Source organism: Pseudomonas sp. B21-036, from assembly GCF_024748925.1.
Lineage (GTDB): Bacteria > Pseudomonadota > Gammaproteobacteria > Pseudomonadales > Pseudomonadaceae > Aquipseudomonas > Aquipseudomonas palmensis.
Genome location: NZ_CP087178.1, coordinates 4088437 through 4201336 on the forward strand (window position 1 = coordinate 4088437; position 112900 = coordinate 4201336).

Annotated in this window: 107 protein-coding genes and 2 tRNA genes (2 of these 109 running past the window's edge); 51 read left to right on the forward strand and 58 right to left on the reverse strand. The window is 62.9% G+C overall.

Going from position 1 to position 112900, the window contains the following annotated elements:
* Positions 1-333: the 5' portion of an ankyrin repeat domain-containing protein gene (locus tag LOY33_RS18420; RefSeq protein ID WP_054915837.1), read on the reverse strand. 192 nt of this gene lie to the left of the window's left edge; the window shows 333 of its 525 coding nt (coding positions 1-333); it begins with the start codon at positions 331-333; its stop codon lies off the left edge, out of view.
* Positions 334-606: 273 nt separating this feature from the next.
* On the opposite strand from LOY33_RS18420, the gene LOY33_RS18425 reads away from it, so the two are divergent.
* A complete protein-coding gene (locus LOY33_RS18425; RefSeq protein WP_043862711.1) occupies positions 607-879 on the forward strand; it encodes a DUF3509 domain-containing protein in 273 nt (90 codons plus the stop codon).
* Positions 880-971: 92 nt separating this feature from the next.
* Here the strand turns inward: LOY33_RS18425 and LOY33_RS18430 are convergent, their stop codons facing one another.
* Genes LOY33_RS18430 through aroC form a run of 3 tightly spaced genes read right to left on the reverse strand, consistent with a single transcriptional unit; the run spans position 972 to position 3777 of the window.
* Complete coding sequence (locus LOY33_RS18430; protein ID WP_258659527.1) at positions 972-1499, reverse strand: acireductone dioxygenase; 528 nt, start codon at positions 1497-1499, stop codon at positions 972-974.
* A complete protein-coding gene (locus LOY33_RS18435) occupies positions 1496-2647 on the reverse strand; it encodes an MFS transporter (protein WP_236176757.1) in 1152 nt (383 codons plus the stop codon). The genes LOY33_RS18430 and LOY33_RS18435 overlap by 4 nt, the downstream gene beginning before the upstream one ends.
* Before the next feature lie 38 nt (positions 2648-2685).
* Positions 2686-3777 (reverse strand): chorismate synthase, encoded by a 1092-nt coding sequence (aroC, locus tag LOY33_RS18440; RefSeq protein WP_258659530.1) that lies wholly within the window; start codon positions 3775-3777, stop codon positions 2686-2688.
* Between the two features lie 145 nt (positions 3778-3922).
* On the opposite strand from aroC, the gene LOY33_RS18445 reads away from it, so the two are divergent.
* On the forward strand, positions 3923-4885 hold the full coding sequence (locus LOY33_RS18445; RefSeq protein ID WP_043862707.1) for an alpha/beta hydrolase: 963 nt from the start codon (positions 3923-3925) through the stop codon (positions 4883-4885).
* Positions 4886-4991: 106 nt separating this feature from the next.
* Complete coding sequence (locus LOY33_RS18450) at positions 4992-5789, forward strand: hypothetical protein (RefSeq protein ID WP_054915840.1); 798 nt, start codon at positions 4992-4994, stop codon at positions 5787-5789.
* Positions 5790-5877: 88 nt separating this feature from the next.
* Here LOY33_RS18450 and prmB read toward each other — a convergent pair whose 3' ends face one another.
* A complete protein-coding gene (prmB, locus tag LOY33_RS18455) occupies positions 5878-6786 on the reverse strand; it encodes a 50S ribosomal protein L3 N(5)-glutamine methyltransferase (protein WP_054915841.1) in 909 nt (302 codons plus the stop codon).
* 190 nt (positions 6787-6976) lie between these two features.
* On the opposite strand from prmB, the gene LOY33_RS18460 reads away from it, so the two are divergent.
* The 5 genes from LOY33_RS18460 to LOY33_RS18480 all read left to right on the forward strand — a co-directional run bounded on the left by LOY33_RS18460 (position 6977) and on the right by LOY33_RS18480 (position 9616).
* A complete protein-coding gene (locus LOY33_RS18460; RefSeq protein WP_054915842.1) occupies positions 6977-7567 on the forward strand; it encodes a cysteine hydrolase family protein in 591 nt (196 codons plus the stop codon).
* A 73-nt stretch (positions 7568-7640) separates the two neighbouring features.
* A complete protein-coding gene (locus LOY33_RS18465) occupies positions 7641-7958 on the forward strand; it encodes a hypothetical protein (RefSeq protein ID WP_043862703.1) in 318 nt (105 codons plus the stop codon).
* A 52-nt stretch (positions 7959-8010) separates the two neighbouring features.
* Positions 8011-8568, forward strand: coding sequence for a Smr/MutS family protein (locus LOY33_RS18470; RefSeq protein ID WP_043862702.1), 558 nt, complete (start codon positions 8011-8013; stop codon positions 8566-8568).
* 69 nt (positions 8569-8637) lie between these two features.
* Positions 8638-9183 carry a GTP cyclohydrolase I FolE gene (gene folE, locus LOY33_RS18475; RefSeq protein ID WP_054915843.1) on the forward strand — a complete coding sequence of 182 codons (546 nt, stop codon included), beginning with the start codon at positions 8638-8640 and terminating at the stop codon, positions 9181-9183.
* Positions 9184-9244: 61 nt separating this feature from the next.
* Positions 9245-9616 carry a glutathione S-transferase N-terminal domain-containing protein gene (locus LOY33_RS18480; protein WP_043862700.1) on the forward strand — a complete coding sequence of 124 codons (372 nt, stop codon included), beginning with the start codon at positions 9245-9247 and terminating at the stop codon, positions 9614-9616.
* A 43-nt stretch (positions 9617-9659) separates the two neighbouring features.
* Here the strand turns inward: LOY33_RS18480 and LOY33_RS18485 are convergent, their stop codons facing one another.
* Positions 9660-10262 carry a glutathione S-transferase family protein gene (locus tag LOY33_RS18485; protein WP_100634492.1) on the reverse strand — a complete coding sequence of 201 codons (603 nt, stop codon included), beginning with the start codon at positions 10260-10262 and terminating at the stop codon, positions 9660-9662.
* A 145-nt stretch (positions 10263-10407) separates the two neighbouring features.
* On the opposite strand from LOY33_RS18485, the gene LOY33_RS18490 reads away from it, so the two are divergent.
* Positions 10408-11601: a benzoate/H(+) symporter BenE family transporter gene (locus LOY33_RS18490; protein WP_078479755.1), complete on the forward strand. Its 1194-nt coding sequence runs from the start codon at positions 10408-10410 to the stop codon at positions 11599-11601.
* 38 nt (positions 11602-11639) lie between these two features.
* Here LOY33_RS18490 and LOY33_RS18495 read toward each other — a convergent pair whose 3' ends face one another.
* Positions 11640-12401 carry an SDR family oxidoreductase gene (locus LOY33_RS18495; RefSeq protein ID WP_229590031.1) on the reverse strand — a complete coding sequence of 254 codons (762 nt, stop codon included), beginning with the start codon at positions 12399-12401 and terminating at the stop codon, positions 11640-11642.
* A 228-nt stretch (positions 12402-12629) separates the two neighbouring features.
* Here LOY33_RS18495 and LOY33_RS18500 point away from each other — a divergent pair, with 228 nt between their 5' ends.
* A complete protein-coding gene (locus tag LOY33_RS18500; RefSeq protein ID WP_054915846.1) occupies positions 12630-13634 on the forward strand; it encodes an NADP-dependent oxidoreductase in 1005 nt (334 codons plus the stop codon).
* Between the two features lie 72 nt (positions 13635-13706).
* Here the strand turns inward: LOY33_RS18500 and pyrF are convergent, their stop codons facing one another.
* The gene (gene pyrF, locus LOY33_RS18505) at positions 13707-14408 is read right to left on the reverse strand and encodes an orotidine-5'-phosphate decarboxylase (RefSeq protein ID WP_054915847.1); all 702 of its coding nucleotides are present in this window, start codon (positions 14406-14408) and stop codon (positions 13707-13709) included.
* 181 nt (positions 14409-14589) lie between these two features.
* On the opposite strand from pyrF, the gene LOY33_RS18510 reads away from it, so the two are divergent.
* Complete coding sequence (locus LOY33_RS18510) at positions 14590-14757, forward strand: DUF2897 family protein (protein ID WP_078479756.1); 168 nt, start codon at positions 14590-14592, stop codon at positions 14755-14757.
* A 107-nt stretch (positions 14758-14864) separates the two neighbouring features.
* Here LOY33_RS18510 and LOY33_RS18515 read toward each other — a convergent pair whose 3' ends face one another.
* Entirely contained in the window at positions 14865-15191 is a 327-nt protein-coding gene (locus LOY33_RS18515; RefSeq protein ID WP_043862694.1) for a helix-hairpin-helix domain-containing protein, read from the reverse strand.
* A 197-nt stretch (positions 15192-15388) separates the two neighbouring features.
* On the opposite strand from LOY33_RS18515, the gene LOY33_RS18520 reads away from it, so the two are divergent.
* Together LOY33_RS18520 and LOY33_RS18525 are read left to right on the forward strand one after the other, a co-directional pair.
* Complete coding sequence (locus tag LOY33_RS18520; RefSeq protein ID WP_258659541.1) at positions 15389-16237, forward strand: lipopolysaccharide kinase InaA family protein; 849 nt, start codon at positions 15389-15391, stop codon at positions 16235-16237.
* A gap of 53 nt (positions 16238-16290) precedes the next feature.
* Positions 16291-17004 (forward strand): metallophosphoesterase, encoded by a 714-nt coding sequence (locus tag LOY33_RS18525; RefSeq protein ID WP_235384284.1) that lies wholly within the window; start codon positions 16291-16293, stop codon positions 17002-17004.
* Between the two features lie 51 nt (positions 17005-17055).
* Here the strand turns inward: LOY33_RS18525 and LOY33_RS18530 are convergent, their stop codons facing one another.
* From LOY33_RS18530 to mtnA, 22 genes are all read right to left on the reverse strand, one after another.
* On the reverse strand, positions 17056-19050 hold the full coding sequence (locus LOY33_RS18530; protein ID WP_258659544.1) for a nucleoside-diphosphate sugar epimerase/dehydratase: 1995 nt from the start codon (positions 19048-19050) through the stop codon (positions 17056-17058).
* A 165-nt stretch (positions 19051-19215) separates the two neighbouring features.
* Positions 19216-19935: a cytidylyltransferase domain-containing protein gene (locus LOY33_RS18535; protein WP_054915850.1), complete on the reverse strand. Its 720-nt coding sequence runs from the start codon at positions 19933-19935 to the stop codon at positions 19216-19218.
* Positions 19932-20582, reverse strand: a complete 651-nt coding sequence (hisH, locus tag LOY33_RS18540; RefSeq protein WP_258659546.1) for an imidazole glycerol phosphate synthase subunit HisH — start codon at positions 20580-20582, stop codon at positions 19932-19934. Before hisH ends, LOY33_RS18535 begins: the two co-directional genes overlap by 4 nt.
* Positions 20575-21336 carry an imidazole glycerol phosphate synthase subunit HisF gene (gene hisF, locus LOY33_RS18545; protein ID WP_258659548.1) on the reverse strand — a complete coding sequence of 254 codons (762 nt, stop codon included), beginning with the start codon at positions 21334-21336 and terminating at the stop codon, positions 20575-20577. The genes hisH and hisF overlap by 8 nt, the downstream gene beginning before the upstream one ends.
* Positions 21333-22646: an N-acetyl sugar amidotransferase gene (locus LOY33_RS18550; protein WP_258659549.1), complete on the reverse strand. Its 1314-nt coding sequence runs from the start codon at positions 22644-22646 to the stop codon at positions 21333-21335. The genes hisF and LOY33_RS18550 overlap by 4 nt, the downstream gene beginning before the upstream one ends.
* 26 nt (positions 22647-22672) lie before the next feature.
* Positions 22673-23728, reverse strand: a complete 1056-nt coding sequence (locus LOY33_RS18555) for a nucleotidyltransferase family protein (RefSeq protein WP_258659552.1) — start codon at positions 23726-23728, stop codon at positions 22673-22675.
* Positions 23729-24062: 334 nt separating this feature from the next.
* The gene (gene neuB / locus LOY33_RS18560; RefSeq protein WP_258659556.1) at positions 24063-25148 is read right to left on the reverse strand and encodes an N-acetylneuraminate synthase; all 1086 of its coding nucleotides are present in this window, start codon (positions 25146-25148) and stop codon (positions 24063-24065) included.
* 3 nt (positions 25149-25151) lie between these two features.
* Positions 25152-26306, reverse strand: a complete 1155-nt coding sequence (neuC, locus tag LOY33_RS18565) for a UDP-N-acetylglucosamine 2-epimerase (RefSeq protein WP_258659558.1) — start codon at positions 26304-26306, stop codon at positions 25152-25154.
* Entirely contained in the window at positions 26303-27454 is a 1152-nt protein-coding gene (locus LOY33_RS18570) for a LegC family aminotransferase (RefSeq protein WP_258659560.1), read from the reverse strand. The genes neuC and LOY33_RS18570 overlap by 4 nt, the downstream gene beginning before the upstream one ends.
* 8 nt (positions 27455-27462) lie before the next feature.
* Positions 27463-28443 carry an NAD-dependent 4,6-dehydratase LegB gene (locus LOY33_RS18575; protein ID WP_043862684.1) on the reverse strand — a complete coding sequence of 327 codons (981 nt, stop codon included), beginning with the start codon at positions 28441-28443 and terminating at the stop codon, positions 27463-27465.
* A 694-nt stretch (positions 28444-29137) separates the two neighbouring features.
* A complete protein-coding gene (locus tag LOY33_RS18580) occupies positions 29138-30481 on the reverse strand; it encodes a Wzz/FepE/Etk N-terminal domain-containing protein (RefSeq protein WP_258659562.1) in 1344 nt (447 codons plus the stop codon).
* A 172-nt stretch (positions 30482-30653) separates the two neighbouring features.
* On the reverse strand, positions 30654-31706 hold the full coding sequence (locus LOY33_RS18585; protein WP_258659563.1) for a Wzz/FepE/Etk N-terminal domain-containing protein: 1053 nt from the start codon (positions 31704-31706) through the stop codon (positions 30654-30656).
* A gap of 267 nt (positions 31707-31973) precedes the next feature.
* A complete protein-coding gene (locus LOY33_RS18590) occupies positions 31974-32264 on the reverse strand; it encodes a hypothetical protein (RefSeq protein ID WP_258659566.1) in 291 nt (96 codons plus the stop codon).
* A gap of 98 nt (positions 32265-32362) precedes the next feature.
* Positions 32363-32605, reverse strand: a complete 243-nt coding sequence (locus tag LOY33_RS18595; protein ID WP_043862682.1) for a lipopolysaccharide assembly protein LapA domain-containing protein — start codon at positions 32603-32605, stop codon at positions 32363-32365.
* 24 nt (positions 32606-32629) lie between these two features.
* Positions 32630-32923 carry an integration host factor subunit beta gene (gene ihfB, locus LOY33_RS18600; RefSeq protein WP_043862681.1) on the reverse strand — a complete coding sequence of 98 codons (294 nt, stop codon included), beginning with the start codon at positions 32921-32923 and terminating at the stop codon, positions 32630-32632.
* Positions 32924-33239: 316 nt separating this feature from the next.
* On the reverse strand, positions 33240-34916 hold the full coding sequence (gene rpsA, locus LOY33_RS18605) for a 30S ribosomal protein S1 (protein WP_043862680.1): 1677 nt from the start codon (positions 34914-34916) through the stop codon (positions 33240-33242).
* A gap of 124 nt (positions 34917-35040) precedes the next feature.
* Complete coding sequence (gene cmk, locus LOY33_RS18610; protein ID WP_258659575.1) at positions 35041-35727, reverse strand: (d)CMP kinase; 687 nt, start codon at positions 35725-35727, stop codon at positions 35041-35043.
* Entirely contained in the window at positions 35724-37961 is a 2238-nt protein-coding gene (locus LOY33_RS18615; protein WP_043862678.1) for a bifunctional prephenate dehydrogenase/3-phosphoshikimate 1-carboxyvinyltransferase, read from the reverse strand. Before LOY33_RS18615 ends, cmk begins: the two co-directional genes overlap by 4 nt.
* A gap of 40 nt (positions 37962-38001) precedes the next feature.
* On the reverse strand, positions 38002-39096 hold the full coding sequence (gene pheA / locus LOY33_RS18620) for a prephenate dehydratase (RefSeq protein ID WP_043862677.1): 1095 nt from the start codon (positions 39094-39096) through the stop codon (positions 38002-38004).
* The gene (gene serC / locus LOY33_RS18625) at positions 39096-40181 is read right to left on the reverse strand and encodes a 3-phosphoserine/phosphohydroxythreonine transaminase (RefSeq protein ID WP_043862751.1); all 1086 of its coding nucleotides are present in this window, start codon (positions 40179-40181) and stop codon (positions 39096-39098) included. Before serC ends, pheA begins: the two co-directional genes overlap by 1 nt.
* A gap of 99 nt (positions 40182-40280) precedes the next feature.
* A complete protein-coding gene (gene gyrA, locus LOY33_RS18630) occupies positions 40281-42920 on the reverse strand; it encodes a DNA gyrase subunit A (protein ID WP_043862676.1) in 2640 nt (879 codons plus the stop codon).
* A gap of 257 nt (positions 42921-43177) precedes the next feature.
* Entirely contained in the window at positions 43178-44254 is a 1077-nt protein-coding gene (gene mtnA / locus LOY33_RS18635) for an S-methyl-5-thioribose-1-phosphate isomerase (protein ID WP_043862675.1), read from the reverse strand.
* A gap of 109 nt (positions 44255-44363) precedes the next feature.
* Here mtnA and LOY33_RS18640 point away from each other — a divergent pair, with 109 nt between their 5' ends.
* From LOY33_RS18640 to LOY33_RS18655, 4 genes are all read left to right on the forward strand, one after another.
* Positions 44364-45695, forward strand: coding sequence for a TRZ/ATZ family hydrolase (locus LOY33_RS18640; RefSeq protein ID WP_043862674.1), 1332 nt, complete (start codon positions 44364-44366; stop codon positions 45693-45695).
* A 61-nt stretch (positions 45696-45756) separates the two neighbouring features.
* Complete coding sequence (gene ubiG, locus LOY33_RS18645; protein ID WP_043862673.1) at positions 45757-46455, forward strand: bifunctional 2-polyprenyl-6-hydroxyphenol methylase/3-demethylubiquinol 3-O-methyltransferase UbiG; 699 nt, start codon at positions 45757-45759, stop codon at positions 46453-46455.
* A 2-nt stretch (positions 46456-46457) separates the two neighbouring features.
* Positions 46458-47129, forward strand: a complete 672-nt coding sequence (mupP, locus tag LOY33_RS18650; RefSeq protein WP_043862672.1) for an N-acetylmuramic acid 6-phosphate phosphatase MupP — start codon at positions 46458-46460, stop codon at positions 47127-47129.
* 113 nt (positions 47130-47242) lie between these two features.
* Complete coding sequence (locus LOY33_RS18655; RefSeq protein WP_054915860.1) at positions 47243-47983, forward strand: YciK family oxidoreductase; 741 nt, start codon at positions 47243-47245, stop codon at positions 47981-47983.
* 3 nt (positions 47984-47986) lie between these two features.
* On the opposite strand, the gene LOY33_RS18660 is transcribed toward LOY33_RS18655, so the two are convergent.
* The 7 genes from LOY33_RS18660 to LOY33_RS18690 all read right to left on the reverse strand — a co-directional run bounded on the left by LOY33_RS18660 (position 47987) and on the right by LOY33_RS18690 (position 55756).
* Positions 47987-48790, reverse strand: a complete 804-nt coding sequence (locus LOY33_RS18660) for a TenA family transcriptional regulator (protein WP_258659588.1) — start codon at positions 48788-48790, stop codon at positions 47987-47989.
* A 38-nt stretch (positions 48791-48828) separates the two neighbouring features.
* Positions 48829-51288, reverse strand: a complete 2460-nt coding sequence (locus tag LOY33_RS18665; RefSeq protein ID WP_043862670.1) for an EAL domain-containing protein — start codon at positions 51286-51288, stop codon at positions 48829-48831.
* A gap of 122 nt (positions 51289-51410) precedes the next feature.
* Complete coding sequence (locus tag LOY33_RS18670) at positions 51411-53243, reverse strand: ABC transporter ATP-binding protein (RefSeq protein ID WP_258659590.1); 1833 nt, start codon at positions 53241-53243, stop codon at positions 51411-51413.
* On the reverse strand, positions 53236-53868 hold the full coding sequence (locus LOY33_RS18675; RefSeq protein WP_043862668.1) for a DsbA family protein: 633 nt from the start codon (positions 53866-53868) through the stop codon (positions 53236-53238). Before LOY33_RS18675 ends, LOY33_RS18670 begins: the two co-directional genes overlap by 8 nt.
* A 3-nt stretch (positions 53869-53871) precedes the next feature.
* A complete protein-coding gene (locus tag LOY33_RS18680) occupies positions 53872-54807 on the reverse strand; it encodes a rhodanese-related sulfurtransferase (protein ID WP_043862667.1) in 936 nt (311 codons plus the stop codon).
* A gap of 109 nt (positions 54808-54916) precedes the next feature.
* Positions 54917-55216 (reverse strand): BolA family transcriptional regulator, encoded by a 300-nt coding sequence (locus LOY33_RS18685; protein WP_043862666.1) that lies wholly within the window; start codon positions 55214-55216, stop codon positions 54917-54919.
* 12 nt (positions 55217-55228) lie between these two features.
* Positions 55229-55756, reverse strand: a complete 528-nt coding sequence (locus tag LOY33_RS18690; protein ID WP_043862665.1) for a DUF2059 domain-containing protein — start codon at positions 55754-55756, stop codon at positions 55229-55231.
* A gap of 154 nt (positions 55757-55910) precedes the next feature.
* Here LOY33_RS18690 and LOY33_RS18695 point away from each other — a divergent pair, with 154 nt between their 5' ends.
* Positions 55911-57305, forward strand: coding sequence for a class II fumarate hydratase (locus LOY33_RS18695; RefSeq protein ID WP_043862664.1), 1395 nt, complete (start codon positions 55911-55913; stop codon positions 57303-57305).
* A gap of 98 nt (positions 57306-57403) precedes the next feature.
* Here the strand turns inward: LOY33_RS18695 and pap are convergent, their stop codons facing one another.
* Positions 57404-58894, reverse strand: a complete 1491-nt coding sequence (gene pap, locus LOY33_RS18700) for a polyphosphate:AMP phosphotransferase (protein WP_054915862.1) — start codon at positions 58892-58894, stop codon at positions 57404-57406.
* 100 nt (positions 58895-58994) lie between these two features.
* Between pap and mnmC the strand changes: the two genes are divergently transcribed.
* The 5 genes from mnmC to LOY33_RS18725 all read left to right on the forward strand — a co-directional run bounded on the left by mnmC (position 58995) and on the right by LOY33_RS18725 (position 66153).
* A complete protein-coding gene (gene mnmC, locus LOY33_RS18705) occupies positions 58995-60998 on the forward strand; it encodes a bifunctional tRNA (5-methylaminomethyl-2-thiouridine)(34)-methyltransferase MnmD/FAD-dependent 5-carboxymethylaminomethyl-2-thiouridine(34) oxidoreductase MnmC (RefSeq protein ID WP_258659592.1) in 2004 nt (667 codons plus the stop codon).
* Between the two features lie 104 nt (positions 60999-61102).
* Positions 61103-62890 carry an N-acetylglutaminylglutamine amidotransferase gene (locus LOY33_RS18710; RefSeq protein WP_043862661.1) on the forward strand — a complete coding sequence of 596 codons (1788 nt, stop codon included), beginning with the start codon at positions 61103-61105 and terminating at the stop codon, positions 62888-62890.
* A gap of 3 nt (positions 62891-62893) precedes the next feature.
* A complete protein-coding gene (gene ngg, locus LOY33_RS18715; protein ID WP_058541030.1) occupies positions 62894-64639 on the forward strand; it encodes an N-acetylglutaminylglutamine synthetase in 1746 nt (581 codons plus the stop codon).
* Between the two features lie 22 nt (positions 64640-64661).
* Positions 64662-65846 carry an osmoprotectant NAGGN system M42 family peptidase gene (locus LOY33_RS18720; protein WP_043862659.1) on the forward strand — a complete coding sequence of 395 codons (1185 nt, stop codon included), beginning with the start codon at positions 64662-64664 and terminating at the stop codon, positions 65844-65846.
* A 73-nt stretch (positions 65847-65919) separates the two neighbouring features.
* A complete protein-coding gene (locus LOY33_RS18725) occupies positions 65920-66153 on the forward strand; it encodes a YheU family protein (protein ID WP_043862658.1) in 234 nt (77 codons plus the stop codon).
* Here LOY33_RS18725 and csrA read toward each other — a convergent pair whose 3' ends face one another.
* The 3 genes from csrA to LOY33_RS18740 form a co-directional block, all read right to left on the reverse strand.
* Entirely contained in the window at positions 66154-66342 is a 189-nt protein-coding gene (csrA, locus tag LOY33_RS18730) for a carbon storage regulator CsrA (protein WP_043862657.1), read from the reverse strand.
* A 125-nt stretch (positions 66343-66467) separates the two neighbouring features.
* A complete protein-coding gene (locus LOY33_RS18735; RefSeq protein ID WP_054915866.1) occupies positions 66468-66800 on the reverse strand; it encodes a YnfA family protein in 333 nt (110 codons plus the stop codon).
* A gap of 48 nt (positions 66801-66848) precedes the next feature.
* Entirely contained in the window at positions 66849-67664 is an 816-nt protein-coding gene (locus LOY33_RS18740) for an SDR family oxidoreductase (RefSeq protein ID WP_258659610.1), read from the reverse strand.
* 221 nt (positions 67665-67885) lie between these two features.
* Here LOY33_RS18740 and LOY33_RS18745 point away from each other — a divergent pair, with 221 nt between their 5' ends.
* On the forward strand, positions 67886-68038 hold the full coding sequence (locus LOY33_RS18745; protein WP_010224169.1) for a DUF3309 family protein: 153 nt from the start codon (positions 67886-67888) through the stop codon (positions 68036-68038).
* 68 nt (positions 68039-68106) lie between these two features.
* Here the strand turns inward: LOY33_RS18745 and LOY33_RS18750 are convergent, their stop codons facing one another.
* From LOY33_RS18750 to LOY33_RS18760, 3 genes are all read right to left on the reverse strand, one after another.
* A complete protein-coding gene (locus LOY33_RS18750) occupies positions 68107-69765 on the reverse strand; it encodes a cation acetate symporter (protein ID WP_043862654.1) in 1659 nt (552 codons plus the stop codon).
* Positions 69762-70073 carry a DUF485 domain-containing protein gene (locus LOY33_RS18755; protein ID WP_043862653.1) on the reverse strand — a complete coding sequence of 104 codons (312 nt, stop codon included), beginning with the start codon at positions 70071-70073 and terminating at the stop codon, positions 69762-69764. The genes LOY33_RS18750 and LOY33_RS18755 overlap by 4 nt, the downstream gene beginning before the upstream one ends.
* A gap of 191 nt (positions 70074-70264) precedes the next feature.
* Positions 70265-71113 (reverse strand): glycine betaine ABC transporter substrate-binding protein, encoded by an 849-nt coding sequence (locus tag LOY33_RS18760; RefSeq protein ID WP_054915868.1) that lies wholly within the window; start codon positions 71111-71113, stop codon positions 70265-70267.
* Between the two features lie 176 nt (positions 71114-71289).
* Between LOY33_RS18760 and LOY33_RS18765 the strand changes: the two genes are divergently transcribed.
* Positions 71290-72843 (forward strand): beta (1-6) glucans synthase, encoded by a 1554-nt coding sequence (locus tag LOY33_RS18765; RefSeq protein ID WP_258659615.1) that lies wholly within the window; start codon positions 71290-71292, stop codon positions 72841-72843.
* 91 nt (positions 72844-72934) lie between these two features.
* Here the strand turns inward: LOY33_RS18765 and LOY33_RS18770 are convergent, their stop codons facing one another.
* Positions 72935-73297 carry a hypothetical protein gene (locus tag LOY33_RS18770; RefSeq protein WP_043862650.1) on the reverse strand — a complete coding sequence of 121 codons (363 nt, stop codon included), beginning with the start codon at positions 73295-73297 and terminating at the stop codon, positions 72935-72937.
* A 240-nt stretch (positions 73298-73537) separates the two neighbouring features.
* Here LOY33_RS18770 and LOY33_RS18775 point away from each other — a divergent pair, with 240 nt between their 5' ends.
* The gene (locus LOY33_RS18775; protein ID WP_043862649.1) at positions 73538-74836 is read left to right on the forward strand and encodes a serine/threonine protein kinase; all 1299 of its coding nucleotides are present in this window, start codon (positions 73538-73540) and stop codon (positions 74834-74836) included.
* Positions 74829-75614 (forward strand): VacJ family lipoprotein, encoded by a 786-nt coding sequence (locus LOY33_RS18780; RefSeq protein WP_054915870.1) that lies wholly within the window; start codon positions 74829-74831, stop codon positions 75612-75614. The genes LOY33_RS18775 and LOY33_RS18780 overlap by 8 nt, the downstream gene beginning before the upstream one ends.
* Before the next feature lie 3 nt (positions 75615-75617).
* Here LOY33_RS18780 and LOY33_RS18785 read toward each other — a convergent pair whose 3' ends face one another.
* Positions 75618-76784 carry a patatin-like phospholipase family protein gene (locus LOY33_RS18785; protein ID WP_043862647.1) on the reverse strand — a complete coding sequence of 389 codons (1167 nt, stop codon included), beginning with the start codon at positions 76782-76784 and terminating at the stop codon, positions 75618-75620.
* A gap of 114 nt (positions 76785-76898) precedes the next feature.
* Positions 76899-77819, reverse strand: coding sequence for a lipid A biosynthesis lauroyl acyltransferase (locus tag LOY33_RS18790; RefSeq protein WP_043862646.1), 921 nt, complete (start codon positions 77817-77819; stop codon positions 76899-76901).
* 111 nt (positions 77820-77930) lie between these two features.
* Here LOY33_RS18790 and minC point away from each other — a divergent pair, with 111 nt between their 5' ends.
* From minC to LOY33_RS18825, 7 genes are all read left to right on the forward strand, one after another.
* The gene (gene minC, locus LOY33_RS18795; RefSeq protein WP_258659618.1) at positions 77931-78704 is read left to right on the forward strand and encodes a septum site-determining protein MinC; all 774 of its coding nucleotides are present in this window, start codon (positions 77931-77933) and stop codon (positions 78702-78704) included.
* A gap of 98 nt (positions 78705-78802) precedes the next feature.
* Positions 78803-79615 carry a septum site-determining protein MinD gene (minD, locus tag LOY33_RS18800; RefSeq protein ID WP_043862644.1) on the forward strand — a complete coding sequence of 271 codons (813 nt, stop codon included), beginning with the start codon at positions 78803-78805 and terminating at the stop codon, positions 79613-79615.
* Positions 79616-79618: 3 nt separating this feature from the next.
* The gene (gene minE / locus LOY33_RS18805; RefSeq protein WP_019693048.1) at positions 79619-79873 is read left to right on the forward strand and encodes a cell division topological specificity factor MinE; all 255 of its coding nucleotides are present in this window, start codon (positions 79619-79621) and stop codon (positions 79871-79873) included.
* A 96-nt stretch (positions 79874-79969) separates the two neighbouring features.
* Positions 79970-80605, forward strand: coding sequence for an RluA family pseudouridine synthase (locus LOY33_RS18810; RefSeq protein WP_054914663.1), 636 nt, complete (start codon positions 79970-79972; stop codon positions 80603-80605).
* Positions 80606-80750: 145 nt separating this feature from the next.
* The gene (locus tag LOY33_RS18815) at positions 80751-82040 is read left to right on the forward strand and encodes a M18 family aminopeptidase (protein WP_054914664.1); all 1290 of its coding nucleotides are present in this window, start codon (positions 80751-80753) and stop codon (positions 82038-82040) included.
* 170 nt (positions 82041-82210) lie between these two features.
* Positions 82211-82375 (forward strand): hypothetical protein, encoded by a 165-nt coding sequence (locus LOY33_RS18820; protein WP_167400231.1) that lies wholly within the window; start codon positions 82211-82213, stop codon positions 82373-82375.
* Positions 82376-82422: 47 nt separating this feature from the next.
* Positions 82423-84591, forward strand: coding sequence for a mechanosensitive ion channel family protein (locus LOY33_RS18825; RefSeq protein WP_123752764.1), 2169 nt, complete (start codon positions 82423-82425; stop codon positions 84589-84591).
* Here the strand turns inward: LOY33_RS18825 and LOY33_RS18830 are convergent.
* Positions 84588-85301: a UTRA domain-containing protein gene (locus LOY33_RS18830; RefSeq protein WP_043859984.1), complete on the reverse strand. Its 714-nt coding sequence runs from the start codon at positions 85299-85301 to the stop codon at positions 84588-84590. The two genes, LOY33_RS18825 and LOY33_RS18830, sit on opposite strands and share 4 nt — an antisense overlap.
* A gap of 346 nt (positions 85302-85647) precedes the next feature.
* Here LOY33_RS18830 and LOY33_RS18835 point away from each other — a divergent pair, with 346 nt between their 5' ends.
* From LOY33_RS18835 to LOY33_RS18860, 6 genes are all read left to right on the forward strand, one after another.
* Positions 85648-86712: an ABC transporter substrate-binding protein gene (locus tag LOY33_RS18835; protein WP_043859983.1), complete on the forward strand. Its 1065-nt coding sequence runs from the start codon at positions 85648-85650 to the stop codon at positions 86710-86712.
* A 79-nt stretch (positions 86713-86791) separates the two neighbouring features.
* A complete protein-coding gene (locus tag LOY33_RS18840) occupies positions 86792-87598 on the forward strand; it encodes an alkaline phosphatase family protein (RefSeq protein WP_258659623.1) in 807 nt (268 codons plus the stop codon).
* The gene (locus LOY33_RS18845) at positions 87577-88437 is read left to right on the forward strand and encodes an ABC transporter permease subunit (protein WP_167400230.1); all 861 of its coding nucleotides are present in this window, start codon (positions 87577-87579) and stop codon (positions 88435-88437) included. Before LOY33_RS18840 ends, LOY33_RS18845 begins: the two co-directional genes overlap by 22 nt.
* Complete coding sequence (locus LOY33_RS18850; RefSeq protein ID WP_054914667.1) at positions 88424-89221, forward strand: ABC transporter permease; 798 nt, start codon at positions 88424-88426, stop codon at positions 89219-89221. Before LOY33_RS18845 ends, LOY33_RS18850 begins: the two co-directional genes overlap by 14 nt.
* 1 nt (position 89222) lies before the next feature.
* A complete protein-coding gene (locus LOY33_RS18855; protein WP_043859980.1) occupies positions 89223-90212 on the forward strand; it encodes an ABC transporter ATP-binding protein in 990 nt (329 codons plus the stop codon).
* 24 nt (positions 90213-90236) lie between these two features.
* On the forward strand, positions 90237-90890 hold the full coding sequence (locus LOY33_RS18860; protein WP_043859979.1) for an HAD family phosphatase: 654 nt from the start codon (positions 90237-90239) through the stop codon (positions 90888-90890).
* A 59-nt stretch (positions 90891-90949) separates the two neighbouring features.
* Here LOY33_RS18860 and LOY33_RS18865 read toward each other — a convergent pair whose 3' ends face one another.
* Positions 90950-91912, reverse strand: a complete 963-nt coding sequence (locus tag LOY33_RS18865; RefSeq protein ID WP_043859978.1) for an NAD(P)H-quinone oxidoreductase — start codon at positions 91910-91912, stop codon at positions 90950-90952.
* A 139-nt stretch (positions 91913-92051) separates the two neighbouring features.
* Here LOY33_RS18865 and LOY33_RS18870 point away from each other — a divergent pair, with 139 nt between their 5' ends.
* Positions 92052-94133: a carboxy terminal-processing peptidase gene (locus LOY33_RS18870; RefSeq protein WP_167400229.1), complete on the forward strand. Its 2082-nt coding sequence runs from the start codon at positions 92052-92054 to the stop codon at positions 94131-94133.
* A 123-nt stretch (positions 94134-94256) separates the two neighbouring features.
* A complete protein-coding gene (locus LOY33_RS18875; RefSeq protein WP_054914669.1) occupies positions 94257-96032 on the forward strand; it encodes a GGDEF domain-containing protein in 1776 nt (591 codons plus the stop codon).
* Here the strand turns inward: LOY33_RS18875 and LOY33_RS18880 are convergent.
* From LOY33_RS18880 to pcaQ, 5 genes are all read right to left on the reverse strand, one after another.
* The gene (locus LOY33_RS18880; protein ID WP_043859975.1) at positions 96014-96382 is read right to left on the reverse strand and encodes a hypothetical protein; all 369 of its coding nucleotides are present in this window, start codon (positions 96380-96382) and stop codon (positions 96014-96016) included. The two genes, LOY33_RS18875 and LOY33_RS18880, sit on opposite strands and share 19 nt — an antisense overlap.
* Positions 96379-96726: a helix-turn-helix transcriptional regulator gene (locus tag LOY33_RS18885; RefSeq protein WP_043859974.1), complete on the reverse strand. Its 348-nt coding sequence runs from the start codon at positions 96724-96726 to the stop codon at positions 96379-96381. Before LOY33_RS18885 ends, LOY33_RS18880 begins: the two co-directional genes overlap by 4 nt.
* A gap of 99 nt (positions 96727-96825) precedes the next feature.
* On the reverse strand, positions 96826-97266 hold the full coding sequence (locus LOY33_RS18890; RefSeq protein WP_043859973.1) for a YkvA family protein: 441 nt from the start codon (positions 97264-97266) through the stop codon (positions 96826-96828).
* Between the two features lie 276 nt (positions 97267-97542).
* On the reverse strand, positions 97543-98265 hold the full coding sequence (locus LOY33_RS18895) for an FKBP-type peptidyl-prolyl cis-trans isomerase (protein WP_054914671.1): 723 nt from the start codon (positions 98263-98265) through the stop codon (positions 97543-97545).
* A 188-nt stretch (positions 98266-98453) separates the two neighbouring features.
* A complete protein-coding gene (pcaQ, locus tag LOY33_RS18900; protein WP_043859971.1) occupies positions 98454-99386 on the reverse strand; it encodes a pca operon transcription factor PcaQ in 933 nt (310 codons plus the stop codon).
* 102 nt (positions 99387-99488) lie between these two features.
* Between pcaQ and LOY33_RS18905 the strand changes: the two genes are divergently transcribed.
* The 4 genes from LOY33_RS18905 (at position 99489) to LOY33_RS18920 (ending at position 104463) form a co-directional block, all read left to right on the forward strand.
* Positions 99489-99692, forward strand: a complete 204-nt coding sequence (locus tag LOY33_RS18905) for a ParD-like family protein (protein WP_043859970.1) — start codon at positions 99489-99491, stop codon at positions 99690-99692.
* Entirely contained in the window at positions 99689-100471 is a 783-nt protein-coding gene (gene map, locus LOY33_RS18910; RefSeq protein ID WP_196932747.1) for a type I methionyl aminopeptidase, read from the forward strand. The genes LOY33_RS18905 and map overlap by 4 nt, the downstream gene beginning before the upstream one ends.
* A gap of 591 nt (positions 100472-101062) precedes the next feature.
* Entirely contained in the window at positions 101063-101755 is a 693-nt protein-coding gene (locus tag LOY33_RS18915; protein WP_043860023.1) for a DUF1266 domain-containing protein, read from the forward strand.
* Positions 101752-104463: a molecular chaperone DnaJ gene (locus tag LOY33_RS18920; RefSeq protein ID WP_258659635.1), complete on the forward strand. Its 2712-nt coding sequence runs from the start codon at positions 101752-101754 to the stop codon at positions 104461-104463. Before LOY33_RS18915 ends, LOY33_RS18920 begins: the two co-directional genes overlap by 4 nt.
* Here LOY33_RS18920 and LOY33_RS18925 read toward each other — a convergent pair.
* Positions 104460-106151, reverse strand: a complete 1692-nt coding sequence (locus LOY33_RS18925; protein ID WP_054914674.1) for a molecular chaperone HscC — start codon at positions 106149-106151, stop codon at positions 104460-104462. The genes LOY33_RS18920 and LOY33_RS18925 overlap by 4 nt on opposite strands.
* Before the next feature lie 206 nt (positions 106152-106357).
* Here LOY33_RS18925 and LOY33_RS18930 point away from each other — a divergent pair, with 206 nt between their 5' ends.
* The 3 genes from LOY33_RS18930 (at position 106358) to LOY33_RS18940 (ending at position 110463) form a co-directional block, all read left to right on the forward strand.
* Entirely contained in the window at positions 106358-106882 is a 525-nt protein-coding gene (locus LOY33_RS18930; protein ID WP_043860021.1) for a sigma-70 family RNA polymerase sigma factor, read from the forward strand.
* Positions 106883-106926: 44 nt separating this feature from the next.
* Positions 106927-107889 (forward strand): FecR domain-containing protein, encoded by a 963-nt coding sequence (locus tag LOY33_RS18935; RefSeq protein WP_258659637.1) that lies wholly within the window; start codon positions 106927-106929, stop codon positions 107887-107889.
* Between the two features lie 108 nt (positions 107890-107997).
* On the forward strand, positions 107998-110463 hold the full coding sequence (locus LOY33_RS18940; RefSeq protein ID WP_258659645.1) for a TonB-dependent siderophore receptor: 2466 nt from the start codon (positions 107998-108000) through the stop codon (positions 110461-110463).
* A 163-nt stretch (positions 110464-110626) separates the two neighbouring features.
* Here the strand turns inward: LOY33_RS18940 and LOY33_RS18945 are convergent.
* Positions 110627-110703 (reverse strand) — tRNA-Asp (locus LOY33_RS18945).
* Positions 110704-110719: 16 nt separating this feature from the next.
* Positions 110720-110795, reverse strand: a tRNA-Val gene (locus LOY33_RS18950).
* Positions 110796-110954: 159 nt separating this feature from the next.
* Between LOY33_RS18950 and rdgC the strand changes: the two genes are divergently transcribed.
* A complete protein-coding gene (gene rdgC / locus LOY33_RS18955) occupies positions 110955-111875 on the forward strand; it encodes a recombination-associated protein RdgC (protein ID WP_088514017.1) in 921 nt (306 codons plus the stop codon).
* A gap of 141 nt (positions 111876-112016) precedes the next feature.
* On the forward strand, positions 112017-112900 hold the 5' portion of the coding sequence (locus tag LOY33_RS18960) for a bile acid:sodium symporter family protein (protein ID WP_258659647.1). The gene runs 79 nt beyond the window's last position; the window shows 884 of its 963 coding nt (coding positions 1-884); the start codon lies at positions 112017-112019; its stop codon lies beyond the right edge, outside the window.

Consider the following 112900-nt stretch of genomic DNA (forward strand, 5'->3'; position numbering starts at 1 on the left):
ATCGATCAGCGCGCCCTTCTCCACCAGCAGCTCGATCATCGCCTGGTTGCCCTTGAAAGCGGCACCGGCAATCGGCAACTGGCCCTTGTCATTGGCAATCTGCGGGTCTGCGCCGTGCTCAAGCAGCACCCTCACCGCTTCAAGGTGGCCGTGGTAGCTGGCAAGCATCAGCAGCGTGTCGCCGTTGCCATTGCGAAGGTTGACCGGCAGGCCCTTCTCCAGCAGACGGCCAAGCATGTCGGCGTCCCCCTTGCGCGCCCGATCGAACACTTCTTCGGCAAAGGCTGCGGCTTCATCGTCGTTCATCGGGGTGGGGGTTGGGTGGTCGGTCATCGGGAACCTCCTGGCTGCGGTAGAGCCCAAGTCTTTGTCAGGGAAGGCTTTGGGTCAACCTCGCAAATCCCATGAGGACGACAGAGCGAATCTATTGGCCGCAAGGCACTGCAAAATGCACTGTGCAAATTGCACGACCATGCAGAATGCACGGCATCCATTGCGCACGACAACTTTAAGTCATTGTTTTATAAGCTTTTTTTAATCAAGGAAAACTGGCACGGTCGCTGCACCTATCACTTCATGTCTGCCACACAACAGTCAGGAGCTGATATGGACCTCATCCAGCAAAAATTCGCCTCGGTATTTTCCGCCTACGACGTCACCACCCAGGCTCGCCCTGATGGCGGTGTACTGCTGACGTTGCGCGCCGCCGACGGCAAACAGGTCAAGCGCTCGATTTCGTATGGCCAGCTGCACAGTGCCGAGCAACTGTCGTGGGCGATCAGCGCGATCCGCCGCGACCTGGCCGAGCAGGCCAGCGAGCTGCCGGTGATCTCGATGCTGCAAAGCCAACAGCGGTTCGCACTACCGACCTATCGCTGAATCGCGTAGCGGCCTTTGCTGGCAAGCCAGTGCCCACAGGATCATCTTGGTTCCTGTGAGCGCTGGCTTGCAAGCCAGTGGCCTCGGCGTGATCAATCGTCCAATCGCGCGTAACGCTCGGCCAGCTTCTCCCCCGTGAACTGCGCCACCACCCCTTCAGGCTGATTGAACAGTCGCACCGCCACGAAGTGCGGGTTGTCCCCGCCATCGATCCATACCCGCAACCCCGACGGCACCACGATCAGATCCCCCTTCTCGCACACCACCGCATGCACGTACTCCCCTGCCCGCACGCTGACCAGGCTGCGCCCGGCTGCGAAGAAACGCACCAGGTCATCCGAATACACATGTTCGTCCAGCAGTTCGCTCATCGGATCGCCACTGGCGCTGATCACGTCGACGGCGCGGTAACCGCCTTCGTGTTGCAGCCGGTCGATCTGCACCTGGTAGGCGGCCAGCACACCGGCCTGGCCAGCATCGGCCTGCACAGGCGACTGCGCCGTCCAGCGCTCGAACCTTATTCCCTGCTCGGCCAGTGTCGCGGCGATGTCTTCAAGGTGGGTCAGCACCTTGTTGGGAATGTCCGGGGTGGACTGGTGAAACACGCTCAGGCTGCTCATGGGGCCTTTTCCTCTTTCATTCGAAACGCAATGATAACGGCTGCGACCAGCGCCGCGACGCTGGCAATACTAAAGGTGATGGTGGCGCCCAGGGCGTTCCAGCTGTAGCCCGAATACAGGGCACCCAGCGCACCGCCGGTACCCGCCAGGGCCGCATACAGCGCCTGCCCCTGGCCCTGCTGGCGAGCGCCGAAGCTGCGCTGCACGAAGGCGATGGCGGCCGCGTGAAAACTGCCGAACGTGGCGGCGTGCAGCAACTGGGCGAACAGCAGCACGCCCGGATACTCGGCAAAGGTCCCCAGCAGCCACCAGCGCAAGGCCGCCAGTAAGAGGCTCGCCAACAGCACCCGACGCAACGAGAACCGCGCCAGGATCCAGCTCATGGCCAGGAACATCAGCACCTCGGCCACCACCCCCAGCGCCCACAACATGCCGATGGTGCCGCGGGCATAGCCCAGGCGCTCCAGGTGCAGGGTGAGAAAGGTGTAATACGGGCCGTGACTCAACTGCATCAATGCCACGCACACGTAGAACGCGGCCACGCCAGGGCTGGCCAGTTGCCTGAGAAAGCCGCCACCATCGCTGCGCTCGTGCTGGCCTGGCGGCTGGGCATTGGGCACCCACAGGCTGGCCAGCACGATGCCGGCCATGATCGCCACCAGCGCCACCGGGTAGATGTCCAGGCTCAACCATTCGAACAATCGCCCCAGGGCCACCACGGTGAGGATGAAACCGATCGACCCCCACAGCCGCACCTGGCTGTAGCGGGCAGTCTGACCTTGCAGGTGGGCCAGGGTGATGACCTCGAACTGCGGCAGTACCGCATGCCAGAAGAATGCATGCAGGGCCATTACCAGCGCCAGCCAGGCGTAGCTCTTGGCCACGAAGATCAACGAGAAGCTGGCCAGGGTGCACAAGGCCCCCAGGCGCACGATCAGCAGGCGCTGGCCGCTGCGATCGCCCAACCAGCCCCACAGGTTCGGTGCCACGCAGCGCATCAGCATGGGGATGGCCACCAACTCGCCGATGCGCGCGCTGGAAAACCCCAGGTGATCGAAATAGAGCGCCAGAAACGGCGCTGTCGAACCCAGCAAGGCGAAATAGAACAGGTAGAAGCTGGACAGCCGCCAGTAGGGAATCGGCGCCACGGCTCAGCGTGCCGTGGCGTCGACGTCGGGCAGGTGCACTACAGCTGGCCCAGCACCGGGGTGGCTACCCGCACATCGGCGTTCTGGCCGCGGTGGCGCAGCAGGTGATCCATCAGCACGATGGCCATCATCGCCTCGGCGATAGGGGTGGCACGGATGCCGACGCAGGGGTCGTGACGGCCCTTGGTGATGGCCTCCACCGGGTTGCCATCCACATCGATGGAACGGCCCGGGGTGGTGATGCTGGAGGTCGGCTTGAGTGCCAGGTGCGCAATGATCGGCTGCCCCGAGGAGATGCCCCCCAGGATGCCGCCGGCATTGTTGCTGAGGAACCCTTCGGGGGTGAGTTCGTCACGGTGTTCGGTGCCGCGCTGGGCCACGCTGTCGAAGCCGGCACCGATCTCCACGCCCTTGACCGCGTTGATGCTCATCAGCGCATGGGCCAGCTCGGCGTCGAGGCGGTCGAAGATCGGCTCGCCCAGGCCGGGCATCACGCCTTCGGCGACCACGGTGATCTTGGCACCCACCGAGTCCTGGTCACGGCGCAGCTGGTCCATGTAGGCCTCCAGCTCCGGCACCTTGTCCGGGTCGGGGCTGAAGAAGGCGTTGTGCTCCACCGACTCCCAGGTCTTGAACGGGATTTCGATAGGGCCCAGCTGGCTCATGTAGCCGCGGATGCGGATGCCCTGGGTGGCCAGGTACTTCTTCGCGATGGCACCGGCAGCCACGCGCATCGCGGTTTCGCGGGCCGAGCTGCGGCCGCCGCCACGGTAGTCGCGCTCGCCGTACTTGTGGTGATAGGTGTAGTCGGCGTGGGCCGGGCGGAACAGGTCCTTGATCGCCGAGTAGTCCTTGGACTTCTGGTCGGTGTTGCGAATCAGCAGGCCGATGGCGCAGCCGGTGGTACGGCCCTCGAACACGCCAGAGAGAATCTCGACCTCGTCGGGCTCCTGGCGCTGAGTGGTGTGCCGGCTGGTACCGGGCTTGCGCCGGTCCAGGTCGTGCTGAAGATCGGCCAGCGAAAGCTCCAGGCCCGGAGGGCAGCCATCGACAATGGCGACCAGCGCCGGACCATGGCTTTCGCCAGCGGTGGTGACAGTGAACAGCTTGCCGTAGGTATTGCCGGACATGCAGGGCGCTCCGCGTTCAGCCTGATTTTTAACTGGATGGTAACAAGGCCAACCAGTATACGCAGGGTATACCCTTAGATCACCTCCGGGCGCGAACCTAATGCCGCCGGACGAGTCAAAACGCCACCTCCTCGCTAATGGCCTGATGATGCTGCGCACGTTCGCCCTGTTGTTCCTCCTGTTTACCGGCCTGGCCCAGGCCGCGGCCCCCACGGTACTGCAACGACCGATCAGCCTGGTGACCGACGACGGCACCCTGCAGGGCAGCCTGCTGTTGCCGCGCAGCGACACGCCGCCACCGGTGGTGCTGATCATCGCCGGCTCCGGCCCCACCGACCGTGACGGCAACAATCCCGCCGGCGGACGTATCGACAACCTCAAGCGCCTGGCCCTGCTGCTGGCCAACAACCGCATTGCCAGCGTGCGCTACGACAAGCGCGGGGTGGCCGCCAGCCGCGCGGCAACCCCCGACGAGCGCAACCTCAGCGTCGAGCGCTATGTGGCCGATGCCGTTGCCTGGGGCCATCTGCTCAAGGCCGACCCGCGCTTCGGCCCGCTGATCGTGCTGGGTCACAGCGAGGGCGCACTGATCGCCAGCCTCGCGGCCGAACAGGCCGGCGCCAGCGCGGTAATTTCAGTGGCAGGCAGCGGGCGCCCGGTCGATCAGGTGCTGCGCGAGCAACTGGGTGAGCGCCTGCCGGCGACCGAGCGGGCCCAGGCCGTACGTCTGATCGAGCAGCTCAAGGCCGGCCAGCCCAGCACCCAGGTACCGCTGCACCTGCGCGACGTGTTTCGCCCCAGTGTGCAGCCGTACCTGATCTCGCTGTTTCGCCAGGACCCGGCCGCCGCCTTCGCCCGCCTCCACTTGCCGGCGTTGATCGTGCAGGGGCGCAACGACGTCCAGGTCGAGGTCGAGGATGCCGAGCGCCTGCACGCTGCCAAGCCGGACGCCGAACTGGCACTGATCGACGGCATGAACCACATGCTGCGCATCAGCCCGCGTGCCATGAGCCAGCAGCGCGACAGCTACAACAACCCCGAGCTGCCCCTGGCCAGTGCCCTGGGCGAGCGGATCGTCGAGTTCATTCGTCGATTGCCGGCGGCATGAAGCGAATTGGCGCAAATTGTGTCTCCAGTCTTGCGCAAAGCGGCCGATAAGCCGGTGCAGGCGTCGCCCTTGCGACCCGCCTGCTGTGCACAAAAGGACCGCCGTGATGACTGAAGCCACCCCCCAGGACGCCCCAGACGCGACCGACGAATCGCCAGCCCCGGAAGCGGCCCCGCTGCCCTGGGCGGACGTTGTGCCCGAGCATTTCCAGATGCTGCGCCTGTCCCCGCAGCCCACCGACCGCAACACCGGCGCGCGGCCGCTGCGCTTCGTGCAGTACGGTTATGCCGAACGGCACAACAAGACCCACAGCCTGCTGCGCATGGAAGTGCGCCTGCCTGGGCAGAAGGTGCGCAAGGAGCAGAATCGCCTGGATATCTGGGTGGACCATGAGTTGCACCAGATCAAGATCGGCCCCGACAGTGGCTTGCAGATCGAGCCGGTCAGCCGTGGCCTGGGGCGCTTCCTGTTGTCGCAGGCGGTGCACTGGGTACAGCGCAAGTGGTCGCACTACCGGGTCGAGGGCATGGCCCTGGCCAACAAGGACGCACTCAACGAAGACACACGCCTGCGCCGCGACCAGGTGCTGCGCAGCCATGGCCTGGAGGTCGAGTACGCCGATGCGCAGCACCTGAAGGGGCGCTGCGTGGAAGTCCAGGCAGGTCAGCTCAAGGGTGGCTGGAACACCGACAAGGTACAGAAGGTAGACATCCTGGATGCTGCGGGCATGCTGCAGCAGGCCGAGCAGAACCTGCAGGAGAAGGAAGCACAACTGCGCGAGCGCGATGAGCGGGTCAACAAGTACCGCCGCGAAGACAGCGGGTTGCGCTTCACCATCACCTGCCTGGTGGCCTTTGCGGTGTTCCAGGCCGGGCTGCTGATCTGGATTGCCACCAACCGCTGAAAGCGTTGCGGGTCAAGCCCGCCCCAACACGGCAATGCGGCCCTGTTGGGGCGGGCTTGACCCGCGACAGGCTTGAACCCGGTATCCCTTACACCCGCGAAGCAAACAGCGCCTGATGCTGCCGGCATTGTTCGGCCGTGAGCATGAACACCCCGTGCCCGCCACGTTCGAACTCCAGCCAGGCGAAATCCACCTCCGGGTACAACTGCTCGACATGCACCTGGCTGTTGCCGACCTCGACGATCAGCAGGCCCTTCTCGGTCAGGTGATCCGCCGCCTCGGCCAGCATGCGCCGTACCAGGTCCAGACCGTCATTGCCGCAGGCCAGGCCCAGCTCCGGCTCGTGGTGGTACTCCTGGGGCATGTCGGCGAAATCCTCGGCATCGACATACGGCGGGTTCGACAGGATCAGGTCGAAACGCTGCCCCGGCAACCCCTCGAACCCATCGCCCTGCACGGTGAACACACGCTCTTCAAGACCATGGCGCTCGATGTTCTGGTTGGCCACTTCCAACGCCTCGAACGACAGGTCGGCCAGCACCACCTCGGCCTCGGGGAACACGTCGGCGCTGACGATGCCGATGCAGCCGGAGCCGGTACACAGGTCGAGAATGCGCGCGGGTTCGGCAGCCAGCCATGGCTCGAAGCGTTTTTCGATCAGTTCGCCGATGGGGGAGCGCGGGATCAGCACGCGCTCGTCGACGATGAACGACATGCCACAGAACCACGCCTCGCCAAGCAGATACGCGGTCGGCACGCGTTCTTCGATACGTCGCTTGAGCAGGCGCTGCAGCTTGACCAGCTCGTCGTCTTCAAGACGGCAATCGAGATAGGCGTCGGCCACTTCCCATGGCAGATGCACCGAACCCAGCACCAGCAGGCGTGCCTCGTCCCAGGCGTTGTCGGCGCCATGCCCGAAAAACAGCCCCTGCTCATGAAAACGGCTGACAGCCCAACGGATGTGGTCGCGCAGGGTGCGCAGGCGGGAAGTGATCACGGGCAGACTCCTTTAAAGACGACCGGCAATTCTAACAGCCTGGAACACAAATGGGCCCGCCAATACGCCTCTGGCCGCAATTGTGCTCATGCCTGCAGGCCGCTATCCACGCCGCATGCACGCTAAGCCATTCACATAAGTCGCCAAGCAGGGGACAATAGGTGAAAAGCCCTATCCAAAGGAGCCCCTGATGTCCGTTCCAACGACGATGTTCCACCTCAGCGGTCGCGGTTATCCGCCGGCCAAGCTGAGCAACGCCAGCCTGGTGATTATCGATGCGCAAAAGGAGTACCTGAGCGGGCCCCTGGCGCTGTCGGGCATGGACGAAGCGGTGGCCAACATCGGCAAACTGCTCGAGGCTGCACGCAAGGCCGGCCGGCCCGTGGTGCATGTGCGCCACCTGGGCACCGTGGGTGGCCTGTTCGACCCACAGGGCTCGCGCGGCGAGTGGATCCCGGGCCTGGAGCCGCAGGGCGATGAAGTCGTCATCGAAAAACGCATGCCCAACGCCTTCAAGAACACCACCCTGCACGAGACGCTGCAGAAGTACGGCCACCTGGACCTGATCGTGTGCGGCTTCATGAGCCACTCCAGCGTCAGCACCACCGTGCGCCGCGCCAAGGACTACGGCTATCGCTGCACCCTGGTCGAAGACGGCTGCGCCACCCGCGACCTGCCGTTCAAGGACGGCGTGATCCCGGCCGCACAGATCCAGCAGAGCGAAATGGCGATCATGGCCGACAACTTTGCCTGTGTCGCACCCGTCAACAGCCTGATCTGACCACCCGACAGGCAAGTGGAACCACTCTGGGGCGTTCGGGTCCAACCCCGGATACCCTTTGAGGAAAGTCGGAATGAAGTTATCCAGTTTCGACGCCAGGCGCCTGCGTCCCCGCGAACAACGCAACTGGGGCGCACGCCTGGCCACGGCGTTCTCGGCACTGCTGGCGATACTCGGCGTGCTCCTGACCATGGCCGGCGTCGCTGGCCTGCTGGGCCATGCCGAGGCGCTGGGCGAGCTCAACAACAACCGCCCCGGCGCTGCCGTGGTGCTGGGCCTGGGCTTGCTGTCGCTGTACCTGGGCGTCTGGTCCTGGCGCCGCAGCCGGCTGCGCCTGCGCCGTGCCAGGGGGCTTAACCTGTCGCCGCACCTGATGAAGAAACACGATTGACTGCAACCCTGTGGGGAGTCGCGTAAACTGCGCCGCCCAGGCGGAGGCTTACATGCAAGACGACGATTTTTCCCTGTTCAAGAGCCAGATGCACGGCGTCAAGCCGATCCGGCATGATCGCGCCGACACCGGCAAACCCAAGGCCGACCGCAAGCAACTGGCCAGCCTGCGCCAGGCCGCGACCGTGCGCAGCGACCAGACGGTGATCGACGGCCTGTCCGATCAGTTCGTCATCGACGTGGGCCCGGAAGACGACCTGCACTGGAGCCGCGATGGCGTGCAGGAAAGCCAGATGCGCAAGCTCAAGCTTGGCCAGATCGGTTTCGAAGGCAGCCTGGACCTGCACGGCATGACCGTGGAGAAAGCCCGCGAGACCCTCTGGGCATTCCTGGCAGAGGCCACGCGCTTCGAGGTGCGCTGCGTGCGAGTCACCCACGGCAAGGCGGTGCGGCTCGATGGCAAGCGTCCGATGATCAAGAGCCACGTCAACACCTGGCTGCGCCAGCATGCCCAGGTACTGGGTTTTACCTCGTGCCAGGCGCGTCACGGCGGCACCGGCGCGGTGTATGTCATGCTCAAGCGGACCATGCTTGAAGGGCGTGACGAGTAACGCCGCGCTTGCAGCGCCGTCACAGCCGCCGTACCCTTCGCTTTTGCGATAAATCCCACAGGTAGATCCATGTCCCTGGAACAGCACTACACCGCGATTCTCGGCCAACTCGGCGAGGATGTTTCCCGCGAGGGCCTGCTCGATACGCCCAAGCGGGCTGCGAAGGCCATGAAGTACCTTTGCCGCGGCTACGACCAAACCCTGGAAGAGGTGACCAACGGCGCCTTGTTCAGCTCCGACAACAGTGAAATGGTCCTGGTCAAGGACATCGAGCTGTACTCGCTGTGCGAACACCACATGCTGCCGTTCATTGGCAAGGCGCATGTCGCCTATATCCCGAGCGGCAAGGTGCTGGGCCTGTCCAAGGTGGCGCGCATCGTCGACATGTACGCTCGCCGCCTGCAGATCCAGGAAAACCTCAGCCGCGAGATCGCCGAGGCGGTTCAGCAGGTGACCGGCGCGCTGGGCGTGGCCGTGGTGATCGAAGCCAAGCACATGTGCATGATGATGCGCGGTGTGGAAAAACAGAATTCGTCGATGATCACCTCGGTGATGCTCGGCGCCTTCCGCGACAATGCTGCCACCCGCAGCGAGTTCCTCAGCCTGATCAAGTAATCGGCCGAGGTTCTGCGAGCCGACCTGCCCAGGTCGGCTTTTTTCATTGTGAGGAGTTGCCATGATCGTCAAAGCACTGCGGGTTGGCCTTGGCCAGCTGATCGTCTTCCTCGACTGGGTCAGCCGCCCGAGCAAACTCAAGCGTGATGCGGCCGCCCAGGCGAATGTCGAGCAGCAGGCCAAGGGGCTGAGCCTGTATCAGTTTCACGCTTGCCCCTTCTGCGTGAAGACCCGCCGCACACTGCACCGCCTGAACGTGCCGGTGGCGCTGCGTGACGCGAAGAACAACGAACAGGATCGCCAGGCCCTGCTGGAGCAAGGCGGCAAGATCAAGGTGCCGTGCCTGCGCATCGAGGAAGACGGCAAGACCACCTGGATGTACGAGTCCAAGGTGATCATCGACTACCTGAACCAGCGGTTCTCGGCGGTCTGACAGCGCTTGGCCGGCAGGGCTGCCCCCTGCCGGCAAAACACCATCAATCGATCATGGGCACATGCCGCTCATGCGAGGCCACGCGTTCCAGCCAGGCGCGAATCTTCGGGTAATCATCCAGCAGGAAGCCGGCTTCGTGGGCCACATGGGTGTAGGCATACAACGCCACATCGGCAATCGAGTACTTGTCACCGACCAGGTAGGGCGTTTCCTGCAACTGTTTCTCCATCACCTTCAGCGCCTTGTGCCCGCCCTTCTGCAACGACTTGTATTCATCGACGCGATCTTCGGGCATGCCCAGGTAGAACTGGATGAAACGTGCCACGGCAATGTAGGGCTCATGGCTGTACTGCTCGAAGAACTGCCACTGCAGCACTTGCGTACGTAAACGCGGTTCACTCGGCAGGAACAGGCTACCTTCGGCGAGGTAGTTAAGAATGGCGTTGGACTCCCACAGATAACTGCCGTCCTCCAACTCCAGCACCGGCACTTTGCCGTTAGGGTTCTTGACCAGAAACTCAGGGCGCTCGGTCTCGCCATTGAGGATGTTCACGGGACACCATATGTACGGAATATCAAGCAAGTGCAACATCAGCTTGACCTTGTAGCAGTTGCCCGACTGGTAATCCCCGTAGACCTTGTACATTGTTCCCCCCTCTCCAAAGCTGAAACGAAACCGCCGTCCATAGTTGGCGACTGTACGGTTAAATGCAATGGTTGCTGTATGGCAAAACTCGCCCTATCGCAGCGTAGTCTGAAAAACCCGCTTACACCCGCACAAGGATTACTGCATGCCTGACGCCACCTCTGCGCCAATGCGTCCGCTGGCCGACACCTCCCCCTCGGCAGTGGTCGCCGGTTTCATTGCCATGCTCACGGGCTATACCAGCTCGCTGGTGCTGATGTTCCAGGCGGGCCAGGCGGCCGGCCTGACCACCGCGCAGATTTCCTCGTGGATCTGGGCGCTGTCGATCGGCATGGCGGTATGCAGCATTGGCCTTTCACTGCGATATCGCACGCCCATCACGGTCGCCTGGTCGACCCCCGGCGCAGCCTTGCTGATCACCAGCCTGGGCGGCGTGAGCTATGGCGAGGCAATCGGCGCCTACATCACCTGCGCCGTACTGGTGGTGATCTGCGGGCTTACAGGCAGTTTCGAACGCCTGGTACGGCGCATTCCGGCATCGCTGGCCGCGGCCCTGCTGGCCGGCATTCTGTTCAAGATCGGCAGCGAGATCTTTGTTGCAGCCCAGCATCGGACCGCCCTGGTGCTGGGGATGTTCTTCAGCTACCTGCTGATCAAGCGGCTGTCGCCGCGCTATGCGGTACTGACCGCGCTGGTGGTGGGCACCGCGATCGCCGCAGTGATGGGGTTGCTGGACTTCAGCGGCTTCCACCTGGAGGTGGCGACACCGGTATGGACCACGCCGTCGTTCTCGCTGGCCGCGACCATCAGCATCGGCATCCCCCTGTTCGTGGTGGCGATGACTTCACAGAACATGCCGGGTGTGGCGGTGCTGCGTGCGGACGGGTACCAGGTACCTGCCTCGCCGCTGATTTCAGTGACGGGCCTGGCCTCGCTGCTGCTGGCCCCGTTCGGCTCGCACGGCATCAACCTGGCGGCCATCAGCGCCGCGATCTGTACCGGGCCGCATGCCCATGAAGACCCGAGCAAGCGGTACACCGCGGCGGTCTGGTGCGGGATTTTCTATGGCATTGCCGGCGTGTTCGGCGCCACCCTGGCGGCACTGTTCGCCGCGTTGCCCAAGGAGCTGGTGCTGTCGATTGCCGCACTGGCGCTGTTCGGCTCGATCATGAACGGCCTGACGGTCGCGATGAGCGAGGCCAGGGAGCGCGAGGCGGCCTTGATCACATTCATGGTCACGGCCTCGGGCTTTACCCTGTTCTCGATCGGCTCGGCGTTCTGGGGGATTGTGGCGGGGGTACTGACGCTGATGATCCTGAACTGGCGCAAGCCTGCCTGATCGGTACGGGAGGGCCTGGCCCTCCCCTGCCCCACCCGCTAGATAGCGGTGGCACCACCATCGATTGCCAGAGCCTGGCCAGTGGTGAATGCCGCACCGTCGCTGCACAGGTACAGGACCGCTGCAGCGACTTCCTCGACCTTGCCCACGCGGCCGACCGGGTGCATGGCGGCGGCGTATTCAGCCTTGCGTGGATCGGCCTCGTAGGCACGGCGGAACATGTCGGTGTCGATCACCGCCGGGCACACCGCATTCACCCGGATCAGTTTCTTGGCGTACTCGATGGCGGCCGACTTGGTGAGCCCGATCACGGCATGCTTGGATGCGCTGTAGATACTCATCTTGGGCGCAGCCCCCAGGCCGGCGACCGATGCGGTGTTGACGATCGCACCGCCGCCCTGGGCGAGCATCAGCGGCAACTGGTGCTTCATGCACAGCCACACGCCCTTGACGTTGACGCCCATGATCGCATCGAACTCGGCTTCGCTGCCGTCGGCCAGGCGCCCCTGCTCGATCTCGATACCGGCATTGTTGAAGGCATAGTCCAGACGACCGTATGCCTCGACAGTGCGCGCCATCAATTGCTGCACGTCCTGCTCGCGGGTAACGTTGCAAGGTACGAACAGTGCCTGGCCGCCGGCGGCCTGAATCAACCCGACCGTGTGTTCGCCACCGACGACGTCCAGGTCTGCCACCACGACCTTCAGGCCTTGTGCGGCGAATGCCAGCGCCGTGGCCCGGCCGATGCCGGCGCCGGCCCCGGTGACCAGGGCAACCTGGCCGGAAAAAGTCATGCTCATCGATAACTCCCGCAACGTAGTGAGGTCAATGGCGGGAGTCTAGTCATCGGCGGTGGCTCCTGGGCAGCATCATCAGGCACGCAGTGAACACACCATCGAACCGGGTGATTTTAGCTGCTAGGCTCAATCATCCAGATGGATCAATCACCATTCGCCATAAGGCTGGACCTTGCCGATTTGCCGATGCAGGCCTATCAACAGGGTTTGCCTTCCAGAGAGAACCTTGCCATGACCGACAGGACCAACCGCCGCTTCCTGCTTGCCAAGCGCCCCACCGGGGCAGTGACACGTGATGACTTTACCTTTGAAACCGTGCCTGTGAGCGAGCCTGTCGAGGGACAGGTAGTGGTGAAGAACCTGTACCTGTCGCTGGACCCGGCCATGCGCGGGTGGATGAACGAGGGCAAGTCCTACATTGCGCCTGTAGGTATCGGCGAGGTCATGCGCGCACTGGGTGTCGGTGAAGTGGTGGCGTCCAGGCATCCTGACTATGCCGTGGGTGATACGGTGAGCGGAGCCCTTGGTGTACAGGATTACTTCATTGGCGAGCCCAAGGGCCTGCATAAGGTCGACCCTAGGCTGGTACCGTTGCCACGTTATCTCTCCGCCCTGGGCATGACGGGAATGACGGCCTACTTTGCCCTGCTGGAAGTGGGTGAGCCCAAGACGGGCGAAACCGTGGTGATCTCGGGTGCAGCGGGAGCGGTCGGCAGCATTGCCGGGCAGATCGCCAAGCTCAAGGGCTGTCGTGTGGTCGGGATTGCCGGCGGCGAGCAGAAATGCCGCTACCTGGTCGATGAACTGGGCTTTGACGGGGTTATCGACTACAAGGCCGAAGACGTACTGGAGGGACTCAAGCGCGAGTGCCCAAAAGGGGTGGATGTGTACTTCGACAACGTCGGCGGGGACATCCTCGATGCAGTGCTCAGTCGCCTGAATTTCAAGGCGCGGGTGGTGATCTGTGGTGCCATCAGCCAGTACAACAACAAGCAGGCGGTCAAGGGCCCGGCCAACTACCTGTCGCTGCTGGTAAACCGCGCGCGCATGGAAGGTTTCGTGGTGATGGACCATGTGGCCAAGTACGGCACCGCAGGCAACGAAATTGCCGGCTGGCTGGCCAGCGGCAAGCTCAAGAGCAAGGAGGATGTTGTCGAGGGGCTGGAGACCTTTCCCGAAGCGCTGCTGAAGCTGTTCAGCGGGGAAAACTTTGGCAAGCTGGTGTTGAAGGTATAAGGGGAACGCCTTCGCCAGCAAGGCCGGCTCCTCCTTGTAGGAGCCAGCCTTGCTGGCGAAAAACCGAGTCGCTTAGCCGCGAATTTCGGCTACCACTGCAGCCAGCGCTTGAGCAGGGTCAGCCGCCTGACTGATCGGGCGACCGATTACCAGGTAGTCGGAGCCGGCGTCCAGCGCCTGGCGCGGGGTAAGGATACGACGCTGATCGTCCAGGGCGCTGCCGGCAGGACGAATGCCCGGAGTCACCAGCTGCAACGACGGGTGCGCGGCCTTCAGGGCCGGGGCTTCCAGGGCGGAGCACACCAGGCCGTCCATGCCGGCCTTCTCGGCCAGGGCGGCCAGTCGCAGCACCTGCTCCTGCGGCTCGATGTCCAGGCCAATACCGGCGAGGTCTTCACGCTCCATGCTGGTCAGCACGGTCACACCGATCAACAGCGGCTGTGGCCCGCTGCGCTGGTCCAGCACGTCGCGACAGGCCGCCATCATGCGCAGGCCGCCAGAGCAGTGCACGTTGACCATCCACACGCCCATTTCGGCTGCGGCCTTCACGGCCATGGCGGTGGTGTTGGGGATATCGTGGAACTTGAGGTCCAGGAACACTTCGAAGCCCTTTTCACACAGGGTTTCAACGATGCCCGACGCACTGCTGGTGAACAGCTCCTTGCCGACCTTGACCCGACACAGCGCGGGGTCCAGCTGATCGGCCAGTTTCAGGGCGGCGTCACGGGTAGGGAAATCCAGGGCGACGATGATAGGCGTCTGACAGGCGGACATGGGCAGGCTCTCTGGGCAAGTCGAAATCGGCGCGCATTGTAGCCGATGCGCAGTGCCAATGGGGGCCGGTGATCGCGAATTCGCCCCCAGGTGGTGGCCCTCTTATACTTGAACCATCGACGCTCGTGTCGAGTCCAACATCACAGAGGCGGCGCCATTCGCCGTCGATAAGGAGAAGCTCATGCCCTGGTATGCCTGGTTGATCTTGCTGGTTGCCATCGGCTCGATTGTCGGTGGCTTGATGATGCTGCGTGATACGGCGAAGAAGCTGCCCTTGACCGAAGAGCAACTCAAGCGCGTGCATGAGCGTAATGCCGAAGCCGATGCCAAGGACGCGCAAGACCGATAAGCGTGGCGCTTCCCCGCCTTCTGCAGGCGCCGGCATTGCCGGCGATGGGCCCATGCCATTTGATGATAAAAACGGATCGAGCATTGCCCGACCCGCCCCTCCTCAGGTCACTTGACCGCCAGTTTGTCCCGGTTGCGCTCGATCAGCGCCTGGCCGATCCCCTTTACTTCCAGCAACTCATCCACTGACTCGAACGCGCCGTTGGCTTCGCGGTAGGCCACGATCGCTTCAGCCTTGGCCTTGCCGATACCTGCGAGCGACGACTGCAGTGTCGCCGCATCGGCAGTGTTCAGGTTGACGGTGGTTGAGGCGAGCGCTGCGCTGACTGTAGTGACTGGCAAGTCGCCCGCGGCCTTGGTGGCCGCCGCAAACGACGGCAGCGAGAACGCGCTGAGCAGCGCGAGCAGCAGAGAAACAAGAAAGGTATTGCGCATAACGGTGGCACTCCTTGGTGTGTGAGCTTGCTAAGGCAGCGATTCCTTGGCTGCCTGTAAAACCTAGCGGGTGGTTGCTCGCACATCCAGAGTCAATAGCAAATCGATTAAAACAAGATGTGAAAAATATGTAAAAATCTGTAGGAAATGTTACATTTCGGCGACCTAATAGCAATTTGCCACAGGGTGTAGTACTGGTGCTTGACGATAGCAAGAGCCTGCTGGATGGTTACCCATTTACCTTTAAACATCAGCGCTCAACCTTCCACCTGAAGGTGCCGTTCAATTCGGTGGTAGCCCAGGCTTTCGAGCAACTGCTCAGCCTGAACGATCTGGCGAAACGCACAAGCGCCCCGATTGCCGGCAGCGCTGGCTCTCTGTTCGCCAAACGTCAAGTACTCGAGACCTTCCCGAAAAAATTCCGCTTTGCCCGCGGTGCGCGCAAACGCTGCGGCATGTACGATTGGCCGATCGAAGAACTGCTCAACACTTCGGAGGCGCATCGCCGCGGCGCGCGCGTCCCAGCCGTGGTGGGCTATGGCTACACCAAATCCAGGCTGGGCCTGGTGAAAGATTTCTTTATCATTACCGAGATGCTGCAGGGCTACACGGATGGTTTCCAGTGGATGCAGTCAAAGCCTGAAGAAATCCACCGAGTGATAGAAGCGTCCTTTGAGTTGTTGTTTTCGCTCAACAGCAACGGCATCTATCATATGGACCTGTGGGCGGCGAATGTCATGATTAGCAACGATGGGACAGCCCCGACCTACGCGATCGATCTAGAGAACTGCTTTGCGCAAAACACTGAGTGTCTTAGCGAAACTCTTGGATTCCAATTCGGATTCTTCTACAGACGCGAGGTTTACAGGTACATCACCGAAGCGGCCTATGACGCCTTGGTCGAATCAGCCCTTGCCGCATACGCTGGTGTTGACCCAAACCGTTTCGAACAGGTGTACAAGCAGAGCAAGCACCTGGACGTGGGCCGCAAGGAGCGTCGTTTTTTCTTCGGCCCGGTTTCGTCACCAACCAGGCCTCGCATCTAAAATGCTTGCTATCAGTGCATGGCAGGCCAGATAACCTTCACCCGAGTACCGAATTGCACCACACCTCCACCAGTGCGCACCTGCGTTCATTTGACCTCAACAACGCAGGGCGCGATTTCATCGTAGGCGACATCCATGGGCACTTCGAGCAGCTCGAGGCGCTACTGTTGCGCCATCGCTTCAATCCCAGCCTCGATCGCGTGTTCTGTACCGGGGATCTCATTGATCGCGGCCCTTTTTCCGAACAGGCCGTGGATTGGCTGAAGCATCCCTGGTTCCATGCGGTGCGAGGGAATCACGAACAGATGGTTCTCGATCACGCAGCAGGCACGGGCGACGCCGCCAGACATGCGCGAAATGGCGGCGCATGGTTCTATCAGCTTGACGCAAAGCGCCAGCAGATTGTGATCGATGCACTCGCTAAACTACCCATGGCCATTGAAGTTGCAGTGGGTAATCAACGAAAAATCGGCGTGATTCACGCCGAGCTGCCCGGCTGGGAAGACCAACTGGACTGGAACAGCGCTGTGGCACTGCTGTGCTCCGAGCACACCCCCACGCGCCTTGCGGCATACCAGCAAGCCATGTATTCAAGGACCAGGATAACTCGACAGGACCCGACCCCGATCAGCGGAGTCGAGCGTCTGTATGTAGGGCACTCGACCGTACCGGGGATAACGGAACTGGGCAATGTCGTCTATGTCGATACCGGCTGCTCGTTCCCCGATGGGGCTTTGAGCGCCGTGCAACTACGCATAAAAGGCTGAAGCTGCCTATCATGTTGCAGCCCAGGGGATGATAAGCGCCTGGCTACAGGTTCACGGCTCCAGGCGGCGCTGCTGGTGAATCCAGTCGACGATTTCACCATCGGGCGTGTAACCGCTTACCGTTTCGCGCAACAGCTGACGAACTCGCGCGTAATCATCCTCGGCAAGAGCCGCCAACAATACACTAAGGCGCTCCTTAAGCTCGTCCCACGGCAGATGGTCCTCCTGAGCACTCATGATCATCGGGTGGCGGGTAGAGACCACCTCATCGCCTATAAGCAGTTCTTCGTACAGCTTTTCCCCAGGGCGCAGTCCGGTGAACTCGATAGCGATATCTCCGCGAGGATTACCATCGGATTTGATGCTCAGGCCTGAGAGGTGAATCATTTTTTCTGCCAACTCGACGATCTTCACCGGCTCCCCCATGTCCAGCACGAACACATCCCCGCCCCGCCCCATTGAACCTGCCTGGATAACAAGCTGTGCAGCTTCCGGGATGGTCATGAAGTAACGCGTGATCTTGGGGTGAGTGACCGTCAACGGGCCACCGGATTGGATTTGCCTGTAGAACAACGGAATTACCGAACCCGAAGAGCCAAGCACATTGCCGAAACGCACCATAGTGAAACGCGTCTTGTTGACATGCGACACATTGCTGCTGTCTTCGAACAAGACTGGCGCCAGCTCGCGACTCAGCGCCTGTAACGTCATTTCGGCCAACCGCTTGCTGCTGCCCATGACATTGGTGGGGCGTACTGCCTTGTCAGTTGAAATCAGAACGAAGTTGGCAACCTGCGCCTGCAATGCTGCTTGAGCGGTATACAACGTACCGATTACGTTGTTCAGCAGCCCTTCCGACACATTGTGCTCAACCATCGGCACATGCTTGTAAGCAGCCGCATGATAAACCGTCTCGACATGCCAGGCCTTCATTACGTCGAGCAACTGCACCGGGTTTCGTACGCTACCAAGAATGGGCAGCAACCGCGTGGATAGCGAACCTCGCGATACACGCTGCTCCAGCTCCGAGAGGATGCTGTACAGATTGAACTCGCTATGCTCGAACAGAATCAGCACCTTGGGCCTGAGCATCAGGATCTGCCGACACAGCTCCGATCCAATCGACCCTCCGGCCCCCGTGACCATGACTACCTTTGCGCTGACGCAACGTTCAAGCAGGTCATCCTGTGCTGGTACGGCATCTCGGCCCAGCAGGTCGGCAATATCCACTTCCTGCAGATCTTCGACTTTTACCCGGCCGCTGGCCAAGTCCATGAAGCCGGGAACGCTGCGCACATGCAGCGAAAGCCCTTCGAGGAAGCCCAGGATTTCACGTCGGCGAGCACGTGTCGCGGAAGGAATAGCAAGCAGCACCTCCTCTACACCGGTTACCTCGATCATTTTCTCGATATTGTCAGGTGTATAGACCGTCAGTCCAGAGATCACCCGATCGGCAATACTTGCATCGTCGTCGATAAAGGCCACAGGTCGCATCAGCTTGCCCATGCGCAAAGCGGCAATCAATTGATTGCCTGCGGCGCCTGCTCCGTAGACGGCTACCTTGGGCAGACCACCGTTGCGATTGGTAAAAGGCACATGTTGCGTGGCGGCAAACCAGTCACCAAGAAAATACTGGCGAACGGCCAGGCGCAATCCGCCCACCATTACCAGGCTCAGCCACCAGTAATTGAAAATGATCGAGCGCGGCACGATGCGTGTGTGATCGCTGTACCAGTAAACAATCACCCCCAGCACCAATGCAGAGAGGCTGACGGCCTTGAAGATTGCGACCAATGCGTCATTGCCGAAATAGCGCATCACCGCCCGATACATGCCAAAGTAGACAAACAGGGGGATGGTCACGATCGGGGCGCATGCAAACAGCCACAGGTGCGCCTTGATCGGCGCAACGTACTCATCAATACCCAGCCGGACGATGAACGCCAGCCAAAGCGCAACCCACACCACCAGTACATCCACAAGCATTTGAAGCAGGCGCTTGCGGCGCCTCGGCAGCGCCAACAGTGAGGCTCGTAACTGTTCCATATCACCTTCGAATACTTTGTAACGTGTTGGGCAAGACCATCTGCTTGCACACTGCTGCGGTCAGACTGCTTGAACAGCCCATGGCGCAAAAACGCACCCACAGCTCAGACAGCAGCGCTGCGTGCCTGCCTTGATTGAGCATAAATCCAGCATGCCCAAACCAACTCAATCCCCTCGCGCGCCCACTGGCTCCGTCGATGACAGGCTCTCCAAGGCCAGCAGCGCCGCGCTCCAGTCTTCAGGGGTATCGATATCAATTGACTCGAGGTTGTCGTAAACCATCATCGGCACCGTGCCGGGCAGCACGAAACGCCTGTGCTCACGTAGCACATCGGGGGCAATCAGGTAGATCGAACCGCTGAGCGTCCAAGCAGGCTCAAGGTCCTGGGACCTCCTGGAGAGATTTTCCCACCCCAGAAAAGGCTCCATGGAGTCGCCTTCGAGCCTGAAGCACCAGGCGGGGTGCGTGCTGGCGGCACACACACTGACCAGCGGGCGAGAGACATCTTCCCGGAACAGTGCGACCGCTCGGCGTATCGATTCTGCAGTGCGAAACGGAGATGTAGGCTGCAATAGCAACACTCCATCTACCTGACCATGATCTGACTCATATACGTCGAGAGCATGCAGTACAACGTCGACACTCGTCGCTGTATCCGTGGCCAGGTGCGCAGGCCTCAATCCCGGCACGCTTGCGCCGAAGGCCTGCGCAACAGCGCCGATCTGAGCATCATCGGTCGAAACCAGCACTGCACAGGTCGCGTCGCTTTGCAACGCAGCCTCGATAGTCCAGCCAATTAACGGCCGCCCACCCAGCAACTTGATATTCTTTCCGGGCAACCGCTTCGAGCCGCCTCTGGCCGGTACTACTGCAAGAATCTTCATTGCATTGCCACAAAGCTGGAAAGGATAGAAAGACCTACCTTGCCACTCTTTTCGGGATGGAACTGTGCGCCCCACACATTATTGTGGCCTATCACGGCAGCAACGAAAGTGTCGTCATGCTGGCAATTGGCAATCCGGTGGGAAGGATCGGTAGGAACAGCCATGTACGAATGGACGAAGTAAACCGCACTGTTTTCAGGATTGACCGATGCCAATGGGGTTTGCTCCCAGCTCGTTCGGCCTGACGGGAATGTGAGGCTGGACCAGCCGATATGCGGCACCTTCGAGCGCTGCCCATTGCTGTCGAGGGTAGGGATAGGCTCGACCGCCCCTGGAATCAAACCCAGCCCAAAGGAGTGACCATGCTCGCAGCTGCTATCGAGCAGCAATTGCATGCCCAGGCAGATACCCATCAGCGGCCGCCCGGAGCTTGCGAACTCGATAATCGCCTGGTGCATGCCATTGGCAGTCAGGTTGCCCATGGCATCAGCAAAGGCACCCACACCAGGTAGCAGGACTTTGGTGGAGTCTTTTAACCTGTCTGGATCAGACACCACGTTGACCGTAGCGCCGCAATGCTCGAGCGCCCGTCGGACGCTGAACAGGTTGCCAACGCCATAATCAATAACCGTAACAACTTCACTCATAGGACCGCACCCGTACACCAGCAGCAGAAACGTCACGCCGAATATCAGCGATGCAAGCACGTTGGTAATGCAGGATGTCAGCCATAGCCACGGCGTCCGCCCCCGCCCCCACCACACTGATCGCATGCGCGGAGCTGCCCATGCCGCCACTGGCGATCACGGGAATGTCCACAGCCTCGGTAACAGCCGTGACCAGTTCAAGGTCGAATCCCTTGCGTGTCCCTTCACGGTCCACGGAAGTCAACAGCACTTCGCCAGCACCGAGCCGAGCCGCTTCACGCACCCACTCCAATAGATCCTTGCCAGTGGATTCGCGGCCGTTATCGGTAAATACTTCCCAACGCTGCATACCCACGCTTTTGGCCTCGACCGAAAGTACCATGCACTGGCTGCCGAAACGGCGGGCGATCTCGGTAATCAATCCCGGCCTGGCAACGGCGGCAGTATTGACCGCCACCTTGTCGGCGCCACAACGCAGCAGATGCGCAACGTCATCCACCGACCGTACGCCACCACCGACAGTAAGGGGAATGAACACGTTTCTTGCCGTGTTCTCGACCAACTCACTCAGGCTGTTGCGCCCATAAAGGCTCGCAACGCAATCCATGTAGATAAGTTCATCGATACCCTGCTCGTAATAGCGTATGGCAAAATCGTTAGGCACACCGATTTTGCGTAGCCCTTCAAGGTGAATACCCTTGATCAGGTCCTTGCCTTTTACATCGAGTCGGGCAATAAGCCGGGTGTTACTCATTCAGCGTTGCCCTGCGGAGCCCAAGGGGTGTAGCGAAGTTTCCACTCACCATCGACAACATGCCAAAGGTGCGGCGAGCGGAACTTGTCGCAGGTTGCCAAGAACTCTTCACGCGTCATGCTGATGTAATCTAGAAACTCTTTTTCATAGCGTGAAGGGTATTCCCCCTCATAACGCTGCATCAGCGCGATTGCTTCGTCCTTGTCGATGTGATGATTACGAATCTCTTGGGCGGAATCCATCATCGTACGGCCGACACCGAACTTGATCCAGCGTGTGAAATAGAAGAAACCATCAACCTTGTCATCGAGGCTGTTGTATTTGGAGTAGGTGCCTTCGGTACGTACCGGGTTGGCCTCGAAACCGGTGTGCTCCACCGCGTAGTAGTAGGCTTCCTGAGGGACCCACTTGGTGTAGTACCCCAGGTACTTGAAGTCGATACCTTTCTTCTCGAGTACGTCGGGCGCCATTGGAAGGTAGCTGGCCAGGTCGACCATAGGCACGCCGTCGTCAAGGTATTCACCAATGGCTTTGCCACCCAGGTATACATCGCGAATGTCCTTGTCGCCCAGGTAGTCGAGCGAGAAACCTTCACTTTCCACTTCCTGATTTTTCGCGGCATAGCTGGAGGTCTTGTGAGAAATCTTCTCACCGTACTCACCCGGCATTTCCCCGTAAAAAATCAGTGGAATATTAAACTTGGCGGCCATTTTAGCCACAAATGTCTTCTGGCCGAGGATGAACGGCTGAAACGGGTGTAGCAGGTTGATCGTCGCATTGCGGGTCAGCAAACGATGGATCTTACCGTTGGGCGTGTACAGGAAGTTGTCAAAACCACCAACGTGCAACCAATTCTGAAAGTTCTTCCAGCCGATATCGGTATACAGGTGCGGGGACCAGGTCACGGTCAGTGGATTCATACCGTACTTGTACTTCAAAAGGTGGGACTGCATCGCGCTGTCCTTGCCACCGCTACCGCCCACGATGCAGTCGTAGGAGCCGTCGTTCTTGCGGTACTGATTGCACAGTTCCACAAGCTCGCGCTCGCGCTCGGCCCAGTCGATTTCACCTGTTTCCTTGAGCTTGTTGAAGTTACAAGCATGGCACACGCCATTTTCGTCAAAGCTCAGTGTTGTCTTGGTTGAGCTATGACTATGCGCATACTCGTTGCTCGACATCGGCTGCTGGTTGGACATGTTGCAGATTTTGCAAAACTTGACATCCCGCGGCAGGCCGTAAAAAACCTCAAGCTCGCCTTTGGGCAGAGAAAACTTCGAAAGATCAAAAGACGCGCTAGGGGAAATCTTCAACGCAACTCTCCAATAAAATTCAACAATTAGACAGGATACTTATTACGAGCCAGTTGCAGGTCGTCAGGACGTCCCACATCAAGCCAAGGCTCGTGCATCGGGTATGCAATCGTACTTTCGCCCTTCTGCTGGACACGCTCGAACAGCGTAGGCATGTCGCATTGACCGCCCACAACCAGCTCGTCAAGTGCTGCAGGGTCCAAGACGTAGATACCGGCATTCACATGAGTTTTATAGATAGGCTTTTCATCAAAACCGACGATTTTGATGCCCTCCGTACGAATCACCCCGAATGGGTTCTGCCACTCATGAAGCCTAACTGCCATTGTTGCCAACGCTCCATGTCTCAGGTGAAAATCAAGAATTTCACCGTAGCGTATATCACTCAATACATCGCCATTCGTTACAAGGAACGGCAGGGTTGGGCGCGGCGACAACAAACTGATAGCGCCCGCAGTGCCAAGAGGTGAGTCCTCATGAAGGTAAGTGATCTTCACCCCCCACTTGTGGCCGTCTCCAAAATAGTCCTCGATCATATGCCCGAGGTAATGCACAGACACAATGAAATTGACGAAACCATCTGCCTTCGCGCGCTCGATAATCAACTCGAGCATGGGCCTGCCGCCCACCGGCAACATGGGCTTGGGACAGTCTTCGGTGAGTGGCAGCAAACGCTTGCCCAAGCCACCGGCCATGATCACCATTGTGTTTTCGCGTTCAGCAGGTTCCAGCACTTCATCCCACAGGTGCAAGCCTACAACGCGACGTTCTGCATCTATGATCGGTAGTTGATGGACCTTGTTGGCTTGCATCAGGTGCAGAACCATATCGCGCGCCATCTCAGGCGGCACAACCAACGGGCTGAGCGCCATGATCTGCTCCACAGGGCTGCCGAGTTCAAGCCCACGCAGCAAGCCGCGCCTGACATCACCGTCGGTGACACTCCCTTGCAGGCGACCTTGCGGACAAACGACGAGCGCGATTTGCAACCCGGAAGCATCCAGGTTGCTGATCGCCTGCTGAATACTCGAGCCCTGGGCAAGCAACACTTTGCGCCAGAGTTGCTGATCTAGTGGTTTCATGTTTTTTCTGGCCGACTCACATATTTCGATTCATGGATTCGTACTGACGCACTCGTTACCACATGACCTGCGGGTAGGTCTTTGACCAAGGTAGCATCCGCTCCGACGATACCGTACTGACCTATCGGTACGCCTTGTATGGTGACGGAGCCGGCTCCGATGAAGGACTCACTTGCCACGCTGACAGCTCCACACAGCACTGCGGATGGGGGACAGGATATGGCTGCCAAGTATACAGTCGTGATCGATCCTGACCCCAACGACAACACCTGGGCATGCCCACCTGCCCCGAGCAGAAGCACCGGACGCGATGTGCCATCCATCAGCGCCGTCGTCATTCAACTGCCTCGCCGGCTCGATAGTCGCGCGAAGCCTCTATACCGACCATTCCCCACAAGGCAGTAGCCGGCAGCCCCCCGCCGCAACGCGCGGTGGCCAGGTCAGTACGAGAAAATCGCTCACCGGCTGCGATATCACGCGTAACCACCACTTGCTGACGTGCGGCTTTACGTGTGTCCCACTCACTGGGCTGCGGTGACTTTGAGGACGAGCCCAGCGCTTGCTCCAGACCGCGGATCTGCGCAACCATCTCGGCGAGCTCGGTCGGCTCCAGAGAAGCCTTGTGATCCGGGCCAGACATCGTTCGGTCCAACGTGAAGTGTTTTTCAATCACTTTCGCGCCGCGGGCGACAGCTGCCAACGGAATCAACAAGCCCTGGGTATGATCAGAGTAACCGACTTCTAGGCCAAAGGCGTGTTGCAGGGTATCCATCGCCCGCAGGTTCACTTCCGTAAGCGGCGTTGGATACTGCGAGGTGCAGTGAAGCAAGGTCACATGCCCCTTCAGGCGCTCCCTCACCTGGGCTTTGCTCCAGCAACGCCAAACCTGATCCATGCCCAGAGGCTCCTGATCATTGACCAAAGCGTGCGCAATGATTGCCAGCCCCTGCTCGACCTCACTCAATGTCGCCATACCAGTGGAAAGAATCAGTGGTTTGCCCGTACGCGCAAACTGCCACAGCAGCGGGCCATTGGTCAGCTCACCGGATGGTATCTTGAAGAACGGTATGTCCAGCGTACACAGAAATTCGAGGCTGTCTGTATCGAAAGCAGTACTGATGAATTCGATTCCCTTGGCCTTCGCATGCGCCTGCAGGTCCGCATGCCAGGCTCTGGGCAATTCCAATTTCTGAAGCATGGCCAACTGACTTTCAGCCGCGTCGGTGGTCTTCTGCTGATAAAGCGCCTTGGGTGCAGTGGCCGATGCCAGCTTCCGAGCATCGAAGGTCTGAAACTTTACCGCGTCCGCGCCTGCTTGCGCGGCCAACTCGACCAATTGAAAAGCCAGGTCGCGCTGCCCATTGTGGTTTACGCCGGCCTCGGCGATAACGTATATGCCTTCCTCGTTTAATTTTGTCATACGTCAACTCAAATCATGAAATGACTTGTGAACTGAGACGTCACAAGTTTCGAGGATCTGCACGATCTGCTTGGCAGCATCGCCTTGTCCATAAGGGTTTTCAACTTGCTTGCAAGCGGCTGAAAAAGGTTCACTCAACGCCGTTTCAAGGGCGGCGACGATACACGCTTTTTCCGGTAGGCAATGGACGACGGACTCTGCACACAGACGACCTTGCTGGCGCGCACCGATATTCACGGTCGGCACACCGAAGGACGGCACCTCAATGAGCCCACTGGACGAGTTGCCCACAACCGCTGCGGCCTTGCCCACTACGCTGAGATAACGGCGAAAACCCAGCGACGGGATCGCCAGTACACGACCGGCATTGGAGGCCGCGTAATCTTCAATCATGGGAATGAGACCCCGTCCGCCATTATCGGCGTTGGGATAGGTGAGCACTACACCGTAATCGGAAAATTCGTCCAGTGCTCCCAGTAGCGCAGCGAAACTGGAAACAGGGTCTTCCTCCAGAAGCGTTACCGGATGATAGGTCACCAGCAGAAACGGCGAGTTGAAATCAAACGACAACGTCTCTGCCAGCTCAGGCTCGGACAGAACGGGCGTGCGCTTGATATGATCCAGGCCCACCGCCCCTACATTGAACACACGCTCTGGCGCTTCGCCCATCTGGATGACGCGTTGGCGATAGGGGTGCGCCGCGACGAAATGCAGATAGGCCATCTTGCTTATGGCGTGACGAATCGCGTCATCATAGGCCCCTTCGGTAACCTCACCACCATGCAGATGGGCAACCGGAATTCGCATGATCAAGGCAGCCTGAACGATACTCAGTGCCTCAAACCTATCGCCCAACACCACTAGGACGTCAGGCCGCAGTCGATCAAGTGCATCAGCGAAACCCAGCGCACCCAGGCCCATAGATTTGACCGTACCGACATCGGTGTTGGATGACAACAGCATTTCGACCTTGGCGTCGATGACGAAACCATCGTCTTTAATCTGCTGCCAGGTATTACCAAACTCCGGAGACAGGTGCATGCAACTAACAATAACCTGCAGTTCCAGCGACGAACTGGCCTGGATCTCCTTCATCAGCCAATACAGAAGGCCGTACTCTGCCCTTGTACCGGTGAATACGGCGATGCGCCGACTCATGAAGCTGCCCCGGCGGGCACGCTGCTGGGCAGGTTCACCACCCTAGCCTCAAGCCACTGGGCATTGCTCAAATCCCCGGCGATGCACTCGCGGTAAGCCGGCAGATGATTCATCAGGCGCCATATCGGGCGCGTCATCACACCGCTGTCATTGGTGGCCTTGAGCAGCGCATCCCGTTGCTCCAAATCCTGGCAGACAACCGCATTCAACCAGTAATTGGAACGACAGCCCTCGGGCTCGAGCACAAATTGCAAGTCGCTACCGGCCAGTTCGTCAGCATAGCGCATCGCCAAAGCGCGCTTGGCCTCTAGGAATGCGTCGAGTTGCTCGAGCTGGGCACAGCCCAAGGCCGCGTTGATATTCGGCAAGCGATAGTTGTAGCCCACTTCATCATGCACGTATTCGTAGGGATGTGGCTGCTTGGCGGTTGTGGTCAAGTGTTTGGCCTTATTCCCGAGAGCCTCGCCTGCCAACAGCATGCCGCCGCCACCGGTGGTGATGACCTTGTTACCGTTGAAGCTCAGGGTGCCGATCAGACCGAAGGTGCCGGTATGCTGCCCCTTGTAGGTGCTGCCCAGCGATTCAGCAGCATCTTCGACCAATGCAAGCCCCCAGCGACGACACACATCGACCAACTCATCCAGGGCAACCGGATGACCGAAGGTGTGCATCGGCAAGCAGGCCCTGATGACTCGTTCATCCTTTTTCAGACGGCACTGGCCGTCGGCATCGATAAACGCCTCGGCCTCAAGCCACACTGCGAGCGCCGATGGAGAAAGCCCCAGAGTTTCGCGGTCCACATCCACAAACACCGGCTGTGCCCCACAATAGGCGATGGCATTGCAGGTAGCCACAAACGTCAGCGACTGGGTAATCACCAGCTCACCGGGTTTGACACCCGCGAGCAACAACGCGATGTGCAGCGCAGCGGTGCCATTGACGGTTGCAACTGCCCGCGGGCTTCCGGTGTAGCTCTGCATGTCACGTTCGAAGCGATCAACAAAGGCACCTACGCTGGAGACAAACGTAGACGTGATAGTATCGGCTACATACTGCTGCTCGTTGCCCCCAAATACCGGCGCGTGCAACGGTATGAATTCATTGGTGCGATATTGTTCGCGTACAAACCTGACAAGCGAGTCGAACATACCGAACCTCAAACGTTATAGATATTGGCTTTGTATTTGGCAAGATTCTGTGGCTGCGAGAACCATTCCACCGTCTTTTCCAGACCCTGGCGAATGGAGTACTCAGGCTTGAATCCGGTCAAACCATGAATCTTGGAGTTGTCACACCACAGACGGAAAACCTCGGACTTTTCTGGACGAATGCGCTGATCGTCCGTCAGAAACTCGACGTCACTGCCCATCAGCTCACGGATCAGACTGAGGGTGTCACCAACGGAAATCTCGAAATTGGAACCGATGTTGACGGTTTCACCGATCGCACGCTCGCAACGCGCAAGCTCAAGGAATCCTCGGCAAGTGTCAGCAACATAGTTGAAGTCACGAGTAGGGGTCACGTCGCCCAGCTTGATCTGCTTCTGGCCGGCGGCGATCTGACTGATGATGGTCGGAATAACTGCCCGAGCAGACTGGCGAGGGCCATAGGTATTGAACGGACGAGCGATGGTCAACGGCAGATCAAAGGCATTGAAAAAGCTCATCGCCATCGCATCGGCACCAATTTTTGACGCACTGTAAGGCGATTGTGCCTGAAGCGGATGCTTCTCATCGATCGGCACATACTGTGCGGTACCGTACACTTCGCTTGTGGACGTGTGAATGATGCGCTTGACGCCGTTCTCCAGCGCAGCCTGGCAGATGTTCAGGGTCCCTTTGACATTGGTATCCACGTAGCTGTCAGGGGCAACATACGAGTATGGAATGGCAATCAGTGCCGCTAGGTGAAAGACAATATCCACATCTTTTGTAATGTGCTTGCAATAGTGAGGATCCCTCACGTCGCCGTTAAGCACCTCAATCTGCGAAAGACAGTCAACGTCTTCAAGCCAGCCCCAATAGTTGAATGAGTTATATTGGGAAAGCGCCTTAACCTTATAACCTTCACGCACCAGCAACTCGGTCAAATGCGAGCCGATAAATCCGTCAGCGCCGGTCACCAAAACTGTAGTCATCGTTAAACCCTTAAAGTCTCTTTCCCTGACACTTGCTCAGGGGCGACAAAGATATGAATGTACCATCGAAGAAGCTCGCCAAGGGACCTTGGCGCAGCGACTCAACTGATCGTAAGATGCTGCCTGATCGGCACCCCATGCGACCCGTCGCCCCTGCTTGCTCGAGAGAGCTCAGCGGCCGGGACGTCCAGGGCCCTGTCGCCATGCAAGGCTCACCAATAACCCTGCTGCCGCGGCTCCAGCACCAACGCTGCACAAAGCATCAAAAGCGAGCTTTATGCAGCACAAAATTTTCGAACCACTATACACAAAGACAGAACGCTTCTCCATTGCCCCGCTCTGTCAACCTACCCCACGGAGCGGTAGAGGGCTTACGCGAGAGCAATAGGAGCCCTGGATAACCAGACCCTATACCCCGCCCAGTAGCGATGATTGCCTGAGTAACTGTCCAGTTAAAACAACTATCGACCAGGCTCATCCCAACCAACGAAACATTCACCCAAATGGATCACATCGCTTATCAGACCACCCTCGATGCATCACCGATTGCGCACGACACCCAATATCTGGAACTTCCTAACGCAAGAGCGATTACTTCCACCATGGGGTTTTCGCCAGAAGAACCCCACCGAAGCCGAGCAGGCAAAATGCCGCGATGGAGCCTGCGCACTCGAGCTTAGAGACCATCCACGACCTACCGACCACTTTCAGGCAACGAAGGCGCCTGCGTCTTGGCGACCACAGGCACCGCCATTGAAACCTCTTGTGAAAGATGAAGGCGACGCACGACAAGCACATTTCGCATAATCGCCAGAAAAATGCCGAAGACGCCACCAACTACCAAGCCCATCAATATCACTATCAACTTTTTCGGTTGCACTGGCGCCACTGGTACCACCGCAGGCTGATCAATGCTTACCAATCGCATGCTGCTAGCGTCCGCTCCCATACCCTCAAGTCGCGCTCGCTCGGCACGCAACGACTCGATTCCTTTAAGGAACAGCTCGTCATTATCGCGCTTGCGCAATATTTCAACCTCGCGATTATTGGCGAGCACCAAGAGCTGCTTGCGAATCTGTGCAACCTTGGGATCCGAAAAATCGTCCGACTCGCGACGTCGCATTACCTGACGCTCCGCCTCCAGTGCATCTACACCCATGAAGTACAGAGGGATCTGCTGGTTGGTGACCTCGGTTCGATTGATCGTACCGGAGGAATCGCTATTGGCCATGGAAGAAGGCGTTGAAGGCCTCTTCAAACCCAGGGAGCGCGCTATTGTGATGGCCTCATTCAACTGGGCAATACGATCCTCCCTCAGCAACTTGAGCTGGGCACGCAACGCCTTCAACTCATCCTGCAACTGGGCGCGCTTCAGACGATCAGCCTCTAGCAACTCGGCGATTCGCCCCTGCTTCGTAGCATCATAGTTACTGCGTGCAGCAGCTAGCTTCGCATCTACTTCAGCCAGCCGATTGCTGACGATAACCTTTAGGTCGTCAGAAATGTGTCGGCGCTCGTTATCAATTGCGTACTCAATCAATCCGTTGAGCGCGTCAGGGCCATTGATGCCCTGCGGGTAGCGCATCTGCATACTTACGCTTGTGGAGAACGCGGCGGGCTTCTGAACGTCCGTCTGCACCTTCATCTGCAGATCGCGGTTGAACCTCTCGAATGCGTGCGCTGGTGCACCGTAGGCCCCAACAAACTGCTCTTGCAACTGCGGGTTAGCCTGATAGAAGCCAAGGCGGACCTCATAGGAATCCACAGCAGAGGCAACCCGCATCAGTGCCTCATCCGGCGACAGCGAGTAGACACCTGAACGATTCAACGCATCCAGATCATTCAGTGGAACAGAGCGCAGCACTGCACTGGTTTCATACTCTGGCGTGGCTGTAAAAGCGTAAATGGCCCCCAGCGCAGCGAACACCAGCGAGGAAGCGACGATCAATTTTTTCTGCTGCCAGACCACCTGGGCGGTCGCCAGAAAATCAAATTCACCTTGTGCGATGACCGGGGGTATACGGGAAACACTTGTCACATTTAAACCTGCTCTGGCTGATATACACGTACCGTGTCTGACAGACAAGCACCTATACACTACCGGCGAACTCGCCGAATAGAGCCACTGGGCACACTGCCGCGTCAATTTGCATGCATTGTGCCACCTAATCGCGCCGTGCTCCATACAGGACGCGTCAAGCGCCCTTCACCTAGGAGCGTACGCCGCGATTACTCAACCATACATGCTTCAACAGTGCCAAGATCATCCCCAAGAATAGACCAACCAAAACACCCAGCAGGATGATCAACGCCTTCTTCGGACTGACCGGCATATCAGGCGATTCGACCCCTCCATCCTGCCGATAGACTTCTACAGTGGCCGGATCGATAGCCAACGACTGATAGAATTCGAAATCAGCCTGTTGCTCACGCAATTTGGATATAAAAGGATCGTCCGAACTCCGCCGCTCCAAATTATTGATTTCCGCCTCCAGCGCCTCGCTTCCCCGCATATAGGTCAGCGCCCCGTCCATATTTGCAGAAAGCTCCTTGGCGATATCTCCACTGATGATCGGCGGTCTTACCAACCCAATGGACTTGGCGATAATCAGCGCCTCCTTGAGTTGCGCAATTCGGTCCTCTCGCTTGTGCGCCCCAGTCTCGCGCGCCAAGGCAATCTGCCGCTCAAGGTTATTTGCCTTGACCATAGCGTCAGCTTTCACATCCTTGAGCACCTCGCTTTTCGCTCGCTCTCCTGCCATTTGCACATAGCGCATCGCCCACTGTGCAGCCAAGTGCGGGTCAGATAGCTTGACAGCAACAGAGTAACGCCCGGGTGACTCGGGATTCACAAGCTCTAACACCAGCACCTTGCTCATCTGGTTATAAAGGTCATCCTGGGAACGCCGCCCCTCTCGCTGAGCCAACCAGGGCAGGTAATTCGATTCGAAAAACTCACGACGCAATGACTCGGACTGCAACACACGCGAGTACACACCCGCAATGTCTTTTACTGACAGCATCATCAACCCCGAGCTACCACCGCGACCGTAGTTGAGATGAGCAATATCATTCTGGGTGGGAGGCTGCACAAACACCTTGGCTTCGTAGATCGGAGTAACCAGCATGCTGTACGCCACAGCAACTGCCCCCACCAGAAGTGTCGTCACGAGAACCAATAGCCTGTGCCGCCACAATCGAGCCATCAGCTCCACAAGATCAATTTCATCATCTCTAATCACTCGCTCACGGTCGCTGGACATTTATTTTGTGGTTCCCTGGGTCCATTTTCTTTTGAAACCAACCATTTAGATTGGAAGGTCAGTAAACGGCAGATAGCAAAATGATGTCATTGACATATAATTCTTTAATAAATCATAGCTTAGTGACGTTTTTGGCAACCTGCCTGGTGACGACGACATTTTCTTTACGCGCATGCGGCACCGATGCAGAGGCATCTGATAAGGCAACATTCAGATAAGTTCCCAGCGCAAAAGCAAAAGCCACAACACTACTTTCACCCACCTGGCTCACATGCCGACGCACAATGGCAATACTTGGGGCAGTACGTAGCCGGCATCGAGATCAGCATGTGCCAGCATAATCTGCTGCAGCATGGCGGTTGAAAGCATGATCAATCGCCAGATGAATGCGAGGTAGACAGCGGGCCCGAGCGGCCATCCCGCGGATACCGATGCGCAAACCAAAAGAGAGGAGAAACAGAGAGGAAGGAGGGCTTGATAATAGGCTGAAACGCCATAGATAGCGCGGTGATGAGGAATCGAGAGTAAAACATGCGCGGCCCATTCCAGGGTATTCAATGGAGCGCCATTACCCCATAAAAGATCGCCGCCGCCACGTGGCATCTTCGCTCAAAAGCTGTAGGAAGATTCTGCATTTTACAGCCAGATGAGCTGCGTTACCGACTCATACGCCTAGCACGACTTCTGGCACGCACTGCAACATATGCCCCCATCACCGGCCCAACCAGCAACCCACCCACCAAGGCAACCAGCACCACAACCGACAACGGCAACGCCGGCGCAGCCCACCCAAACAGCACCAATGCCACCGACTGCTGGTTCTCCAGCACAAACAGCAGCACCACCGCCGCAACGGCCAGCACCACCAGCGCCAGCACTACACGCTTGAGGTTACGCATGACTTGCTCCTTGCTCAGCGGCCATCATGCGCCCTCCTCCTCATCGTTGACCCGATCACGCAGCTCTTTACCGGGCTTGAAATGCGGCACGAACTTGCCGTCCAGACTCACCGACTGACCCGTCTTCGGGTTACGGCCCAAGCGCGGCGCCCGGTAATGCAGCGAGAAGCTGCCAAAGCCACGGATCTCGATTCGATCCCCTGTAGCCAGGCACTGGGACATCTGCTCAAGCATGGTCTTGATGGCCAGCTCCACATCCTTCGATGAAAGCAGCCCTTGATGGGTGACAATACGTTCGATCAGCTCCGACTTCGTCATATTTTTCCCTTCTTTATCAAGCAGCTAGATCATTGCTTACTCTGTTTGTAGCACGCCCTAGCTGATTTGAACAGGGTGGTTCTTGACTTAATAAAATTTTCAAGATTTGCGCACAAGGGTGACAACTGAGTGCCGCTGCCCGCAGGTGAGGCGGGGCAAGGGATTGGCGCATTTGCTTCGCCCTGACGTGGACGAATCCGCCCTGGCGGAACACAGGAAGGCATGGGACCCCCTGCAGACTCATCCGCAAACAGACATGAATCGCAGGCACAAAAAAGGGCGACCGAAGTCGCCCTTTTTAATGATCAAGCAGAACTCAGTTCTGTTTGGCCATTGCTTCGCGCAGCAGTGCAGCCATGGTGGTATCGGCGGCAGCTTCCGGAGCGGCTTTCAGGCTCTGGATTGCTTCTTTCTCTTCAGCATCGTCTTTCGACTTGATGGAGAGGTTGATTACGCGGCTCTTGCGGTCAACGCTGATGATCTTGGCTTCAACTTCTTCGCCTTCCTTCAGGACGTTACGCGCGTCTTCAACGCGGTCACGGCTGATTTCGGAAGCTTTCAGAGTGGCTTCGATATCGTCGGCCAGGGTGATGATAGCACCCTTGGCGTCAACTTCTTTAACGATACCTTTTACGATAGCGCCTTTGTCGTTGACAGCAACGTAGTTGGAGAACGGATCGTCTTCCAGCTGCTTGATACCCAGGGAGATACGCTCGCGCTCTGGGTCAACCGACAGGATGACGGTGTCCAGCTCGTCGCCCTTCTTGAAGCGACGTACGGCTTCTTCGCCCACTTCGTTCCAGGAGATGTCGGACAGGTGAACCAGACCGTCGATGCCGCCGTCCAGACCAATGAAGATACCGAAATCGGTGATCGACTTGATGGTGCCGGAGATCTTGTCGCCCTTGTTGAACTGGCCAGAGAAGTCTTCCCATGGGTTCGACTTGCACTGCTTGATGCCCAGGGAGATACGACGACGCTCTTCGTCGATGTCCAGAACCATGACTTCCACTTCGTCGCCGACTTGTACGACTTTCGAAGGGTGGATGTTCTTGTTGGTCCAGTCCATTTCGGAAACGTGTACCAGGCCTTCCACGCCTTCTTCCAGCTCTGCGAAGCAGCCGTAGTCGGTCAGGTTGGTGACGCGCGCCATGACGCGGGTGCTTTCTGGGTAACGTGCCTTGATAGCAACCCATGGGTCTTCGCCCAGTTGCTTCAGGCCCAGCGAAACGCGGTTACGCTCACGATCGTACTTCAGTACCTTGACGTCGATCTCGTCGCCAACGTTGACGATTTCCGACGGGTGCTTGATACGCTTCCAGGCCATGTCGGTGATGTGCAGCAGGCCATCAACGCCGCCCAGGTCAACGAATGCGCCGTAGTCGGTGAGGTTCTTGACGATACCTTTGACTTGCTGGCCTTCCTGCAGCGATTCCAGCAGAGCTTCGCGCTCGGCGCTGTTTTCGGCTTCCAGGACACTGCGACGGGAAACGACAACGTTGTTGCGCTTCTGGTCCAGCTTGATGACCTTGAATTCCAGCTCTTTGCCTTCGAGGTGGGTGGTGTCACGCACAGGGCGGACATCAACCAGGGAGCCCGGCAGGAACGCACGGATACCGTTAACGTCGACAGTGAAGCCGCCTTTAACCTTACCGTTGATAACGCCCTTGACCACTTCTTCGGCGGCGAAAGCTGCTTCCAGAACAATCCAGCACTCGGCGCGCTTGGCTTTTTCACGGGACAGCTTGGTTTCGCCAAAGCCGTCTTCGACCGCGTCCAGCGCAACGTGAACTTCGTCACCGACCTTGATGGTCAGCTCGCCAGCTTCGTTGTAGAACTGCTCGAGCGGGATGACGCCCTCGGACTTCAGACCGGCGTGGACAGTAACCCAGTCACCGTCGATATCGACAACGATACCGGTGATGATCGCACCTGGTTGAAGGTTGAGGGTTTTCAGGCTTTCTTCAAAGAGTTCTGCAAAGCTTTCGCTCATTTTAATTCCTGTAGATTAGGGCGAGACATACGCCCATCAGCCACATTCCAGACAATGTGGGTTTCGTTCATATAAAGGGAAAGCCTGCAGGACGTTGACTGGTGCCCCTGCATGCCGCCCTGTATCAGGCGATATCGCGAAGTGCGATCTCGCTTCTGATGCGTTGCAACACCTGCTCGATGGACAATTCCGTGGAATCCAGCTGGATTGCATCGGCCGCCGGCTTGAGCGGGGCCACTGCGCGCTGGGTGTCGCGCTCATCACGCGCACGTATCTCATCTAGCAGACTCGACAGACTAACATCATCGCCCTTGCCCTTCAACTGCAAGTAACGACGACGCGCCCGCTCCTCGGCGCTGGCCGTGAGGAAAATCTTCAAGGGCGCGTCTGGAAACACCACCGTCCCCATGTCGCGCCCATCGGCGATCAGGCCGGGCGACTCCTGAAACGCCCGCTGGCGCTGCAGCAGCGCATCACGCACCGCCGGCAGCGAAGCCACCATCGATGCGCCAGCGCCCACGGTTTCGGTACGGATCACATTGCTCACATCATCCCCCTCGAGGATGATCTGCTGCAACTTGCCCGGCTCGGCGGCGATGAACTGCACGTCCAGATGGGCGGCCAGCTTGACCAGCAGCTCTTCATTGGCCAGGTCGACACCGTGGTTGCCGGCGGCGAATGCCAGGAGGCGGTACAGAGCCCCGGAATCCAGCAGCTTCCAGCCCAGCTCGCGGGCCAGCATGCCGGCAACGGTACCCTTGCCAGAACCGCTAGGCCCGTCGATGGTGATGACCGGTGCCAGCGCGTTCACGACTTGCCCTCTTCAGCTACGCGGATGCCGACTTCGGCACACAGCGCGAGGAAGTTGGGGAACGAGGTGGCGACGTTGGCACAGTCATGGATGCGAATCGGCGCGCAAGCGCGCAGCGAGGCGACGCTGAAGGCCATGGAGATACGGTGGTCGCCATGCCCATGCACTTCGCCGCCACCGATGCTGCCGCCGTCGATGATGATGCCGTCCGGGGTAGGTTCGCACTTCACGCCCAGCGCCAGCAGGCCGTCGGCCATGACCTGGATGCGATCCGACTCCTTCACCCGCAGCTCTTCGGCGCCGCGCAGCACGGTACGCCCTTCGGCACAGGCCGCAGCCACGAACAGCACCGGGAACTCGTCGATCGCCAGGGGCACCAGGTGCTCCGGAATCTCGATACCCTTGAGCCTGGCGCCGCGCACTCGCAGGTCGGCTACCGGCTCGCCGCCGACTTCACGCTGGTTTTCCAGGGTGATATCGCCGCCCATCAGTTGCAGAATGTCGATGACACCGGTGCGGGTCGGGTTGATGCCGACGTGCTCCAGTACCAGCTCCGAACCCTCGGCAATCGAGGCCGCGACCAGGAAGAAGGCCGCCGAGGAGATATCGGCCGGCACCTCGATGTGGGTGGCGGTCAGCTTGCCACCGGACTCCAGCGAGGCGGTAGGGCCATCGACGCTCACGCTGTAGCCAAAACCGCGCAGCATGCGCTCGGTATGGTCACGGGTAGGCGCAGGCTCGGTGACGGTAGTCTTGCCCTGGGCATACAGGCCGGCCAGCAACAGGCAGGATTTGACCTGGGCACTGGCCATCGGCAGTTTGTAATCCAGCGCCTTGAGCGTATGGCCACCGCGGATGGTCATCGGCGGGCGGCCCTCGGCGGCGGTCTCGATGACCGCACCCATTTCGCGCAGCGGGTTGGCCACACGGTTCATCGGGCGCTTGGACAGCGAAGCATCGCCGGTCAGCACGGTGTCGAACGGCTGCGCGGCCAGCAGGCCGGACAGCAGGCGCATCGAGGTACCCGAGTTGCCCAGGTAGATCGGGCCAGGCGGCGGCTTGAGGCCATTGAGCCCCACCCCGTGAATGGTCACGCGACCATGGTGCGGGCCTTCGATGACCACGCCCATGTCGCGGAACGCCTGCAGGGTCGCCAGCGCATCCTCACCCTCGAGGAAGCCTTCCACCTCGGTGGTGCCTTCGGCCAGGGAGCCGAGCATGATCGAGCGGTGAGAAATCGATTTGTCGCCTGGTACGCGAATACGGCCGGACAGGCGGCCACCAGGTTGTGCCAGGAAAATCAGGTCGTTGGAGTTCATAGCGTCCACATAGGCCCGACGGGCCAGGATTTTACTGAAATGCTCGCGGGCAACCCGGGCGCGGGTGAAAACGCCCAGCAGCTGGTGCCCATCCCCTGCATCGACCGCGTCGCGCAAGGCGTCGAGGTCGCTGCGAAATGTATCCAGTGTGCGCAGGACAGCCTCGCGATTGGCGAGGAAGATGTCATGCCACATGACCGGGTCGCTTCCGGCGATTCTTGTGAAATCGCGGAACCCACCGGCAGCGTAACGGAAGATATCGAGGTTTTCATTGCGCTTGGCCAGCGAATCGACCAGGCCGAAAGCCAGCAGATGCGGCAGATGACTGGTTGCCGCCAGCACTTCGTCGTGGCGCTCCACCTGCATGTGCTCGACATCGGCATCCAGCGCACGCCACAGGCGATCGACCAGCGCCAGGGCGGCCGGGTCGGTTTCTGCCAGCGGCGTGAGAATCACCTTGTGACGACGGAACAGGGCGGCATTGGAGGCCTCCACCCCACTCTGCTCGGAGCCCGCGATCGGATGGCCAGGTACGAAACGCGGCAGCTTCTCGGCAAAGGCTTCGCGCGCAGCACGCACCACGTTGCCCTTGGCGCTGCCCACATCAGTCAGCACCGCCGCACCCAGGTCAAGCTGCGCCAGGCGCGCCAGGAGCTTTTCCATGGCCAGGATCGGCACCGCCAGCTGGATCACGTCAGCCCCGACACAGGCCGCAGCCAGGTCCTCTTCACAACGGTCGACCACACCCAGCTCGACCGCCAGCTTGCGCGATTGCGGGTCCAGGTCGACACCGACCACCTCGCGGCACAGGCCACTTTCACGCAGGCCCTTGGCGAACGAGCCGCCAATCAGGCCCAGGCCCACCACCACCAGCCGGCCAATGACGGGCCCGCCTTGCTTTACGACTTCAACCACGGAGCAGGACCCTGTTCAGAACATCACGCATTGGCATACCTCAGAGCACCGCCTTCGGATACGAGCCCAGTACCTTCAGGGCCACCGCCTCCTGGCTGATCTGCTCCAGCACCGCCTTGATCAACGGGTCACGATGGTGGCCGACGAAGTCGATGAAGAACACGTAGGTCCACTTGCCGCTGCGCGACGGACGGGTCTCGATGCGGGTCAGGTCGATGCCGTTCTCATGGAACGGTACCAGCAGTTCGTGCAACGCACCCGGCTTGTTGCTCATCGAAACGATGATCGAGGTCTTGTCATCACCGGTCGGTGGCACTTCCTGGTTGCCGATCATCAGGAAGCGCGTGGCATTGTCCGGACGGTCTTCGATTTTCTCCGCCAGGCGTGTCAGACCGTACAGGCCAGCCGCCATGTCACCAGCGATCGCCGCCGAATTCCACTCGCCCTTGACCCGCTTGGCAGCTTCGGCATTGCTCGATACCGCCACCCGCTCGACGTTCGGATAATGAGCATCCAGCCACTTGCGGCATTGGGCCAGCGACTGGGCGTGGGAGTAGATACGGCTGATGCTGTCGGTCTTGGTATTCTCGCCCACCAGCAGGTGGTGGTGAATGCGCAGCTCGACTTCGCCGCAGATCACCATGTCGTGCTCGAGGAAGCTGTCCAGGGTGTGGTTGACCGCACCTTCGGTGGAGTTTTCCACAGGCACCACGCCGAAATTGACCGCGCCGGCGACCACTTCGCGGAATACCTCGTCGATGGCCGCCATCGGCTTGCTGATCACGGCATGGCCGAAGTGCTTCATGGCTGCGGCCTGGGTAAAGGTACCCTCAGGCCCCAGGTAGGCGACCTTGAGCGGTTGCTCCAGCGCCAGGCACGACGACATGATTTCACGGAACAGCCGGGCCATTTCCTCGTTGCCCAGCGGGCCCTTGTTGCGCTCCATCACGCGCTTGAGCACCTGCGCCTCGCGCTCGGGCCGGTAGAACACCGGCACCTCGCCTTCTGCCAGGGTCGCAGTCTTGACCCGGGCGACTTCCTGGGCGCAGCGCGCACGGTCGCTGATCAACTCGAGGATCTTCTCGTCGAGGCTGTCGATGCGCACGCGCAGGGCCTTGAGTTCCTGTTCGGACATCAGGCGTGTTCCTTCTCGAATTCACCCATGTAGGCCACCAGTGCCTCCACGGCGTCCAGGCCCAGGGCGTTGTAGATCGAGGCGCGCATGCCGCCCACCGAACGGTGACCCTTGAGGTTGAGCAGGCCACGCTCGTCGGCGCCCGCCAGGAACGCCTTGTCCAGGCGCTCGTCGGCCAGGCGGAACGGCACGTTCATCCAGGAACGGGCATTGCTGCTGATCGGGTTGGTATAGAAGTCGCTCTTGTCGATGAAGCCGTACAGGCGGTCCTTCTTGGCGCGGTTGCGCTGCTCCATGGCAGCGACACCGCCCTGCTCCTTGAGCCACTCGAACACCAGGCCCGAGAGGTACCAGGAATAGGTTGCCGGGGTGTTGTACATCGAGCCGTTGTCGGCCGCGACCTTGTAGTCGAGCATGGTCGGGCAGCTGCTGCGGGCACGGCCCAGCAGGTCTTCACGCACGATCACCACCACCAGGCCGCTGGGGCCGATGTTCTTCTGCGCACCGGCGTAGATCAGACCGAACTGCGACACGTCGACCGGACGCGAGAGGATGTCCGAGGACATGTCCACCACCAGCGGCACGTCACCGGTCTGCGGCACCCAGTCGAACTCCAGACCACCGATGGTCTCGTTCGAGGCGTAATGCAGGTAGGCAGCGTCCTTGGTCAGGTTCCACTCGTTCTGACCCGGGATGGCCAGGTAATCGTAAGGCTTGGCGCTGGCGGCGACATTGATGTTGCCATAGCGACGCGCTTCCTCGATCGCCTTTTTCGACCAGATGCCGGTCTCGATGTAGTCGGCCGTACCGCCCTCGGGCAGCAGGTTCAACGGGATCTCGGCAAACTGCTGGCTGGCGCCGCCCTGCAGGAACAGCACCTTGTAGTTGGAGGGGATGGACATCAGGTCGCGCAGGTCCTGCTCGGCCTTCTCGGCAATGGCCACGTAGTCGTCGCTACGGTGGCTCATCTCCATGACCGACAGGCCTTTGCCGCGCCAGTTCAGCATTTCTGCCTGGGCACGCTGCAGCACAGCTTCAGGAAGCGCAGCAGGGCCTGCGCAGAAGTTAAAGGCTCGTTTGCTCACATCCACTCTCGCTCTGCTCTTGATGTCTGTGGGAGCAGACACCGCAGTGGCGGGCCTGCCCGCCCCCACAGCCGCTCCCATAGGTTGCGCTACTACAATTTATTCCTGCGGCGTCTCTTCGTCAGCTGCAGCGTCCAGTGACGACCCTTCGCCGGCGTCCACGTCAGCCTCGGCATCCGCCACGAAATCTTCGTCGTCTTCCTCGTCGGACGGCTCCTGCACCCGCTCCAGACCCACCAGGGTCTCGTCGCTGGCCAGCTTGATGAGCGTCACGCCCTGGGTATTACGGCCCAGGCTGGAGACTTCGCCGACACGGGTACGCACCAGGGTGCCCTGGTCGGAAATCAGCATGATCTCCTCGCCTTCCTGCACCTGTACCGCACCCACCAGACGGCCGTTGCGATCGTTGCTGACCATGGCGATGACGCCCTGGCCACCACGCTTGTACTCGGGGAACTCGGCGATGGCGGTACGCTTGCCGAAACCACGCTCGGAAGCGGTGAGGATCTGGCTGCCTTCTTCGGGGATGATCATCGAAATCAGCTTCTGCCCCTCGGCCAGGCGCATGCCGCGCACACCGCGGGCGGTACGCCCCATGGCACGCACGTCGGACTCCTTGAAGCGGGTGACCTTGCCGGCATCGGAGAACAGCATGACCTCGCGCTCACCATCGGTGATGGAGGCGGAAATCAGGATGTCGCCTTCGTCCAGCTCCAGCGCGATCAGGCCGACACTGCGCTGACGACTGAACTGCTCCAGCGGGGTCTTCTTCACGGTGCCGTTGGCGGTGGCCATGAAGATGAAGTGGCCTTCAGTGTATTCCTCCACCGGCAGCATGGTGGTGATGACCTCGCCCTCGCCCAGCGGCAGCAGGTTCACCAGCGGACGGCCACGTGCGGCACGCGACGCCTCGGGGATTTCGTAGGTCTTGAGCCAGTACACCTTGCCCTTGCTGGAGAACAGCAGCAGCGTGGTGTGGCTGTTGGCGACCAGCAGGTGCGAGATGTAGTCCTCGTCCTTGACGCCGGTGGCCGACTTGCCCTTGCCGCCACGGCGCTGGGCCTGGTAGGCCGCCAGCGGCTGGGTCTTGGCGTAGCCGCCGTGGGAGATAGTCACCACGCGGTCTTCTTCCGGGATCATGTCACCCAGGGTCAGGTCCAGGCGTGCATCGAGAATCTCGGTGCGGCGCACGTCGCCATATTCGGCGCGGATCAGCTCCAGCTCTTCGCGGATCACTTCCATCAAGCGCTCGGCGTTGTTCAGGATGCGAATCAGCTCGCCGATCTGCTTGAGAATCTCCTGGTACTCGGCCAGCAGCTTCTCGTGCTCCAGGCCGGTCAGGCGGTGCAGGCGCAGGTCCAGGATGGCCTGGGCCTGTTCGGGCGAAAGGTAGTACTTGCCATCACGCAGACCGTACTGCTCGTCGAGGGTTTCCGGGCGGCAGGAATCGGCGCCGGCGCGCTCGACCATCACCTGCACGGCGCTGGACTCCCACGGCGTGCCGATCAGCGCTTCCTTGGCCTCGGACGGCGTCGGCGAAGCCTTGATCAGGGCGATGACCGGGTCGATGTTGGACAGTGCGACCGCCTGGCCCTCGAGGATATGACCGCGTTCACGGGCCTTGCGCAGCTCGAACACGGTACGGCGGGTGACCACCTCGCGGCGGTGACGCACGAACGCCTCGAGCAGGTCCTTGAGGTTCAGCACCCGCGGACGGCCGTCGATCAGCGCCACGATGTTGATGCCGAACACGGCCTGCAGCTGGGTCTGGGCATAGAGGTTGTTGAGGATCACCTCCGGCACTTCGCCACGGCGCAGCTCGATGACGATGCGCATGCCGTCCTTGTCGGACTCGTCGCGCAGCTCGGTGATGCCCTCGAGTTTCTTTTCCTTGACCAGCTCGGCGATCTTCTCGATCAGCCGCGCCTTGTTCAGCTGGTACGGCAGCTCGGTGATCACGATCTGCTGGCGGCCACCGACCTTGTCGATGTCCTCGACCGTCGAGCGGGCACGCATGTAGATGCGCCCGCGACCGGTGCGGTAGGCCTCGATGATGCCCTGGCGACCGTTGATGATCGCGGCAGTCGGGAAGTCCGGCCCCGGGATGAACTGCATCAGCTCATCGACCGTGATGTCGGCGTTGTCGATCAGCGCCAGGCAACCGTCGATGACTTCACCGAGGTTGTGCGGCGGAATGTTGGTCGCCATGCCCACGGCAATACCGCTGGAACCGTTGACCAGCAGGTTCGGGATCTTGGTCGGCATGACCGCCGGAATCTGCTCGGTGCCGTCGTAGTTGGGCACCCAGTCGACGGTTTCCTTGTGCAGGTCTGCCAGCAGCTCGTGCGCCAGCTTGGTCATGCGCACTTCGGTGTATCGCATGGCCGCGGCATTGTCGCCGTCCACCGAACCGAAGTTGCCCTGGCCGTCCACCAGCAGGTAGCGCAGCGAGAACGGCTGGGCCATACGGACGATGGTGTCGTAGACCGCGGTATCACCGTGGGGGTGATACTTACCGATCACGTCACCGACCACACGGGCGGATTTCTTGTACGGTTTGTTCCAGTCGTTACCCAGTTCACTCATCGCAAACAGAACGCGGCGATGCACGGGCTTCAAGCCATCACGCGCATCGGGCAGTGCACGCCCGACAATGACGCTCATCGCGTAGTCGAGGTAGGACTGTCTCAGTTCGTCTTCGATATTGACCGGTAGGATTTCTTTGGCCAGTTCGCCCATGAGAAGCCTGATTCCTTTTTCTGGTGAAACCTCGTCACATCCATATGGGACGAACGAAGCTCGCCGCTGCAAGCAGATGACCGGCAGCGACTTACGACAAATCAACGAGTTATGCCATGGATCTGCGCAGTAAAGACCGCCTCGGGAGGCGGTCTTGGAAACCGTCGGATGTTACCACAGTCCCGATAGGCTTGGGAGTATGGCAAACCGCCGCCCGATCTGAGGCCGGCTTGCCGGCAAAGGGCGCGGCGCGGACCTCAATGCAACCGCTTGCGGCACATCAACTGCGCCATCTTGGCCGCGTCCGGACGCTCGACGATGCCCTTTTCGGTCACGATCACGTCGATCAGGTCTGCCGGCGTCACATCGAACACCGGATTGAAGGCCTCTACCCCGGCCCCGACCCGTTCGCCGCCCACCTCCAGCAGCTCGCTGACATCCCGCTCCTCGAGCATCACCTCCTCGCCACTGGCCAGGTTGAGGTCGATGCTCGAACTGGGCGCCACCACCATGAAGCGAACCCCATGGTGCATGGCATTGACCGCCAGCTGGTAGGTGCCGATCTTGCTGACCACGTCGCCATTGGCAGTGATGCGGTCGGCGCCGACGATCACCCAGGTGATGCCCTTGGTCTTCATCAGGTGTGCGGCGGCGGAATCGACGCCAATGGTCACCGGCACCCCTTCGCCGGCAAGCTCCCAGGCGGTCAGCCGCGACCCTTGCAGCCAGGGCCGGGTCTCGGCCACGTACACCCGCTCCACCATGCCTTCCAGGTACGCGGCGCGAATCACCCCCAGCGCAGTGCCGAACCCGCCCGTGGCCAGCGCGCCGGCATTGCAGTGGGTGAGGATGGCCTGCTCGCTGCCCTGGTGCCTGCGAATCAGCTCGGCGCCCAGCTGGGCCATGGTCAGGTTGGCTTCACGGTCGCTTTCGTGGATGGCCTCGGCTTCGGCCAGCATGATCGCCAGCACGTCATCCCCGGCCTTGATCCGCAACAGCCGCTCGCGCATGCGGTTCAGTGCCCAGAACAGGTTGACGGCGGTGGGACGGGCTTCGCCCAGCAGCTCGAAGTCCTCTTCCAGAGCCATTTCCCAGTCATCGCCATCCGCCAGGCGCTGGCGCAGCGCCAGCACCAGGCCATAGGCCGCACTGATGCCGATGGCCGGGGCGCCGCGCACCACCATGGTGCGGATGGCCTCGGCCACCCCGACGGCGTCGTTATACGCCAGCCAGCGCTGCTCGAACGGCAGCGCACGCTGGTCGAGCAGATACAGGGCACCATCCCGCCAATCGATGGCCGTCACCTTCTCCGCAGCCAACAGTCGATCGCGCATGCCTCACCCCGTCATTCGGACATCAAAAGCGCACGATTATAACGAGCCCCAGCCGCGGACGCTCGGGTATACTTCGCCCCCACCTTCCGCGATACCGGGATTTTCGCACATGCCCAAGCCTGCCCCTCCCCTCGACCTGTTGCTCCTGCCCTCGTGGCTGGTGCCCGTCGAACCGGCCGGGGTGGTACTCAAGGGCCACGGCATCGGTATCCGCGACGGCCTTATCGCCTTCATTGGCCCGCGCGAAGACGCCCTGCGCCTGCAGGCCACCGAGGTGCGCGAGCTGCCCGGCTGCCTGCTCGCCCCCGGCCTGATCAACGCCCACGGCCACGCCGCGATGACGCTGTTTCGCGGCCTGGCCGACGACCTGCCGCTGATGACCTGGCTGCAGGAGCACATCTGGCCCGCCGAAGCCCGCTGGGTCGATGAAGCCTTCGTGCGTGACGGCACCAACCTGGCCATTGCCGAACAGCTCAAGGGTGGCATCACCTGCTTCTCGGACATGTACTTCTTCCCCAAGATCGCCAGCGAATGCGTGCACGACAGCGGCATGCGCGCGCAGATCGCAGTGCCGTTGCTGGACTTCCCGATTCCCGGCGCCCGCACCTTCGACGAAGGCCTGCACCTGGGCGTGGAGCTGTTCGGCGACCTGCGCCACCATCCGCGCATTACCGTGGCCTTGGGCCCGCACGCACCGTACACGGTCAGCGACGCCAACCTGGAAAAGGTTAGGGTGATCGCCGAAGAGCTGGACGCGCCGGTGCACATGCACCTGCACGAGACCGCCTTCGAGGTGCAGCAGTCCATCGATCAGTGCGGCGAGCGGCCATTGGCGCGCCTGGCACGCATCGGCCTGTTGGGCCCGCGCCTGCAGGCCGTGCACATGACCCAGGTCAGCGACGACGACCTGGCCCTGCTGGTAGAAAGCAACACCAGCGTGGTGCACTGCCCTGAATCCAACCTCAAGCTGGCCAGCGGCTTCTGCCCGGTGGAACGCCTGTGGCAGGCTGGCGTCAACGTAGCCATAGGCACCGATGGCGCCGCCAGCAACAACGACCTCGACCTGCTGGGCGAAACCCGTACCGCGGCCCTGCTGGCCAAGGCCGTGTCAGGTTCGGCCAGCGCCCTGGATGCCCATCGCGCATTGCGCATGGCAACCCTCAACGGCGCCCGCGCCCTGGGCCTGGAGGCCGTAACCGGCTCGCTGGAGCTGGGCAAGGCTGCCGACCTGGTGGCATTCGACCTGTCGGGCCTGGCCCAGCAGCCGATCTACGACCCGGTCTCGCAACTGGTGTATGCCAGCGGGCGGGACTGCGCAAGACATGTCTGGGTGGCCGGCCGGCAACTGCTCGATGAGCGCCGCCTCACCCGGCTCGACGAACAGGCCCTGCATGCCAGCGCCTGTGACTGGGGCCAGCGTATCGGCGGCCAGCACGAATAACCCGTCGGCAGCCACGGCTGCCGACCTGTAGCGAATTATCAAAGTTTCTGAGGACCGTTCCATGAGCAACGTCGACCACGCCGAAATCGCCAAATTCGAAGCCCTGGCCCACCGCTGGTGGGACCGCGAGAGCGAATTCAAGCCACTGCACGACATCAATCCGCTGCGGGTCAACTGGGTCGACGAGCGGGTCAAGCTGGCCGGCAAGAAAGTGCTCGACGTCGGTTGTGGCGGCGGCATTCTCAGCGAGGCCATGGCCCTGCGGGGTGCCACCGTCACCGGCATCGACATGGGTGAAGCGCCGCTGGCCGTCGCCCGCCTGCACCAGCTGGAGTCCGGCGTCGAGGTGGAATACCGGCAGATCACCGCCGAAGCCCTGGCCGAGGAAATGCCCGAGCAGTTCGACGTGGTCACCTGCCTGGAGATGCTCGAGCACGTACCCGACCCCTCCTCGGTGATCCGCGCCTGCTACCGCATGGTCAAGCCCGGCGGCCAGGTATTCTTCTCCACCATCAACCGCAACCCCAAGGCCTACCTGTTCGCCATCATCGGTGCGGAATACATCATGAAGCTGCTGCCGCGCGGCACCCATGACTTCAAGAAATTCATCCGACCGTCCGAACTGGGCGCCTGGAGCCGCGAAGCGGGCCTGAGCGTCAAGGACATCATCGGCCTGACCTACAACCCGCTGACCAAGCACTACAAACTGGCCAGCGACGTGGACGTCAACTACATGATCCAGACCCTGCGCGAGGAATGAGCATGCGTTTGCGAGCAGTACTTTTCGACATGGACGGCACCCTGCTCGACACGGCGCCGGATTTCATCGCCATCTGCCAGGCCATGCTGGCCGACCGCAGCCTTCCGGCAATCGACGACGAACGGATTCGCGAGGTGATTTCCGGTGGCGCCCGAGCCATGGTCGCCGCCGCGTTCGCGATGAGCCCCGAAGCCCCCGAGTTCGAGGCGCTGCGCCTGGAATTCCTCGAGCGCTACCAGAAGGATTGCGCGGTGCACAGCAAGCTGTTCGACGGCATGGCCGAGCTGCTGGCCGACATCGAAAAAGGCAACCTGCTGTGGGGCGTGGTCACCAACAAGCCGGTACGCTTCGCCGAGCCGATCATGCAGCAGCTGGGCCTGGCCGAGCGATCTTCGTTGCTGATCTGTCCGGATCACGTGAAGAACAGCAAGCCCGACCCCGAGCCGCTGATCCTGGCCTGCAAGACCCTGAACCTGGACCCGGCCAGCGTGCTGTTCGTGGGTGACGACCTGCGCGACATCGAGTCGGGCCGCGACGCCGGCACCCGCACCGCAGCGGTGCGCTACGGCTATATTCATCCAGAGGACAATCCCAACAACTGGGGCGCGGACGTGGTGGTCGATCATCCGCTGGACCTGCGCAAGGTGCTCGACAGCGCCCTGTGCGGCTGCTGATCGCCGACACCCGCCAAAAGCTTCGCCGGCACAGCCGGCTCCTGCAACACCGCATCGATTTGTAGGAGCCGGCCGTGCCGGCGAATGCCTCACCACGATCTCGAGGGAATCCCATGTTCGACTACACCGCCCGCCCCGGCCTGCTCAACGGCCGGGTCATCCTGGTCACCGGCGCCGGTCGCGGCATCGGCGCCGCTGCTGCCAAAGCCTACGCCGCCCATGGCGCCACGGTACTGCTGCTGGGCAAGACCGAAGCCAACCTCAACGAGGTGCACGACCAGATCACCGCAGCCGGCCATCCGGCACCGGTGGTCGTGCCCTTCAACCTCGAAACCGCCCTGCCCCATCAGTACGATGAGCTGGCAGTGATGGTGGAAAACGAATTCGGTCGTCTCGACGGGCTGCTGCACAACGCCTCCATCATCGGCCCGCGTACCCCGCTGGAGCAGTTGTCGGGCGAGAACTTCATGCGCGTCATGCACATCAACGTCAACGCCATGTTCATGCTCACCAGCACCCTGCTGCCGCTGCTCAAGCTGTCGGAGGATGCCTCGGTGGTGTTCACCTCCAGCAGCGTCGGGCGCAAGGGCCGGGCCTACTGGGGTGCCTATGGCGTATCGAAATTCGCCACCGAAGGCCTGATGCAGACCCTCGCCGACGAGCTGGAGAACGTTGCCCCCGTGCGCGCCAACAGCGTCAACCCGGGCGCCACACGCACCAGCATGCGCGCCCAGGCCTACCCTGCCGAGGCACCGGAGAACAACCCGCTGCCCGAGCAGATCATGCCGGTCTACCTCTACCTGATGGGCCCGGACAGCAAGGGCATCAACGGCCAGGCGCTCAACGCACAGTAGCCCTCAGGCACCGACCAGGGCCGAGCGCGACCGGGCAGTGGAGCCCGGCTCGGCCTGTGGGGACTGCTCCAGCTGCAGACAGCGCTCCAGAAACAGGTACATGTAGTCGTAGCTCTTGCAGATCGCACGACGCAGCTGGGTCTGCAGCGCCTGTGGTGGGTTGTTGCCCGCCAGCGTGCAGATGATCTCCAACGCCTCCCAAGGGTGCTCGTCGTCATACTGCGCGTGCATCCTCAGCCATTTCATGGCGCGCTTGCGCCCGCTTTCGGGAAAGCCGTTGGCGTAGGTATCCGTCGAACACACCAGCGCCGACCATTCCCCCACCGCGCCTTCGATCGCATAGTTGGTCGCGGCCATGGCCACGATCAGCGAATCGGCCGCACAGGTATGCCAGCACCAGTCACTCAGCGCCTGCAACTCGGTCGGCACGTTCTGCTCGTTCAGATCGTCCAGGCTGACCCCGTGCGCCTGGGCCCAGTGCACCCAGTAATCGGCATGGTTGAGCTCGACACGGATATTGCGCATCAGCCAGCGACGCGCCATGTCTTCCCCCGGGTGGCGGGCAAAACTGGTCTTGGCCAGGTTCTGCGCCATGTACACCGAAAACTGTTCGACTACCGGCCAGCCGCCGATCAGATACTGGCGCAGGGTGCGCTGGCTCAGCTTGCCGTCGCGCAGGCGGTGATAGATTTCATGCTCTACCACCCGCTGCTTGCTCGCACTGCAATCCTCGATCAGTTTCTGAGCCCAGAGTGGGTAACTTTGCGCTTCCATCAATGGACCCACTCGCTCAAATGCATCAATCACTGTCATATCCCTACATCCTTGTGATTTGAAGTGAACGCTCAGCGAAACGTCCCCGGCGTCCTGAACAGCAAGGGTCGCGAACGGATACGCCGGCGTTGCAAGCTTTCACAGGTGAACACCTGCGGCCGCTCGATCAGGTAGCCCTGGGCGTAATCGACACCAATTTCATGCAGCGCCTGCTCGATCAGGGGCGTCTCGACAAACTCGGCAATGGTGCGCTTGCCCATGACGTGGCCAATATGGTTGATCACTTCGACCATAGCCCGGTTAATCGGATCGTCAAGCATGTCCTTGACGAAACTCCCGTCGATTTTCAGGAAGTCCACGGGCAGGTGTTTGAGGTAGGCAAACGACGACATCCCGGCGCAGAAGTCGTCCAGCGAAAAGTGGCAACCCAGCCCTTTCAATTCGTTGATGAAACGAATGGCGCTGCCCAGGTTGGCAATCGCACTGGTTTCGGTGATCTCGAAACAGATCATTTCAGGCGGTATGGCGTACTCGACGAACTGGCGCTGCAGATAATCCAGAAACTTGTCATCGCCGATGCTGCTGCCCGACAGGTTGATGGCGCACATTGCCAATGGCCCCTTTCGCCCCTCATCCAGAGCCTGGCGAATCACCTTGAACACTCTGTTCACCACCCAGCGATCCAGGGCCGTCATGAGCCCATAGCGTTCGGCGGCCGGGATGAAGCTGTCGGGCAGGATGATGCGCCCGCTCTCATCATGCAGGCGCAGCAGTATTTCCAGATGACCGGCATCCGACTCACCGGCCGCCAGTGGCGCGATTTCCTGGGCATACAGGCAGAAGCGGTCTTCCTCCAGGGCGATGTGCAGGCGCTGGATCCAGGCCATCTCGCCAAAGCGCATGGACAGCTCGGTGTCGTCGGGGTGGTACACCTGCACCCGGTTGCGCCCCTTCTCCTTGGCCATGTAGCACGCCATGTCGGCCGCACGCAGCGAGGCCTCCAGCGTATGGGGTGCCAGTTGCAGGTGGACCAGGCCCACGCTCACGGTGGTCATGAACGGGCGCCCCTTCCACACGAAGTGCAGGCTCTGCACGGTCTGGCGCAGATTCTCGGCAATGCGCTCGGCCTGCTCGGGCAGGCAGTTCTCCAGCAGGATACCGAACTCGTCGCCGCCCAGGCGCGCCAGGGTATCGCCCTCGCGAACGCCCGCCTGCAGCACCGCGCAAATGTGACGCAGCAATTCGTCGCCCGCCGCATGGCCACAGGTGTCGTTGACCAGCTTGAACTGATCCAGGTCCAGAAACAGCAGGGTGTGGCGCGCCGCCTGGCGGCCCAGGTCGCCCAGCGCCAGCTCCAGCCGGTATTCGAATTCGCGCCGGTTGGCCAGCCCGGTGAGGGCATCATGGGTAGCCTGCCACGACAGGTTGGCGATGTACTGGCGCTCCTGGGTCATGTCGTGCAGCACCAGCACGATGCCACTGACCTGACCGTCACTGATGATCGGCGAGCCCACCAGGGCCACCGACACCGTGCTGCCGTCCAGCCGCTGGATCAGCTTGGCGTGCTCGCTGCCGCCCTTGAGGGTACCGCTCAGAATGCGCTCGGTAAGGGACAGGCTGTCTTTTTCGGCGTTGTCGTCCAGCAGGCTGAACAGCGCCGCCAGCGGCAGGCCCTGGGCCTGTCCGGCGCTCCAGTGGGTCAACTGCTCGGCGGCAGGGTTCATGTAGGCGATACAGCCCTCGACATCGGTGGTGATCACCCCATCGCCAATCGACTGCAAGGTGATCTGCGCCCGATCCTTCTCCACCTGCAGGGCACTGGCAAAGGCCTGGCGCTGCGCCAGCAGCTTGTGCGTGCGCAGGCAGGCCAGCGCAATCAGAAACAGTGCCGTGGCCAGGTTGACCACCAGCAGCAGGCGCAACAGCATGCGCGATCCTTCGCCCAGGGCATCGCTGAACGCCATGGCGGCGGGGGTTACCGCCTCGTTGATCGCGGCGATCTCACCCTTCCAGGCTGCAACCCGCTGCGCAGTGACATTCCCGGTGACGATACCCTGGTGGATACGATTGGCCAGCGCATCCAGCTGCTGCAGGTAATCGTCCCCCACCGACCAGCGTTCGATGGCGCGTTCCATGTAGCTGACATGACGGAAATTCAGGTAGAGCCAGATGACGCTGTCGATGTCATCCGGGTGGTTGCCGCCCCTGAGGATGCCCTGGCGCGCAGCGGCCAGGTCCAGGGGCTTGGCGTCCAGCGCGGTGCGCAGCTGGTGCCCACCCTGGGGGATGGCGATGGCCTGCCGGTACTTCTGGTAGGCCGCCTCGTCGCGGCTGTCGGTATACAGGCTCAGGAAGTAGATGGCGTCCTTCTGCCCCTTGGACCACAGGCTCTCGCCCGCCACATAACCGCGCACGGCCGACAAGGCATAGAGGCTGATGCCCCCCAGCAAGGCCTGGAACAGTACGACCGCCACAAAAGGCCAGATGATGCCCAACAACCTGGGCGCTTCGAGAGTCCGTTTCTGCTTCATGAGGTCCCTTGCAGCAATGCGCAGCCCGATGAGTCTCATCCTGCACAGACACAGCCTAGGCCATTTGCCACCTGCCATCAGGCCCTTTTTCACCTGTACAACAGTTGTACAGTAGAAGGCCCTCAGCTCTGTTGCAAATGCCCATAGAGCTTGGCGTACAACCCACCCTCGGCGATCAGCTGCTGGTGACCGCCATCCTCGGCGACATGCCCGCCATCGAACACCAGCACGCGGTCGGCCTGCTTCACTGCCGACAGGCGGTGAGCGATGATCAGGGTGGTACGGGCGCTGAGGAAGCGGCTCAGCGCCTGGTGCAGGTTGTACTCGGTGGCCGCGTCCAGCGCCGAGGTGGCCTCATCGAGAATGACGACCTTGGGCTCGGCCAGCACCATGCGCGCAATCGCCAGACGCTGGCGCTGCCCGCCGGACAGACGCACGCCCGAACGTCCCACCACACTGTCCAGGCCCTGCGGCAGCGCGGCGATGGTGGCGTCGAGCTGGGCAATGCGCAGCGCCCGCCAGCAGGCCTCATCGGTACTCTCGCGGCCCATGGTCAGGTTGGCGCGCACGGTGTCGTTGAACAGCGACGGGTGCTGCAACACCACCGCCACATGCTCGCGCAGGGTTTCCAGGCCGATCTCCTGCAAGGTCGAACCGCCGAAGCGGATGCTGCCGGCCTGGGCGCTGTACAGGCCCAGCAACAGCTGCACCAGGGTGCTCTTGCCGCCGCCGCTGGCGCCGACGATGGCCACCTTCTCGCCGGGTGCGATGGACAGGTTCAACTGGTCCAGCACCGGCTCCTCGCCATAGCCGAAACGCAGCCCGCGCACCTCGATGCCCACGGTGGTCTGCCCCGCGAAAGGGTCGATGCCGCCGGGATACTGCGGCTCGTCGCTGCGCGCCAGCAGCTCGTTGATCCGGCTCAGCGCACCACCTGCCGCGTAGTAGGCGTACTGCAGGTTGAGCAACTGCTCCACCGGGCCGATCATGAACCACAGGTAGCTGAACACCGCCAGCATCTGGCCGATGCTGAGGTCGGAAAACAGCACCGTGAGCATGGCCGCTGCGCGAAAGATGTCGATGCCGAACTGGAACAGCAAGCCACTGGCGCGGCTGCTGGCATCGCTCTTCCATTGCGAGGACACCGCATAGTTGCGCACCTCCTGGGCACGCATGCCCAGGCGCCCGAGAAAGTAGCCCTGGCGGTTGCCGGCACGGATTTCCTGGATCGCATCCAGGGTTTCGGTCAGTGCCTGGGTGAAGCGCGAGGTGCTGTCGTTCTCGAGTTTCTTCAGGTGCTTGACCCGCTTGCCCAACCGCACCGTGGCAAAGATCACCAGCGGGTTGAACAGCAGGATCAACAGCGCCAGCTGCCAGTGCATCCACAACAGGATCGCCGAGGTGCCGGCCAGCGTGAGCATGGCCACCAGAAAGCGGCTGAGGGTTTCACCGACGAACTTGTCCACGGTGTCCAGATCGGTGACCAGGTGCGTGGTAACCGTACCGCTGCCCAGGCTCTCGTACTCGCTCAGGGAGATGCGCTTGAGCCGCTCGATCAGGCGGATGCGCAGCCGGTAGACGATGTCCTTGGCCAGCCCGGCGAACAGCTTGGCCTGCACCACGTTGAAGGCCAGTGCCGCACAGCGCAGCGTCAGGGTGAAGACCAGCATCAGGCCGATGTAGCCGGCCGCCACCTGCCAGCTGGCGGGCAGCAGGTTGTTCATCCACTTGAGCGCCGCATCGCCGTGCCCCAGCAGCACTTCGTCGACCAGCAACGGCAGCAGCAGCGGAATCGGCACACTGCACAGGGCCGCCAGCACGGCCACGCCGTTGGCAGTCCACAGGGCTTTCTTGTGGTGTTGCGCCAGGCGCCGGATCTCGGCCCAGCTCAAGCGATCGACAGGTGCCGGCGTCGGCCCGGGCACCGGGTCGGGGGAGCCAGGCAGGTCAAGCATTGACCGCATGCTCCAGCCAGCGCCCCAGCAGCGGCTGCAGCGCCCCCAGGGCCTGGTAGCCGTTGGTCAGCAGGGCCAGTTGGCCATTGCGCTCGGCGAGCAGGGTCGGGAAGCCCGCGATGCCCAGGTCCTGCACCCAGGTGAAGTCGGCGGCGGTGGCGCTGCGGGTGTCGCCGCTGCTGAAGGCCTCGGCGAAGGCGGCGCGGTCGAAACCGGCCTGCTCGGCCAGCTCCACCAGCTTGACCGGCAGGGTCACGTCTTCGCTGCGCTGGTAGAACGCCTGCTGGATCATCCCCAGCAGCGTCCAGGCCCGCTGCGGGTCGAGGCTGCGTGCAGCCACCAGCGCGCGGCAGGCAGGTTCGGTGTCGTAGACAAAGCCTTCGGGCATCGCGCCCTCGAGCTGGAACGGCTGGCCGGTGGCCTGGTTGACCGCCTGCCAGTGTTCAAGAATGTAGCGCCGGGTGGAGGCATCCAGCGCACTGCTGCCCGAGCGCAGGCCGCCGGGCACCAGGTGGGTGTCCACGCCGGCCTCGCGCGCCTGCCGTATCAGGGCCTCGGCCACGGGTGCGAAACCCCAGCACCAGGAGCACATCGGGTCCATTACATACAGCAGGCGAGCGGTCATCCATCACACCTCGGCTTTGCGATAGTTGTGGCCGATCGGGTGCGGCATGTTGCGGGCCTTGGCCAACTCGATCTGCTTCTGCCGATCGATGGCGCTGCGCCGGGTCTTCTCGCTCAGGCTGTCCCAGCAATGCGGGCAGCTGATGCCTGGCGAATAATGCTCGGAGGCCCGTTCTTCCACGCTGATCGGGGTACGACAGGCGTGGCACTGGTCGTAGTCGCCTTCGCTGAGGTCGTGACGCACGGTCACGCGGTTGTCGAAGACAAAGCAGTCGCCCTGCCAGCGCGTTTCTTCCTGGGGAACCTCCTCGAGGTACTTCAGGATGCCACCCTTAAGATGATAGACCGCTTCGAAACCCTCGCCGAGCATATAGCTGGAGGCTTTTTCGCAGCGGATGCCACCGGTGCAGAACATCGCCACCTTCTTGTGCCGGGCAGGGTCGAAGTTGGCCTTGATGTACTCGGGAAACTCGCGAAAGGTGGTGGTCTTTGGGTCGATGGCGCCCTCGAAGGTACCAATCGCCACTTCATAGTCGTTGCGGGTGTCGATCAGCAGCACTTCGGGGTCGCTGATCAGCGCGTTCCAGTCCTTGGGCTCGACATAGGTACCGACCGTCCGGTTCGGGTCCACGCCCGGCACGCCGAGGGTCACGATCTCTTTCTTGAGCTTGACCTTGGTGCGGTAGAACGGCTGTTCGTCGCAGTACGATTCCTTGTGATCGATGTCCACCAGGCGTGCATCGCTGCGCAGCCAGGCCAGCAGGCCATCGATGCCTTCGCGGGTACCCGACACGGTGCCGTTGATACCCTCTTCGGCCAGCAGCAGGGTGCCCTTGACCCCGTTGCGCTCCATGGTCTCGAGCAGCGGCTCGCGCAGCTCGACGTAATCTTTCAGGGTGACGAACTTGTACAGCGCCGCCACGACGATAGCTTGGGTCATGCCTTGATTCTCCAGGTGGTCACCCTCGCAAAGGGCGGACCGGGTCGACAATAAAAAACGCGCCGACAGGCGGCGCGTTGCGGATTCTAGCAAAAACCTGAAAGGGATTTCAGTGTTTGCTGCCTCCGGCGCAGGTGGGCGAAGCCGGCGCGCTGCCGACTTTCTGCCATTCCTGCGGGGTGTAGGTGTGCAACGCCAGGGCATGGAACTGCCCCATCAGGTCACCCAGGGTGGCGTAGACCTTCTGGTGGCGCTTGACGCTGTTCAAGCCATCGAACTGTTCGCTGACCAGCACGGCCTTGTAGTGGGTCTGCTGGCCCCGGCTGTGCATGTGGCTCTCGTCCAGCACCTCGAGGTGCTGCGGGGCGAGCGCCGCCAGGCTCTGTTCGATCTTCTGCTGCATCGACATGCTGGGCTCCGCTTAAGGTTTCTTGGCCGGTGCGGCCGCCTTGCCGGCGGACGGGTCCAGCTCGTTGGTCATGTCGGCCAGCAGCTTGTTGACCACCGGCACGGCGCTTTCAAGCTTCTGCTGGGTCAGCTGGGCCGACTGCTGGGTAACGGCAGGCATCTTTTCCAGGACTTTCTTGCCCAGTGGCGACTGGTAGAAGGCGACCAGGTCCTTGAGCTCGGATTCGCTGAAGGTGCTGGTGTACAGCTTGATCATGTCCGGCTTGAGCTTGTTCCAGCCGATGGCCTGGTCCAGGGCGGCGTTGGCCTTGGCCTGGTAGGTTTCAAGCACGGCCTTTTTGGACGCCGGCGCCTTGGTCTGCTCGAAGCGCTGGGCAAACATCTGCTGCACCTGCATGTAGACCGGGGTACCCAGTTTGTCGGCGTGCGCCATCACCAGGAATTTTTCAGCGCTGGCGTTGTGGCTGGCGGTATCGGCGAGTGCCTGGCCGCTGGCGCAGACCAGCGCGACAGCCGTGCAGAGGGCGCGAAGACGGGTCATCGAAATTCCTTAAAATAAAAAGAGGGCGTACCCAGAGTAGAGCATTCTGCGCCGACTGGGGCAGCCTGCTCAAGAGGGACGACAGGCAATGGAACCGCCATGCCGAATCAGGGCCTAAACTGCGCAAACAAGCCATTGAAGGAGTGCGTACCGCATGAGCCGTATCGAAACTGACAGCCTGGGCCCGGTTGAAGTTCCTGACGAGGCCTACTGGGGTGCCCAGACCCAGCGCTCGCTGATCAACTTTGCCATCGGCAAGGAACGCATGCCGCTGGCGGTACTGCACGCGCTGGTGCTGATCAAGAAAGCCGCAGCGCGGGTCAATGACCGCAACGGCGACCTGCCGGCCGACATCGCCCGCCTGATCGAACAGGCCGCCGACGAGGTGCTGGCCGGCGAGCATGACGACCAGTTCCCGCTGGTGGTGTGGCAGACCGGTAGCGGCACCCAGAGCAACATGAACGCCAACGAAGTGCTGGCCGGGCGCGCCAACGAGCTGGCCGGCAAGGGCCGCGGCGGCAAGGTGCCGGTACACCCCAACGACCACGTCAACCGCTCGCAGAGCTCCAACGACTGCTTCCCGACCGCCATGCACATTGCCGCCGCACAGGCGGTCAACCAGCAACTGCTGCCGGCCATCGCCGAGCTGTCGGGCGGGTTGGCCGAACTGGCCGCACGCCACATGCAACTGGTCAAGACCGGGCGAACCCACATGATGGACGCCACCCCGATCACCTTCGGCCAGGAGGTCTCGGCCTACGTGGCCCAGCTGGACTACGCCCAGCGCGCCATCCGCGCGGCGCTGCCGGCGGTGTGCGAACTGGCCCAGGGCGGTACCGCCGTGGGTACCGGGCTGAACGCACCGCACGGGTTTGCCGAGGCGATCGCCGCCGAGCTTGCCGCCTTGTCGGGGCTGCCGTTCGTCACCGCGCCCAACAAGTTTGCCGCGCTGGCCGGGCACGAGCCGCTGATCACCCTGGCCGGTGCGCTGAAAACCCTGGCCGTGGCCCTGATGAAGCTGGCCAACGACCTGCGCCTGCTCGGCTCCGGGCCGCGCGCGGGGCTGGCCGAGGTGCGCCTGCCGGCCAACGAGCCGGGCAGCTCGATCATGCCCGGCAAGGTCAACCCGACCCAGTGCGAGGCACTGTCGATGCTGGCCTGCCAGGTGCTGGGCAACGACACCACCATCGGCTTTGCCGCCAGCCAGGGCCACCTGCAGCTCAACGTATTCAAGCCGGTGATCATCCACAACCTGCTGCAGTCGATCGAACTGCTGGCCGATGGCTGCCGCAACTTCCAGCAGCACTGCGTGGCGGGCATCGAGCCAGACCCGCAGCAGATGGCCGAGCACCTGGAGCGCGGGCTGATGCTGGTGACGGCGCTCAACCCGCATATCGGTTACGACAAGTCGGCGCAGATCGCCAAGAAGGCCTACGCCGAAGGCACCACCCTGCGCGAGGCAGCGCTGGAACTGGGGTATCTGACCGATGCGCAGTTCGATGAATGGGTAAGGCCGGAGCAGATGCTCGAGGCCGGCGGCAAAGGCTGAAAAAAGCTCTGCTACGCAGCCCGTCGCGGGTCAAGCCGCTCCCACAAGGCTGATGGAGTGCCTGTGGGAGCGGGCTTGCCCCGCGATGCGGCCAATGATCACTTCTTGTCTTTCTTGAACGCCGCCTCCAGCGCCTCGTTGATAGTGCGCAGCACCTTCACTCGCGCCCAACGCTTGTCATTGGCCTCCACCAGCGTCCAGGGCGCCACTTCGGTGCTGGTGCGGTCGACCATGTCGCCCACCGCCTCGGAATACGCGTCCCACTTGTCGCGGTTGCGCCAGTCTTCCTCGGTGATCTTGAAGCGTTTGAACGGTATCTGCTCGCGCTCCTGAAAACGCTCCAGCTGGGTCTGCTCGTCGATCGACAGCCAGAACTTGACCACCACCACGCCAGCGTCGTGCAGTTGCTCCTCGAAATCGTTGATCTCGCCATAGGCGCGCATCCAGTCGGCCTGGCTGCAAAAGCCCTCGATACGCTCCACCAGCACCCGCCCGTACCACGAGCGGTCGAACACCGTGAACTTGCCGCGCGCCGGAATGTGCCGCCAGAACCGCCACAGGTAGGGCTGCGCCCGCTCCTCCTCGGTAGGGGCGGCAATCGGCACGATGCGGTACTGACGCGGGTCCAGCGCGGCGGCCACGCGCCGAATGGCACCGCCCTTGCCCGCCGCGTCGTTGCCCTCGAACACCGCCACCAGCGCGTGACGACGCATGCGCTTGTCACGCAGCAGGCCCGCCAGACGGGCCTGCTCGACAATCAGCTGCTCCTGGTAGTCGTTCTTGTCCAGACGCAGGGTCATGTCCAGGCTGCCCAGCAGGCTGCGTCCGTCGATGGATTCGCCCAGCGGCGCGATGTTGGTCTGACGCCCCAGGGTCTTGGCCTTCAAGGCGTTCTGCAGGCCCTCGAGCAGGATCTTGCCCACTGCCAGGCTGCGGTAGTTCGGGTCCACGCCCTCGATGATGTGCCAGGGTGCATAGTCACGGCTGGTGCGGCGCAGCACCCGTTCGCCGAAGCGCACGAACCGGTCATAGGTCTGCGATTGCTGCCAGTCCAGCGGGCTGATCTTCCAGCTGTGCAGCGGGTCATCCTTGAGCGACTTGAGCCGCGCCTTCATCTGCTTCTTGGACAGGTGAAACCAGAACTTGAAGATCAGCGCGCCTTCGTCGCACAGCATCTTTTCCAGCCGTTCGGCGCCGTTGATGGCCTGGTCGAGCACCGCGTCCTTGAACTGGCCATGCACCCGCCCCTGCAGCATCTGGCTGTACCAGTTGCCGAAGAAGACGCCCATGCGCCCCTTGCTCGGCAAGGCCCGCCAGTAGCGCCAGGCCGGCGGCCGGGCCAGCTCCTCGTCGGTCTGCTGGTCGAAGGTGCGCACCTCGATCAGGCGCGGGTCCATCCACTCGTTGAGCAGCTTGACGGTTTCGCCCTTGCCGGCCCCCTCGATGCCATTGATCAGCACGATGACCGGAAAGCGAGACTGCTGCTTGAGCTCGAACTGGGCTTCGAGCAAGGCTTCGCGCAACGCCGGCACTTCGGCGTCATAGGTTTCTTTGTCGATGGCGTGACCAATTTCGGCGGATTCGAACATACCAGGCTCCCTTCTTGGATAAGCAAGACTAGCGGATCACGCAGCCCTTTGTCGCAAGGCGATCGGCTAGAATGCACGCTTCGCTGTTGCCGAGCCGAACATGAACGACACCCCCGCCACCCCGACCCAGTACGCCCAGATCGAGTGGGATGAACAGGGCCGCCCGTATTCACGCCAGTACGACGACATCTATTTCTCCAAGGAGCAGAGCCTGGAGGAAACCCGTCATGTGTTCATCGAGCAGAACGACCTGCGCCAGCGCTTCGCCGCGATGGCCGACGGCAGTTGCCTGGTGATCGGGGAAACCGGCTTCGGCACCGGCCTGAACTTCTTCTGCGCCTGGCAGGTGTTCGCCGACTGTGCACCGGCCGGGGCACGCCTGCATTTCGTCAGCGTCGAAAAATACCCCCTCAGCCATGCCGACCTGGCCAAGGCCCTGGCCCTGTGGCCCGAGCTGACGCCGTTCAGCCAGCCACTGCTGGCGCAGTACGTGGCGGTGCACGAAGGTTTCCAGCAGTTCGTCTTCGACCAGGGTCGGGTGACCCTGACCCTGATGATCGGCGATGCGCGGGAACAGCTGCCGCAGTTGGACGCCTCCATCGACGCCTGGTTTCTCGATGGCTTTGCCCCGGCCAAGAACCCCGACATGTGGACCCCCGAGCTGTTCGCCCAGCTCGGCCGCCTGTCGGCGCCGGGTGCCACCCTTGGCACCTTCACCAGCACCGGCTGGGTGCGTCGCGGGCTGATTGCGGTGGGCTTCAAGATGAAGCGCATTCCGGGTATCGGCAAAAAATGGGAAGTGCTGCGCGGCGCATTCACCGGCTGGCCCGCCGAGCAAGCGCCGCTCGCGCCGGTTGCCCCATGGTTCGCGCGCCCCGCGCCGCTGGCCGGCCCCCGCGAGGCGCTGGTGATCGGCGCCGGCCTGGCCGGTTGCGCCACCGCCGCCAGCCTGGCGGTGCGCGGCTGGCAGGTACGCCTGCTGGAGCGCCACGCCGCCCCTGCCGGTGAAGCCTCGGGCAACCCCCAGGGCGTGCTGTACCTGAAGCTGTCGGCCCACGGCACCGCACTGTCGCGGCTGATCGTCGCCGGCTTCGGCTACACCCGCCGCCTGCTCGAACAGTTGCAGCGCGGCACCGACTGGGACGCCTGCGGGGTGCTGCAACTGGCCTTCGACGACAAGGAAGACCAGCGCCAGATCAAGCTCGACCAAGCGTTCAGCGACACCCTGCTACAACGCCTCGACCAGCCGCAGGCCGAAGCCGTGGCCGGGGTCGACCTGCCCAGTGGCGGTCTGTACTACCCCGAGGGCGGCTGGGTGCATCCGCCCGCGCTGTGCCAATGGCAGGCCGGGCAACCGAACATCACCCTGCTGCCCCACCATGACGTGGTACAGCTGCGCAAGGTCGACGGCTTGTGGCAGGCATGGGACGGCGAGCGCCTGCTGGCCAGCGCGCCGCTGGTGGTGCTGGCCAGCGCAGCGGACATCCATCGTTTCGAGCCGTGCGCCGAGCTGCCGCTCAAGCGCATCCGCGGGCAGATCACCCGCCTGCCGGCCACCAACGCCAGCCGCGCGCTGGGCACCGTGGTGTGCGCCGACGGTTACGTCGCGCCGCCGCGCCTGGGCGAACACACCCTGGGGGCGAGCTTCGACTTCCACAGCACCGACCTCGCCCCCACCGCTGCCGAACATGCGAGCAACCTGGAGCTGCTGCGGGAAATCTCCGGCGACCTGGCAGAACGCCTTGGCGCTGCCGAGCTGGAACCGGCCAGCCTGCAGGGCCGCGCGGCGTTTCGCTGCACCAGCCCCGACTACCTGCCGATCGTCGGCCCGCTGGCCGACAAGGCGGCGTTCAACCAGGCGTATGCCGTGCTCGGCAAGGACGCGCGACAGCTGCCGGACACTCCGTGCCCCTGGCTGGAGGGCCTGTATGTGAACAGCGGTCATGGTTCGCGCGGCCTGATCACCGCGCCTCTGGCGGGTGAACTGATCGCCGCCTGGGTCGACAACGCACCCTTGCCGGTGCCGCGCGACGTGGCCGAGGCCTGCCACCCGAATCGTTTCATGTTGCGCGAACTGATACGCGGCAAGGGCAAGCAAGGCTGAAGGCTTATAACAGATTGATCTAAAACTCACAGGATCCGCACCGGTCAGTTCCTATGTGCCCGAATTCAGGGCACCTTCCCCAACGGAAAAACCGGTAAGGACTTATGTGCGGATTAGCTGGAGAGTTTCGTTTCACCCCTGTAGCCAACACACCACGCCCGGCGGACCTGGCCGCGGTCGAACGGATGACCCATCACCTGGCGCCCCGCGGCCCGGATGCCTGGGGCTTCCATAGCCAGGGGCCCATCGCCCTGGGCCATCGGCGCCTGAAGATCATGGACCTGTCCGACGGCTCGGCTCAGCCCATGATCGACAGCCAGCTGGGCCTGTCGCTGGCATTCAACGGCGCCATCTACAACTTCCCCGAGCTGCGCGCCGAACTCGAAAGCTTGGGCTATGCCTTCTACTCGGACGGCGACACCGAAGTGCTGCTCAAGGGCTACCACGCCTGGGGCGCCGATCTGCTGCCGCGCCTGAACGGCATGTTCGCCCTGGCGATCTGGGAACGTGACAGCCAGCAGCTGTTCCTCGCCCGCGACCGCCTGGGGGTCAAGCCGCTGTACCTGTCGCGCACCGGCGAACGCCTGCGCTTCGCATCGAGCCTGCCGGCCCTGCTCAAGGGCGGCGACATCAACCCGGTGCTCGACCCGGTGGCACTCAACCACTACCTGAACTTCCACGCCGTGGTGCCCGCCCCGCGGACCCTGCTGGCGAACATCGAAAAGCTGCCACCGGCCACCTGGATGCGCATCGACGCCCAGGGCCGCGCCGAGCAGCACGTGTGGTGGAACCTGCACTACGGCCCACGCACCGATGAACAGCACCTGACCCTGGAAGACTGGCGCGACCGCGTGCTCGACAGCACCCGCGAAGCCGTTGCAATCCGTCAGCGTGCGGCCGTGGATGTCGGCGTGCTGCTGTCGGGCGGCGTCGACTCCAGCCTGCTGGTCGGCCTGCTGCGTGAAGTCGGGGTCGAGGACCTGTCGACCTTCTCCATCGGCTTCGAAGATGCCGGCGGCGAACGTGGCGACGAGTTCCAGTATTCGGACCTGATCGCCAAGCACTACGGCACCCGCCACCACCAGTTGCGCATCGACGAGCGCGAAATCATCGAGCAACTGCCGGCCGCGTTCCGCGCCATGAGCGAGCCGATGGTCAGCCACGACTGCATCGCCTTCTACCTGCTCTCTCGGGAAGTGGCCAAGCACTGCAAGGTGGTGCAGAGCGGCCAGGGTGCCGACGAGCTGTTCGCCGGCTACCACTGGTACCCGCAGGTGGACGGCGCCAAGGACCCGTACGCGGCCTACCGCGAGGCCTTCTTCGACCGCAGCTACGACGAGTACCGCGACACCGTGCAGCCGGCCTGGCTGCTGGGCAATGACGCCGCCGGCGACTTCGTGCGCCAGCACTTCGCCCAGCCCGGCGCCAGCGCGGCAGTCGACAAGGCCCTGCGCCTGGACAGCACGGTGATGCTGGTCGACGACCCGGTCAAACGGGTCGATAACATGACCATGGCCTGGGGCCTGGAGGCTCGCACGCCGTTCCTCGACTACCGGCTGGTGGAGCTGTCGGCGCGGGTGCCGGCCCAGTTCAAGCTGCCCGATGGCGGCAAGCAGGTGCTCAAGGAAGCCGCGCGACTGGTCATCCCCAGTGAAGTCATCGACCGCAAGAAGGGCTACTTCCCGGTACCGGGCCTCAAGCACCTGCAAGGCGCCACCCTGGACTGGGTACGCGAGCTGCTGCTGGACCCGAGCCAGGACCGCGGCCTGTTCAACCCGGCCATGCTCGACCGCCTGCTCAGCGACCCGCATGGGCAACTGACGCCGCTGCGCGGCTCCAAGCTGTGGCAACTGGCCGCGCTGAACCTGTGGCTCAGCGAACAAGGAATCTGATCGATGAAAGCCCATGCCTCACCCTATGGCCAGCGCCTGCTGCGCGGCCAGGTGCCGTCCTATGAACGCCTGCAGGCGCAACTGGCCGGCGACGGCAGCGACCCGCACGACCAGCCGCGCTGGTTGCATTGTGGTTGGGGCCGGCTGCTGATCGGCCACACCTACCCCGACCCGGCCAGCCTGGCGGCGGCCCTGGCCAAGGAGCAGCCCGGCGAGCGCGATATCGCGCTGTACGTGGCCGCCCCCCAGCAGGTACTGGCCCAGGCGCCGCAACAGCTGTTTCTCGACCCCTCCGACACCTTGCGCCTGTGGTTCAGCGACTACCGCCAGGCGCAGCGGGTGTTTCGCGGCTTTCGTATCCGCCGCGCACAGAGCGACAGCGACTGGGCAGCCATCAACGAGCTGTACGTGGCCCGTGGCATGCTGCCGGTCGACCCGGCGCTGATCACTCCGCGCCACCAGGGCGGCCCGGTGTACTGGCTGGCCGAAGACGAGGACAACGGTGCGGTGATCGGCAGCGTGATGGGCCTGAATCATCAAAAGGCCTTCGACGACCCGGAGCACGGCAGCAGCCTGTGGTGCCTGGCCGTGGACCCCAACTGCACCCGGCCCGGGGTCGGCGAGGTACTGGTACGCCACCTGATCGAACACTTCATGAGCCGCGGGCTGAGCCACCTCGACCTGTCAGTGCTGCACGACAATCGCCAGGCCAAGCGGCTGTACGCCAAGCTGGGCTTTCGCACCCTGCCCACCTTCGCGGTCAAGCGCAAGAACGGCATCAACCAGCCGCTGTTCCTGGGGCCGGGGCCGGAGGCCGGGCTCAACCCCTATGCGCGGATCATCGTCGAGGAAGCCTACAAGCGCGGCATCGATGTGCAGGTGGACGATGCCACCGCCGGGCTGTTCACCCTCAACCACGGCGGACGCCGGGTGCGCTGCCGCGAGTCGCTCAGCGACCTGACCACCGCCGTGAGCATGACCCTGTGCCAGGACAAGAGCCTGACCCACAAGGTACTCGAAGCCGCCGGCCTGAGCCTGCCGGCGCAACAGCTGGCGGGCAACGCCGCCGACAACCTGGCCTTTCTGGAAGACCACGGCGCGGTGGTGGTCAAGCCGCTGGATGGCGAACAGGGCAACGGCGTGGCGGTCAACCTGACCTGCCTGCAAGACCTGGACGCCGCCATCGAGCACGCGCGCCAGTACGACAGCCGCGTGCTGCTGGAAAGCTTTCATGAAGGGCTGGACCTGCGCATCGTGGTCATCGGCTACGAGGTGGTGGCCGCCGCGATTCGTCACCCGGCCTCGATCGTCGGCGACGGCCAGCACGCCATCGGTGCGCTGATCGAAGCCCAGAGCCGCAGGCGCCAGGCCGCCACCGGTGGCGAAAGCAAGATCCCGCTCGACGCCGAGACCCAGCGCACCCTGCACGCCGCCGGGGTCGACTACGACACCATTCTGCCCGCCGGCCAGCGCCTGGCCGTACGGCGTACCGCCAACCTGCACACCGGCGGCTGCCTGGAAGACGTCACCGCACGCCTGCACCCGACCCTGGTGGATGCCGCCGTGCGGGCCGCCCGCGCCCTGGACATTCCGGTGGTTGGCCTGGACCTGATGGTCAAGGCCGCCGACCAGCCCGACTACGTGTTCATCGAAGCCAATGAACGGGTCGGCCTGGCCAACCACGAACCCCAACCCACTGCCGAACGCTTCGTCGACCTGCTGTTCCCGCACAGCCGGCCGGTGCCGTGACAACGCCCCACGAGGAGTCCGCATGCCTGATCAATTGCCCGAACCGGACCTGACCTATCTGCAGAAGGTCCTGCTGGAAATGCTCGCCATCCCCAGCCCCACCGGCTTCACCGACACCATCGTGCGCTACGTGGCCGAGCGCCTGGAAGAACTGGGTATCCCCTTCGAGCTGACCCGGCGCGGCACCATCCGCGCCACCCTCAAGGGCCGCAAGAGCTCGCCCGACCGCGCCGTTTCGGCGCACCTGGACACCATCGGCGCCAGCGTGCGCACCTTGCAGGACAACGGCCGCCTGGGCCTGGCCCCGGTTGGCTGCTGGTCGAGCCGTTTCGCCGAGGGCAGCCGGGTCAGCGTGTTCACCGACACCGGCGTGTTTCGCGGCAGCGTGCTGCCGCTGATGGCCAGCGGGCACGCCTTCAATACCGCGGTCGACCAGATGCCGGTGAGCTGGGAGCACGTCGAGCTGCGCCTGGATGCCTACTGCACCACCCGCGCCGACTGTGAAACCCTGGGCATCGGCATCGGTGACTTCGTGGCCTTCGACCCGTTGCCCGAGTTCACCGAAAGCGGCCATATCAGCGCCCGTCACCTGGACGACAAGGCCGGCGTCGCGGCGCTGCTGGCCTCGCTCAAGGCCATCGTCGAAAGCGGCATCCAGCCACAGATCGACTGCCATCCGCTGTTCACCATCACCGAAGAGACCGGCTCGGGGGCCGCCGCCGCATTGCCGTGGGACGTCAGCGAATTCGTCGGCATCGACATCGCCCCGGTCGCCCCCGGCCAGCACTCCAGCGAACACGCGGTCAGCGTGGCCATGCAGGACTCCGCCGGCCCCTACGACTACCATCTGTCGCGCCACCTGCTGAGCCTGGGCCGCGAGCACAACCTGCCGGTGCGCCGGGACCTGTTCCGCTACTACTTCAGCGACGCGCATTCGGCGATCACCGCCGGGCATGACATCCGCACCGCGCTGCTGGCGTTCGGCTGCGACGCCACCCATGGCTACGAGCGCACCCATATCGACAGCCTGGCTGCCCTCAGCCGCCTGCTCAGCGCCTACCTGCTCAGCCCACCGGTGTTCGCCAGCGATTCCAAGCCCACCGGCAGTTCGCTGGAAAGCTTCAGCCACCAGTTGGAACACGACGCACAAATGGAAAGTGATACCCGCGTACCGGCGGTGGACAGCCTGGTTGGCCAAAAAGGCTAGCCACATGCAGGCCACATGCAGGAAAGGTTTCGCGTAGCATGTGCGAAACCTTTCCTGATTCTGTAGCTTTTTTATGTTGATACCCTACGACCAGCTCGAAGCCGACACCCTCACCCGCCTGATCGAAGACTTCGTCACCCGCGACGGTACCGACAATGGCGACGACACCCCGCTGGAAACCCGTGTACTGCGCGTGCGCCAGGCGCTGGCCAAGGGGCAGGCGGTGATCCTGTTCGACCTGGACAGCCAGCAGTGCCAACTGCTCGCCAGGCATGAAGTGCCCCGCGAGCTGCTCGACGATCAGTGATCAGGCGCCCAGGCCGCCCTTGCCCAGTTGCTCGGCGATACGCCGATAGATTTCTGCACGGTGCACCTCCACATCGCGTGGTGCGCAGATGCCGAAACGCACCGTGTTGCCGTCTACCGACAGTACCTTGATCTTGATGTCGTCATCGATGGTGATGACCTCGCCGACTTCGCGCCCTATGACCAGCATTCTCCAATCCTCCACATCAGGGGAGAGTGAAGACTGAACCGGGTGCTGAAACGGTTCAACGCTCTGACAGGCAAATAGACAATTCCCACAACTTTGCGGGAATTTGCCTACAAGATCCTACCCGCTCAGCTGTTTTGCAGACGTGGTCCGATCACGATGATGGTGGCGCCGATCACGCACAGCAGCGCACCGAGCCAGTCGCTGCCCATCGGCCGGGCACGCTCCACCACCGCCAGCCACAGCAGCGAAGTGACGATATAGATGCCGCCATAGGCGGCGTAGGCGCGCCCGGCGTAGGCCGCCTCGACGCGGGTCAGCAGCAGGCCGAACAGGGTCAGGCTGAGCAGCGCGGGGGCGATCCACCAGCCGCTCTTGCCCAGCCGCAGCCACATGTAGAAGGCATAACAGCCGGCGATCTCGAACACCGCCGCCAGAAAGAACCACACATAATTCATCACGTCCGCTGCTACCCGCGCAAAAGCGCCTAGCATACCGTAGCGAACAGCCTACGCCTGCGTCTGACGCCCCTTGGCACGCATTCGCACGGCCATCTCGGCCATTTCGTCATACAGCGCCTGCGGGTCGCGCTGCTTGAGCTGCCAGGCCAGGCGCCCCTGCTCGTGGGGCAGAATCATGAAGTCACCGCGCGCCACCCCCTCGTAGATATAGCCGGCAATGTCGCTGGCGCTGATCGGCGAGCTTTCCAGCAGTTTGCCCACCTGGGCCTTCATTGCCGGGGTGGGGCCGCGGAACGAATCCAGCAGGTTGGTCTGGAAGAACGACGGGCACACCACGTGCACCGCCACCTGCTGCTGGCGCAGCTCCACCAGCAGGCTTTCGGACAGCGCCACCACCCCGGCCTTGGCCACGTTGTAGTTGCTCATGGCCGGCCCCTGCATCAGCGCCGCCATGGACGCGATGTTGATGATGCGGCCCTTGCTGCATTCGAGCAGCGGCAGGAACGCCTTGCAGCCCTTGACCACGCCCATCAGGTTGATCGCGATCTGCCAGTCCCAGTCTTCCAGCGACAGCTCGGCAAAAAAACCGCCCGACGCCACCCCGGCGTTGTTGACGATCACATCGATGCCGCCGAGCTTTTCTTCGCAGGCCTGGGCCAGGGCGGTGAGCTGGCTGTAGTCGCGCACGTCGCAACGCTGGACGAAGCCCTCGCCGCCCGCCTCGCGCACCAGCGCGAGGGTCTGCTGCAGGCCGGCCTCGCCGATGTCGCTCAGGGCCAGTTGCCAACCCTCGCGGGCCCAGCGCAGGGCAATCTCGCGGCCAAGGCCGGACCCGGCGCCAGTGATCATCATGCGGTTTTGCATAGCCGGATGCCTTGTTCCTGAAGTTGAAGGCCAGTGTAGCGAAGGGTGCAGCGACGCCCACGCTGTATCAGGATGCTGAATGGCGCGGGCAAACACATATCGAACTAAACTTTTAGTTGCCTGTGGGAGTCCGAATTAACAGGCGGACATGAACGTCATGACCGAAGAGATGGATCGCAACTGCACACGCTGATTACCGTACTCAACAAAAGGACTCTGCCATGGGCACCATACTTATCATCATCCTGATTTTGCTGTTGATCGGTGGCTTACCCGTTTTCCCGCACTCCAGAAGTTGGGGCTACGGCCCGTCCGGCATCATTGGTACCGTGCTGATCATCCTGTTGATCCTGTTGTTGCTCGGCAAGATATAGAAACCCGGGGGTGCAATGGCCCCCACATAAAAAAACGGCCCGAAGGCCGTTTTTTTATTGCTCAGGACTCAGTGCGAAACAGCACCGCTTGCCCCCAGGCCGGTTTGCGACCGGACAAACTGCGGGAAGAACAGCGCACGCTCGTCATCCGCTGCCTTGGACTTGTCGGTAACCGAGAAGAACCAGATACCGGCAAAGGCAATCAGCATCGAGAACAGCGCCGGGTACTCATACGGGTAGATGGCTTTCTCGTGACCCAGGATCTGCACCCAGATGGTCGGACCGAGCACCATCAGGCCCACCGCACTTACCAGCCCCATCCAGCCGCCGATCATGGCGCCACGGGTGGTCAGCTTCTTCCAGTACATCGAAAGCAGCAGTACCGGGAAGTTGCAGCTGGCCGCGATCGAGAACGCCAGGCCGACCATGAACGCGATGTTCTGGCTTTCGAACAGGATACCCAGGCCGATGGCCAGCACACCCAGTGCGACGGTGGTGATCTTCGATACGCGGATCTCGTCCTTGTCGTTGACCTTGCCCTTGCGCCATACGCTGGCATACAGGTCATGGGACACCGCCGAGGCACCGGCCAGGGTCAGGCCGGCAACCACTGCCAGGATGGTGGCGAAGGCCACTGCCGAGATGAAGCCCAGGAAGATGCTGCCGCCCACGGCGTCGGCCAGGTGCACCGCAGCCATGTTGTTGCCGCCCAGCAAGGCGCCTGCTGCGTCCTTGAAGTCCGGGTTGGTGCTGACCAGCAGGATCGCGCCGAAGCCGATGATGAAGGTCAGGATGTAGAAGTAGCCGATGAAGCCGGTTGCGTACAGCACGCTCTTGCGCGCTTCCTTGGCGTCGCTCACGGTGAAGAAGCGCATCAGGATGTGCGGCAGGCCAGCGGTACCGAACATCAGCGCCAGGCCCAGCGAGAACGCGGAGATCGGGTCTTTGACCAGGCCGCCCGGGCTCATGATCGCCTCACCCTTGGGGTGAACCTTGATCGCTTCGGAGAACAGCGCATTGAAGTCGAAGTTGACGTGCTTCATCACCATCAGCGCCATGAAGCTGGCACCGGACAGCAGCAGCACCGCCTTGATGATCTGTACCCAGGTGGTTGCGAGCATGCCGCCGAACAGCACGTACATGCACATCAGGATACCCACCAGGATGACCGCCACGTGGTAGTCCAGGCCGAACAGCAACTGGATCAGCTTGCCGGCGCCGACCATCTGCGCGATCAGGTAGAACGCCACCACCACCAGCGAGCCGGAGGCCGACAGGGTGCGGATCTGCTTTTGCCCGAGGCGATACGAGGCCACGTCGGCAAAGGTGTACTTGCCCAGGTTGCGCAGGCGTTCGGCGATCAGGAACAGAATGATCGGCCAGCCCACCAGGAAGCCGATCGAGTAGATCAGGCCATCGTAGCCGGAGGTGTATACCAGTGCGGAAATACCCAGGAAGGAGGCTGCCGACATGTAGTCGCCGGCAATCGCCAGGCCGTTCTGGAAGCCCGTGATTCGCCCGCCTGCGGCGTAGTAGTCAGAGGCCGACTTGTTACGCTTTGAAGCCCAGTAGGTGATGCACAGGGTGGCACCGACGAAGGCGACGAACATCAGGATCGCCGAGACGTTCAGGGGTTGTTTGTGCACCTCGCCGGTCAGGGCGTCGGCGGCCCAGACGGCAGGCGCGAAAGCGCCAAAGGCCAGTGTTGCCAGTAGACGCCGGATCATTGCTGAGCCTCCTTCAGGATCGCGTTGTTCAGCTCGTCGAACTCACCGTTGGCACGACGTACGTAGATGCCGGTCAGCACGAAAGCCGAAACGATCAGACCCACACCCAGCGGGATACCCCAGGTAATCGAGGAGCCGGGGCTGAGCTTGGCACCCAGAATCTGCGGGCCGTAGGCAATCAACAGGATAAAGGCGGCGTAGAGGCCGAGCATGATCGCCGAGAGAATCCAGGCGAAGCGTTCACGTTTTGAAACCAGCTCCTTGAACCGCGGGCTGTTTTGTATCGAGAGATAAATGCTGTCGTTCATTGTTTTTGTCCTCGCAGCACAGATTGGGTAGTACCACGCCACTTTATGCTGCCTTGGGACGCACTCCAGACGACCTTAGTCTTAGATGTAAAACTCTTTTACCGGCTACGTAACAGCCGCCCATGCAAAGGGCCGCGCAGTGGTAAAACACCGCGCGGCCCTGGAAGGTGCCAGATAGAGGCCTTAGGCCATTATTTTGCGGTCCACTCGGCGACCCGCTCGGGGTGCTTGGCGACCCACTCCTTCGCCGCAGCGTCCGGCTTTGCGCCTTCCTGAATGGCCAGCATGACTTCGCCGATCTCGTCCTTGGATTGCCACGAGAACTTCTTCAGGAACGCTGCGACTTCCGGCGCCTTCGTATCGAGTTCCTTGCTGCCGATGCTGTTGACCGTCTCGGCGGCGCCGTACACGCCTTTGGGGTCTTCGAGAAAGCGCAGCTTCCACTTGGCGAACATCCAGTGCGGCACCCAGCCGGTGACCACGATGGGCTGCTGCTTGGCGTAGGCGCGCCCCAGTTCAGAGGTCATGGCAGCGCCGGAGCTGGCCTGCAGCTTGTAGCCGGCAAGGTCGTAGTCCTTGATGGCCTGGTCGGTCTTGAGCATCACCCCGGACCCGGCGTCGATGCCGACGATCTTCTTCTTGAAGCCGGCATCGCTTCCGAGGTCGGCGATCGACTGCGCCTTGACGTATTCGGGCACGATCAGGCCAATCCTGGCGTCCTTGAAGTTGGGGCCGTAGTCGACCACGTTGTCCTTGTTCTTGGCCCAGTATTCGCCATGGGTCACCGGCAGCCAGGCCGACAGCATCGCATCGAGCTTTCCGGTGGCCACCCCCTGCCACATGATGCCGGTGGCCACCGGCATCAGCTTGACGTCATAACCGAGCTTCTGCTTGATCACCTCGGCCGCCACATGGGTGGTTGCCACGCTGTCGGACCACCCATCGACGTAGCCGATGCTTACTTCCTTGGCCATGGCCAGGCTGGTGCCCATGGCCAGTATCAGGGCAGTGCCCGCCCCCAGGAGTCGTCGCATTTTCATCAAGGCATCCCCTCGTCACGTCACGGAACCTGCATCATCAACCGCCACTGGCGGCCAACCTGCTCTGTCAGCGACGTCGAAACATCGAGAAACGACATCACAACGCCAGCCAAGCCCGCTACCGGCCGGCATTTGCAGGTAGTATTGGCGGCTTTGTTTCCTGACCGGTCCGCGCCATGCCCTCGACTGCCCGCTTCCCGCTGTTGCCCTACCTGTTTGCCTGCCTGCTTGGCCTGTTCGCGTTGGGCGGGCTCTGGTACGGGCTCGGCAAGCCGGTATCGCTGCCGGACGCCGCCAGCCCCACGCACAAGCTGCAATGCGTGTCCTACACGCCCTTCGACAAGGACCAGTCGCCGTTCGACCAGCCCTTCACCCTGCGCCCGGAGCGCGTGGAGGCCGACCTCGCCCTGCTTGCACAGCGCTTCGAATGCATCCGCACCTACTCGATGACGGGCCTGGAAGCGATCCCGCAGCTGGCGCGCAAGTACGGCCTGAAGGTGATGTTCGGGGCCTGGGTGAGTGCCGACCCGCTGGTCACGGCCAAGGAGATCAAGGCCCTGATCGCCACCGCCAATGCCAACCCGGACATCACCCGCGCCGTGATCGTGGGCAACGAGGTGCTGTTGCGCAAGGAAGTGACGGGCGATCACCTGGCCGATCTGATCCACCAGGTGAAAAGCCAGGTGCAGGTACCGGTGACCTACGCCGACGTGTGGGAGTTCTGGCTGCAGCACCCACAGATCGCGCCGCAGGTGGACTTCGTGACCATTCACCTGCTGCCCTACTGGGAAGATGATCCCAAGGGCATCGACGAAGCGCTGGCCCACGTTGGCGAGATCCGCCAGGTGTTCGGCAACCGCTTCGCGCCCAAGGACGTGATGATCGGCGAAACCGGCTGGCCCAGCGAAGGGCGCCAGCGCGAGACCGCCCTGCCCAGCCGGGTCAACGAAGCGCGCTTCATTCGCGGGTTCGTCGCCATGGCCGAGCAGAATGGCTGGCATTACAACCTGATCGAAGCCTTCGACCAGCCGTGGAAGCGCGCCAGCGAAGGCGCGGTGGGCGGTTACTGGGGGCTGTACGATGCCGACCGGCAGGACAAGGGCATACTCGAAGGCCCGGTGAGCAACCTGCCGTTCTGGCCGCAGTGGCTGGGCATCGGCGTGCTGCTGTTCGCCGCCACCCTGGCCCTGGCCGGGCCGGTGCGCGGCGTGCGTGGCGCCCTGGCGCTGCCCTTGCTGGCCGCACTGGGGGCCGCCAGCCTGGGGTTGTGGGGCGAGCTGGTACGGGTCAACAGCCGCTTCGTTGGCGAGTGGTTGTGGGCCGTGCTGCTGGCGGGGCTCAACCTGGTGGTACTGGCCCATGGCGCGCTGGCGCTGGCACAGCGCAGTGGCTGGCGTGAGCGCCTGTTCGCCTGGCTGCAGGCGCGTGCCGGCTGGTGGGTGATGGCGGCCGGCTTCGCGGCGGCGGTGAGCATGCTGGCGCTGGTGTTCGACCCGCGCTACCGCAGCTTCCCGAGCCCGGCGCTGGTGCTGCCGGCGGTGGTGTACCTGCTGCGACCGGTGCGGGTAGCACGCGCCGAGGTGGCCTTGCTGACCTTCATCGTCGGCGCCGGGATTGCGCCGCAGCTGTTCATCGAGGGCTTGAGCAGCCAGCAGGCGCTGGTGTGGGCCCTGGTGAGCGCGCTGATGACCGCGACGCTGTGGCGCTGCCTGCGGATCAGGCAGGGCTGAGCGTCGGCTCTTCGCCGGCAAGGCCGGCTCTGCAGGGAGACGTTGAATCCGGTAGGCGCCGGCCTTGCCGGCGAACGATACAGCGTGAGCCTCAGGCCGTGCGCCGCACCAGCCGCAACCCCGCCAGCACCAGCGCGAACGCCGCCAGGCTCACGGTGTACAGCGCCAGTGCCGGCAGCCCGAACACCAGGGACAGCACCGCCAGCCACCAGCCGGCCCGACGCGGCACCAGCGTCGCCACCACGGCCAACCCCAGGGCGACCCAGCCCAGCACCCGCAAGTGGATCATCAGGCCCAGCGTGGCGCGCAACTGGCACTCCCAGCTCACCTGGGGCGAGCTGCACACACCGACCCACCTGACATCCTCCATGAAGCCGTAACGCACCCCATAGCAGGCCGCAGCCCACAGCGACAGGCACACAAGCAAGGCAATCAGCGGCAAACGGCGGGACATGACAACTCCGGAAACAGGAAAACGGCGCCCAGCATAATCCCCCACCGGGCCTGTGCAAGGCAAAAGCGGCGGCCTGAGCTACTTTTATCAGCAAAGAAACAAAACCCGCTGTTGCCCTGGCACTGGCCCGCACGGCAACATCGGGGACGGTAAATGCCGGGGCACAAGGCAACTTTGCCGATAGCACGAGTGTCCTAGCCTGCAGTACACACTTTGCCTTGCCTTTCCTGGGGATCCGTCATGCTTCGATCACTGCGCCTTGCTGCCCTGCTGGGTGGCCTCTTGATGAGTGCGGCCGCGTCTGCGGTGGATGTCGATGCGGCCACCTATGGCTACCCGCTGACCAATCCCTTCGAGGCGACGATCGCCTCCACACCGCCCGACCTGCGCCCCGAACTGCCGACCGACGATGACATCGATCAGTCCGACTACAGCCTCAACCTGCGCCCCGAACGCGAGTTCACCCTTCCGGACAACTTCTGGGCGGTCAAGAAGCTGCGCTATCGCCTGGCCCGACAGGACCACGAGGCGCCGCTGATCTTCCTGATCGCCGGTACCGGCGCGCCCTACACCAGCAGCCTCAACGAGTACCTCAAGCGCCTCTACTACAAGGCCGGCTACCACGTGGTGCAGCTGTCATCGCCCACCAGCTTCGACTTCATCAGCGCCGCCTCGCGCTTCGCCACCCCGGGCGTGAGCGCCGAAGACGCCGAAGACCTGTACCGGGTGATGCAGGGCGTGCGCGCCCAGCACCCGCGCCTGCCTGTCAGCGAGTACTACCTCACCGGCTACAGCCTCGGTGCCCTCGACGCAGCCTTCGTCAGCCACCTGGACGAAACCCGGCGCAGCTTCAACTTCAAGCGCGTGCTGCTGCTCAACCCGCCGGTCAACCTCTACACCTCGATCAGCAACCTCGACAAGCTGGTGCAGACCGAGGTCAAGGGTGTGAACAACAGCACCACCTTCTATGAACTGGTGCTGACTAAGCTCACCCGCTACTTCCAGCAAAAAGGCTACATCGACCTCAACGACGCACTGCTCTACGACTTCCAGCAGTCGCGCCAGCACCTGAGCAACGAGCAGATGGCGATGCTGATCGGCACCTCGTTCCGCTTCTCGTCCGCCGATATCGCCTTTACCTCCGACCTGATCAACCGCCGCGGCCTGATCACCCCGCCCAAGTACCCGATCACCGAAGGCAGCAGCCTCACGCCGTTCTTCAAGCGTGCGCTGCAATGCGACTTCGACTGCTACCTGACCGAGCAGGTCATCCCCATGTGGCGCGCGCGCACCGATGGCGGCAGCCTGCTGCAGCTGATCGACCAGGTGAGCCTGTATGCCCTCAAGGACTACCTGCAAAACAGCCCGAAAATCGCCGTGATGCACAACGCCGACGATGTGATCCTGGGCCCCGGCGACATCGGCTTTCTGCGCAGCACCTTTGGCGACCGCCTGACCCTGTACCCGCATGGCGGGCACTGCGGCAATATCAATTACCGCGTCAACAGCGACGCGATGCTGGAGTTTTTCCGTGGTTAAAAAACTTCTGATCGTGACGGCGTTGCTCGCCGCAGGCCTGGTACAGGCCGATGAGATCCCGGCGCGAGCCAGCGTGATCGAAGCCGACGGCTTCACCGATCCGCTCAAGGAACTCAAGTTCAACCCCGGCCTGGACCAGCGCGAGTTCGAGCGTTCGACCCTGACCGCGCTGAACGTCTACGACCCGTTCGAGTCGGTGAACCGCCGGCTGTACCACTTCAACTACCGCTTCGACCAGTGGGTGTTCCTGCCGGTGGTCAATGGCTACCGCTACATCACCCCAAGCTTCGTGCGCACCGGGGTCAGCAACTTCTTCAGCAACCTGGGCGATGTGCCCAACCTGCTCAACAGCCTGCTGCAGTTCAAGGGCAAGCGCTCGATGGAGATCACCGCGCGCCTGCTGTTCAACACCACCCTGGGCGTCGCCGGCCTGTGGGACCCGGCGACCAAGATGGGGCTGCCGCACCAGAGCGAAGACTTCGGGCAGACCCTGGGCTTCTATGGCGTGCCGGACGGCCCGTACCTGATGCTGCCGATCCTGGGCCCGTCGAACCTGCGCGACACCGGCGGGCTGGTGGTGGACTACAGCGCCGAGAACTGGATCAACTTCCTCAACATGGCCGAGGTCAGCAGCGACAACCCGGAGGTCTGGGTACTGCGCGCCATCGACAAGCGCTATACCACCAGCTTTCGCTACGGCCAGCTGAACTCGCCGTTCGAGTATGAAAAGGTGCGCTACGTGTACACCGAGGCACGCCGCCTGCAGATCGCCGAGTAGCGTTCAGGGCCGGGGCAGCGGCAGGCCGAGAAAGCGGCACAGCTCGCCCTGCTTGGTCAGCGCGTCGCGCCGGCCCAGTTCGATCAGCTCGCTGCAATAGCCGGCTTCGAACAACAGGTAGCTGAGCACCCCGGCGCCGCTGGTCTTGGTCGCCCCCGGGCCGCGCAGGAACATGCGCAGCGCGGCGGGCAGTTCGCGCCGATGGCGGGCGGCGATCTCGTCCAGCGGCTGGCTGGGCGCAACCACCAGCACCTCCACCGGGGCCAGGCCCAGGCGCCGGGGCTGCACGTCGCTGGGCAGCAGGTGGCTCAGGTGGTTGAGCCGCTGCAACAGCTCAAGGTCGTCTTCCAGGCTGTCGATGAACGTGCTGTTGAGCAGGTGCCCGCCGATCTGCGCCAGGCTCGGCTGCTTGCCGCTGAACACCCGCTCGCGTGGATCACCCGGCGTCGGCCCCTGGGGGTTGCCGCTGACCCCCACCACCAGCACGCGGTTGGCGCCCAGGTGCAGCGCCGGGCTGATCGGCGCCGACTGGCGCACCGCACCGTCACCATAGAATTCGTGGCCCAGCCTGATCGGGGCAAACAGCAACGGGATGGCCGAACTGGCCAGCAGGTGCTCGACGCTCAGGCGGGTCGGCATGCCGATGCGTCGATGGCGCAGCCACGGGTCGATGGCGCCCTTGCCCTGGTAGAAGGTCACCGCCTGGCCCGACTCGTAGCCGAACGCGGTCACCGCCACCGCGCGCAGGTGCTGCTGGTCGATGGCATGGCCGATGCCGTCCAGGTCCAGGTGCTGGTTGAGCAGTTTGCGCAGCGGCGAGCTGTCGAGCAGCGCCACCGGTACCTGGGCCCCCAGGCCCAGCAGGCTGTGGCCGACGAAGCGGCTGGCCTGGCGGATCACCCCGGGCCAGTCGCTGCGCAGTACCTGGTGGCTGCGAAAGCCCTGCCAGAAGCCGGTGAGGCGGCGGATGGCGTCGGCAAAATGCATCGCACCGCTGGCCAGGGTCACCGCATTGATGGCCCCGGCCGAGGTGCCGACGATCACCGGGAACGGGTTGCCGGCGCCGGCGGGCAGCAGGTCGGCGATGCCGGCGAGCACGCCGACCTGGTAGGCGGCACGGGCGCCACCGCCCGAGAGGATCAGGCCGGTGACCGGTTGGGGTGCTGGCATGGGGTACTCCCTGAAGTCTGTGTCGCTGCCTTCGCCGGCAAGGCCGGCTCCTACCGGTACCGCACACCTATGTAGGAGCCGGCATTGCCGGCGAAAGCCACACCGCGATTCGTCCTAGTACAGCTTGGGCGCCCCCGGCGGGCGCGACTTGAAGCGTCGGTGTGCCCACAGGTACTGCTCGGGGCATTCACGCAGCACCGACTCGATCCACTGGTTGATGCGCAGGCAGTCGGCCTCTTCGCTCTCCCCCGGAAAATCCTGCAGTGGCGCATGGATCACCAGCCGGTAGCCACTGCCGTCCGCCAGGCGCTGCTGGGTGAACGGGATCACCCGCGCCCGCCCCAGGCGGGCGAACTTGGTGGTGGCGGTCACGGTAGCCGCCTCGATCCCGAACAGCGGCACGAACACGCTCTGCTTGGCGCCGTAGTCCTGGTCGGGCGCATACCAGATGGCGCGCCCCGAGCGCAGCAGCTTGAGCATGCCGCGCACGTCCTCGCGCTCCACGGCCAGCGAGTCGAGGTTGTGCCGCTCGCGCCCACGGCGCTGCACGAAGTCGAACAACGGGTTCTTGTGCTCGCGGTACATGCCATCGATGGTGTGTTCCTGGCCCAGCAGCGCCGCACCGATCTCCAGCGTGGTGAAGTGCAGGGCCATCAGGATGGCCCCCTGCCCGTCACGCTGCGCCGCCTGCAGGTGCTCCAGCCCCTCGATGTGCGCCAGGCGCGCCAACCGGGCCTTTGGCCACCACCAGCTCATGGCCATTTCGAAGAAGGCGATGCCGGTGGAGGCGAAGTTTTCCTTGAGCAGACGGGTTCGTTCGACAGACGGTAATTCGGGGAAACACAGTTCCAGGTTGCGCGCAGCAATGCGTCGACGGTCACCGGCAACACGGTACATCAGCGCGCCCAGCAGGCGGCCCAGCACCAGCAAAGCCCGGTAGGGCAGCTGCACGATCAGCCACAGCAGGGCCAGGCCCAGCCACAGCGGCCAGAAGCGTGGATGAAGAAAATAAAGGCGAAAACGCGGGCGATCCATTAAACATTCCGCAAAGACGATGGCCGGGCATTCTACAACGGTTCGCTGCGGGTTGCGGCTAACCGGCGTTCTCGTTATAAGTCTGAGCACTTTTTCGTAACAAGCTGCCTTATGCCAACCATGAGCCAAACCCAGACGCCAGACCAAGCCCCCGTGTTCCAGCTCAAGGGCAGCATGCTCGCCATCACGGTGCTCGAGCTTGCGCAGAACGACCTCGAAGGCCTCGATCGGCAACTGGCGGCCAAAGTCGCCCAGGCCCCCAACTTCTTCAGCAACACCCCGCTGGTGCTGGCGCTGGACAAGCTGCCGGCCGGCGAAGGCGCGGTCGACCTGCCCGGGCTGATGCGCGTATGCCGCCACCATGGCCTGCGTACCCTGGCCATTCGCGCCAGCCGTATCGAGGACATCGCCGCCGCCATTGCCATCGACCTGCCGGTGCTGCCGCCGTCCGGTGCCCGCGAACGTGCGCTGGAGCCTGCGGTAGAGGTGCCACCGGCACCCAAGCCCGAGCCGGCCCCGGCCCCGGCCCCGGCCCCGCCGCCGGAGCCTGCGGTAAAACCGACAAAAATCATCACCTCGCCGGTGCGTGGCGGCCAACAGATCTATGCTCAGGGCGGCGACCTAGTGGTACTGGCTTCGGTCAGCCCCGGTGCGGAACTTCTGGCCGATGGCAACATCCATGTTTACGGCGCGATGCGCGGTCGCGCCCTCGCCGGTATCAAGGGCAACACCAGGGCCCGTATTTTCTGCCAGCAGCTGACCGCCGAAATGGTCTCGATCGCCGGGCAGTACAAGGTGGCCGAAGACCTGCGTCGCGACCCGTTGTGGGGGGCCAACGTGCAGGTCAGCCTGTCCGGTGACGTGTTGAACATCACCCGTCTTTAACGGATACTTGCCGCCATTTTCAGCGCAACTTTTCCATATGTTGCCGGTTTGGATATTTCTGGGACCTCAACGTCCTTTTTCTTTAGGGGTGATACACCTTGGCCAAGATTCTAGTGGTTACATCCGGCAAGGGTGGTGTGGGTAAGACCACCACCAGCGCCGCTATCGGTACCGGCCTCGCACTGCGCGGCCACAAGACGGTCATCGTCGACTTCGACGTCGGCCTGCGTAACCTCGATCTGATCATGGGCTGCGAACGCCGCGTGGTGTACGACTTCGTCAACGTGGTCAACGGCGAAGCCAACCTGCAGCAGGCCCTGATCAAGGACAAGCGCCTCGAGAACCTGTACGTGCTGGCCGCCAGCCAGACCCGTGACAAGGATGCGCTCACGCTCGAAGGCGTGGAGCGGGTCCTGATGGAGCTCAAGGAGCAATTCGAATACGTGGTCTGCGACTCGCCGGCCGGTATCGAGAAAGGCGCCCACCTGGCCATGTACTTCGCCGACGAAGCCATCGTGGTGACCAACCCGGAAGTCTCCTCGGTACGTGACTCGGACCGCATGCTGGGCCTGCTGGCCAGCAAGTCGCGCCGTTCCGAACGCAACGAAGACCCGATCAAGGAACACCTGCTGATCACCCGCTACCATCCAGAGCGCGTGAGCAAGGGCGAAATGCTCGGTGTCGAGGACGTCAAGGAAATCCTCGCCGTCGCGCTGCTGGGCGTGATCCCCGAATCCCAGGCGGTGCTCAAGGCATCCAACCAGGGCGTGCCGGTGATCCTCGATGACCAGAGCGATGCCGGCCAGGCCTACAGCGACACCGTCGACCGCCTGCTGGGCAAAACCGTGGAACACCGGTTCCTCGATGTACAGAAGAAGGGATTCTTCGAGCGCCTGTTTGGAGGCAACTGACCAATGAACCTTTTTGACTTCTTTCGTGCCAACAAAAAAGTAAGCACCGCGTCGGTCGCGAAAGAGCGTCTACAGATCATCGTGGCGCACGAGCGCGGCCAGCGCAGTACTCCGGACTACCTGCCAGCCTTGCAGAAGGAACTGGTCGAGGTGATCCGCAAGTACGTCAACATCGGCTCGGATGATGTGCACGTCGCTCTGGAGAACCAGGGCAGCTGCTCCATCCTGGAACTCAATATCACCCTGCCCGATCGTTGATCGGCGCACAGGGGTAACCTGCCACGGCGGCGGCCGGGCCCGGGCTCATACAGCCCGGGCCCGGCCGCCGCCGTTGGCGTTTGCAGAGAACACGCAATGCCGCTGTCCAACGTTCACATCCTTCACCAGGATGCCGCCATCCTGGTGGTCAACAAGCCGACCCTGCTGCTGTCCGTGCCGGGGCGCGCCGACGACAACAAGGATTGCCTGATCACCCGCCTGCAGGAAAACGGCTACCCCGACGCCCTGATCGTGCACCGTCTGGATTGGGAAACCTCGGGGATCATCCTGCTGGCGCGCGACGCCGACAGCCACCGCGAGCTGTCGCGCCAGTTCCATGACCGTGAAACCGAGAAGGCCTACACCGCACTGTGCTGGGGCCAGCCTGCGCTGGACAGCGGCAGCATCGACCTGCCGTTGCGCTACGACCCGCCCACCAAGCCACGGCACGTGGTGGACCACGAGCAGGGCAAGCATGCGCTGACCTTCTGGCGCATCGTCGAGCGCTGTGGCGATCATTGCCGGGTGGAGCTCACGCCGATTACCGGGCGTTCGCACCAGTTGCGCGTGCACATGCTGTCGATCGGGCATCCGCTGCTGGGGGATCGACTGTACGCCTACCCCGAGGCCCTGGCGGCGCATGAGCGGTTGTGCCTGCATGCCAGCATGCTGAGCTTCACCCACCCGGTGAGCGGCGAACGACTGCGCTTCGAGTGCCCGGCGCCGTTCTGATACACCGCGGCGCGGCCATCGCGGGTCAGCCCGCTCCCACAACGATCACCCTGAACGCTGTGGGAGCGGGCTTGCCCCGCGATAGGGCCCACGCAAATCCGTGATCAATACGTTAAACTCGCGCCACTGCTGTCTGGAGTGACCTATGCGCGATGCACTGAACCAAGGCCTGATCGACTTTCTCAAGGCCTCCCCCACGCCGTTCCACGCCACCGCCAGCCTGTCGCAGCGCCTCGAGGCCGCCGGCTACCAGCGCCTGGACGAACGTGACAGCTGGGCCACCACGCCCGGCGGACGCTACTACCTGACCCGCAACGACTCCTCGATCATCGCCATCAAGCTCGGCCGCCATTCGCCGCTGCTCGACGGCATTCGCCTGGTCGGCGCCCACACCGACAGCCCCTGCCTGCGCGTCAAGCCACAGCCCGAACTGCAACGCCAGGGCTTCTGGCAGCTGGGCGTGGAAGTCTACGGTGGCGCCCTGCTGGCCCCCTGGTTCGACCGCGACCTGTCGCTGGCCGGGCGCGTGACCTTCCGCCGCGACGGCAAGGTCGAAAGCCAGCTGATCGACTTCAAGCAGCCCATCGCGGTGATCCCCAACCTGGCGATCCACCTCAACCGCAGCGCCAACGAAGGCTGGGCGATCAACCCGCAGACCGAACTGCCACCGATCCTGGCCCAGGTGGCCGGTGACGAGCGCGTCGACTTTCGCGCCCTGCTCACCGAGCAACTGGCCCGCGAACATGGCCTGAACGCCGACGTGGTGCTGGACTACGAGCTGAGCTTCTACGACACCCAGGACGCCGCCGTGGTCGGCCTGCATGGCGACTTCATCGCCGGCGCGCGGCTGGACAACCTGCTGTCGTGCTACGCCGGCCTGCAGGCCCTGCTGGCCGCCGACAGCGACGAGACCTGTGTACTGGTGTGCAACGACCACGAAGAGGTCGGCTCCAGCTCCGCCTGCGGCGCCGACGGCCCGATGCTGGAACAGACCCTGCGCCGCCTGCTGCCCGACGGTGACGATTTCGTCCGGGCCATCCAGCGCTCGCTGCTGGTGTCGGCCGACAATGCCCACGGCGTGCACCCCAACTACGCCGACCGGCACGACGGCAACCACGGGCCCAAGCTCAACGCCGGCCCGGTGATCAAGGTCAACAACAACCAGCGCTACGCCACCAACAGCGAAACCGCCGGTTTCTTCCGCCACCTGTGCATGGCCGAGGAAGTGCCTGTGCAGAGCTTCGTGGTGCGCAGCGACATGGGCTGCGGCTCGACCATCGGCCCGATCACCGCCAGCCACCTGGGTGTGCGCACGGTGGACATCGGCCTGCCGACGTTTGCCATGCACTCGATCCGCGAGCTGTGCGGCAGCCAGGACCTGGCGCACCTGGTCAAGGTGCTGACCGCGTTCTACCTGAGCCGCGATCTGCCCTGACCTGACAGGCCTGCGCCCACAGCACTGCGGTGATCGCCAAACAGGCGCCGTACCTGTGGGCGCTGGCTTGCCAGCGAAGAGGCCACGACTGACCCCCATCAACCCGCGCGCAAACATTTGGCGCTATGCTTGCCCATCATTACACCTCCTACAGCATAAGGACCTTGCGCATGTCCGAGTTTCAAACGATGTTCCTCCCGGTGATCGCCGGGTTGATCCTGCTCACCGTCGGCTTCAGCATGCGCGAGCGCAACAGCGGGGTGCTGATGATGTGGATCGGCATGCTGGGCATCCTGGGCATCATGGTGTGGAAGATCCTCGAGAAACTCACCTGACAAATGCTCTACACTCGGGCGATTGAGTGTTCGAGGTTGATCGTCCGGTGCCTGCCTTCCTGCGTTTCCTGTCCCTGCTGCTGATTCTGTTCCTGCCCCTGGGCCACGCACACGCGGCCGGCCTTCCGGGCCTGCTTGGCGGTTCGAGCAAACCCCAGCCCGAGGCGACTGAACCCCTCGCGCAATCGCTCGACGATGTCATCAAGAACCTCGAGAACGACCAGCAACGCAGCAAGCTGCTGGCCGACCTGAAGAAGCTGCGCGACGCCACCAGGCAAGCCCAGCCCAGTGCCGAGCAAGGTGTGCTGGGCCTGATCGGCACCACCTTCAACGAACTGGAAAAGCAGTTCAGCGGCGAGGCCAGCCCGTTCAACCGCTGGAGCCGCGAACTGGAACTGGCCCAGATCGAGCTCAGTGCGCGGGTGGTGCCGGTGCATGAATGGCCGACGATCCTGTTCGGTTTCGCCGCCATCATCGCGCTCTGGAGCCTGCTGGCCTACGCGCTGAACTGGGTCAGCCACCAGGTGCGCCTGCGCTTCGGCCTCACCGAAGAGCTGCCGCAACACCCGCGCACCTGGGACCTGGTGCGCTTCGCCCTGCGCAAGCTCGGGCCTTGGCTGGTGGCGCTGATCATCACCGTGTACCTGAGCTTTGCCCTGCCCTCTTCGCTGGGCAAATCGATGGCCATGGTACTGGCCTACGCCCTGGTGGTCGGCACCTGCTTCTCGGCCATCTGCGTGATCGCCTTCTCGCTGCTCGATGGCCCGCACCGCCACCGCGCCCTGTACATCCTGCGCCACCGCGCGTTCCGTCCGCTGTGGCTGATCGGCAGCTTTGCCGCCTTCGGCGAGGCGATGAACGACCCACGCATGGCCGCCGCCCTGGGCGACCACCTGGCGCACACCCTGGCGACCCTGGCCAACATTCTGGCGGCGCTGTCCACCGGGCTGTTCATCCTGCGCTTTCGCCGCCCCATCGCGCACCTCATTCGCAACCAGCCGCTGTCTCGGCGCCTGACGCGCCGCGCCCTGAGCGACACCATCGAGATCCTCGGCACCTTCTGGTACCTGCCGGCCCTGGTGCTGGTGGGCATTTCGCTGTTCGCCACGTTCGTGTCCGCCGGCGACACCAGCACGGCCCTGCGCCAGTCGCTGATGTGCACGGTGCTGGTGGTGATGTGCATGGTGGTCAATGGCCTGGTGCGCCGCCATGCGCTCAAGCCGCAGCGGGCCAACCGTCGCCAGGCGGTCTACGCCGAACGCCTCAAGAGCTTTGGCTACACCCTGGTGCACCTGCTCATCTGGCTGGTGTTCATCGAGTTGGGCCTGCGTGTATGGGGCTTCTCGCTGATCGGTTTCACCGAGGGCGAAGGCCACGAGGTGGCGGTGCGCGTGTTCGGCCTGGCCGGTACGCTGATCGCCGCCTGGCTGGTGTGGATCCTCAGCGACACCGCCGTGCACCACGCACTCACCCGCTCGCGCAAGGGCCTGGCCAATGCCCGTGCGCAAACCATGATGCCGCTGATCCGCAACGTGCTGTTCGTGGCCATCTTCATCATCGCGGTGATCGTGGCCCTGGCCAACATGGGCATGAACGTCACGCCGCTGCTGGCCGGTGCCGGTGTGATCGGCCTGGCCATCGGCTTTGGTGCGCAATCGCTGGTTGCCGACCTGATCACCGGCCTGTTCATCATCATCGAGGACTCCCTGGCCATCGATGATTATGTGGATGTAGGCGGCCACCTGGGGACCGTCGAAGGCCTGACCATCCGTACCGTGCGCCTGCGCGACATCGACGGCATCGTGCACACCATCCCGTTCAGCGAGATCAAGAGCATCAAGAACTACTCGCGCGAATTCGGCTACGCGATCTTCCGTATCGCCATCCCCTACAACATGAGCATCGACAAGGCCATCGGCCTGGTTCGCGACGTGGGCCAGAAGATGCGCAGCGATCCGCTGCAACGGCGCAATATCTGGTCGCCGCTGGAGTTCCAGGGGGTGGAGAGCTTCGAGTCCGGCTCGGCGGTGCTGCGCGCGCGCTTCAAGACCGCGCCGATCAAGCAATGGGAGGTGTCGCGGGCATTCAACCTGGCGCTCAAGCGCCAGCTCGACGAAGCCGGGCTGGACCTGGCTACCCCGCGTCTTTCGGTGCAGGTGGTGACCGCCGGCGGTGGCCCCGCCCAGGACACCGCCCCCGTCGACACCAACGCCTAGCCCGCCTCGGCCACGATGCGAATCGCATCGTGGCGCCAGTACTCCAGGTCGCAGTCGATCAGCCGCCCGTGCTGGTCGCTGTTGACCCGGGTGATATGCAGGCCGGCACTGCCGGCCGACACCTTCAGCGCCATCGCCGCCGCCACCGGCAACGCGGTGGGCAGCGTCTCGAAACGCACCCGGCCATAGGCGATGCCGTAGTGCAGCGCGTACAGCTCGGTCAGCGACTGGCTCAGGTCGAAATCCAGAATCCCGGCAAAGTACTCGGGGTTGAGGTAGTGCTCGGCATAGAGCACCGCGCGCCCATCGATACGCCGCAGGCGGCAGATCTGGATCACGCTGGACAGCGCCGGCAATTGCAGGCGCGCACAGATCGCCGCCGGCGCCGGCTGCAGCCGGGCCGACAACAGTTCGGTAGCCGGCTGTCGACCCTGGTCGCGCACCATGGCATGGAAGTGGCTGCGCTCGATCAGGTCATAGCTCAGGCGCTGGGGCGCCACGAACCAGCCACGGCGTTCCTCGCGGTAGATCAGCCCGCAAGCCTCCAGTTGCACCAGCGCCTCGCGCAGGGTGATGCGCGTGGTATCGAACACCTCGCTGAGCTTGCGTTCGGCCGGCAACTTGCAGCCGGGCGCCAGCAGGCCATGCTCGATCTGCTCTTGCAGGGCATTGCATATGGCTGTTACTGCACGCGTGGGCAGTCGATGCATCAAGGGTTACCTATCTGGACTAGTCCAGCCTGGTGCGTGTGCCAGAACGGCGCAGCGACGATGGCCGGGCGGAGTAACCAAAGCCTAGGCAATCCACATGAACGGCACATGACAGTGCGCCGGACGGTCACGCACAGGCCCGGTCGAGCGCGGTCAAGGCGTTGCGGATCAAGCACTTGAAACTGGTCTACGCTCTATTTTCAGGGCCGCTGCACACACCTGGCGCGGCGCCTTCGACATCAAACTGTCATGCAACCGGCCTACCTTGGCTCGGGTATTGCTGACCTAGACCAACCGAATCGAAACCCTCTCAGCGTTTTGCACGGCACCCATCAAGGAGCTTCGGATGAAACAGCTTTTTCTGGCCTCACTGTTAGGCACCAGTATTGCCCTGTGCACCTCGGCCATGGCCGCGGACACCGACCTCAAGGCCCTCGAGGACGCCGCCCGCAAGGAAGGCGTCGTCAACAGCGTCGGCATGCCCGATGCCTGGGCCAACTGGAAGGGCACCTGGGCGGACCTGGCAAGCAAGTACGGCCTCAAGCACATGGACACCGACATGAGCTCGGCCCAGGAAGTGGCCAAGTTCGATGCCGAGAAAGACAACGCCAGCGCCGATATCGGCGACGTCGGCGCCGCCTTCGGCCCCATTGCGCTGGCCAAGGGCGTGACCCAGCCGTACAAGCCCAGCACCTGGGAGCAGATACCGACCTGGGCCAAGGACCAGGACGGACACTGGGCACTGGCCTATACCGGCACCATCGCCTTCATCATCAACAAGCAGCTGGTCAAGGAAGAAGACATTCCCAAGACCTGGCACGACCTGGAAAAGGGCAAGTACAAGGTCGCCATCGGTGACGTCGGCACCGCTGCCCAGGCGGCCAACGGCGTACTGGCTGCAGCCATTGCCTACAAGGGCGACGAGTCCAACATCGAGCCGGGCCTGCAACTGTTCACCAAGCTGGCCCAGCAGAAGCGCCTGTCGCTGGCCAACCCGACCATCCAGACCCTTGAGAAGGGCGAGATCGAGGTCGGCGTGGTGTGGGACTTCAACGGCCTGAGCTACCGCGAGCAGATCGACCCGAAACGCTTCGAGGTGCTGATCCCGTCCGACGGCTCGGTGATGTCCGGCTACACCACCATCATCAACAAGTACGCCAAGCATCCGAACGCCGCCAAGCTGACCCGTGAATACATCTTCAGCGATGCCGGGCAGACCAACCTGGCCATCGGCCATGCGCGGCCGATTCGTGCCGAGCACCTGAAGCTGCCGGCGGACGTGCAGGCCAAGCTGCTGCCCAACGAGCAGTACGCGCCGGCGCAGCCGATCAAGGATGCAGCGGCATGGGAAGCCACCTCCAAGGCCCTGCCGCAGAAGTGGCAGGAGCAGGTCATCATCGAGATGGAGTGAAACCATCGCGGGTCAGGCCCGCTCCCACAAGGAGCGGGCTTGACCCGCGATGTGGTCATCGCTGTCACCGGAGCCACCCATGAACCACAACGTCATCCTCGTCATCCTCGACGGCCTCAACCACCAGGTGGCCCACCACGCCATGGGCCACCTGCATGCCTATGTAGAAGCAGACCGCGCCGCCCTGTACCGCCTGGAATGCGAACTGCCGGCACTGTCGCGACCACTCTACGAATGCATCCTCACCGGTGTGCCGCCGATCGACAGCGGCATCGTGCACAACAACGTCACGCGCCTGTCCACCCAACGCAGCATTTTCCACTACGCCCGCGACGCCGGGCTGAGCACCGCCGCCGCGGCCTACCACTGGGTCAGCGAGCTGTACAACCGCTCCCCTTTCGAACCGCTGCGTGACCGCCACACCCATGCGCCGAAACTGCCGATCCAGCATGGCCTGTTCTACTACGCCGACCACTACCCCGACTCGCACCTGTTCGCCGACGCCGAGTACCTGCGGCGCAAGCACGCACCGGACTTCCTGCTGGTGCATCCGATGAACATCGACGATGCCGGGCACAAGCATGGCCTGGACAGCAGCCAGTACCGCAACAGCGCACGCAGCGCCGATATCCTGCTGGCCGACTACCTCAGCACCTGGCTGCAGGACGGCTACCAGGTGTTGATCACCGCCGACCACGGCATGAACAACGACCGCTCGCACAACGGCGTGTTGCCCGAGGAGCGCGAAGTGCCGCTGTTCGTGTTCGGCGACCGGTTCAGCCTCGACCCGGCCGCCAAGCCCCTGCAGACCGAACTGTGCGGCACCGTATGCGAACTGCTCGGCATCCCCCACGACAAGCCGGTATGCCGGGAGTTGCTCTCGTGAACTCGATCACCCGTGGCAAATGGCTGGCGCTGTTGTGCCTGCTGCCCTTCGCGGTATTTTTCATCATCTTCCAGATCGCCCCGCTGACCTGGGTGGCCGTGCACAGCCTGCAGGCCGAAAGCGGCTGGGGCCTGGACAATTTCAGCAAGGTGCTGGGCTCGAAGTTCTACCGCCAGGCCATCCAGCACAGCCTGGAGATCAGCTTCTGGTCGAGTCTGTTCGGCATCCTGATCGCCATCCTGGGCAGCTATTCGCTGCGCAAGGTGGACTCGCGCCTGCGCGACTTCGTCAACGCCTTCGCCAACATGACCAGCAACTTCTCCGGCGTGCCGCTGGCCTTCGCCTTCATCATCCTGCTCGGCTTCAACGGCGCGCTGACCCTGCTGCTCAAGCAGGCCGGGATCATCGAGGACTTCAACCTCTACTCCAAGACCGGGCTGATCATCCTCTATACCTACTTCCAGATCCCGCTGGGCGTACTGCTGCTGTACCCGGCGTTCGACGCCCTGCGCGAAGACTGGCGCGAATCGGCCGCCCTGCTGGGCGCCAGCGCCTGGGATTACTGGCGCCTGATCGGCCTGCCGGTGCTGACCCCGGCGCTGCTGGGCACCTTCGTGATCCTGCTGGCCAACGCACTGGGCGCCTACGCCACGGTTTACGCGCTGACCACCGGCAACTTCAACGTGCTGCCGATCCGCATCGCCGCGCTGGTGTCCGGCGACATCTCGCTGAACCCGAACCTGGCCAGCGCGCTGGCGATGATCCTGGTGGGGCTGATGACCCTGGTCACGCTGGTGCACCAGTGGCTGTTGAAGAGGAGCTACCATGTCTCGCGCTGAATCGGGCCCGGCCGGGCTCTACCACCGCGTGGTGGTGTACGTGCTGTTCGTGATCCTGCTGCTGCCGCTGGCCGGCACCCTGCTCTATTCGTTGTCCACCAGCTGGTCGGCCAGCCTGCTGCCCAGCGGGCTGACCTTCAAGTGGTACCTGGCGCTGTGGAGCGAGCCGCGTTTTCTGGCCGCCTTCGGCCAGTCGCTGCTGGTGTGCGTGGGCGCGCTGGTACTGTCGGTGCTGCTGATCCTGCCGCTGCTGTTCGTGGTGCACTACCACTTCCCCAGGCTCGACGCACTGATGAACATCCTCATCCTGCTGCCCTTCGCGGTGCCGCCGGTGGTGTCGTCGGTGGGGCTGCTGCAGCTGTATGGCTCGGGGCCGATGGCTATGGTCGGCACGCCGTGGATTTTGATCGGCTGCTATTTCACCGTGGCCCTGCCCTTCATGTACCGCGCCATCACCAACAACCTGCAGGCGATCAACCTGCGCGACCTGATGGATGCCGCCCAGTTGCTGGGGGCCAACACCTGGCAGGCCGCGTTTCTGGTGGTGCTGCCCAACCTGCGCAAGGGCCTGATGGTGGCGCTGCTGCTGTCGTTCTCGTTCCTGTTCGGCGAGTTCGTGTTTGCCAACCTGCTGGTGGGCACCCGCTACGAGACGCTGCAGGTGTACCTGAACAACATGCGCAACAGCAGCGGGCACTTCAACAGCGCGCTGGTGATTTCCTATTTCCTCTTCGTGCTGGTGCTGACCTGGGCAGCCAACCGCCTGAACAAGGACAAGACCTGAAATGAGCTTCGTCAGCATCCAGAACCTGCAAAAAAGCTACGGCGCCAGCGCGGTGTTCAACGACATCAACTGCGAGATCGGCCGCGGTGAGTTCGTCACCCTGCTCGGCCCCTCCGGCTGCGGCAAGTCCACCCTGCTGCGCTGCATCGCCGGCCTGACCGCTGTAGACAGTGGCAGGATCCTGCTCGACGGGCAGGACCTGGTACCGCAGAGCCCGCAAAAGCGCGGCATCGGCATGGTGTTCCAGAGCTACGCGCTGTTCCCCAACATGAGCGTGGAGCAGAACGTCGCCTTCGGCCTGCGCATGCAGAAGATCAAGGGCCAAGACAGCCGCCCACGGGTACTCGAGGCGCTGCGCATGGTCGAGTTGCAGGACTTTGCCAGCCGCTACCCGCACCAGCTCTCCGGCGGCCAGTGCCAGCGCGTGGCCCTGGCCCGCTCGCTGGTGACCCGCCCGCGCCTGTTGCTGCTGGACGAGCCGCTGTCGGCTCTGGATGCACGCATCCGCAAGCACCTGCGCGAACAGATCCGCCAGATCCAGCGCGAGCTGGGCCTGACCACCATCTTCGTCACCCATGACCAGGAAGAGGCGCTGACCATGTCCGACCGCATCTTCCTGATGAACCAGGGCCGCATCGTGCAGAGCGGCGATGCCGAATCGCTGTACACCGCACCTGTGGATGCCTTCGCGGCCGGCTTCATCGGCAACTACAACCTGCTCGATGCCCAGAGTGCCAGCCGCCTGCTGCAACGTACGGTGAACAGCCGCCTGGCAATCCGCCCCGAAGCCATCGCGTTGAGCCTGGAAGGCGAACGCGAAGGCCTGGTGCGCAGTCACAGCCTGCTGGGCAACGTGATCCGCTACCGCATCGAAGCGCGTGGTGTGGAGCTGGTGGTGGATGTGCTCAATCGTTCAGCCGCCGATCTGCATGCGGACGGCGAGCGGGTATCCTTGTCCATCGATCCCACCGCCCTCTGCGAAGTTGCCTGAGGGCCGAACAGGAGTTTTGTTGTTATGGCTTTAGCGATTTTCGATCTGGATGAAACCCTGATCCACGGCGACTGCGCCTCGCTGTGGAGCGAGCAGATGGTGCGCCTGGGCTGGGTGGACGGTGAGTCGTTCCTGCGCAGGGACCGTGAGCTGATGGAGGCCTACGGCAAGGGGCACCTGGCGATGGAAGACTACATGGCGTTCAGCCTGGAGCCGCTGATCGGGCGCACACCAGAGGAAGTCGATCATCTGGTCGAGCCGTGGGTGGAAGACTTCATCGAGCCGATCATCTTCAGTGAGGCCACCCGCACCATTGCCGAGCACCGCAAGGCGGGGGATCGAATTCTGGTGATCTCGGCCTCGGGTGTGCATCTGGTGGGACCGATTGCCGCGCGCCTGGGGATCGACGAGTACCTGGGCATCGAGCTGGAAGTGGAAAAAGGGTTCTACACCGGCAAGACCGTGGGCACCCTGACCTACCGCGAAGGCAAGATCACCCGCTTGCTGGAGTGGCTGGACCAGCAGGAAGAGAACCTGGAAGGCGCAAGCTTCTATTCCGATTCGCGCAATGACCTGCCGTTGCTGCTGAAGGTTGACCACCCGTATGTGGTGAACCCGGACCCGGTGCTGCGCGAGCATGCCGAGAAGAATGGCTGGCCGATTCTGGCCTGGGCCTGAAAAAAGTTCGCCGGCAAGGTCGGCTCCTGCAGGAGTCGGCCTTGCCGGCGAACAGGGCCCTATACCAGGCTGTCGTCGATCACCAGCACCAACTTGCCCGATACCTGGTTGCCCGCCAGTTCGGCATACGCCGCCTCGGCGTCCTTCACCGCATAGCTGCCTACCAGTTGCGGCTTCAAGCGCCCTTCGGCGAACAGCGGCCACACCTGTTGGCCCAGGTCACTGAGCAGGTCGGCCTTGAACTGGTCATCGCGATTGCGCAGGGTCGAGCCGGTCACCTGCACCCGCTTGGCCAGTACCTGGGCCAGGTCCAGCTCGGCCTTGCGCCCGCCCATCAGGCCGATGATCACCCAGCGCCCGTCACGGGCCAGCAGCTTGAGGTTGAGCGCCGCATAGTTGGCCCCCACCGGGTCCAGGATCACATCGAACGGGGCGAAGTCGTTCAGCGCCTCTATATCGTCACCGCGCACCACGCCACCGCTGGCGCCCAGCGCCTGACAATAGGCCAGCCGCTCGGCCGAGCCCACGCTGACCCAGCTGGGGCTGCCGAACGCCTTGCACAGCTGGATGGCCGCCGACCCCACGCCGCTGGCGCCGGCGTGCAGCAACACTTTCTCGCCCGGCTTGAGGCCGCCCAGCTGGAACAGGTTGAGCCAGGCCGTGGCGTATACCTCCGGGATCGCAGCCGCCTGCTGCAGGCTCAGGCCCTCGGGCACCGGCAGCACGTGGCGCGCATCGACCACCACCTCTTCGGCCATGCCGCCACCGGCCAGCAGTGCGCATACCCGGTCGCCCACCTGCCAGGACACCCCGGCTCCCACTTCGCTGATCACCCCGGCACATTCCAGGCCCAGGAACTCGCTGGCGCCCGGTGGCGGCGGGTACAATCCGGCACGCTGCAACAGGTCGGCGCGATTGAGCCCGGCCGCTGCCACGCGGATGCGTACTTGACCTACATCGCAAGTTGGACTTGTCGTCTCAACCCACTCCACATGTCCGTCAACGCCTTGCAATGCCTTCACAGTGCCTCCATAGTTGAGTCATGACTGAGCCTGGCTGCCTTGGCACCAGGCTTTTTGCATTATGCGTCCGGCTCCATGGAACCGGCGAATTCAAAGACGGCCTAATATGCGTGATCAATTGCCCCTACGTCGAATCAGCATGAAGCATCTCCTGCCCAGCACTGCCCTCGCCCTGATGATCGGCCTTGGCAGCTTGCCGCTGGCCGGCGCCGCTTCGGCCGCCAACAGTTGGGACAAGTTGCAACCAGACCGCGATGAAGTGGTCGCCAGCCTGAACGTGGTCGAGTTGCTCAAGCGCCACCACTACAGCAAGCCGCCACTCAATGATGCGCGCTCGGTCATCATCTACGACAGTTACATCAAACTGCTCGATCCCTCGCGCAGTTACTTCATGGCCAGCGATATTGCCGAGTTCGACAAGTGGAAGACGCAGTTCGACGACTTCCTCAAGAGCGGCAACCTGGACCCGGGCTTCACCATCTACAAACGTTATCTGGATCGCGTGAAATCGCGCCTGGACTTCGCCCTGGCCGAGCTGAACAAGGGCGTCGACAAGATCGACTTCACCACCCAGGAAACCCTGCTGGTCGACCGCAAGGACGCTCCGTGGCTGCAGAACCAGGCCGAGCTCGACGACCTGTGGCGCAAACGCGTCAAGGACGAGGTGCTGCGCCTGAAGATCGCCGGCAAGGAACCCAAGGCCATCCAGGAACTGCTGACCAAGCGCTACAAGAACCAGCTCGCGCGCCTGGACCAGACCCGCGCCGAAGATATCTTCCAGGCCTACATCAACACCTTCGCCCAGTCGTACGACCCGCACACCAACTACCTGTCGCCGGACAACGCCGAGAACTTCGACATCAACATGAGCCTGTCGCTCGAAGGTATCGGCGCGGTGCTGCAAAGCGACAACGACCAGGTCAAGATCGTGCGCCTGGTGCCGGCTGGCCCTGCCGCCAAGACCAAGCAGGTGGCCCCGGCCGACAAGATCATCGGCGTTGCCCAGGGCGACAAGGAAATGGTCGACGTGATCGGCTGGCGCCTGGACGAAGTGGTCAAGCTGATCCGCGGCCCGAAGGGCTCCGTGGTGCGCCTGGAGGTCATCCCGGCCAGCAACGCGCCTAACGACCAGACCAGCAAGATCGTCTCGATCACCCGCGAAGCGGTCAAGCTCGAAGAACAGGCCGCCAAGAAGTCGGTGCTCAAGCTCAAGCAGGACGGACGCGACTACAAGCTGGGCATCATCGAGATCCCGGCCTTCTACCTCGACTTCAAGGCGTTCCGCGCCGGGGATCCGGAGTACAAGTCCACCACCCGTGACGTGAAGAAACTGCTCACCGAACTGCAGAAGGAAAAGGTCGACGGCGTGGTCATCGACCTGCGCAACAACGGCGGCGGCTCCCTGCAGGAAGCCACCGAGCTGACCAGCCTGTTCATCGACAAGGGCCCCACCGTGCTGGTACGCAACGCCGACGGCCGTGTCGACGTGCTCGAAGACGAAAACACCGGTGCCTTCTACAAGGGCCCGCTGGCGCTGCTGGTCAATCGCCTGTCGGCCTCAGCCTCGGAGATTTTCGCCGGCGCCATGCAGGACTACCACCGTGCCCTGATCATCGGTGGCCAGACCTTCGGCAAAGGCACCGTGCAGACCATCCAGCCGCTCAACCACGGCGAGCTCAAGCTGACCCTGGCCAAGTTCTACCGGGTTTCCGGGCAGAGCACCCAGCACCAGGGCGTGTTGCCGGACATCGACTACCCGTCGATCATCGACACCAAGGAGATCGGCGAGAGCGCCCTGCCTGAAGCCATGCCGTGGGACACCATCCGCCCGGCCATCAAGCCGGCCGTCGACCCGTTCAAGCCGTTCCTTGCGCAACTCAAGGCACGCCACGAAAACCGCAGCGCCAAGGACCCGGAGTTCGTCTACATTCGCGATCGCCTGGCCCTGACCCAGCAGTTGATGAACGAGAAGACCGTCAGCCTCAACGAGGTGGAACGCCGTGCTCGCCATGCCGACATCGAAGGCAAGCAGCTGGCGCTGGAAAACATCCGGCGCAAGGCCAAGGGCGAAGAGCCGCTCAAGGAACTGAAGAAGGAAGACGAAGACGCTCTGCCGGTCGAGCCGGATGACACCAAGCCGGAAGATGACGCGTACCTCGCCGAAACCGGGCGCATCCTGCTGGACTACCTGGGGCTGAATTCCTCGGTGGCCAAGCACTGAAACGATAATGGCAAAATAATGTGACGGTGCCCTTTTCGGGTCATCAAACAGTCATCATTCTGTCGTGAAATAAGGGACTGGGCGCCGATGGCCCCAGTCCCTTTTTTTCAAGGTAGCCCTGCCATGACCGTGACCGAACAGCTCAGCGCGTTGAGCTCCATCCTGGCTCAAAGCGGCTTGCACAGCCTGTTCCAACCCATCGTCTGCCTGTCCGAGCGACGCATCCTCGGTTATGAAGCCCTCAGCCGCGGCCCGTCCAACAGCCCGCTGCACTCCCCCATCAACCTGTTCGCCGTGGCCCGCCATGCCGGCCGCCTGACCGAACTGGAGGTGGCCTGCCGCGAAAGCGCGTGCCGGCGTTTCAGCCAGCAGCAACTGGAAGGCAAGCTGTTCCTCAACGTGTCGCCCGAGTCGTTGCTCGAGCCGCAATACCAGTCCGGGCGCACGCTCAAGCTGCTGCAGAGCCTGGGCATCCCACCCAGCCGGGTGGTCATCGAGTTGACCGAACAAACCCCCACCGACGACTTCCAACTGCTGTTCAACGCCCTGCACCACTACCGCGACATGGGCTTTTCGATTGCCCTGGACGACCTGGGCGCCGGCTATTCCAGCCTGCGCCTGTGGTCGGAACTGCGCCCGGACTACGTCAAGATCGACCGGCATTTCATCGACGGCATTCACCAGGATGCGGTCAAGCGCGAGTTCGTCGGCTCGATCCTGCAGATCGCCAAGGCGTCGCGGGCCAAGGTGATTGCCGAGGGCATCGAGCTGGCCGAGGAGCTGGCGGTGCTCACCGAGATGGGGGTCGACCTGGTACAGGGCTACCTGCTGTGCCGGCCGCAGGAGCAACCGCCCCGCGACGCTACCGCCATGCTGCCGTCAGCGACGCACAGTGGCGCGGTGGTGCTGGGTGAGGACGGCCGCGATCTGAGTGCGCTGCTCAACGAGCAACCGGCCGTGAGTGGCGATACGGCGACCCTGGAGGTACTGGCGCTGTTTCGCCGCCAGGCCAACCTCAACTCGCTGGCTGTTCTCGACCATGCCCAGCGCCCCTGCGGCATCGTGCACCGCCATTCGCTGTCCGACGCGCTGCTCAAGCCGTTCGCCACCGACCTATATGCGCGCAAGCCGATCAGCCGGCTGATGAACGAGGACTTTCTGGCGGTGGAGCTCAACCAGTCGCTGCAGAAGGTCAGCCGCCTGCTGACCAGCCGCGCGCGCCAGCGCATCGAGGAAGACTTCATCATTACCCAGAACGGTCGCTACCTGGGCCTGGGGCGGGTGATCGACGTGCTCAAGCTGATCACCGAACAGAAGCTGCAGCAGGCCCGCTATGCCAACCCGCTGACCCTGTTGCCGGGCAACGTGCCGATCCAGCAATGCCTGACCCGCTTGCTGCAGCAACAGCGCGAGGCAGCGATCTGCTATGTGGACATCGACAGCTTCAAGCCCTTCAACGACATCTATGGCTATGCCAAGGGCGACGAAGTGCTGTTGAGCCTGGCCCAGTGCCTGAGCGAACGGGTCGACCCCAGCCGGGACTTTGTCGGCCATATCGGTGGCGACGACTTCATGCTGGTACTGGGTTCGAAGGATTGGGAGCAGCGCCTGAACGTGCTGCTGGACGACTTTCAGAATGCCTGTCGGCGCTTCTACCGCACCGAGCACCTGGAGGCCGGGTGCTTCATCGCGCACAACCGCCTGGGCCAGCGCCAGGAATTCCCGTTGCTGTCACTCTCGATCGGTGTGGTGCAACTGCATGCACATACCTGCGCGCAACTGGATGCCGGCCAACTGGCCGACCTCGCCTCCCAGGCCAAGCACCATGCCAAGGATGTGCCCGGGCACAGCCTGTACCTGATCGATACGGCGCTGGCGCCTCAGGCCTGTTCGGGATAGCTGTACTCGAATACCCGTACCACTTCCGAGGCATGCCAGGATGCTGCGGCCATGCCGTCCGATGGCCCGGAAAACCGCCCCAGGCGCTCGACGCATTCGAAAAAGCCGGTACGTGGCAAACGGCTGGCCCCCTGGCTGATCACCAGCGAGCTGCGCAGTGGCTGCTCGGCGCGTGCATCGATCACCGCCAGGTACTCAAGCGCGGCGGTCAGGGTCTGCATCGCCGGGCTTGGCAGCTCCAGGCGTTCGAGCAAGGCGCGGTAGGTCAGCAGGTGGCGTTGCCGGCGTGCCACGTCCAGCTCGCCCAGCAGCCCCTCCCATTGCTGACGACTGATCCGCACGCCGCTCACGACGGCTCGCTCCAGCCTGCCACGCCCAGCTCCCAGGCCAGGCTGCGGCGGATCGCGGCATCCGGCTCGCGCTCACCGCTTTCAATCAGCGCCAGGTACACCGGACTGATGCCCACCTTGCGCGCCAGCTGCTCGGCAGCCAGGCCCTTGGCCTCACGCAAGGCGGCCAGCTCGCTCAATGTGGGCAGGCTGGCCGGCGTGGGTGCAGCGGCGCTGGCGTTGACGCCTGCCGGCTGCGCCGTGGCGGCCGGTTGACCTGCCGCCTTCAACAACGCTTGATAGTGCTCCCAGGGCACGACCGCGTACTCGGGTTGACCGTCTCGGCTGATAACCTGAATACCCATTACAACCCCCTTGTAAGAACCTGCGCATGTAATCGCTCGGTATAGCGCTTATGCCAAATATAGTACCAGCCGGCGCAGTATTGCAGGGTGTAACCGGATTTAGCGCTTTCCCTGCTCCAGGCGCAACGCTTCGGGGGTGTCGGGCAGGCGCTCGACCACGCGCAGTTTCTCGGGAGACTGACGATTGCGCCAGGCGCGAAAAGCCGCCAGCTCGCTGTCGAACGTCTTCAGCACCCAGGCCAGTACGGCGAGATCGTCGAGCAGGCCGATGCCGGGCAGCCAGTCCGGGATCGCGTCCAGCGGGCTGACAAAGTACAGCAGGCCGGCGACGATGGTCAGTAGCGCCCTTGAGCTGATGGCACGGTACTCGCCACGCCACCACGCCACGCACAGCGCCTGCAGCAGGCGTACGTCATCCTTGAGCTTGCCCAGGCTCGGGCCCTTGCGCGCCACGGCGAAGATCAGCGCTGGCAGGCGCCCCCGGCTCAACAGGCGCTCGGCCAGCGGCAGGAAACGGGCAAAATTCCAGGGTGCTTTCATACCACCTCCAACGGCAGGGCCGGGAAGGTTATCCACAGTATTTGTGGATAACCTTGTGAACAGAGGCCATTTTCAGGCTCGGCGTGCCCGCCAGGCAAGGGCCTGGGTCAAATCGGGCGTTTTTTACACACCTGTTTCATTACGCGGTCACTTTGCGAAAGCCGTCACAGTTGCGCACGCCACCAAGGTGTGACGTCAGATCGCTCCCACGGTTCAGCCCGATCCATAAACGACAACGCCCCGTCGAGACGGGGCGTTGTGCACACAGCGGGACGCTTACTTCTCAGCAGCGTCTTCTGCTGCCTTGGCCGGGTCCTTGATGGCGATCAGTTCCAGATCGAACACCAGTACCGAGTTGGCCGGGATCATCGGGCTAGGGCTCTGTGCGCCATAGGCCAGGTCAGCCGGGATGAACAGCTTGACCTTCTCGCCCACGTGCATCAGTTGCAGGCCTTCGACCCAACCCGGAATCACGCCGCTGACCGGCAGGTCGATCGGGCTGCCGCGCTCGACGGAGCTGTCGAACACCTTGCCGTCGATCAGCTTGCCTTCGTAGTGAACAGTGACCACGTCGGTAGGCTTGGGCTGGGCGCCTTCGGCCTTCTTCACGATCTGGTACTGCAGGCCCGACGCGGTGGTGACCACGCCGTCCTTCTTGCCGTTTTCTTCAAGGAACTTCTTGCCGGCGGCGGCCGACTCTTCGCTCATCTTGACCAGGCGTTCTTCAGCACGCTTCTGCAGCGCGGCGAAGGCTTCGACCAGGTCTTCGTCCTTGATCTTCTGTTCCTTCTTGCCGACAGCGTCCTCGATGCCCTGGGCCACGGCCTTGGAGTCGAGATCGTCCATGCCTTCCTGTGCCAGGCTCTTGCCCATGTTCAGGCCGATACCGTAGGAAGCTTTCTGTGCCGGGGTCTTCAGCTCGACGCTGGTCTGCGAATCGCAACCCGCCAGTACCAGGCTAACCAGGGCAACCGCAGCCGCCAACCGATGCTGTTTCATGCTATTTCCTTGTTCATGCGCCAAAAGGGCAATCGAGTAAAGCCGCGAGCTTATCAGGCGGCCACGACCAATGGCTACCGGCATGAGAGCGACAAAAGGTCGAGAAGTTCAGCCAGGTGAAGGCTTCTTCATGCAGCCGATAAGCCAGTGGCCAGTATTGCAGCCAACGCCCCGGATCTGGATGAAATCTACGGGTAGTGTCCTTCGCGGTACTGCCCCGCCACTTCGCGCAGCACCTGGCACAACCACTGGGCCGGCAGGGCCTGTGGCAGCGCGGCATTGCTGCAGATACCCACCGAGCCACCGGGTTCGCGCACGCCCAGGTCGAGCTCGCACAGCTCGCCCCGCTGCAGGTCGACCCGCACCGCATCACGCGGGGCCACCCACACCGCATCGCTGCCCAGCACATAGCGCCGGCTCAGTGCCGGGGAAAGCGTTTCCAGACGTTGCTGCGGTTGTTCGATGGCGCATTGCACGAACAGGCTGTCGGCATGCTTGCGAATGGTGGTGCCGGCCAGGGGCAGTACCAGCGGGTACTGGCCCACCTGGTTGCGCTCGATCGGGCTGCGTGCCAGCAACGGGTGGCCGGGGCGCACCACCAGCGACATCGACTCGCTGTACAGGTGCTCGAACAGCAGGCCCTGGATCTGCGGGCTGTCGGTCATGCGCCCGATCACCAGGTCCAGCTCCCCCACATGCAGCTGCGCCAGCAGGTGCGCACTGGGGCCGGTGGCAACGCTGACCACCAGGGCCGGGTGGCGCTGGTGCAGGCGGCAGATCACTTCGGGGATGAGCAGGCTTTCGACGGTCGAGAGCACGCCGATCTTCACCTGCGGCGGCGCGTGTTCCTCGCCGCGAAGGGTACTCACCCCTTCGCGCAGGGCCTGTACGCACGGGCCGGCGTAGCGCATGAAGCGCACCCCGGCCGCAGTCAGCTCGACACCCTGCTTGCCGCGCTCGAACAATCGCGTCTGCAGCAGTTCTTCGAGCTCCTTGAGGGTCTTGGAAATCGCCGGCTGGCTGATGGCCACGGCGTCGGCGGCCTTGGCGAAACTGCCTTGACGGGCGATTTCGAGAAAGCACAGCAGGTGGCGGAACTTGATGCGGGTATCGAGGTTCATGGCCGGAGTTTATCGCAACCGCAGCCCCTTTGCGGCGCCGGCCTCGAACAACACACCGGCTATATGCTATATATACGTTTCGTATACAGAGTGAGTATTAAAATGGGTATCGTCAAGATCGATGACGCGCTGCATGAAGACCTGCGCATTGCCAGCGGCGCGGTGTCGCGCTCGATCAACGCGCAGGCCGAGTACTGGATTCGCATCGGCATGCTGGCCGAGCTCAACCCGCACATGACCTACCAGGAACTGTTGCGCCAGTTGCTGCGCCAGGAGCAGGCCAGCCTCAGGGAGCTGATCGCATGAGCGAGGTGATCCTGAAGAACCTGCAGCAACTGGCCTTGATGCGTACCGCCGGGCAATTGTTGACGCGGGTGTTCGAGCACCTGGACGGCTTTGTCGCGCCAGGGGTCAGCACCTTGCAGATCAACGACCGTGCCGAGGCGTACATCGTCGATGTGCTCAAGGCGCGTCCGGCCAGCAAGGGGCAGTACGGGTTCAAGTATTCGCTCAACACCTCCGTCGACCATGTGGTGTGCCACGGCGTGCCAAGTGCCGACGAGGTGCTGAAGGCGGGGTCGATCATCAATGTGGACATCACCCTGGAACAGGGTGGTTACATTGCCGACTCGTCGAAGATGTATGCGGTGGGCGCCATTGCCGACGAGGCGCGGCAATTGGTCGATACCACCTATGCGGCGTTGTGGGCGGGCATTCGCCAGGTGCGGCCCGGGGCCACGCTGGGTGATGTGGGGCATGCGATACAGCGGCTTGCCGAGGGCGCGGGTTACAACGTGGTGCGTGAGTACTGCGGGCACGGCATCGGCAGGCAGATGCACGAGGCGCCGCAGGTGCTGCACTACGGACACCGCAACAGCGGGCTGGTGCTCAAGCCGGGCATGGTGTTCACCATCGAGCCGATGATCAACCAAGGCGGGCGTGGGGTGCGTACGCTCAAGGACGGGTGGACGGTGATCACCCGGGACCGCAGCCTGTCAGCACAGTGGGAGCATACGGTGGCAGTGACGGCGCAGGGGGTCGAGGTATTGACCTTGCGTGAGGAAGAGCGGGGCATGGTCGGGTGACTGGCTCACCATCGCACTGCTGATCGTGCTTTTGATGTTCCGGTTCTTCAGGGGGGCTTGAATCGCCGCCCGTGCCGGATAATCTCTCGGCCCCCTTCCCGGGGAGCGACGGTTGCTCGATTTTCGAGCTTATCCAGCATGGACAGAGACGCCGAGGCCCCCTTCCGCTCTTACAGCGGCTTACTTTTTTCTTGGAAAAAGTAAGCAAAACCGCTCCGTCCAGCATCCGGCCCTACGCTTCGCTACGGGTCCCCTCATTCCACCCACGCTCCGTGGGGCCGCGCCGTACGGGCATCCCTGCCCGTCGGCACTTTCCGGGCCATCCATGGCCCTACACCCCACTACACGCAGGCTCCATTCGGCCTCCTGAAGGACGGAAAGATCAAAAGCAACAGCAACAGCACCAGCAAGAGCAAGAGCAAGAGCAAGAGCAAGAGCAAGAGCAAGAGCAAGAGCAAGAAAAACCAGCACCGGTAGACACCACTGCCGAAAAAATCTGGATCCAATTGCCCCACCCGCCCCGCCTCTCTACAATCCGCGCCATTACGGTCGACCCCGCCCATTCCCCGTCGACCCCGGAGCCTTCTATTCATGGAAGAGATTGAACAGCACTGGCTGTACGCCCTTTCTGCACCCATGGCCGCCCTCAACGGCGCCAGCCTCACCTCCCCCCGTTACTTCGAAGCCGAAGGGGACCTGGACCTGAAAAAATGGTGGGGCATCAACAACCGCCGCGAGCTGCTCGACATGCTGCGCATGGCCGACACCGGCCACGCCGAAAAACTCAACGATGCCTACTGGCAATACCCTCGCCGCCAACCCAGCCAATGGCAGGCACTGCTTGACGAGCTGGGCCCGCGCGAGCGCGCCAACTATGAATTTGCCGCACGCACCTATGCCGATTGCGGCTTCGGCGGCACCCGCGCCTGGGACCTGGGCCGCATGGGCTACCTGCTGCGCGCCGGGGTGTTCGAGAACCTGATCACCGAGCCCGAAAGCCTCTGGCTGCACAGCCGCCTGGCCCTGCGCGCACGCCACTTCTACAACAGCTGGGACACCTACATCGCCGGCTACATGTTCGGCAAATCGCTATGGAACTGCTCCAGCCATGACGACGACGTCTACCCCTACCGTATCGACCGCCAGGGCGCCGAGCACTGGAACCGCTGCATCATCATGAACATGCTCAAGCGCGGCAAGGCACTGTTCGCCAGCCTGCCCTGGGACCTACCACTGGACTACCCGCCCCGGCCCGATTCGCTCGAGGAGGGCACCTGGTCATGAGTTGCTGGATAAAGCTGGGCATCGAGCCCACCAAGGACCAGGACGTCATCCGCGGCGCCTACCGCGCCCGCCTGCCGGAGTTTCACCCCGAAACCGACCCGCAGGGCTTCCAACTGCTGCGCCAGGCCTACGAGCACGCGCTCAAGCTCGCCACCCGCACGGATGACGATGACGAAGACGACGAGGACGCCGGCGAAGAACAGGCCTACGCAGAACGCCCGCCGCGCCCGCCTCGCGTGCACCCGGTCATCGCCACCTTCGCCCGCATGCTCGCCGACCCGGCCCGGCGCTACAACGTCGATGCCTGGCAGGACTACTTGCGTGAGCTCGACCAACTGCCCCTCGAAGAACTCGAGGACGTCAGCTGGGAGCTGCTGTGGCGCCTGGAAGAAGCCGGCCAGCTGTCCAATGCCTGCGTGCAGGTGCTGGCCAAGCGCCTGGCCTGGGACAAGCAGTTGCTGCGCCTGGGCTTCGAAGAGGCGCAGGAAGTCGAGACGCTGCTGGCTCGCTTCGCCGCCCCCGACCCGTTCGACATGCGCCTGATGAACGACTGGTCTACGGCCGCGCAGTTGGAAACCCTGTGGTACCTGCGCAGCCTGGACCACCTCTACAACAACCGCCCGCTGTTCGAACTGGCCGCTTTCGCCCGGGAACACACCGTGGTCGCCCTGCCCCCGGACGCCGCACTGGTCGAACGCCTGCTGCTGCAGATCGGCCAGGCCGGGGTGGCCAGCCCGAGCCTGTACGCGCTGTGCGTCGAACGCCAGGCGCTACAACCCGACGATGTCGACGCGCTGTACCAGCTGGCCTGCCAGGCCAGCCTGCTGGGCAAGGAAGAAGAAGCGCTGTCGTGCTGGAGCCGCCTGTGGCTGGAATTCCGCCACCCGGTGGCCGCCCGCGAGCTGCTGGACCTGTGCACCGCGCACCAGCCGCAACGCCTGCCGCTGATGATCCAGGCCTTCGACCGCCTGGCACCGGTGCGCACCTGGCCCGACGACCTGAGCGAAGACGAACAGACCCTGGGCAGCCCGGCGCAGCGCCCGGAAACCCTGACGCGCTGGTTCCAGGCCGCGCGCCTGGAACTGGACGGCATCGCGGGGCAGTTCGTCGACTGGCGGGCCACCGATGAGCGTGAGCTGGAACTGCTCGCCAGCCTGATCGACGAACACCCGGACCCGGCCCTGCAGCGTCTGTACCGTCACGCCTGGGCCCTGCACTGCGGTGACGCCGCGCTGTTGCAACAGGTGCTCGACGAACCGAAAAGCAGCCACCTGATCGATGAACTGATCCTCGACGGCTTGCGCTACCAGGCCCAACAGCAACTGGCCTGGCTGCAACAGGCGCCGATCCCCCTGGCGATCCAGGCGTTCCTGAACAGCAACTCGCCGCACCCACAACTGCCCGACGTGCTCAAGGACGGCGCCACCACCCTGTGCCGCGACTGGCTGCGCCGCCTGCGCGCCTACGACGGGCGCACCCTGGCCCGCCTGCACGAGACCTTCAGCCCGCGCGCCATGATGCCGGTACCGTTCGGCCTGGAGATGCAATGCGAGCTGGGCGCCGCAGGCGTGGTGCTGCCTCCCGCCCCGGCCGGCGCCGAGTTGTGGCACTGGCACCGCCAGGCACTGTTCATGCTGGCCCTGGCCCAGGCGCCACAACGCTGGCTGGCGCTGGTGACGCCGAGCATGCTCGACACCCTGCAGTGCCCACCCGGCCATCCGTTGGCAAAGGTCCATACCCTGCTGCTGAACCTGCTTCAGGAACAAGGCAACCTCGATGGGCTGCTGGGCTGGCTGGACAACCGCGACCCGCTGCAAAAAGCCATTGCCGACAGCCTGCCCGCGCCGGACCAGGCCCTGAGCAGTGCGCGCCTGCCCAGCACGCTGGCGTTGCTGGCCAGCTACCAGAAGGACGAAGAGGCCTTCGCCGACGACCTGCTGGGCATGATGCTGTTCTGGGCGGTGCTCTACCACGACCCGGCACTGGATGCCGAACAGCACCGCGTGCTGCTGCGCACCATGGCCGACATCTCCAGTGAAGAGCCGTGGTTCGAAGCCTTTCGCAGCGGCTTGATCAAGGGCGAGCCGAGCCGGCCGCCGCGCGAGAAGCTCGATGCCTACGGCATGGACAGCGCGGTGTTCTACCAGGTCATGGATACGCTCAAGGGCCTGATCCGCTACGGCCGTGTCGGCGTACCGCGCCTCAAGGTGCTCAAGCAGCTGCAAAAGGCCAAGGATGACCCCAGCACCGGTATCGGCCTGCGCTTTGCGCTGACCGCGGTGTTGTCCTGGTGCGAGCGCCTGCTGCTGGCCCAGGCCGATCTTCAGCCAGTATCGCCCTGGGCCTTCTGGCGCTGGAACACGCGCCTGGGCCGTGGCGCATTCGTCGGCCAGCTGATGTTGTGGTTCTTCGTCACCCTGGTGCTTGCCATCACCTCCAGCGATGCGCCCGAGGCCATGGTCAAGATCGGCCTGGGCCTGGCCCTGCTGTTCGGCACCTGCCTGCGCCGGCTGCACGACATTGGCCACGGGATCGTGGTGATGATGCTGCTGGCTGCGCTGTCGGTAGCACTGCCGTTCCTGCCGCTGGTGCTGGTGGTGATGCCCGGCGACGTGCTGCCCAACCGCTGGGGCGTGTCGCCGGAGCATCATGACCCCGACGCCCTCAGCGGCGGGCTGCAGGCTGTGCTGCGGCGCCTGATCGGCTAGAGGTTGAGTGCGTCCAGCGCCTCGTTCAACTGCTGGCGCTGGCTGGCGATCAGGCTGGACTGCTGGGTGGCCAGCACCTGGCTGAAGTCGCTCAGCCAGGTGCCGATCTGCTCGCGCTCATCGCCCAGGCACTGCATCCAGGCGCGCTCCAGGCGCGCCGTCAGGGTGCGGTTGGGCAATGCATCGCGCGGGTGGATCTTCAGCCCGGCCAGGCGCTGATGGCTGTTCTGGCGCGCCTCTTCATCCAGCCCGGTGGGGCTGCGGTCGATGCTGTGGCTGTGGCGCTTGCCGGTGTCCACCAGGGTCACGTCGACTTCGAGCAGGCCGTTGATGTCGTAGCTGAAGCGGATGTCCAGTGACTGGATCTTGTCCATCGGGGTTAGCTCGACGACGAAGCTGTCGATGAAGATGTTGTCACGCACCCACGGCCGCTCACCCTGGTAGACCTCGACGTTGATGGTCTTCTGCTGCTCGTGGGAGGTGTAGAAGCGCTGCACCCGCGAGGTCGGTATCACCGTGTTGCGCTCGATGATCGGCGAGAATACCCCGCTGATGTTGGCGCCGCGGGTGGTCTCGATGCCCAGAGTGTAGGGGCATACGTCGGTCAGGATCAGCTCTTCGATGGCCGAGTCGCGGGCCTTGCAGGCCGCCTGGCTGGCAGCGCCCAGGGCGACGATGGTGTCGGGGTCGAGGTGGCGGTACGGCAGGCGGCCGAACAGCTTGGCCACCATCTGCTGCACCACCGGCATGCGCGTGGCACCGCCCACCAGCACCAGGCTGTCGAGGTCGCGCGGGCTCAGCCGCGCGTCGCGCAGGGCCTGCTCGATGGGCGCGCGCACCCGGCCCAGCAGCGGCTCCCAGATCGTCTGCGCGCCCAGCTCGTCCAGGGTCCACTCGCGGGGCTCTCCGGCACCCTTCCAGTAGACCGTCTGCGGGCCTTCGCCCAGCTTGCACTTGAGCAGTTCGATGCTGTCGTACAGGCTCGCCAGCGCCTGCGGTTCGACGCTGGACAGGGTCATGCCCCAGTCCTTCAGGCAGGCCTGCAGCAGCGCTTCGGTGAAGTCTTCGCCGCCAAGAAAGTTGTCGCCGGTGGAAGCATGCACCTCGATCAGCGGCAGGGCGTATTCGAGCACAGTGACGTCGAAGGTACCGCCCCCCAGGTCGAAGATGAGGGTGCGCTCGAATTTCTGCTCGTGCAGGCCGTAGGCCATGGCCGCGGCGGTCGGTTCGTTGATCAGGCGCTGCACCTTGAGACCCGCCAGCTCGGCGGCGAACACGGTGCGCTTGCGCTGTTCATCGCTGAAATAGGCCGGCACCGAAATCACCGCCTCGTGCACCGCGCAGCCCAGAAAGGCCTCGGCGTCGTGCTTCAGCGAGCCCAGCACCAGGGCCGAGAGCTCTTCGGGGCTGAATGCCTGCCCGCCCAGCTCCAGGCGCTTTTCGCTGCCCATGAAACGCTTGAATGCCGCGACGCTGCGATCGGGGTGGGTGGTCAATCGCGAACGGGCGGCGCGCCCCACCAGGATGCTGCCGTCGTCATCGATACTGACCACCGAGGGGGTAAGCACCTCGCCAAGGGCATTCGGGATCAGTTGGGCACGGCCTTGCTGCCATACGGCGATCAGGCTGTTGGTGGTGCCCAGGTCAATGCCCAGCAAGGGCGCGGCGGCGGGGGTTGCATCCTGCATATGAGGTCTCTGGCAGTGGTCGTCATCGGCCAGCGGCCGGAGCTCGCCCGGCCTGCTGAAAGGCGCCCTACTTTAACTGAACCCCCCACCTCGACAAACAGCGAATGCACACACGGCGAAAAAGGCCTGACCTGTAAAAAAACATATCTATGATAGTCATTCTCATTTGAGATAAGCTTGCGCATTACGTCGCACGAGCACAATGGATGTCCACCCCAACCTCCGCCGTCAACCCGCTGGTCAGCGCCTTCCAGGAGCATTACGCCGACCTTCTGGCGTTTCTTGCACGGCGCATGGGCAATGTGGAAAAGGCCGCGGACGTGGCCCAGGACACCTACCTGCGACTGGCCAGCCTGTCCGATACGGCGCAGATTCTCGAACCGCGTGCCTTTGTCTTTCGCGTTGCCAGCAACCTTGCCATCGACCGCCTGCGCCAGGAACAGCGACGCTCGGCGCTGCATGACGACGTCAGTGACAACCTGGACGTCTGCGACCCCCTCGCCTCCCCCGAGAAGCAGTTCCTGGCTGCCGAAGCGATCGAACAACTGGACCGCAGCCTGGCCCAGTTGCCCAGCAAGGCGCGCCTGGCACTGCTGCTCAATCGCCTCGAAGGCTTGACCCATGCACAGATCGCCGTACGCCTGGACGTGTCCGAAAGCACGGTGGGCAAGTACATTGTGCAAGCCATGCGGCACTGCCGCGATTGGCTACGTCAGTCGGAATCTATTTAGAATGCCCGGTACGCCCCCTCTGAAGGTTTCAGCAGCCCCTCATCATGACTAGACCCAACCCTTCCCAACCATCCCCTGTCGAGCTGGAGGATCAGGCCATCGAGCAGTGGGTGATGCTGATGTCGGGGAATGCCAGCGAGTCGGATCATGCCGCGTTTCGCCAGTGGCGCCAGCGCAGCCCGGCGCACGAAGCAGCGGCGCGGCTGGCCGAGCAGATGTGGCACGGGGTAGCGCAGACGGCCACCGCGCAATCCTTCGTGCCGCCAGCGCCCCAACGCCGTGCAAAACCCTTGCGATGGGCTGCGCTGGCCGCCGGGCTGGCGGTGCTGGCCCTGACCCAGTTGGGGCAGCCAATGAAGGTGTACATGGCCGACCAGTCGACCGCCGTCGGCGAACGCAGGCACCTGGTGCTGGAGGACGGCAGCGAGGTCTGGCTCAACAGCGCCAGCGCACTGTCGGTGCGCTATTCGTCCACGCGTCGCGATATCAACCTGATCAAGGGCGAGGCGCTTTTCCAGGTCAGCAAGAACCCAGCGCGTCCATTCGTGGTGCATGCCGCCGCAGGCACGGCCCAGGCACTGGGCACCCGGTTCGACGTGAACCTGCTCGAACAGCAGGTGCGGGTCGGCGTCAGCGAAGGTGTGGTGCAGGTAACGTCCGGTGGCCAGAGCGCGCGCCTGGAACCGGCCCAGCAACTGGACTATGCCCAGGGCCTGCCACCGTCCTCCACGCGCCCGCTGGACCTGACCAGTGATTCGGCATGGCAGCGCGGCAAGCTGATCTTCAATCGACGCCCACTCGACGAGGTGGTCAGCGAAATCGGGCGCTATGTACCCGGCGCACTGGTGGTGACGGGGCAATTGCCGAGCACGGCGGTGAGCGGGGTGTTCAACCTGGACGACGGTGCCCAGATGTTCAGTACCCTGGCGCGCACCCAACCGCTGCGGGTCGTGCAACTGCCGTGGCTGACCCTGGTGATGAACCGCGAGAGCGTCGAAGAAAAATAAATCCGGATTTTGTTGGCAAGGTTGACGGCAATGAATCGTCGTTGGTTTGAACGCGAATACTTCTCATAAATATCGCTTCTTACCAACATTTGATGACGGACGATTTCAATGCAGGCGCTTTCCAACGCTTTTCCGTTCAGTGGCCGTACCCTGACGCTGGCCATCGCTCTGACCCTGGGTGGCGGGGTGCCGCTGACCCTGCCGCTGGCCCACGCAGCCGAAACCACCACGCGCCTGACCCTGAACCTGGCGCCCCAGGCGCTGGACCGGATGCTCACTCAACTGGCCGACCAGGCCAACGTACGTCTGGTGTTCAACTCCAGCGACCTGGCTGGCCGGTCCGGTCCGGCCCTGCAGGGTGCCTTTACCCTGGCCCAGGCCCTGGACCGGTTGCTGCAGGGTAGCGGCCATACCTGGCAGTTGCTGGACGGTCAGACCCTGGTGCTGGAAAAACTGCCTGCTGCCGATGCGTCCGTGGTACTGGGCGCCACCAACATCGACAGCCGCGCAACCGAATCGGCCTACGGCCCGGTCGACGGGATCGTGGCCAAGCGCAGCGCCACCGGCTCCAAGACCGACACGGCCCTGAGCGAGATCCCGCAGACGATCAACGTCATCACCCAGGACGAAGTGAAGATGCGCGGCGCCCAGTCGGTCACCGAGGCCCTGCGCTACACCGCCGGCATGACCGGTGGCGGCTTCGCCGACCGGGTGAAGGTGTTCGATGAACCCACCTCCCGCGGCTTCTCCCCCACCCCGCTGTACCTGGACGGCCTGCACCTGCCCTACAGCGGCGGCAGCACGGGTGGCTCGCTGCAGATCGACCCCTACACCCTGGAGCGCATCGAAGTGCTCAAGGGCCCGGCGTCGGTGCTGTATGGCCAGAACCAGCCGGGTGGCATCGTCAACATGGTGAGCAAGCGCCCCACCGCCACGCCGCTGCATGAAGTGGTCATCGGTGGCGGCAGCTACGACCGCAAGTACGGGGCCTTCGACCTCGGTGGCCCGATCGACGATCAGGGTCAGTTCCTCTATCGCCTGACCGGCGTGGTCAACGACAGCAACTCGCAGATCGACTATGCCGACCAGAACCGCATGCTGCTGGCGCCCAGCCTGACCTGGCTGGCCAACGAGCGCACCACCGTCACGGTGTTCGGCCAGTACCAGAAAGACCGCGACACCCCGGAAGCCCAGGGCCTGCCGGCCAAGGGCACGGTGTACAGCACCGCCAACGGGCGCATCAGCCGCAGCCTGTTCATCGGCGAGCCGGGCCTGAACAAATATGACCGCGAGCAGTTCGTGGTCGGCTACGAGATCGCCCACGAGCTCAACGACACCTGGACCCTCAAGCAGAACGCACGCTACGCCGACCTCGACGACCGCTACGTCGCACCACTGCACGGCTATTCATTCGGCCCCAACCCGGTCACCGGCGCCAACGACTTCAGCTACCAGGCAGACCGCTTCGGGGTGGACTGGGCGCAGCACAACCGGGTCTACGGCATCGATAGCACCGCCCAGGCCAAGTTCAAGACCGGCGAGCTGGACCACACCCTGCTGCTGGGGGTGGACTACTACCACTTCAACTCCGAGTTCCTCGGCCGATACGACCGTCGCGGCCCGGGCATCGACCTGTACAAGCCGGTCTACGGCAGCAAGTTCACTTTCACCCAGCCTTACCGCTGGGACAACACCATTACCCAGACCGGCCTGTATGCCCAGGATCAACTGCTGTGGAACAAATGGTTCCTGACCGTGGGCGGCCGCTATGACTTTGCCGAAACCGACAACAAGACGCCGCTCAACGGCGGCCACACCAACCAGAAGGATGAAAAGTTCACCGCGCGTGCGGGGCTGGGCTACTCGTTCGACAACGGTGTGACGCCCTACGTGAGTTACGCCGAGTCGTTTTTGCCGCTGTCCGGTGTCGACGCCAACGGTTCGGGTTTCGACCCCACCAACGGCAAGCAGTATGAAGTGGGCATCAAGTACGAGCCCAGGTCGATCGACGGTTTCATCCAGCTGTCCGCCTACCAGATCGACCAGGACAACATGCTGACCAACGACCGCGACGACCCGAGCCTGAGGGTGCAGAGCGGCTCGGTGCGTTCGCGTGGTGTCGAGCTGGAAGGCAAGGTCAATGTCACCAACAACCTGAGCGTGCTGGCTGCGGTATCACGCAACCAGATCAAGTGGCGCAGCATCAACGACGGCCGCGAAGGCCGTACCCTAGCCATGCAGCCACCGCTGACCGCTTCGGCGTGGGTCAACTACGACTTCGACGTTTCCACCGTACTGGCCGGGTTCGGTGTGGGCCTGGGCGCGCGCTACGTGCGCAGCAGCTACGGTTCGGACTACGTGGGCGACTCTTTCCAGATTCCGTCCTACACCGTGTATGACGCCATGGTGTCCTATGACCTGGAAAAATCGCCGCTGCACGTCAAGGGCGTGAAGCTCAAGGCCAACCTGCAGAACCTCACGGACGAGAAGTACGTGGCGGCCTGCAATGGCGGGCTGGACTGCTATTACGGCGAAGGCCGCACCCTGAGTGCAGATGTGACCTACAACTGGTAAGACGGCGCGAGGCTGTCTGGAAAAGGCGCCCTCAGCGGCGCCTTTTTCGTTGTTGGAGGGGGATGCATGGCAGGCGCGGCCAAACGCCAGGCACAAAAAAAGCGACCCTAGGGTCGCTTCGTTTGTGGCTTCAGGGAGTTCAGTGGGCCCTGAAGCTAATATATGGCGCAGCGGACGGGACTCGAACCCGCGACCCCCGGCGTGACAGGCCGGTATTCTAACCGACTGAACTACCGCTGCGCGATACACTGAGAAGTGGTGGGTGATGACGGGATCGAACCGCCGACCCTCTGCTTGTAAGGCAGATGCTCTCCCGGCTGAGCTAATCACCCTTCGTCTCGGTGTGGCGCGCATTCTACGGAGCACCTCACACTCTGGCAAGCACTTTTTTAAAATTATTTTTCAGGCCTTCCAATGACTTAGCGGGCTTGGCCTGAACACGCCGCTCGGAGAATAATGCCCTCCTTATGTACCGAGGAGAGATGCACCCCATGTGGTTCAAAAACCTGCTGCCCTACCGCCTTACCCAGGACATCCAGTTCGACGCCGAGGCGTTGGAAACCGCACTGGCCAGCAAGCCGGCGCGCCCCTGTGCCAGCCAGGAGTTGACCACCTACGGTTTCGTCGCGCCCTTCGGCAAAGGCGAAGATGCGCCCCTGGTGCATGTCAGTGGCGACTTCATGCTGATCGCGGCACGCAAGGAAGAACGCATCCTGCCTGGCAGCGTGGTGCGTGATGCGGTCAAGGAGAAGATCGAAGAGATCGAAGCCGAGCAGATGCGCAAGGTCTACAAGAAGGAGCGCGACCAGATCAAGGACGAGATCATCCAGGCCTTCCTGCCCCGCGCCTTCATCCGTCGTTCGATGATCTTCGCCGCCATCGCGCCCAAGCAGGGCCTGATCCTGGTCAACTCGGCCAGCGCCAAGCGTGCCGAGGACCTGCTGTCGACCCTGCGTGAAGTGATGGGCTCGTTGCCGGTGCGCCCGGTGACCGTGAAGATCGCCCCAAGCGCGACCCTGACCGACTGGGTCAAGTCGCAGAAGGCTGCGCCCGACTTCTATGTGCTGGACGAGTGCGAGCTGCGCGACACCCACGAAGACGGCGGCATCGTACGCTGCAAGCGCCAGGACCTGACCAGCGACGAGATCCAGCTGCACCTGGGTACCGGCAAGGTGGTGACACAGCTGTCGCTGGCCTGGCAGGACAAGCTGTCGTTCGTGCTGGACGACAAGATGGTGATCAAGCGCCTGAAGTTCGAAGAGCTGCTGCAGGACCAGGCCGAGGAAGACGGCGGCGAAGAGGCCCTTGGCCAGCTCGATGCCAGCTTCACCCTGATGATGCTGACCTTCGGCGACTTCCTGCCGGCGCTGTTCGAAGCGCTGGGTGGAGAGGAGATCCCGCAGGGGGTCTGATCGGCTTCTCTCTACATAGCTATATAGAGGCCTTGCGGGCTTCATCGCGGGTCAAGCCCGCTCCTACAGGGTCGCTGCAATCCTTGTGGGAGCGGGCTTGACCCGCGATGGGGCCGCCGATAATAAAAAAGGAGCACCCCCATGCGCGCCCTCGCCGCCCTCAGCCGATTCGTCGGCAATACATTCGCCTGGTGGGTGCTGCTGTTTGCCCTCCTGGCCTTCTTCCAACCCGCCTGGTTTATCGGCCTCAAGGTCGCCATCGTGCCGCTGCTGGGCCTGGTGATGTTCGGCATGGGCCTGACCCTCAAGGTCGAAGACTTCGCCGCTGTGTTCCGCCAGCCCTGGCGCGTGGCCCTGGGCGTGGTCGCCCACTTCGTGATCATGCCGGGCGTGGCCTGGCTGCTGTGCCAGCTGTTCCACCTGCCCGCCGAAATCGCCGTGGGCGTGATCCTGGTCGGCTGCTGCCCAAGCGGTACTTCCTCCAATGTGATGGCGTGGCTGGCCAAGGGCGACCTGGCCCTGGCCGTGGCAATAGCCGCCGTCACCACCCTGCTCGCCCCGCTGCTGACCCCGGCGCTGATCTGGCTGCTGGCCTCGGCCTGGCTGCCGGTCTCGTTCATGGAGATGTTCTGGTCGATCCTGCAACTGGTGATGCTGCCGATCGTGCTCGGCGTGCTCGCCCAGCGCCTGCTCGGCCCGCGCGTACACCTGGCGGTGCAGGTGCTGCCGCTGGTGTCGGTGGTGAGCATCGTGCTGATCGTGTGCGCGGTGGTGGCGGCCAGCCAGGCCAAGATCGCCGAATCGGGCCTGCTGATCATGGCGGTGGTGATCCTGCACAACACCTTCGGGTTCGCCCTGGGCTACGTCACCGGCAAGCTGTTCAAGCTGCCGCTGGCCCAGCGCAAATCCCTGGCGCTGGAAGTCGGCATGCAGAACTCCGGGCTGGGCGCGGCACTGGCCAGTGCGCACTTCTCGCCCCTGGCGGCGGTGCCCAGCGCGCTGTTCAGCGTGTGGCACAACATCTC

Bases quoted from the DNA above. Each gene is read 5' to 3' on its own strand.
- LOY33_RS18425 (WP_043862711.1), top strand. From the start codon at position 607: ATGGACCTCATCCAGCAAAAATTCGCCTCGGTATTTTCCGCCTACGAC.
- LOY33_RS18430 (WP_258659527.1), bottom strand. From the start codon at position 1,499: ATGAGCAGCCTGAGCGTGTTTCACCAGTCCACCCCGGACATTCCCAAC.
- aroC (WP_258659530.1), bottom strand. From the start codon at position 3,777: ATGTCCGGCAATACCTACGGCAAGCTGTTCACTGTCACCACCGCTGGC.
- LOY33_RS18445 (WP_043862707.1), top strand. From the start codon at position 3,923: ATGATGCTGCGCACGTTCGCCCTGTTGTTCCTCCTGTTTACCGGCCTG.
- LOY33_RS18450 (WP_054915840.1), top strand. From the start codon at position 4,992: ATGACTGAAGCCACCCCCCAGGACGCCCCAGACGCGACCGACGAATCG.
- LOY33_RS18460 (WP_054915842.1), top strand. From the start codon at position 6,977: ATGTCCGTTCCAACGACGATGTTCCACCTCAGCGGTCGCGGTTATCCG.
- LOY33_RS18465 (WP_043862703.1), top strand. From the start codon at position 7,641: ATGAAGTTATCCAGTTTCGACGCCAGGCGCCTGCGTCCCCGCGAACAA.
- LOY33_RS18470 (WP_043862702.1), top strand. From the start codon at position 8,011: ATGCAAGACGACGATTTTTCCCTGTTCAAGAGCCAGATGCACGGCGTC.
- folE (WP_054915843.1), top strand. From the start codon at position 8,638: ATGTCCCTGGAACAGCACTACACCGCGATTCTCGGCCAACTCGGCGAG.
- LOY33_RS18480 (WP_043862700.1), top strand. From the start codon at position 9,245: ATGATCGTCAAAGCACTGCGGGTTGGCCTTGGCCAGCTGATCGTCTTC.
- LOY33_RS18485 (WP_100634492.1), bottom strand. From the start codon at position 10,262: ATGTACAAGGTCTACGGGGATTACCAGTCGGGCAACTGCTACAAGGTC.
- LOY33_RS18490 (WP_078479755.1), top strand. From the start codon at position 10,408: ATGCCTGACGCCACCTCTGCGCCAATGCGTCCGCTGGCCGACACCTCC.
- LOY33_RS18495 (WP_229590031.1), bottom strand. From the start codon at position 12,401: ATGAGCATGACTTTTTCCGGCCAGGTTGCCCTGGTCACCGGGGCCGGC.
- LOY33_RS18500 (WP_054915846.1), top strand. From the start codon at position 12,630: ATGACCGACAGGACCAACCGCCGCTTCCTGCTTGCCAAGCGCCCCACC.
- pyrF (WP_054915847.1), bottom strand. From the start codon at position 14,408: ATGTCCGCCTGTCAGACGCCTATCATCGTCGCCCTGGATTTCCCTACC.
- LOY33_RS18510 (WP_078479756.1), top strand. From the start codon at position 14,590: ATGCCCTGGTATGCCTGGTTGATCTTGCTGGTTGCCATCGGCTCGATT.
- LOY33_RS18515 (WP_043862694.1), bottom strand. From the start codon at position 15,191: ATGCGCAATACCTTTCTTGTTTCTCTGCTGCTCGCGCTGCTCAGCGCG.
- LOY33_RS18530 (WP_258659544.1), bottom strand. From the start codon at position 19,050: ATGGAACAGTTACGAGCCTCACTGTTGGCGCTGCCGAGGCGCCGCAAG.
- LOY33_RS18535 (WP_054915850.1), bottom strand. From the start codon at position 19,935: ATGAAGATTCTTGCAGTAGTACCGGCCAGAGGCGGCTCGAAGCGGTTG.
- hisH (WP_258659546.1), bottom strand. From the start codon at position 20,582: ATGAGTGAAGTTGTTACGGTTATTGATTATGGCGTTGGCAACCTGTTC.
- hisF (WP_258659548.1), bottom strand. From the start codon at position 21,336: ATGAGTAACACCCGGCTTATTGCCCGACTCGATGTAAAAGGCAAGGAC.
- LOY33_RS18555 (WP_258659552.1), bottom strand. From the start codon at position 23,728: ATGAAACCACTAGATCAGCAACTCTGGCGCAAAGTGTTGCTTGCCCAG.
- neuB (WP_258659556.1), bottom strand. From the start codon at position 25,148: ATGACAAAATTAAACGAGGAAGGCATATACGTTATCGCCGAGGCCGGC.
- neuC (WP_258659558.1), bottom strand. From the start codon at position 26,306: ATGAGTCGGCGCATCGCCGTATTCACCGGTACAAGGGCAGAGTACGGC.
- LOY33_RS18570 (WP_258659560.1), bottom strand. From the start codon at position 27,454: ATGTTCGACTCGCTTGTCAGGTTTGTACGCGAACAATATCGCACCAAT.
- LOY33_RS18575 (WP_043862684.1), bottom strand. From the start codon at position 28,443: ATGACTACAGTTTTGGTGACCGGCGCTGACGGATTTATCGGCTCGCAT.
- LOY33_RS18585 (WP_258659563.1), bottom strand. From the start codon at position 31,706: ATGTCCAGCGACCGTGAGCGAGTGATTAGAGATGATGAAATTGATCTT.
- LOY33_RS18595 (WP_043862682.1), bottom strand. From the start codon at position 32,605: ATGCGTAACCTCAAGCGTGTAGTGCTGGCGCTGGTGGTGCTGGCCGTT.
- ihfB (WP_043862681.1), bottom strand. From the start codon at position 32,923: ATGACGAAGTCGGAGCTGATCGAACGTATTGTCACCCATCAAGGGCTG.
- rpsA (WP_043862680.1), bottom strand. From the start codon at position 34,916: ATGAGCGAAAGCTTTGCAGAACTCTTTGAAGAAAGCCTGAAAACCCTC.
- pheA (WP_043862677.1), bottom strand. From the start codon at position 39,096: ATGTCCGAACAGGAACTCAAGGCCCTGCGCGTGCGCATCGACAGCCTC.
- gyrA (WP_043862676.1), bottom strand. From the start codon at position 42,920: ATGGGCGAACTGGCCAAAGAAATCCTACCGGTCAATATCGAAGACGAA.
- mtnA (WP_043862675.1), bottom strand. From the start codon at position 44,254: ATGCGCGATCGACTGTTGGCTGCGGAGAAGGTGACGGCCATCGATTGG.
- LOY33_RS18640 (WP_043862674.1), top strand. From the start codon at position 44,364: ATGCCCAAGCCTGCCCCTCCCCTCGACCTGTTGCTCCTGCCCTCGTGG.
- ubiG (WP_043862673.1), top strand. From the start codon at position 45,757: ATGAGCAACGTCGACCACGCCGAAATCGCCAAATTCGAAGCCCTGGCC.
- mupP (WP_043862672.1), top strand. From the start codon at position 46,458: ATGCGTTTGCGAGCAGTACTTTTCGACATGGACGGCACCCTGCTCGAC.
- LOY33_RS18655 (WP_054915860.1), top strand. From the start codon at position 47,243: ATGTTCGACTACACCGCCCGCCCCGGCCTGCTCAACGGCCGGGTCATC.
- LOY33_RS18665 (WP_043862670.1), bottom strand. From the start codon at position 51,288: ATGAAGCAGAAACGGACTCTCGAAGCGCCCAGGTTGTTGGGCATCATC.
- LOY33_RS18670 (WP_258659590.1), bottom strand. From the start codon at position 53,243: ATGCTTGACCTGCCTGGCTCCCCCGACCCGGTGCCCGGGCCGACGCCG.
- LOY33_RS18675 (WP_043862668.1), bottom strand. From the start codon at position 53,868: ATGACCGCTCGCCTGCTGTATGTAATGGACCCGATGTGCTCCTGGTGC.
- LOY33_RS18680 (WP_043862667.1), bottom strand. From the start codon at position 54,807: ATGACCCAAGCTATCGTCGTGGCGGCGCTGTACAAGTTCGTCACCCTG.
- LOY33_RS18685 (WP_043862666.1), bottom strand. From the start codon at position 55,216: ATGTCGATGCAGCAGAAGATCGAACAGAGCCTGGCGGCGCTCGCCCCG.
- LOY33_RS18690 (WP_043862665.1), bottom strand. From the start codon at position 55,756: ATGACCCGTCTTCGCGCCCTCTGCACGGCTGTCGCGCTGGTCTGCGCC.
- LOY33_RS18695 (WP_043862664.1), top strand. From the start codon at position 55,911: ATGAGCCGTATCGAAACTGACAGCCTGGGCCCGGTTGAAGTTCCTGAC.
- pap (WP_054915862.1), bottom strand. From the start codon at position 58,894: ATGTTCGAATCCGCCGAAATTGGTCACGCCATCGACAAAGAAACCTAT.
- mnmC (WP_258659592.1), top strand. From the start codon at position 58,995: ATGAACGACACCCCCGCCACCCCGACCCAGTACGCCCAGATCGAGTGG.
- LOY33_RS18710 (WP_043862661.1), top strand. From the start codon at position 61,103: ATGTGCGGATTAGCTGGAGAGTTTCGTTTCACCCCTGTAGCCAACACA.
- ngg (WP_058541030.1), top strand. From the start codon at position 62,894: ATGAAAGCCCATGCCTCACCCTATGGCCAGCGCCTGCTGCGCGGCCAG.
- LOY33_RS18720 (WP_043862659.1), top strand. From the start codon at position 64,662: ATGCCTGATCAATTGCCCGAACCGGACCTGACCTATCTGCAGAAGGTC.
- LOY33_RS18725 (WP_043862658.1), top strand. From the start codon at position 65,920: ATGTTGATACCCTACGACCAGCTCGAAGCCGACACCCTCACCCGCCTG.
- csrA (WP_043862657.1), bottom strand. From the start codon at position 66,342: ATGCTGGTCATAGGGCGCGAAGTCGGCGAGGTCATCACCATCGATGAC.
- LOY33_RS18740 (WP_258659610.1), bottom strand. From the start codon at position 67,664: ATGCAAAACCGCATGATGATCACTGGCGCCGGGTCCGGCCTTGGCCGC.
- LOY33_RS18745 (WP_010224169.1), top strand. From the start codon at position 67,886: ATGGGCACCATACTTATCATCATCCTGATTTTGCTGTTGATCGGTGGC.
- LOY33_RS18750 (WP_043862654.1), bottom strand. From the start codon at position 69,765: ATGATCCGGCGTCTACTGGCAACACTGGCCTTTGGCGCTTTCGCGCCT.
- LOY33_RS18755 (WP_043862653.1), bottom strand. From the start codon at position 70,073: ATGAACGACAGCATTTATCTCTCGATACAAAACAGCCCGCGGTTCAAG.
- LOY33_RS18760 (WP_054915868.1), bottom strand. From the start codon at position 71,113: ATGAAAATGCGACGACTCCTGGGGGCGGGCACTGCCCTGATACTGGCC.
- LOY33_RS18765 (WP_258659615.1), top strand. From the start codon at position 71,290: ATGCCCTCGACTGCCCGCTTCCCGCTGTTGCCCTACCTGTTTGCCTGC.
- LOY33_RS18770 (WP_043862650.1), bottom strand. From the start codon at position 73,297: ATGTCCCGCCGTTTGCCGCTGATTGCCTTGCTTGTGTGCCTGTCGCTG.
- LOY33_RS18775 (WP_043862649.1), top strand. From the start codon at position 73,538: ATGCTTCGATCACTGCGCCTTGCTGCCCTGCTGGGTGGCCTCTTGATG.
- LOY33_RS18785 (WP_043862647.1), bottom strand. From the start codon at position 76,784: ATGCCAGCACCCCAACCGGTCACCGGCCTGATCCTCTCGGGCGGTGGC.
- LOY33_RS18790 (WP_043862646.1), bottom strand. From the start codon at position 77,819: ATGGATCGCCCGCGTTTTCGCCTTTATTTTCTTCATCCACGCTTCTGG.
- minC (WP_258659618.1), top strand. From the start codon at position 77,931: ATGCCAACCATGAGCCAAACCCAGACGCCAGACCAAGCCCCCGTGTTC.
- minE (WP_019693048.1), top strand. From the start codon at position 79,619: ATGAACCTTTTTGACTTCTTTCGTGCCAACAAAAAAGTAAGCACCGCG.
- LOY33_RS18810 (WP_054914663.1), top strand. From the start codon at position 79,970: ATGCCGCTGTCCAACGTTCACATCCTTCACCAGGATGCCGCCATCCTG.
- LOY33_RS18815 (WP_054914664.1), top strand. From the start codon at position 80,751: ATGCGCGATGCACTGAACCAAGGCCTGATCGACTTTCTCAAGGCCTCC.
- LOY33_RS18820 (WP_167400231.1), top strand. From the start codon at position 82,211: ATGTCCGAGTTTCAAACGATGTTCCTCCCGGTGATCGCCGGGTTGATC.
- LOY33_RS18830 (WP_043859984.1), bottom strand. From the start codon at position 85,301: ATGCATCGACTGCCCACGCGTGCAGTAACAGCCATATGCAATGCCCTG.
- LOY33_RS18835 (WP_043859983.1), top strand. From the start codon at position 85,648: ATGAAACAGCTTTTTCTGGCCTCACTGTTAGGCACCAGTATTGCCCTG.
- LOY33_RS18840 (WP_258659623.1), top strand. From the start codon at position 86,792: ATGAACCACAACGTCATCCTCGTCATCCTCGACGGCCTCAACCACCAG.
- LOY33_RS18845 (WP_167400230.1), top strand. From the start codon at position 87,577: ATGCCGGGAGTTGCTCTCGTGAACTCGATCACCCGTGGCAAATGGCTG.
- LOY33_RS18850 (WP_054914667.1), top strand. From the start codon at position 88,424: ATGTCTCGCGCTGAATCGGGCCCGGCCGGGCTCTACCACCGCGTGGTG.
- LOY33_RS18855 (WP_043859980.1), top strand. From the start codon at position 89,223: ATGAGCTTCGTCAGCATCCAGAACCTGCAAAAAAGCTACGGCGCCAGC.
- LOY33_RS18860 (WP_043859979.1), top strand. From the start codon at position 90,237: ATGGCTTTAGCGATTTTCGATCTGGATGAAACCCTGATCCACGGCGAC.
- LOY33_RS18870 (WP_167400229.1), top strand. From the start codon at position 92,052: ATGAAGCATCTCCTGCCCAGCACTGCCCTCGCCCTGATGATCGGCCTT.
- LOY33_RS18875 (WP_054914669.1), top strand. From the start codon at position 94,257: ATGACCGTGACCGAACAGCTCAGCGCGTTGAGCTCCATCCTGGCTCAA.
- LOY33_RS18885 (WP_043859974.1), bottom strand. From the start codon at position 96,726: ATGGGTATTCAGGTTATCAGCCGAGACGGTCAACCCGAGTACGCGGTC.
- LOY33_RS18890 (WP_043859973.1), bottom strand. From the start codon at position 97,266: ATGAAAGCACCCTGGAATTTTGCCCGTTTCCTGCCGCTGGCCGAGCGC.
- LOY33_RS18895 (WP_054914671.1), bottom strand. From the start codon at position 98,265: ATGAAACAGCATCGGTTGGCGGCTGCGGTTGCCCTGGTTAGCCTGGTA.
- pcaQ (WP_043859971.1), bottom strand. From the start codon at position 99,386: ATGAACCTCGATACCCGCATCAAGTTCCGCCACCTGCTGTGCTTTCTC.
- LOY33_RS18905 (WP_043859970.1), top strand. From the start codon at position 99,489: ATGGGTATCGTCAAGATCGATGACGCGCTGCATGAAGACCTGCGCATT.
- map (WP_196932747.1), top strand. From the start codon at position 99,689: ATGAGCGAGGTGATCCTGAAGAACCTGCAGCAACTGGCCTTGATGCGT.
- LOY33_RS18915 (WP_043860023.1), top strand. From the start codon at position 101,063: ATGGAAGAGATTGAACAGCACTGGCTGTACGCCCTTTCTGCACCCATG.
- LOY33_RS18920 (WP_258659635.1), top strand. From the start codon at position 101,752: ATGAGTTGCTGGATAAAGCTGGGCATCGAGCCCACCAAGGACCAGGAC.
- LOY33_RS18925 (WP_054914674.1), bottom strand. From the start codon at position 106,151: ATGCAGGATGCAACCCCCGCCGCCGCGCCCTTGCTGGGCATTGACCTG.
- LOY33_RS18930 (WP_043860021.1), top strand. From the start codon at position 106,358: ATGTCCACCCCAACCTCCGCCGTCAACCCGCTGGTCAGCGCCTTCCAG.
- LOY33_RS18935 (WP_258659637.1), top strand. From the start codon at position 106,927: ATGACTAGACCCAACCCTTCCCAACCATCCCCTGTCGAGCTGGAGGAT.
- LOY33_RS18940 (WP_258659645.1), top strand. From the start codon at position 107,998: ATGCAGGCGCTTTCCAACGCTTTTCCGTTCAGTGGCCGTACCCTGACG.
- rdgC (WP_088514017.1), top strand. From the start codon at position 110,955: ATGTGGTTCAAAAACCTGCTGCCCTACCGCCTTACCCAGGACATCCAG.